Genomic DNA, 115,343 nt, shown 5'->3' on the forward strand with positions numbered 1-115,343 from the left:
CAAGAAACGAAATTTTCGTCTCCGCTGCTACTACACCATCTAATCCCGGGGAAAATTTTTCTTCAGCTTTCATCATTATTTCCTCCAATCCTAATAGATCTTCGTGCACATAACTGTAAGCCTTTACAATACTGTGGAACTACATTTCTATTTCAATGTATCAGAGTTTTTAGAAGATTTCAATTTATTTTATAACGATAAGTTTCCTATACTTTTATTGCTGTAATAATACAATTTTCCAAAAATAATTTTTATATTTTATAGCGAAAGGACCGACTTTGTACTATTTTTTCTGAACCAAAATATAACGATATTCCATAAAAACCCACAAAATATAGCTTTACTCCCTATTTTATTTTTCAAATAAAAAACGAGCTGTACACATATACAGCTCGTTTCCATATGATATTTATTTCACAATCCCCTAAATATAATTCTTATATAAAATTTATTTATTTTTAATAAAGTTATTATTTTACATAATTAAATTGAATTTCTTCCGTTTCTATATGATAACTTACAACTAAATCATAGTTTTGAAAATACCAAAGGTCATCAAAATCTACAAAAAATCGAATACCATCTATTTCAATTGATACTACATCCCCATCTGGTTTCTCAGTAGCAATCCCTAAAGAATATCCGGGCTGAATTGAGCTATTCCCTCCGTATCTTACAATAAAGTGAAACTTTAATCAGTGGGGGTTTTGTCCCTCCCCCACTGATTATTAGTTGAACCAATCGGGCTTTTACGAGCAGTTGATCTCCTGCCTAACTTCCTTGTATTTGCTGAATTTTGAGGTGGAGGTCTTACTGCTCGTTAATGCGGGATAAATCGAATAGATTCATCATGCTTTATACGCAATTCTTCCTTAAACCATTGTAGAGCTTCATGATCAATTGAAATTTTCATCTTCGCTCCTCCAGTTTACGCAAATTCTTTTTTTCCTAATTGCCGTTTTACAAAAATGACAAATATAATTAAAGCTATTAATCCTGAAATTGCACTACCTGCGAATAAAATACGGTAACCAAATATTTGTGAAACAAACCCAAGTAAAATCGCACCTAGCCCAATACCTAAATCAAATGCAGTAAAGAATGAAGCATTAGCAACTCCTCTTTTACTCGGAGCAACAATTGTAAGCATCGCTGCTTGCAAAGCGGGCTGTGCTGAACCGAATCCAACACCGTATAATACCGCTGCGATAATTACACCCATTACACTATTTGAAATCGTTAGTACAACTATAGCTAAAATGGTAATACATAATGTTGGGAGTATGATAAATACTTCTCCATATTTATCTAATAATTTACCTGAAATCGGCCTTACAATTGTTAAGGCAATTGCATATACAAGAAAGAATGTGCCAGGATTCACATCAATTGATGATGCAAATAACGGTAAAAACGTTGTAATTCCTCCATATGCAAATGATAAAAAGAAAACAACAATCGTAATTGATAAAACGGATTTTTCAAACAGTTGAATTTTCCCTTTTTCTTCTTGTGGTGCAAATGGCATCTTCGTTATTAATGATAATACGACCGCCATAAAAGATAAAAGAGTTGCTAATACAAATAGACCATGAAATGAATAATTTTGTACAACCCATAATCCAATCATCGGGCCGATCGCCATTGCAATTGTCATCGCCATTCCATACCAGCCCATTCCTTCTCCGCGGCGTGAATCTGGAATAATATCAGTTATTGCTGTTCCAACAGCCGTTGTAGAAACGGCCCATGTTACCCCATGAATAACACGTAAAAACGCTAAGAATAAAATAGTTGATGCTAAATTATAGGAAAGCATTGTTAGTCCAAAAAAGATAAGGCCCCAAATAATAAAAGATTTCCTACCATATTTATCTAACATACCTCCAATAATCGGGCGAATTACAACTGCGGCTATCGTAAACATTCCCATCATCAGTCCAACTTGAGATTCATTCCCACCTAGTTCTTTAATAAAGAGCGGGAGCGTTGGAACAAGCAAATAAAACCCTGTAAATAAAAATAACATCGCGACAGTCATTTGGATAAATGATTTCGTCCATAATCGTTCCATTAAAATCCCTCCATAAACACGTAAAATACTACGATCAACACATCCATTGTATATTTTTCATATTCCTTTTCCCTCCGCTATTAGACGTATCTTTTCGTAATAAATAGTCCACCATCAATTCACATTGGTCTTACGACTTTGTACGTATGTTTTAACCGAAAGTCCTATCTATATGTACCTTTATAAGTATTAAAAGAATATACTACTTTATCATTGAAACTTAGGAGTGATCGTTTTCATGTGGGTATCACCAAGAATAACTGCTGCGGTCCCATCAGTTCCCTCAATACATGTTCCTGCCGTTCATACTGCTAGTTCTGATGTTGGTATTGAACTTCCTGCCGCTTGGCAACAATATCAATTACCTGGCCAAGTCACCCCTTCATTTTGGCATCATGGTACACATCCTAGTAGTACTACTTTTTATAGCCCTAGCTATCCAATACCTCCGGCTCAAATTTTTTATCATTTCCCGTCAATTTACTTTCAAAATTTCTATGGTACTTTTAACATTTAAAAATAATATTACTCTTTATAATACAAAAAGCACCAAAGAAACCGTTTTTCCGGTACCTTTGGTGCTTTTTAAATACATTATTTATTGTCCATTATTGGAAGGAGCCTCTCCAGTGTTCCCGCCAGTAGTTGGTGGGGTTGGAGTTTCTTGGCCACCTCCAGTGGTTGGTGGATTTGGAGTTCCTTGACCACCTCCAGTGGTTGGTGGATTTGGAGTTCCTTGACCACCTCCAGTGGTTGGCGGATTTGGAGTTCCTTGACCACCTCCAGTGGTTGGTGGATTTGGAGTTCCTTGGCCACCTCCAGTGGTTGGTGGATTTGGAGTTCCTTGGCCACCTCCATTAGTTGGTGGATTTGGAGTTCCTTGACCATTTCCATTGTTTTGTTCATTTTGCTTATTCTGTTCATCTTGTTTCTTTTGCTCTTCCTGCTTCTTAAGTTCATCTTGCTTCTTTTGCTCTTCTTGTTTCTTAAGTTCTTCCTGTTTCTTTAATTCCTCTTGATTTTTCTCTTCTTCAGTTTTTTGCTGTTGGTCTTGTTTTGGTTGTTCCGTTGTATCCGGTACGCTCGTATTTGGAGATGAATCACGTTTTTCACCTTTTATACGTAACTCACTACCTTCTTGAATAACACTACTTGGCATTTTAAAGCGTGATTTATCTGTAGCCATCTCGCTCATCATTTCTTTAAAGATCAACTGTGCAATTTTCGTATTTTTACTACTAATATACTCATTTTTACCATCTTTCATATATCCAGTCCATACTGCCATCGTATATTGCGGTGTATATCCTGCAAACCAACTATCACGAGTTGCACTTTCTGGAATTCCATATTGTGCTAGTTGTTTTGAAGAATAGTTAGTTGTACCTGTTTTACCAGCTACATCTAAAGAGGCCACATTTGCCGATGTACCAGTACCTGATGTAACGACAGAACGAAGCATATCAGTAATCATATATGCTGTAGAATCCGCCATAACTTGTTTTGGTTTTTGTCCAAAACTTTGTGACTTGCCATCTGGATAAACCACTTTCTTAACAAAATGCGGCTTCGTATATTTACCATCATTACCAAATGCCGCATAAGCACCCGCTATTTCAGTTGGTGATACTTCGTTTGTACCAATCGCTGTAGATTCTGTCGGTGCTGTATTAAATGTAATACCTAATTTCTCAGAGAAGTCTTTCGATTTACTAATCCCCACTTCTTTCGCTGTTTTAATAGCCGGGATATTTCGTGACATTTTCAATGCATCACGCATTGTAACTGATCCTAAATAATTTCTATCAGCATTTCTAACTTCTTGTCCTGTTGAATACTTAAACGGAGAGTCATCAATTTGGTGATAAGTAGCCCATTTTAAATATTCAATTGCAGGAGCATAATCAAAGATTGGTTTCATCGTTGAACCTGCTGAGCGATCTAATTCAATTGCCATATTATGCCCTTTAAATACTGCTTTATTTTCACCACGTCCGCTGCCTATTGCACGAACTTCCCCTGTTTTCGTATCCATAAATGTGAAAGCACCTTGGAAATTCTCATTTGGGTAATCAATAATATTTGTATTTAGAATATTATCAGCCAATTTCTGTGCTTTTGGATCTAATGTCGTATAAATTTCTAAACCGTCAGAACCAATATTAGCATCTGGTAATTCTTTTTCTACTTCTTTCACAACCGCATCCATAAATGCAGGATATGGCATTGTTTGTTGTTCAGTTGCAGGCTTAAGCCCATCTGTTACTGGAACTTTTGATGCTTCTTCCATTTCTGCCTTTGTAATATAACCATGTCGATTCATTAAGTTTAGTACAGTATTTCTTCTTTCTGTTGCCTTTTCAACATTTTCTTTTTTCGTTGGATCATAGTTATTCGGTGCTTTCGGTAAACCGGCAAGCATCGCAACTTCTGGTAATGTTAAATCTTTCAATTCTTTACCATAGTAGTTTTGTGCTGCTGTTGCGATTCCATATGAACGGTTACCTAAATTAATTTTATTTAAATACATCTCTAATATTTCATGTTTTGAATATTGTTGTTCTAGCTTATACGCTAAATATATTTCCTGAACCTTACGCTTTGACGTTTTTTCCATCGATAAGAAGTAATTTTTAATAACTTGCTGCGTTATCGTACTTCCACCTTGAGAGCCATAATCTCCTTTAAGACTGACTAAAACCGCACGGGCAGTACCTTTAAAATCTACCCCGCTATGCTCGTAAAAACGTGCGTCTTCTGTCGCTAAAAATGCATTTTCTACTAATTTAGGAATTTGATCATACGTAACATTCGTTCGTTTTTCTTTCCCATATTCATATACCAAATCCCCGTCTTTATCATAAATTTTTGAGGATAACGGATTAACAAGTTTTGCTTTCTCAAGTTTTGGCGCATCCTTTATCATAACGAAAAAGGTAGCAACCCCTGCCACTAAACCTACAATACCAAGTAGTAAACAACTGATTAAAAATTTACGAAAAAACGATGTTTTACCTTTTGGTTTTGTTTCTTTAGAAGCTGGCTGTTTTTTCTTTTGAACTTGTCGTCGCTCCTCTCGAGAACGATAATTTTCTGACATGTTACTTTCTCCTGCCTTTCAATTCTCCCATTGATTTACATAAAATATTGAGGTCACCTTCACAAATATACTTATATTTAGAAAGTTTATTAACCGGAAGCATTCAATATTTTCCCAATTCACAGATTATAAATTTTGGAATACTTCTTATACAAACTATATTCACCTCTATTTTTTCTAATAATACTGCCCCTTAAAGCATAGAATGTAAGAAGTGAATTTTAATACCTCGTATAAATAATATACCTTTTTTTCAAATGGTCAATATTTTCTTATTAATAAATCAAAGGTGAAATAAAAATAGCACAACTATATGTACTTCGTGTGAACTTCCTTATAATTACGCATAACGAACATTTAATATCTTACATATAAGTATAATACCTCTTTAATTATAAGGATTTCAATACCACAATCCCCTTATCTACAAGAAAACACCTTAAATGAAAAGTTAGGAGTTGCGTAATGATGAAATTATCTCCCGTTATATCAAAAAATATAGTTGCTGTTGGCTATAACCCTTTTTCTATGATTTTAAGAATCCAACTAAAGAATGGTATGTATGATTTCTTTAACGTACCAGAAAGCATTTACACCGGCTTATTAAACGCACAATCTAAAAGTTATTACCATAATACTTATATTAAAAATTCTTTCCGCTACACTAAAATTTAAACTTGAGTAACATACAAAAAAGAAAGGAGGAAAACTCCCCTTTCTTTTTTAACGAATTTACCGAAAGAATTCTCCTTCCTCAAGAGTGTGAGGGGCGCTAGCCCAACGGTAGGTGGGAGATGAATTTCGGTTTGGCATAGCCAAAAACTTTTGATAAACTAGCTATATGAAGTTCTTTGATAACTTGATATATGAGGTTGCAGGAAGAAAATAGAGTGCGAAAACCAAGCCATTCGGTTCCTGCGTAAAATATCAACCGTACCAAAAGAGCGTCCAAGCGTTGGACATCTAGGGTTGGAACACTCCGAAGTAACGCTCAGGAAGATGAAAGGTTGCTTTCGTCGTGGAACTGAGAAGCTCCCACTTCAAGCTTTGCTAAATGGCGAGTAGTTCACTATTTTCAATATCCATTTACCTTCTATTTCTCTTATTAATTTCATCATACGCCTGAATTTGTCTTTTTAGGCGCCGATCGGCTTTTTTATCATGTACAACAAGAACTGCGTGTATAGCTCCTGGAACCCAGAATATTAGGGTTAAAATGAAATTAATAATCGCTTGAAACGGCTTTCCGCACAATAAAACAGCTACCGGCGGAAGAAGAATTGCCAATAAGTACATCATGCCTTAAAAACCCCCTTAATGTTTATTTTTCAATTTTCACCCATTCATTTCCTACACTTTCAAACCTACAAAATCATTTTATTTCCACAAGTACAAATTAGAATTCATTATTACGAATATCAGATATATAAGTACAAATAGATGAGAAACCATTCACTAACATACAGTAGCAATATTCACCTTTTCTTCTATTTACATATTCTACACCCATATGAAAAAGCCTACAAAAAGAATTATCACATCAATCTTGTCCCACTTATAAAATTGAAATACTCCAAACTACAATGAAATGAGTATCTCAACGTCTTTTCTTAGATTCTAATCTTTCTTCTTCTATTATTTCGGTTAATCCAATTGCTGAAATAACAGTTCCTATTGCTTGTATCCAAATACCAATAAGTCCTATTATGCGCTGATTCTCTTTATCTTTACCGATGTCTTCATTATCCTTTTCTTCTTTTGATATATTGTAAATACCTTGATACGCTTGTAATCCCGCTCCTAAACTTTGCATAGAATTCCCTAGTACAATGACTCGCTGAATTGCATTCACCTCACGCAAGGCTGCTTCTACTCCTAAAAAAGCTCCAATCGATTGTAAACTGTTCCCTGTAATTATAAGATAATCATTTTCTTGCGTTTGTTCATTTACATTAAAATACGTTCCTATTACATTTGAAATATTACCTAAAGCTAATAGCTCAATCCCCGTTTCCTCTAACTCTTTACTTTTATTTTCCATACGTTCATCTTGATTCCCTCGTTTACCTTCATCTTTTGTATTAATATATGCTACAATTTGTAATATATAGCCGAGGGCTTGTAATGAACTCCCTACAATAACCAGATCCGATTCAATCTTTTCTTCTCCTATAAATCCTCTTGTTGTTCCAATAGCTGCCGTAAGATTTCCTCCTACTTGAAACCATGCCCCTGTCAATTCTAAACCACGTGGATTCATTTCCCATCACCTATAATAAAATTTTCTTGTGCAATTAAAATAAGTAAATATCACCTTTAATTCATTATTTTATTTTTCATATGTAATTTTGTGCATCACATAATGTGCTACTATAGTGAAACTTTAATCAGTGGAGTTTTTGCCCATCCCCCGCTGATTATTAGCCCTCACCAATCGGACTTTTACCGGCAGACCTACTCCTACCTAACTTCTTTGCTTCCGCCAAATTTCGAGGTAGAAGTCTTACTGCCCACAAATAGCAGGATGATACAAAAAGAGCACCTTTCAGGCGCTCTTTTTTGACAAGGAGTTTCTCGATGAAGATGTAATTAGCAAATGCTTCTTATATACTTTAATATATGCTTGTCCCTCAAAACAGTGAATACTATTTTACTTTTTTAGTTTCTCTTTTTGTTTATCAATCAAAAAAATCAATGTTTATATCATTATTATTTTTAAATTTTATTTTCTCTTTCCCGCATTTCTCACACCGATAAATATAGGCCACACCCAATTTACCATTTTTATAATCTTCATTATCCTGCATCCTAATGAAGCTATATTTATGTTTACAGTTCGATTCATCTAAATATTTTCCAATCCACTTTTTCAACATAATATAACCTACCCTATCGAAGAATTTTCACTTAGTCTAATTGCATGCTTTTATGTAAATTCTCAATTTCATTTTGCAACTTTTTAAATTGTTCAAAATGCATTGTTATAGATTGACTACTATTATTATCCGCGTTGTGTTTTACTAACAAAACACCGGTATCATGAAAAATCACTTCGAGTTCTTTCCTTATAGATACTTTCGTAATATGTGCTGTTTTAATTGCCGATAAAATTGCTATTTCATTTAACTTTAATTTTATTTCATTAGGACAAAATGCTTTTTCAACCAATGTAACATCATTACTATAAATAAGTGCAACAAGATTACTTGATTTTGCATCTGTTAAATCTACTTTTTTCATAACATTATTCATAACATTTTGCCTCCTTCTTTTTTCGTATATATCAATTATACAAATTTATTCTTTTTAATGTGCAACTTTGCGTTAATTTTAACATACTTTTTGATAAGTTGATTAAACAAAGCCTCAAACGTTTTTCTACTCCGTAACATTTGTTAAATGAACCCTTTGGACTATAACGTCATATAGTAGTGTTAACAATTACTTAAAAAGTAGGTGAAAATCATGCCCTCAGTTGTAGGCAATTTAGTTGTACAAAATAGTAACGGATCTTTCAACTTAGGTGATTTCTACAATGTTTCTCCAAAAGAGAATACGAAAGCTTATAACGGCTCTGGTGCATCTAACGTTGGTTTTGTAGTTAATACTTTTAGTGGTGTTAGTGCAACTAATACATTCGATTCTGACCTTGCAGATCAAAACCAAATTGGTACGGCCTAAACAATTCTTCAATCTTTTTTGTATAACATATTTAGATTTGTCCATACTATACACAGGCTGTTAAACAGCTATCGTTGATTTTTTGAGTACCCAATCTCTTTCTCCCTTTCCCTGGGGCTAAGCAGCTAGCTTGTAACTAGCTGCTTTTTCATGTGGCTATTTCCTTATTCATCTCTACTAAGAAAAATAAAAGAAGCTAAATTTCAAAATCCAGCTTCTTTTATGTTACATCAATTATGTCCACAATAGAAAATACATACGTTTTATAAAAAGCATCTGTACAAACTACATCCTGCTGAATTGGATTTATATGAACCACTGTCATATAACTTGTAAGTATGTACCCTTCTTCAAAATATGTCACTAACATCTCTTCTTCAGACAATAATGAAGTTAACAATTTATCAGAAATTCTCTCTTTCGCTTCATTCGTTAATATCGGTCTCTTTACTCTTAATTTCTCTCTAATCCCCTCTCGCATACTAAACAATTGTTCCGACATTACTGTAAACGGAACCCACTCTCTTCCTTTTGTCTGCATCTTTACTTGATTCATTTTCTTTATCCCCTCGATTTTTTATATCTATCGAATCTATATAAAAAGAAATTTCACTTTTAAATACACTCTGTCCATCTCTTATTTATAAGTAGTGTTCAAACTTACAATTATTCATGAATTGTAGGTATTAATTATGACTCCCCAGCTAAAGAACATTTGTTCTAATTATACACGAACTAACGTTCTTCCGGAAGAGGAACATGCATATTTTTTTAACAAAATGAAACTTAAATCAATATAGTTTGTCCATTCCCATTGATTATTCACCCTGACCAATTAAGTTTTTTGCACTTCCTATCGCAAGACAAAATACGTGTAGCAACTACAAAAACGACTCCACCTTAAGTGAAGTCGCTTTTTTCTAATAAAATATATTTCTAACTTTACTTTTCTATCCTGACTAACGTTCTTTCCGGAATACAAATTTCATCTATATCAAAATGATTTATTTTTAAATTCAATCCCCCTACTTATTCCTTATCTTCATCACCAACCCAACAACTTAAGCATATACTTTTATTATGAACAACCTCACAAAACTTAAAAAGCTTATGATGTAAAACACTTTATTCCTCATAGTTTACTATGAAAAAGAAGCGCTTTTGGCGCTCTTTTTTCATACATAATTTTATTAAAATTCATTAAATCCAATCTGTATATATTACTCTACAAGGTATATAATCGACTATTGTCAACTACTATTTAATTAATATGTATAGGCTGCATTATAATATGTAACTCCCTCTCTGTTTCTCCTTTTTTCGGATGCCGATAATACTCCAATTTATATTCTAATACTTTATACTCAACCATCCCAATCTTAATCCCTTTTGTTTCCTTTAATACAGCTAATAGATCGCTTATATTTTCATTTGATGATTCAAATATTTTCCCTCCGCCTTCTCTCTTAAAGATAACCTTCATATATTCTCCCCCAAGTTAACTTTATAATCTAGTAGATAATAAGTCTAAAAACATTCATCCTATTTTTATTTATAATTTGCTTTCAAAAAAAGAACATCCTTTTTAATAGAATGCTCAGCTTTTCACTTCCTATAACATCAATATCTTTTCCAATAATATGATATGTATTATTCTTAAAATTATGTCTTTAATCCAGTTCATAAGGACAAATATATAATCATTTTTTCTTTGTGTGTAACATATATTAAAAATATATTAGGTTTATATTTAATAAAATTAACTAACTAAAACATTATAATATCAACGTTTGCGAAGTCATCTTTTATTTTTTTTCGTTTCTACCCATAATTTTCTATTGTAATTCTTAATATTTAAATGTAATATTGTATTGTCTTACTATCTATTTATAACTCACACACTAAATAGAAAAGGGAACTCTATATGAGTTCCCTTTTCTATTAAAAATTAAAAAACAGAAATCTAGCACTATGCTAAACCTCTGTTTTTTCTTCTTAACCTTATTTATTTTCTAGGAATTTAAATGTATCCTTAAATTCATTATCTGTTACTTTAATATCCGCTTCTTTCAATAGATCATTGATTACTTGTTGTTTCCATTTACCTGTTGTATCTTGTAGTCTTTGTTGTTCTAAATCTTTTCGGATTTTATCTTTCACTTCATCAAACGGTTTCAATTCTTTTTTATCCGTCACTTTTATTATATGGTAGCCGTACGATGTTTTTACTGGATCACTTACTTGTCCTGCATCTAATTTATACGCAGCTTCCTCGAATTCTTTCACAGTTTGACCAGGAGCAAAACCAGCAATTTCTCCATCCTGTTCCTTTGAACCAGGATCTTCCGAATATTGCTTAGCTAGAGCAGCAAAATCTTCTCCATTATTTAATTTCTCTTTTATTTCTTTCGCAGTTTTTTCATCTTTCACTAAAATGTGACTTACTTTCATTTCTGGCTTATGGTTATCTTTCACATCTTTATCTGTGACAGTAGCTCTAACCGCTTTCTCAAGTGCGATTTCTGGCTTCATTCTTTCTTTTAGCTCATCTTCATTTTTCAATCCAGCTTGTTCTAAAGCCATTTTGAAATTATCACCCATTTGATTCTTTGCTGCTTCTACTTGTTTTTTAGCTTCTTCATCTGAAACTTTGTATTTATCTAGCAATGTTTTATTTAACATCATTTGATATAAAGTACTTTTTCCATATGTTTGTTTTAATTCTTTACTTAACTCTTTCTCTGTCACGTTTCCTACTTTTGATGTTGCAACGTTATCCGAGGAACCACACGCTGACAACGCTAGTGCCATACATGTAATAATAGTTCCTATTAAAAGCTTTTTCTTTTTCAATTCAAATACCTCACTTTAATAATTGTATATAAAAAACTATATACTGTTATTGTGAAATTAATGTGTTTTCCGTAAGTATTTCTTTTCATGTCAGAAAAAAGCTTTATTAAATACTAAAAGCCGGCTTACGAGCCGACTTTTTTTAATATCATTTAATCTGCACATGTTCTTCTTTAATCCATTTATTCCCACCTATATCTACATATCCATCCTGACGATTCCAAATGCGATAAGGTACCTTCCCATCAATCGCTCCTGTATCATTTCCATTTGGTCCATCGTACGTTCTAATTTCATATCCAGGTACGTATTTTGAATATGCATAAAACCATTGTATATTAAAATGCTCTAGCTTGGCCCATTGTTGTTCACTACCTAAACAAATCATATCTTTTTCTCCGCCTCCCCAATAACCTTTAAAGATTAAATATGGGATTTTTTTCGTAATTCTGCCTGTAAACTGTGGATTTGCAGGATCTTCATATAGATTAATACCGTATCCATCAGCATATTTTGAAACAGCAATACCAATTCCATTTGATGGCTTTATATTGTCTATACTAGATTGATTTGTACCTATAAACCAAGAAAGATCCTTATTTCCAATTAATTGATTCAAATCACATTTCCCAATACCAGGAACATTTCCTGAATCAGTATATTGCCAAATATCGCATGGATATGCTGGTTTATTCCCTCCGTAACGAGGAATCCATATAAAATCAGCATCAATATTACGCGCCCCAAATGATACATACGTATGATGCCCTACATATAAACCAACCTTTTTCGCACCTAATCGGCGTAATTCATTAATAAAGGCTTGCGTCCCGCTCTGCATATCTACCACTGTTTGCACTTCTACATCTGCCACCCAAAATTTAGCGAATTTATCACCTCGATTCCAAAAATCTTGCGCTTCTTTCTTTGCATCTGAAATAGATATAAAACGGCAAAATGCATAATTACCAAATGGTATACTACGTTTCCTCATTTCATTTACATAACTTTGATACATAAAGTCCACCGTATTCGAGCCGTCTTGTACTCTAGCAATAACTAAATCTAGCTGAGACGCTGCAATGTCCCAATTAATATTTCCATTCCATTTCGAAATATCTACAATATAACCCATTACTAATCAACTCCTTTTTATTATTAAATTCAAAGCTTGTTTTATTGTTAGACCCATATACCTAATACCAACTCTCTATAAGATAAATAAATATAATCTCATCATTTTTTCATAAAATACAACCTATCTAAAATATTTTTCTTTATATTAAAAAGATAACTTCAACTTTCTTACATATATAAGCGATAGATTTACGTTTATTTCACATGAAAAATTCATATATTTTAGCTATCATACTATTTGTAGATCAAAATAGTAGGAGGTAATTATAATGAAACCATTATATTCATTAGCAATTGGGCTTATAATTTCATTTATACCGTCAGTCACTTTCGCTGAAAGTACAAGAAAGTCCTCTGCATTACCAAATTCAAATTTATATTATCAGTCTACTGAACAACTTAAACCAATAACAGATTAATACTCAACGTTCAAGGGACAAGGCACTTTACTGTTTAATTGTAAAGATTTTACCAATTTGAAAACGACTATATATAACAATGGAAATACAACATTCAAATACGAAATTCGCAACTCAAAAGGACAATATATGATAGGAGGAAAATTAAATCTTGGATAGCATGCTATAAGTGAATTTAGTCAATCTTGGGGAGATTGGTTACCCGATGGTGAGTATACAGTTTATACAGAAACTCCTGATGGCTCTATAAGTCCACTTACTCTTTCTTCTGGGAAGTTAAACTAAAAGCCTTTTACTAATAACGTAAAACTATAATCAGTAGGGTCTTTTATCCCTCACGAATTATAACTCACACAAATCGGACTTTTACGGGCAGTAGGGCTCCTACATAGCTTTTTTACTTCTACCGAATTTTGAGGTTGCTGTCTTACTGTTTATAAATATCGGAATAAAACTATAAATAATGTGCATACTATATGTAAGCTATTTTAGCTTACACTCATGACTGACCTCCAATATTTTTCAATCTCCCTGTAACTAGGCAGCTAAATAATTAAAGCTGCCTCTTTATAATTTCCTTTTAACGGCTTATTTTATTGTAATTTCCATTTATTTATGTATACAGAATACTAACTATTTTAAAATCCAGATGCATATATGAATCTGTCACCGTGTCTTTTGTTAAATCCATTTATGAATCTATCGTATGCTTCATCTACAAAAAGATTATGTGCAATGCCCCTCCAAGATCATGTTTTGTACAATGGTATCTTACCGTTGCACGTGATATATCAGGTTTTCTAGCTATCATATTTGTACTCATGCCAGTGAATCTGTGTTTTATTATTTTCTCTACAATATTTTCATCTAACACTTTCCCGACACTTTTTCACCTTGTTGATTGGTAAAAGTGTTTTGCGTATTCCCTTGCCATTCACCCACCTCACGATAATCTCTTCTATAAAATAAAAAAGCAGCTATTAGGCTACTTTAAATTCGTCTTATCCCCAAATGAAATGATATATATATTCTCCCGTTACGCTTTCATTAATCCCAGAAATCCTAGCAAATCTCATTAAGTCCGCCCCTTGAAGAAAATACATTGTGAGCGTAACTGGTACTTGTGACCACATAAATTGATAAAGCTCATTCACTCTCTGATTCGTCGAAACTATTAAATCATTTGCAGGTCCATTATTCCATACAGAAGTTCTAACTGAGGTGAACGGAAGGTCTTTCCCATTAACCACTATTCTTGCCACACTTTGAGTTATGTCCACAGCAATTCCCTCCGTCATTACAAAAATCAGATCTGTTTCTATACTCATATTCCTGACTATAATAAATGTTTAAGGCAAACCCCTATTTTTCACTTCTATTTAGAATAATTTTTTTGTAAAATAAGGATCTGTTAATGAAAATCTTGATTTTAATAATTTTAAAACGACTGTCTGTAATTGTAACGGATTCATTTCAAAATTTTCAGATCCAGATGAACCTCTAGACGCATACACCATATACTAATTTAAATACTTATTAATAAAGCAGGTGAAAACTATGCCATCTGTTGTTGGAAATCTGATTGTACAAAATAGTAACGGTTCTTTCAATTTAGGCGATTTTTACAACGTTTCTCCAAAGGAAAATACGAAGGCTTATAATGGTTCAGGATCATCCAATGTTGCTTTTGTTGCCAATACCTTTAGCGGTGTTAGTGCAACAAACACATTCGATTCTGATGTTGCAGACCAAAACCAAGTTGGAACAGTCTAAAATTACTCATTTTCCTCTTCCTCCCCTAAATAAAACTCAATATTCCGTCAATATTGTAGACAACATTATATTTTCTCCGATTCCCCCTTGGAGATGAGCGGTTAGCTTTTGCTAACTGCTTTTTTTTGCAAATACTAATTAATTTATCCAAGCACATTTCAAAAAAAGATTCGTATGATATGGCGTATTCCTTTCTTTGAGAAAATAGTCTCGTCACGAGAGCACTTTATTAAGTGCTCTTTTTGTGTTCCAAACTAATACAAAATGAAATTTTTATATTAATCTTTGTCACACATTAAAAATTAGGAATTATATATTGAATACTAATTCAGCAGACACGAATCATTTCTTATAAGGGCGCTCTTTACTTGCGCCCTTATTTAAATACTCAACTTTATTACGCCGCATATTTTTATAAATTGTATACAGTTCCATATGGAATTGTTGAAAAAGAAATTCCGTATGGCGTAATATGATGCACTGGGTGATAATACTCCATAAATGAATAATACGGTTGTATACCTTGTTGCTGTGCTTGTAACGCTTGTTGAACAGCTTGAATTGTACTTTGTGCCCCACTATATGTTATACCAGTAGTACCATACGCCGGACGCATACTAGCTCGGGGACTAAAATATGAATAAAACATTATTATTCAACTCACTTCCAAATAAGTTATTACAAAGTATGTTATGCGTATTAATTTCAGTGAGTGTTAAACATAGTCCACTAGCTTTTATTCAAATAGCGTTTTTGTTTAGTTTTATACTATTAATCCTTTGAATCCCCCCCTACATTTCAAAAACATAATGTAGTAAAATGTATTTAATAGTTAGAATACATCGCAAATAGGAGGTTGACGTATGAATAAAAGACTTAAGATATTAATGAAAATTACACCTTTCTTAAGTGTGATTTTCATCGTAACTGGATTAGTTATGGCAATATTAGGTGCACTAGATCATAACCTCAAATTATTTACTGGTTCACTATTCCTAATTGCACAAACTGTCCTTGGAATAACATATTGGATGAGGTTTAAAAAATTGGCTTCTAAAACCTATAACGCTTAGTACCAGCTGAAATGTTAAAGTATATCTACTGAATATTTCAGCTGTCACATTCTATTCAAATAACGCTTTTATATGAAAGTCGTACACATTTTTGACACATCAACCATCACTATTACTTGAAAACTCGTGATAATATTAATTCGTCGAATACGCCAAATTTCGACATTGTACGATAACAATATCTCTCCTATAAAATCCCTGTCCCCGCAGGGATTTTCTCTTTTATTCATTATTTTTCTCTTTTGCTTCACTAAATAACTGAGTGATTTCATATACACCGTTTACGATACATTCCACCTGACTTCACTCCTTGAATAATATTTTGAAATCAATACATACTATTTCCAAGCCGCTTAATCCACGGCTGGTACTTCTTTCTTGTATTACAGCAGAAGCAGGTAGGTTCATCACTTATCTGCTTTCTCTGTATATTTTTTAAAGTATAGAAAACACTACCTACAAGCTGTTTGAACTAGCAGCTTCACTCTTCTTGTAATGGGACAGCAATTTATCACAATTGACTAGCTCATTCGACTCGCTGGCAGACAACAAAAATTGTTGTCTGCTTTTTGTATGAGAATTTTCATTTTACATATACTACTTTTGAGCCTGTTTACCAATGCAAGCCATTTTGGTGTTTTGAATTCCGACTAAGCTTTTTTGTTGCATAGATTTTTACATCTTTGACAACACTGGTTATAAGCAGATTTTCTGTTTATTCGTAGTTCTAAACCAGAATAATTTTTCTCCTATTAAAGGACAGCAGGTACGACTGCTTGTCCTTTTTTCTTTACATCGCGTACTCTCCTTTTTGGTAGCTCTGGACCGCATTAGCCTCATCATCGAAATAAGCAATTTCCCAATAAGGATGGCAATTATATTTCAGAAGTTTGACACAGCTCTGGAAAAAGCTTATAAAGAAAAGTAGGGTTCCTGATATTCGGTTCCATAATCTTAGACATACCCATGCAACATTAATGTTGCAACAAGGTATTCATCCGAAGATTGTTAGTGAACGATTAGGACATAAAAGAGTAGGTATCACATTAGACACCTACTCACATGTTGTACCAGACCTACAAGAAAAAGCAGTCGAAGATTTTGCAAACAATCTATTTCAAAAACACTAATGTTTGCAAATACGGATTTTGCATAAAAATACTAGCATATCCGTATGACAATGGAAGGAGTCAAAAACATGAGAGAAATCAAGTCTGACAAGGAATTCAAAGACATCATCGCAAGCGAGGAGCCTGTAGTTGTTAAATTCTTTACTACATGGTGCCCGGATTGCGTGCGTATGGACAACTTTATCGGAGATGTAATGGAAGAGTTCAATAAATTTGAATGGTATTCTATTAATAAAGATGAGTTACCAAGTATTGCTGAAGAGTATCAAGTAATGGGTATTCCAAGCTTACTTGTATACCAAAATGGCGAAAAGCTAGGTCACTTACATAGTGCAAATGCAAAAACTGAAGAGCAAGTTACTGAGTTTTTAGAAGCTTACTAAGAAACCAAAAAACCTCTGGATAATTTTTCAGAGGTTTTTTATTTGTTTTCACAATGTTCTTTCGTATTTTTCATGCAAATGAACATATATTAATGCTTTTCTCCTCTTCTACTTCAAGAAATCATTCTTTATCATTTCTTATATATTCTTCCTCCGGGGAATTACAAACCATCATTTTGAGAAAAATATATACGAATGGTATTAATACGAATCATTATTGGCACCACTCCTTCCTTATGCCCTATTCATCGTTAATTGTTTAACAACTTTCCACTTTGTACTTTTCAACATATTTTTCCTTAGCGAAACTTTGTTATCCCCTACTTAAAAAGCTATAAAACGTCAACAATGTTTGTATAGACCCACACGACTTTCATTTGATACCCTATTTATAGAAAGAAATTCCTTGTAGGAAGGTGAGTGATTAAAATGGATTCTCTTTCTCATAAAGAAGCTGATAAAGGTGCTATTGTCAGCATTATGGCATACATATGTTTATCCTCTATGAAAATCATCATCAGTTATATTACCCTCTCTAGCGCATTACGTGCTGACGGTTTGAATAACTTAACGGATATCGGTGCTTCTTTAGCTATATTAATCGGTCTAAAAATTTCTCGTAAGCCTCGTGATCCAGATCATCCATATGGGCATTCCCGCGCAGAACAAATCGCATCACTTGTTGCTTCTTTTATTATGGCAACAGTCGGATTAGAAGTTGTCATTAGTGCAATTCAATCGTTTTTCAATCCGAAACAAGCAGCACCTAATGTACTTGCTGCATGGGTTGCTTTATTTTCTGCTGTCGTTATGTACGGCGTATATAAGTATACGAAAAAGATTGCAATTCAAACAAAGAGTAAGTCGTTAGAAGCCGCTGCAAAAGATAATTTATCCGATGCACTCGTAAGTATTGGTACAGTAGTAGGTATAGTCGGATCACAGTTCAAAATGCCTATTTTAGACCCCATTGCTGCTTTAATTGTTGGTCTTATTATTTGTAAGACTGCATGGGAAATTTTCGTAGAAGCTTCCCATATGCTAACGGATGGCATTGATCCTGATAAAATGGATGAATATACTGATGCTGTAGGGCATATTTCAGGTGTAGAACATATTGTAGATATTCGCGCTCGTATGTATGGGAATCAAACGTATGTAGATATTACAATTGAGGTAGATGCTCAAATGGATGTTAGCGAAAGCCATTGCATTACTGACAATATTGAAGATATGCTTCGAAAAAAATTCGAAATTTACCATGCTCACATTCATGTGGAGCCCATGCAAAAAGAACCTATTATGACATAGGTTCTTTTTTAATGAACGCCTTATGAAATATAACACATAAAACGAGCCAGCTACCGCCCGCTGCCCACCCTGCTAGTATGTCAGATGGATAGTGAACACCAAGGTAAATTCGGCTAACTGAAATAGATAATACAACAAAGCTTGCTATAAAAATAATCAACAACTTTTTATGCAATGAAATACGATCTTCTGTAATTGTGACGTATGCAATAAATCCTAAAAAGGCAGTAGCATTCATCGTATGACCGCTCGGAAAGCTATATCCAGTTGCTGTAACAAGCTGTGACACATCAGGTCTTGCTCGTTCGTACCATAATTTGAGCATACTGTTCAAATAACGAGATCCGTAATAATTAATTGTTAGAAGCAATGCACTTAATATTTTTTTTCTAACAAGAAAATACATTACGAGTATAATGAGTAACGGGAAATATATTCTTTTTGAACCGATAAAGGACACCCAAGTAAAATAGGTTGTCAAATAATCGTTTCGAAAACTTTGAATAAAGTGTGCGACTACATTATCAAATTTTTCAATACAAGCGGTATGATACGAAAGTGATAGTGCGACAAAACAAATGAGTAGTGTACAACTTAACAAGTATAAATGTCGATATCGTTTCACATACATAACCTCACTATGCAAAAAAATGGAGCGGTTGTTTTAGTTTTCCTCACCATTTCTTTTTTATGCATAGTTTATTAAAAAATATAATTGTTAATTTTTTGCTGCATCGTCGGAATATCTTCGCTTGTTACTGTAAAGCGAATAACCTTCTCATCAAGATCTAGCGCTTCTGCGAATAAACCAGCTAATCCACGTGATTTTCTATCTACTTCCATAATAATTTCTAATCGGTTGTGAGCACGTGGCAAGATTAATAATTCTAATTCATCTAATTTTCCATAATGCTCACCTGAGACTGGAATAAACTCAAATTCTTGCGCAAATGGAACTTGATTACGTAAACGATACGGCAACTCTTCACATTCTATATGACGCGCTTTAAAACCTAATTGATTTACACTATCTAAAACACTATTTAATAGTACATTTGGCAGCACCTGAATGTAATCACGGTCACTAGGATCAATACTTCTTTTAATATCAAGACCCGTATGAACCCAAACCGTTTTCATACCAAGTGTAAGTGGTGCTTCAATTGGCATTGGAAACGAAAATGGAATTTCTATTTTTTCATTCGGCTCTACAGAAAATGGATCTGTTAAACGAACTCGCTCTAAATCATATGTTGCCGTCACTTTTTTATCATCCACTTCTCGTACATACGATGTCGATAACGTTAAGTAAATGCTTTCAATTTGTTGGCTAACTGATCCTCCAGTTATATGTACCTTCCCTACAATCTCTTCACCAACTATATGTTCATCTTTTTCAAGAACAGTATCTATTTTTGCATTACCAATACCAACGCTTGCTAAAAACTTTTGAAACATGGGGTCTCCATCCTTTCTAAAGCGTAAGCTACATCTTTTTTCAAATCTTGTACATTCTCATAATACGGCGTTTTTATTTGTAACATTCGCATAAGTATTTCACGATTATATTCTTCCAACACTAACTCTTCATACCATGGTTTTTCATGTTTTTCAGTAGATTCATAATCAGCATACAATAAAAATAACGCGAAATGACCGAGCGCATAAAAATCGCTACGAAACTGAACTTCTCGCATCAAAGCTTGTTCACCTTCATAAATGGTAGCTCGCTCATCACCTTCACCTTTAAATTTAGCCAATCCAAAATCAATAATACTAATTTGATTTTCTTTCATTAATATATTCGGAATGCGTAAATCTCGGTGAATAATACCTTTACTATGAAAATACGAAACAATCCCTAATATTTCATATAAAATTTCAAAAACTTCACGTTCTTTGTATACATGACCCTCTAAGAAAATATAATCTTCAAAATTCTTACCTGGCATATACTCCATCACAAAAAAGTTCTTTTTCTCCCATATGAAATGATCATGTAGACTAGGAATTGTCATATGATTTAATGTTTGTAAAATCAATTTCTCTTGTTCAAATGATTTTCTACCAGACTCATATCTTTGTTTACTTTGCCTCAATTGTTTTAAGACTTTATTTCTATTTATTTGCAAATCATTAACGACGTATGTAACCCCATAGCTACCCATTCCAATTACTGATTCAATGTTATAACGCTCTGCAACAATTGTATTTTTTCGTAGTGGTCTATCAAATAAAGCTAGTACACGACGCCATTTCATCAGCTACTTGAAAAGAAGCTACGGCTTTTGCGTTTTCTTTTATAATGATTGTGCCCATAACCAGACGAACGTTGTTTATAGTCGCTACTTGAATAAGAGCGCCCTCCATGGCGATAATCACTACTCGAATACGAACGATATTTTTTCTTTCCTAATATAGAATCAATAATTCTTTTGAACATCCCTTCACCTCTTGAATAAATTTTTTTTTAATTATACCAATAATTCTTATCTATATTTGTGACAAGTTTGTAAAGAGTAAAAAACGACGAGTTGAGCCCGCCGTTACTTTCAATCTTCCTCTTCATCAAATACTTCATCAATCATGCATTTCTCTAATAAATACTCAAATGTAATATCTGCTAGGTCCTCGATTTCTTCTCTTTTTGGAACGTATCCTCTTTCAATTAGTTGCTCATAAAAAAACTCCGCAATCTCTTCCGTATCAATTACGACTTCAATTTCCTTCATGAGCATCACTCCTTTATTTCTGTTTTATGAAAAAATCTCAAAATTATGTATATGAGATTAGAAAAATAGTTTTTCTTTTTTATAGGTCATATCATGTGGACGAGGTGCATACGATGTTAGTACAAGCTATTCAAAGGGGGAAATAATAATGGAATACCAATATGAAGTAGAGCAAACAAAAGAAGAGTTCATGCATGAAGATAAATGGGCAGACTCTCTTATTAAATGGCTTTTTATTTTTTTAATAGTTGTAGGCATACCTTACACTGCATATGTTGTTGTTCAATTTATTCTCTCTTTCTAGTTAACTATTTTTTCTCTGTCAATTTAACTAAATAATTATGAACAACATCCATTACAATTTTATATTCTTCATCTTTAAATGTATCGAATAATAATTGATAATCATTATAAATATCTAATAACCCATCAATAATTTCTTGGCGATTCGTCTTAACACTCACTTTTTTCGAATTGTTAATTGATTTCAATTTTCCTAAATCTAATTTATTCATACCAGCTTTATCTTGTTTCATTTTCTTCAAAATTGCATTTGCCGTTTGAGCATTGGCAAGTAATGTTAAATCTGACTCATCAGCCTCTAACCATTCACCATCAGTAATTCGTGACAATTCATATATTGTATCTTCCCATGCATCATTTTTATATCTCCAGACTTCTGTACGAAAACCAACAATACGAAAAACATCTTTATCATATCCAGTTACTTGCACGAGATCACCAAACGTAAAGTTATAATTTAATTCAATCCACTCTGTGTCGCCCTTTTTCATTTCTTGCTCCGTTACATGCTGCAGAGTTTGCTCTACATAAAATCCATCATGATTATTTACTTCGTATACATAAACACCATCTAAAATCTTCATATTTGTAATTTTCCCAACGGTTCCATATAGCGTAATCACGACTATGTCCCCTACGTTATATTTAGGTTGTTTTTTTCTTGCCATCTATATCTCTCCTTTTTTTGACGTCGTGATTTTGATAACAGTATATGCAACCTACATAAAAACGCTTATCACAGAAGCTTATATTCAGAAATTTTTTCGATAAAAAAATATAAACAAGTAGAATTTGTATTTAACTCAAAAAAGCTAGTATTTATACTAGCTTTCATTAATCATTTATGTCCTAACAAAAAGACGTATTATAAATAAAAAAACATAAAGAGTACTTCGCTTCCTAAAAGTAATGTATTCCTTATGTTTTCATTTACATAACACTTCAATATCGTTATCTCTCTTGTATGTATAAATCCCATGCTTCATCAAATATAGACATACTTTCTAGCATTCCACTTAACTCTAAGTATGAACTAATTTCATCATAGTCTTCAGATTGCTTCGGAAAACTTAAATCATCATACATCGCCTCTGCTAAATCTGATATTTCATTTCTAAATAAAGCTGCACGGTGCTTCATCATATAATGGTAAAATGTCTTTTTCAAAAATATTCCCTACCTTTCTAACTTGGGTACATTATACAAGGCAAAAAAGAAAAAAACCAGCATAAAAGCTGGTTAAAAGTCGAAATAATTCCTTTTTAATAATCTTGGCCTTCCCATCAACTCTTCATATGTTAGTTGTTTTGGCAAGTCTTTCGTATAAATTAAAAATAACTGATCTTCAATTTCTTTTACAGTATGATCTGATTGATAGTCCATACCACATGAGGAACAAGAAATACATGGTGTCTCTTGGATTTCAATGGCTTTCGTACCATCTGGTAATTCCCAATATACAGTATTCAAGCTTTCTTTCGCTTCTGTACTGTCACACCACATACAATTCATACTGCATCACCCTCAGTTTTTTTGTCATCTTCTAACTTAGCCATTTGTGATTGATACTTTTTATCTTTTAGTTGGTCACGCTTATCACGTTTATCTTTTAAAGATGCATGAGTTTCATTATCTTCGTAATCTTTACGACGATTCATACGCTGTAAGTCATCTGGAACAAGGTTAAATTTCTTATCGCTCATTAGACCTGCAATACCAACGTCAGAACGTTTCTCTTCATAAGTCGGATAAATTTCTTTAAAGTAGCCTTCTGCTCTTCCTGGAATATAATTTTCTGGCTCTGGATACGTCGTAATAACACCTTCAAAGTTACGAAGAACAACTTTATCCGCACTTTGTGAAATTAAATAGTTTGGCTGTAACGCAATTTTTCCGCCTCCGCCAGGTGCATCAACAACGAATGTTGGTACCGCATAACCAGATGTATGTCCACGTAAGCCTTCAATAATTTCAAGACCTTTAGAAACAGGAGCACGGAAATGACCGATACCTTCTGATAAATCACATTGATAAATGTAATATGGACGAACACGAATTTTTACTAAATCATGCATAAGTTTTTTCATAATTGGAACGCTGTCATTAATTCCAGCTAAAATTACCGCTTGGTTTCCAATTGGAACACCTGCATTTGCAAGCATTTCACATGCTTTTTTCGATTCTTCTGTAATTTCAATTGAAGTATTGAAGTGTGTATTTAACCATACTGGATGGTATTTTTTAATAATATTACATAAGTTCTCTGTAATACGCTGCGGGAATACAACCGGTGCTCTCGTTCCGATACGAATAATTTCCACATGTGGAATCTCTCGTAAATTTTTTAATACATATTCTAAAATTTTATCGTTAATTAGAAGACCGTCACCACCAGAGATTAATACATCTCGTACTTGTGGTGTTTCACGAATATAAGCAATCGCATCATCTAATTGTTTCTTCGGTACACCCATTCCAATTTGTCCACTAAAGCGACGGCGTGTACAGTAACGACAATACATAGAACATTGATTTGTTACTAAGAATAAAACGCGGTCTGGATAACGATGCGTTAATCCTGGAACTGGTGAATCTTCATCTTCATGAAGAGGATCTTCTAAATCATATTTTGTTTTATATAACTCTTCCGAAATCGGTACTGATTGCATCCGAATCGGACAGCGTGGGTCATCAGGATTCATTAGCCAAGCATAGTACGGTGTAATGTTTAACGGGATCGTTTTCGTTGAAATTTTAACACCCTCTTCTTCTTCAGGTGTTAAATTAATCACTTTCTTTAAGTCATCTAAAGTTTTGATCGTATTCGTTAATTGCCAAACCCAATCATTCCATTGCTCTTCTGTAACATCTTTCCATAATTCGATATCCTTCCAGTGACGATTTGGTTTGTATACATCATGTAACATTGCTATTCCCCCTTTTTATACGCTCATCCTTTATATAAGCAATAATTATGCCAACTTTCTATTCTTGATAAGTAAATGTGAGAAGTACCCTATTACATAAGGAAAAAAATATTTTTTAGTGCTGTACTAAAACGATATATAATATCATATTCATTACTTTTTATATATGTAAACGCTCTTTTATTGGTGCAAACACACAAAAACCGCCGATTATTCGGCGGTTTTGTCGTACTTGCTCAGTTTATATTGAAGCGTTTGACGCGGAATTCCTAACATTTTTGCTGCTTGCAAAATATTCCCTTCCGTTTCAATTAACGCTTGATCTATTAATTCCTTTTCTGTTTGATGAAGAGCTTCCCTAAGCGGTAATATACTTTTCTTCTTCGGAGTTTTCTCTTTCCGAAATGTACGCGGTAAACAATTAGCTGTTAATGAACTTCCTTCCGCAATAATGACAGCATGTTCTATCGTATGTTTTAATTCACGAACATTTCCGGGCCATTGATAAGCTTGTAATCTTTCCTTTGCTTCCTTATCAATTTGAAGTACTCCTTTTTTATAGCTTTTATTATATTCTTTCAAAAAATAAGACGCTAATAACAATACATCTTCAGTTCTTTCGCGAAGCGGTGGGATATATAACGAAAATACATTTAATCGATAGTATAGATCAGTACGAATCTTATTTTCTCTTAAACATACTTCTGGTGGCTGATTCATCGCCGTAATAACACGAACATCTACTTTTCTCGTCTTATTATCACCAATGCGGCGAATAACCCCATCCTCTAATACACGTAGCATTTTCGCTTGTAAATCAAGCGGCATTGAATTAAGTTCATCTAAAAATAATGTCCCTCCATCCACAAGTTCAAATAATCCAGCCCGTTCAATTGCCCCTGTATAACTGCCTTTTGTCGTGCCAAACAGCAAACTCTCTAATAACGACTCTGGCAAAGCTGCACAGTTTTGTGCAATAAACGGCTTATTTTTTCGTTTAGAAGCTTCATGAATCGCTTGCACAAATAGCTCTTTCCCCGTTCCAGTTTCACCATATATTAAAACATTCGCATCGGTTGGTGCTACTTTTTGTGCTAACTCTTTCGTCTGTTTAAAACGGGAATCATCAGTTACAATTGTCTCGAATGCAACATGCTTTTTCACCGTTTTTTTGCTAGTCGATCGTTTTATTTTCGATTGTAGATCTACAATCGTATCAGTAAGCTTTTGAATTGTAGAATAATCTTTCGCAATTTCTACGGCACCAGCAATGTTTCCATCTATCAAAATAGGTAACGTCGTATTTACCGTACAAACGTCTTCCCCATTTAAATTTTGGTAATGTTGAACTTGATGTACGATTGGCTTTTTTGTGTTTAATACTTTCATCAATGTACTTGTTTCTCTTGATAATGACGGGAATGCTTCTAATAAATGCTTTCCTAGTACATTCTCAATTTTAGATCCATCATGTTTTGCGGCAACTGTATTATAAAAGATTGTAATCCCATTTTCATCTACTGCATGTATGGCCTCATCTATACTGCCCAAAATCGCTTCAATGACTTCCTGTGTCGAAACTGCTAGCAATGTCATCCCCCCTTTTGCCAAAAATTCAGCAAATTCAATGCCGAATTTTTGGCATCCCTCTGTGCGATTATAAGCATGACGATTCCGTTCTATTATTTTTATTATGATTATATATATTTCTTTTACCTATTTATAATTAGATAAAGTGAAACTTTAATCAGTGGGGGTTTTATTCATCCCCCACTGATTGTTAGTTGCACCAATCGGGCGTTTACGGGCAGTTGATCTCCCACCTAACTTCCTCGCATTCTCCGAATTTTGAGGTGGGAGTCTTACTGCCCGTTAATGCGGGATAAATCTTTTACCCATATATTCATATCTTCCAACTTATCAAAAATGTAACAATTATTCGCAAGTCTTCCTGTGTACGTATAGCCTAGTTGATGAAAGGCTGCATTCATACCGAAAGAAAGCGAACGAGCAATTGTATAGGAACAAAAAATAGATTTTTCTTGGAGCTCTTCCTCTAACTTAATTAGTAAACTTTTCATAAACCCATGTTTTCGATATTCAGGTAAGGTAGCACAATTCGTTAATTCTGCATTTCCTTCTTTCACATTCATTTCAGCAGACGCTGTACTAATAATTTGTCCGTCGAATTCATATACGTAGTAAATTGTATCGTCTTCCTTCATCGTCTGCTTTACATAGCTCGCTTCATTTAAAGGTGTTGGATAAACTTCAAATACCTTTCCAAAGACGGTTGCTAATTCGACTGCGTCTTCTTCGGTCGCTTTTCTTAACACAAACTTCTCTGGAATTTCTTTTCCCTTTACTTCTTTTGCTTTTACACCGCTTAAAATAGTATCTTCTTCAGTCCAATGAATACTATTTCGTCTTTCCTCATTATGATATTTCACGAAGAAGTACGCATCGTGCCCTTGAAAATAGTGAGGTATTGTTGCTTCTAATAAGAAACCGAAAGAGAGCCATGTTGAAACATGCTCTCCCTTTCCTTTTATAATACATTTAGTGAAAGAATGCTTCTCTGCTAATTCGTCAATTGTTTGTATAATACTTTCAACATTCCCTGTATAGTGGTCTACTCTAATACGTTTATTAAAATAGTCTAAAACTCCTTCTACTGTATAGTGCTTCGTCTGTTCTCTAAAAGATTCATAGTATTTCATTTTTTCACCTCACACCAATCTAGTAATGTACATGCAATAATTTTTGCGGCAGCAATCATTTTATCAACTTCTATATATTCGTTTGGATAGTGTGCTACTTTCGTCTCTCCTGGGCCAAATACTATCGTTGGTACATTAGCGATTTGTGTGAACAAACCTCCATCTGTTCCCCATGGAGATGCTTCTATAATCGGTTCGTTCCCTTCAATTTCAACAAAGTTATGTTGAAGCGTCTTAATAAGCTCATGCTCTTCATCTAGCTCACCAGGGACCCATCTCGCTCCAAACCATTCCACTTCTACTGGATTTTCCACAAACCAACTGTCCACATCATTTAATTCACCGATCCAGCTTTCAAATTCTTCTTTTGCTGCCTCTATAGTCTCATTCGGCGCAATACCACATCTTCCTTCTAAAATTAACGAATCAGGAACAGAACTTGGCCAGCTACCACCTTCAATTTTTCCAATATTAATTGGAATTGGAATCGGAATTCCTTTAAATAACGGATCTGTAATTCGACCATTCCTCTTCTCTTCTAATTTTCTCAAATGCTCTACAACAAACATACTTTTTTCAATTGCACTTACTCCTTCATAACGTGTACCACCGTGTGCTGCTTTTCCTTTTACATGTAGGCGAAACCACATTGAACCTTGTTGTTTCGGGAAAAACTTCATATTTGTTGGCTCTGGAATAATAACGCCATCTGCCTTATATCCACGTAAAATAGCTGCTAAAGTACCCGCACCACCACTCTCTTCTTCTATAACACTTTGAAAATGAATATCGCCTTTTAATTCAATACGAGACTCAATAATTGCTTCCATCGCAAGCATAAGTGCGACATTGCCACCCTTCATATCCGTCGTTCCACGGCCATATATACGATTTCCTATTTTCTCACCACTATAAGGATGATGGTCCCACTGATTTACATCCCCTTCTGGTACAACATCAATATGTCCATTTAAAATCATAGATTTCCCATCACCACTACCTTTTAAAGTTGCTACAATGTTCGGGCTGTCTGAAAAACTTGTGCGCGGTGATACAAAATAAGGATGATCTTTCATTTTTGTAAACGAAGGCTCCCAAATATCGAGGTCTAGACCTAACTCACGCAATTTTTCAATAACAATTGCCTGCGCACCACTTTCATCACCAGATACGCTCTTTTCTTGAATTAATCGCTTTAAAAATTTTACACTTTCTTCTTCATGACTCTCAATATAATCACAAACTTGTTTTTTTAATTGCTCCATAGATTACAACTCCCCTCATTCAATTACTAGTAAATTTGAGCTTATATGAAAATCAGCCGCTGTATGTCGTTTTACATCTTCTACTGTGTATGGTCCCATTAATTCTTGTAAAACGAGTCCACTCGTAGTCACTTCCATAACGGCCATATCTGTAATAATTAAATCTACACATTTTTTCGAAGTTAATGGCAATGTACACTCTGAAACAATTTTTGCATTTCCATATTTATCGACATGATTCATCACAACAACGACCCGTTTCGCTTTTTGTGCTAAATCCATTGCTCCCCCAATACCCGGAACACGTTTTCCTGGTACAATCCAGTTCGCTAAATCACCATTTTCACTTACTTGTAATGAGCCAAGAATCGTTACATCAAGTAAGCCTTTTCGAATCATACCAAATGCTGTGCAGCTATCGAAATAACTCGCTCCTGTAATAAGAGATGTTGGTAAACCCGCTGCGTTACATAAATTCTCATCTTCATTCCCTTTACTAGGCGTTGGTCCCATACCTACAATGCCGTTTTCTGCATGAAACATAACATTCATATCTTTTGGTAAATGATTCGGTACAAGCGATGGAATCCCAATACCTAAATTTACAATCATGCCATTTTGAATTTCTTTCGCTGCACGTCTTGCAATCTTATCTCTCACTTCTACGCCCATACCCATTTCCAATTCACTCCTTCCGATGGCACGATATAATTTACGAATACACCTGGAACGACAATTTCCTCTGGATCTAAACTTCCAAGTGGAACAATTTCTTCTACTTCTACAATCGTTATATCCCCAGCCATGGCTACATGAGGATTCATATTACGAGCGCTTTTATCAAATACAAGATTGCCAAACGGGTCCGCTTTTTTCGCATATACAATTGCAACTTCAGCTGTTAATGCTGTTTCAACTAAATATGTCTTTCCATTCATTTCAACTGTGCGTTTGCCTTCTTCTACAATCGTATCAACACCAACATCGACTAATATACCACCAAGCCCTACGCCGCCAGCACGAATGCGCTCTGCTAAAGTTCCTTGTGGAGAAAACTCAATTTGTAATCTTCCTTCATTTAACTGTCTTCCCGCATTTGGATTTGATCCAATATGAGAAGTAACTAAAGATTTAACTCTTTCATTCGTAACAAGACGGCCGATTCCTACATCGGGAAATCCAGTATCATTTCCTATTAAATTTAAATTCGTAACTCCTTTTTCTAAAATAGCCTGGATTAAAGATGGAGGGGATCCGATCCCTCCAAATCCCCCAAACATTAATGTCATATCATCATGGAACAAAGAAATTACTTCCTCTATTTCTTTTAATTTACCAAATGTATTTGTAATAGTTGTCATGCGATACTATGCCCTCCTTTTTGCATCATCTCTTCCACACTCTTTGCAAAAATTGAAAGTAATTCATCTAATTCGGAATATGTAGTTGTCATTGGTGGTGCCACAAGCAGTGCACTATCCTCTTTTCCTGCTTGCCCTGAAACAGCTTGGTATAAGAGAAGTCCATTTTTAGCTGCAACTGAAATGAGCTCCGACGCCTTTGTAAACGGTTGCAATTCTATTCCAATCAGCAACCCTTTCCCGCGCACATCGGCAATGATTGTCGATTGTTGTTGAACTTTCTGTAACCCTTTTATTAAATATTCTCCCTTTTCCGCTGTTTTTTCAGGTAGATTATGTTTCTCCATATATTCAATAACAGCTAAAGCTGTCGCCGCAGACAATGGATTTGCACTTAGCGTATGCCCGCTCATAACAGAACGTGATCCTCGTAAAATCGGCTCCATAACGCGGTCACTTACAATTGTCGCTGCCATCGGTGTATAACCCGCTCCTAATCCCTTACCAAGCGTCATAATATCCGGCTCTACACCCCAGTGCTCCATCGCAAACCATGCACCAGTACGACCGAGCCCAGTCATTACTTCATCTGCAATAAATAAAATATCGTAATGACTACAAATATCTTTAATTACTTTATAATATTCTTTCGGTGGGACAACCGCGCCTCCAGCTGCTCCGATAATCGGTTCAGCGATAAAAGCTGCAATATGCTCTGCACCAATTCGATCAATTGCTCTTTCTAGTTCAGTCGCACAAGAAAGCTGACAAGTTGGATACACCTTTTGGACAGGACATCTAAAACAATATGGAGCTGGAACAGTTGGGTAATCTTCCAAAATAGACACGAAACGTTGTCTGCGCAGCGGGTGCCCAGACATAGATAAAGCTCCCATTGTAATACCGTGATAGCTCATCCACCGTGACAAAATTTTATGTTTCCCTTGAATACCACGCTCCTGAAAATGCTGAATTGCGATTTTCATAGCTGTTTCATTCGCTTCCGTACCACTATTCACAAAAAAGCTCCAGTTCAAATCGCCTACACTTAAGTCACTTAACTTCTTCGCCAACTTTTCAGCTGGTTCACTCGTAAACTGTGATCTATAAACGAAAGCGATTTCCTCTGCCTGCTTTTTAATTACCTCCGCAATCTCTGCTACGCCATGTCCGATACCTGCCGTAATCGCTCCTGACGAACCATCAAAATATTTATTTCCATTTTGATCATATAAGTACACACCTTTTCCATGTGAGATCATTGGATACGGCTGACCAACAAGTGGCTTAATTAAGTAATCGCGCATAGCGCTCCCCCATTTCTCCAATTTGTATATATATATGAAGAAAATTGACGTTTCTTTCATAAAAAAAGAATTCTCTGCAAAAGCAGTGAACATATCAAAAAACTATTATAAAATATACAAATGAGTGCTAAATATTAGTATAAAACAGAAAATTCAGAACTTAAATCAAAGACCAACCCTTGCCTATACGCTTTCATTACCCTCCCTTATATAAAATAAACAACTAAACAACTATTCTCTTAATATAATGTCAGTTTCCCTCATTTGCTGACATTGTGTAAACTTCGACGGAACTCCTGTTATTCTCCTTCCTATTCCATTACTTTATATTGCATATTTTCAAACAAAATTCGACAATACACTTAGTCACATGGATAACAACCACTCTTACTTAAACATTTAATATCAGCTGTTTAGTACAATAAAAAAAGAACCGATTAACCACATTAATCAGTTCGGCACGACGCTCTTTTATCCGTTATTACCTTATCCAACAACAATTACTAACATTTATAGAAATACTCATTGTGCAAATCCATAATTCGTACTACAGCCTAAAGCACGAAATCCTCCATAACTACATTCCAAATAACTATCGGGATATCCACATCCAAGGTGCCACTCCTTCCATCAAAGTCAAACTACCTTTCCTTTATAAATTATGTAAGACAATTATCACTTTGTATGTGTGTTTGCCTATAAATAAAAAAATCCCTAGTTTAACTTTTCTCATTTAGAAAAGCAAGTTTTTCGCATAACCCATTTCCCGCTCCGCATATAATTGTAATGATGATAAAGGAGGAATGTTCATGGCTCAATCTGAAATTGAAAAATATGGACAAGAGGCTACACGTTACGAACAGCTCGCCCGTTACTATCAATACCGCAATCCTAAAAAGTATGTAGAACTATATATGAAATACTATGATGCGATTACAAAACTTGTACATGCATATGAAAAAAGAGATTCACAAGAAGCGACTTTACCGTCACATATGAGAATTTTCCACTCAGCTCCCCATACACCAGCTGTTGATATTATAGTAAACGGACAAAAGGTGATTAAAAATATTTCTTTTAAACAATTCAGTCCTTATTTATCTTTAGTGCAAGGAAAATACCGTATTGATATTATCCCTGTCGGAAACGAAACTCCAATATTCTCAGCATTAGTACCAATAATGGGAAATCACACTTATACTCTTGCAGCGATCAATAGCGATAATCACCTCCAATTACAACCTATTCTTGATAATACTCATTTACCATCTGGTCAAGCAAAAATACGGTTTGCACATCTTTCCCCAGACACCCCAGTTGTAAATGTAGATTTAAAAGATGGTGATCATTTATTTGAAAATGTACTCTTTAGACAAATAACAGATTTTTTACAAGTTAGCCCCGGTACAGCGGATATTGAAGTTTCACTTGCTGATACAAAAAAAGTACTTTTAACCATACCGAAATTCAACGTTGAACCAAATACAATTTACACAATTTCAATAGTAGGTTATTCATCTGAGGATCCAAAGTTAGAGGCCGTTATGCTTACAAATTAAAACAGTCTACACCATTCGTATGGTGTAGACTGTTTATTTTTGAAAGGCAATTTGAAATTCTGTCCAATCATTATTCGAACGACACAATATGAATCCGTTATGTTTTTCTACTATTTGTTTACATACGAAAAGTCCAATACCAGTTCCTAGCTTTTTAGTAGTTACAAATGGCTCAAAAATGGTTTCTACATTTTCTGCTGGAATCATAGGCCCATTATTTTTTATAACAATGCGAATAGTTGTATCCTCTTCAAATACATCAATGATAATTTTCCGCTCTTCTTTCATTGATTCAAGAGCATCAATCGAGTTCATTAAAATATTTAAAAATACTTGTCTCACTTCACTCCGATAGCCAACGAGCGGAATTGGATACGGCAAATTCTTTTCAATTGAAACATTTGCATTCACTAAACTCGGATACAAGAACTGTATAATATCTTGAAACAAGTCATTAAGCCAAAATCGTTCAGATTCATTCCACATTTCTTTTTTCGATACAAGTAAAAATTGCGAAATCCTAAAATTTAATTGATCTAATTCATGCGAAATAATATCTAAATACGATAGATTAGGATGATCCGTTTTCAATAACTTTACAAATCCCATAATTGAAGTTAGTGGATTACGAAATTCATGAACAAAACTAGCCGACATTTGCCCTAAAATCGTAAGCCTTTCTTTATGTGTTTCATTTATATATTGCTGTTTCTCTTCTAAATTTCTCGATATAATTTCTGAGTATTTTAAAACGGTATAATAAATTAATTTGTCAAAACAAGTATGTATTTTGGCCATAATCGGTTTCAGTTCACGAGCGCTTACATCCAATTCGCACATTGCTTCAAAAAGTTCATTTCTTCCCACATTTGTATTGTAAACAAAATCTCCAATATTCGCATCTGCCCCTGCACGCTCAATGGCAATTTTCTCACATAATGGCTGAAGATAATTAATGTCTTTATCTTCCATAATAAGTTCGATAATTAACTCTAATAAATTCTCTCCATTTTGAACTACTTCGTGTTTAAATGGATCTTTTTCGGAAATTATCATTTTGTTTTTCCAGTTCTCTACGAATTGGTGCCTGTTGTTTTTCAAGTGCGAACAAAATACTTCTTTAATATCCTTATCGATTGGAAAAACCTCCATTCCCTCCATTTCCATACGACGAATACCCTTTATATTTTGAATATTAACACAAAAAATACATTTCGTTAATAGATTATTGTCACATTTTGTTAATTTCTGTTGATAAAATTTATTTTTCCTTCCTTATTTAATACTTTGTATTCATATATCCCTTTTTCCTTCTCACTTTTTTAATTTTTTCGCATTCAAAATGACTTTTTTTGCATCCTTTTTAATTCTTGCGTACAATAGGAAGTGAAAGGTGTGAAAAATATGGTAAATAAAAATGTGGAAGACTATCTTCAAGAGGGCATTTATGGCCAAAAGCAAAACAAACCAGAAGAACGTAATATGTACTTAACTACATTACGTGAGCGCGTAGAAGTCGCTTTAACAATCGGTCAAGTAATGCAAAGTAATGTGTATACAGAAGTAACGGGTAGCATTATGCGTACTTCTCAATCATTACAACTATTCCTAAATGGTAGCATTGCTTACCCACATTTATCAAAATACATTAAATTAGCAAATGAAAAAAATGTTCCTTTTACAATTGTTCAAAATAAAGGCACAGAAACACCAATCGGTTTAGTACTATCTCATAGCACTGCTGTAGATAAAGAACAAATTTATGTTGAAGATGATATTTTCAAACAAGAAATGAAGTAATATAAAAGGTACACTTGTTTCATCAAGTGTACCTTTTACTTTATTTTTTAATACAAACTAATTTCATTTCTGTCATTTCTTCTATTGCATATTTAATTCCTTCACGTCCCGTACCACTCTCTTTCACACCACCATAAGGCATATGATCTACTCTGAACGTTGGAATATCATTAATCATGACACCACCGACTTCTAATTCATCAATGGCACGCATTGCTTTAGATAAATTATTTGTAAATAAACCAGCTTGTAGACCGTAGCGCGAATTATTTACTTGCTCTAAAGCCTCATCAAATTCTTTAAATGTATTTACAGTCATAAGTGGGCCGAATACTTCTTGACACTGTACAGACACATATTCTGGAACATTTGTTAATACCGTTGGTTCAAATATCCTTGCATCACGCTTTTTACCACCGTATAAAACATTTGCTCCTTCCTTTATAGCTTCTTGCACCCATAATTCAATTCGCTCTACATCTTTTTTCGAAATGAGAGCAGATACATCTGTATCTTCATGGAGCGGATCACCTACAACTACCGTCTCCATCGCTTTTTTTAACTTCGTAAGAAATTCATCCATTTTCTTTTCATGTACAAATACACGTTGTACCGAAATACAAACTTGTCCATTGTTAACAAAAGCTCCCCATTTTACACGTTCAATAATCTCATCCGTTAACTCCACGTCTTCATCAATAATAACTGCAGCGTTTGACCCTAATTCTAACGTCACTCGCTTTAATCCAGCTTTTTCCTTAATACCAATTCCAACTTTTGGGCTTCCTGTAAAAGTAATAGAAGCGACATCATCGCTCTTTACTATTGCTTCTCCTACAATTGAGCCTGGTCCAGATATAATGTTGAAGGCACCATTTGGTAATCCTGCTTCTTCAAATAATTCAACTAATGCGTAAGACGATAATGGCGTTTGATCAGCTGGCTTTAACACAATTGTATTTCCAGCAGCAATTGCAGGACCTACTTTATGCGCTACTAAATTTAGCGGGAAATTAAATGGTGTAATAGCACCGATAACCCCTATTGACTTTCGGATTGTATATGCAATACGCCCATCTGCACCTGGTGCAGCGTCTAATGGTAATGTCTCACCATATATACGCTTTGCTTCTTCTGCTGCAAACTTATATGTTTGAACAGTGCGATCTACCTCTCCCCTTGCAGCACGAATCGGTTTTGCAGCTTCTTTTGCAATAATCTCTGCAAACTCTTCTCTTCTCTCATCCATTTTTTGTGCAACCTTTTCTAAAATAGTTGCGCGATCGTATGCTGATAATTTTTTCATTTCTTTCATTGCATTTTTAGCTGAAGTAATTGCTTCCTTAACATCATCTTCTGTTCCTTGCGCAATTTCCGCTAATGTTTCTTCAGAATATGGTGCATACAACGGTTTATACGTCCCTACTGATTTCCATTCTCCATTTATATATAAATTCTTTTTCATAATGGTTCCCCTTCCGAATATTTACATACAATAATATATTGCATTTATTTCACCTAGTGAAAGGTCTGACTTATATAATTGTATCATAGCCCAAATTTACAAAAAAACATTTTGCTCAAAAAAAACTCTGCTACAAAGCAGAGTCTATGAACTAATTTGTTCTTGTAGCGAAATCTTTTTTTCATCTCCTACAATAACGATCGGTTCTGATTGTTTCGTTACTTCTAACCTCTTAATATAGTGTCCATCTAATTCTTTCACACAAAACTTATAATTTTCAATTTCAATGGTGTCACCTTCGGAAATCTCAATATTTTTTGTTAGGATCCAACCACCGATCGTATCGACATCATCATCGTCAATAGTCAGACCTAATAATGCATTAACTTCACTAACAAGTACTTTTCCCTCTAAAATTGTTTTCGTCTCACTAACTTGTTGAATTTCCGGCTGTTCATCAGTATCGAACTCATCTTGAATATCCCCTACAATTTCTTCTAAAATATCTTCAACGGTAACAAGGCCTGATGTACCACCATATTCATCAATTAATATGGCGATATGTGTTCTTTCTCTTTGCATTTTTAAAAACAAATCATGTATTGGGATTGATTCAATAACTAGAATAATTGGCCTAACATATTGCTCTACTATCTTTTCATTAACAGCTCGATGCTTCACAAAATCTGTAAAAATATCTTTAAAATTCACAAAACCTATTACATGGTCCTTATCGCCATCAACAACCGGATACCTCGTATATTTTTCATGAGACATTTTTTGTAAAGCCTCTTCAGCAGGCATTTCTTTGTTTAAAATATTCATCTCGGTTCGTGGTACCATTATTTCTTTCGCAATACGATCATCAAATTCAAAAATTTTATTTACATATTTATATTCAGATTGATTAATTTCGCCATTTTTGTAACTTTCTGAAACTAATAATCGCAACTCCTCTTCTGAATGCACTTCGTCATGTCCTTTTGGTGGCTTCAACCCAAAAAACTTCGTAATTAACCGGGCTGATCCATTTAAAAGCCAAATGAATGGAAATGCAATACGATAAAACAAAATAAGCGGCTTAGCAACAAAAAAACTCACTTGTTCTGCTTTTTGAATCGCGAATGTTTTTGGAGCCAACTCTCCTACTACTACATGAAAAAAAGTGATAAACAAAAATACTAAAGTTACAGCAAAAATGTCTGCGAGTTGAGTAGTGATGTTCCAATTCGCAAAAAACATATCAAACATATGCTTAAGCGCAGGTTTACCGGACCACCCAATCCCAAGAGCTGTTACGGTTATTCCTAACTGACAAGCTGATAAATATTCGTCTAAGTTTGTAATGACTGTTTTGACAGATATTGCGTGATTATTTCCCTCTGCAATTAAATAATCAATTCGAGAACTCCTCACTTTAACAATTGCAAATTCTGCTGCAACGAAAAATGCCGTTAAGGCAATTAAAACAATCACTATACTTATACTATATATGTCCAAATACTTTTCCTTACTTACAATGTAAGCAAGGAAGCCACCTCCTACTTAAATTTATTCAAGTGAAGTAAGCATTCTTATACTCTAATAAAATTCTACATTAGCAACCACCTTTTTATATATTATATGCATACATAAAAAAGATATTTATAATTATGATAATCTAATTAGCTTATCACCGTCAAACTATAATAATTTCAATTTTTTGATAAATAAAAAATAAATTTATGTAAATCGTATATGCTAAACAGCTAAATTTCGTGAAAAAACACTTTCTTTGCCGATTCCACACTTCTTTTGTCACTCCTGAAGGGAACTTACTATATAACTCGAAATCATTCAACAGGATATATATAGGAGGGATTATTTTGGAATATAAAACACCATTTATCGCAAAGAAATTAGGTGTTAGCCCAAAGGCTGTCGTCCGGATTGCACAACAATTAAATCTTACGATAGGAAAAAATAAATATGGTCATTTTATTTTCACACAAGGTGATTTAGATCAAATGTTAGAATTTCATCGTTCTCAAGCGGATCAATCTCACAACACTCCACCTACTCAATTAACATCATCAAATGATTTTGAGCAATTAGCAGCTCAACTAAACACAATTACGAGAAGACTAGATCGAATGGAAGAGCAAATGCAAGATAAAGCAAATGATGTCGTTACATACCAACTATTACAACATCGCCGCGAAATGGAGGAAATGTTAGAGCGAATTCAAAATCTAGAAGGTGCCCTAAAGAAAGAAGAACCAATATATATTACTCCTGATGCAAAACCAACATATGTAAGAGAAAAGAAACCAAAGCGTCGTAAAATGATTTTTAGTATATTTGGACTATAACCTTGTAGACCCTTATTACAAGAATAAGGGTCTACTTTTTTGTATAAAGAAAGATGTCCGTGATTAGACACCCTTCTTAAAACTATACATATTCATATAGTTTTATTTTGTTAACATAATATTTTTACTGTATTCTGCAATAAGTGCCTGTGCATGAGCATTCCCTTGAATAATATCACGGAATTCTTTCAAAGAATACAAATGTGTAGCCCCTTTTCGAGCATGAATTCGTACCGGTACACCTTGTAAAGTATCATGAAACTGGAATGGATTATCAATCGGTTCAATTGGAAAACCGAGTGTAAGTAAATACATATACATTCTTTTTGTAACTGCTGCAATATACCATTCAGCTTTCGTCTCTAACGCATGCATAAATAAAATAGCTGTTAACCTTTTGAAATGCCCTCTCCCCCGAGACGTTTTCGCAATGCTTAACTTTCCTATTTCATATACATTTTTCAAATCTTTCACTAAATCATTTTTAGAAAACGGATAGAAAAACTCAGAATTTGATTGTTCGGGTACCGTATACTTAATACATTCTACAGTACCAATATGATGTTCATCTTCTATTAATAAAAATCGTGATGGATTTAAATTACGTTCTACAAACATTAAGTTTCTTTCTTCACAAAAATCTCCCCACAGTTGCTCGAACCAAAAATGTTCTTCCTTTGTTTGAACACGCTGGAACATATTTACCCGCCTTTCCCATCGCCGCTCTGTTTTTGATAACGCTTTCACTATATATCATATAAGAACAAATCTTCGTATGCAACTAAAAATATTTACGTCTTATTATATTCTGCAAAATGAATTAAATTCCTACTAATAACCTTTTATCTCACATGTCTTTCCGTACTGCATATAATTCTTCTTAACCTAAAGAAATCCTTTTTAAAAAAAGGATTTCTTTTACATTTTATTACTTTTTAACCATTTCTCAAAAATTTGAATCATCCCATGCTTCCCAGCCAATTTCTCTTCTCCTTGTTTCGTTTTATATGGATATAGTTGTAAAAATACTCCACAACCAGACTCAATTTTTTTACTGTGCATATGGCTACCTGGATATACACAAATCACTTCATAAATCGCCCTTCTCTGAAAAATTTGTTTTCCATTCTGTTCTTCTACATATTTAATCGACCAGTACTTATACATTTGCTCCGCTGCTTTTGTATTACCGACAGGCTGAAAAATATTGTACATAGGACTATATTTCACTTCGACAATAATAGATGATTTGTATACATACTTCTCTTCTTCCTTTACATAACAATCTAAACGAATATCTGGTTTTTTTGTGTCCTCTCCATTATAAAAATTACTTCCCTTACTTAATGCAATAAGTGGATGTGTTTCAATTAAATCATTAAACGCGACGTGCACCTTTATCTCATCTTGATGTAAAACAACTGTCGTTCCATCTTGTAATCCATCTAAATAAAAATGTTCTTGTATTTGTTCACGGATAGGATTCTTATATTCAAATCCGATTTGTTCTAATATAGAAATAACGATAAAAAAAGCGTAATACTCATACACTAGAAATGTTGGCTTATATACGAATAATAAAGATGGAGATTGCCCAGTATGTTGTGGTACCAATTCTAGATGATGGATTAATTGTTGATGTGGTATAGATAAAGAGTGAGAATTAATATTGGCTGTTTCAGAAACTTCCCTCCAAAATGAAGAATACAACAAATTTTGAAAGTATTGCACGCTTTCATGTACGATATGTGCTAAAATTTTATATTCTTGTATTTTCACAGAACTTTTTCGTAAATCTGCTTCTTTCAACAAATGTATATTTTTATATTTTTGTTTTTCCCTATCCGTCACTGATCCATTTCGTTCAATCGTTTTCATAATTGTTTTAACAGATTGAAATTCGTCTAATTTTTTTTTCTTTGCTCCTTCTAGTATTTCAATAGTTTTACGTAAAAAAATTTCTGCTTCAAGTAAATAATTATAGAATAGCATCGTTTTAAATTTAAGAAATGCATTTTCTTTACTATTTTTTTGTTCTATAAATTTGCGATTATAATATTTCGTATAAAGTTTTCTTTCTGCCATAATGGCACTTTTTCTCGTCGTCCTCCGTTCCTCCATTTCCCATTCATATTCGTGAACAAACTTCGCATTCGATTCTACTTTCGTAAAAATTTGTTTTATTTTTTTCATTTTTTGCGGCAACTTCCTTAGTAATACTAAGTAAGAAGAATCCTCAATATCACTAAGTGCTGAAAAAGTTTTTTTATAATAACCTCTATCTAAAATCAACTCATTCAAAATTGATTTCACATAATTTTGAATCATTCCAAATTGGTCATCAAAAAAATTTTTAGGAATGACTTGAAACGCACCATAATACGTTTTGTCTTCTATGCGCACTTCAAAATGATATAAGCCACAGCGCCACGGATAAAAAAATTCAGTTTTTCCATGTTCATACAATAATACTCTTTGTTTTTTTTCATTTAAATCATATTGTGACTCTTTTATATTCTTTTGTCCCTCATATACTTTATTCCATATGAATGTAATATCCATCGGATTTTGATAATGGAAATGTAATCTTAGTGGTTTTAATTCTTGTACTTTATAAATACATTGAACTAATGCTGTAGTAGACGTACAAAGCCGATTTAAAAGGATAAAATCTCCTTTCCCCTCCGTTCCAATGATTAGCTTTAATACAAACGGGAGCGTTTCTTTCGTATCGACAATTGCTGTTTCATAACGCTCCTCATTTTGCATATCCATACAACTCCAGTTCTCTACGCTTTTGCCTTATATACGCTAAAGAATGCTCAAATGTTGATACACGATTTGCAAGCGAAGACTGTAAAAGCGGTATCAATGTTGCTCCTCTTTTCGCCTCTTCAGAAAGCAGAGGGCCAATCGTCATTTCTGTTCCCCTTAATTTTGTTAATACACGTTGCTTTATTTGCAAATCAAAGCCTTCTTCTCTGCTAATCATATAAGATTGATTATTTTGGAACGGTATATTTTGCAAATACGAAGCAATTGCACTTGCACATCGAAAAGAAATCCCTTTTGATGCATCGTGTGATGATAAAACATCATGTAGCTTATCCAATAACTCTAATTCCTCTTCAGAAAACACCTCGGTCATTTCTTTATTCCTAAACCAATTTATTCGAAATTCTCCCGTCGTTACTTTCAGCGGTGGTTGCTGTACAACTTTCTCCTTTTCTAAACTCATCTCACAAAATGGAATCTTTTGTAGTGTAATCAAATTTGTTCGATCTAATAATCGATCAGAGAGCTCTTTCGTCGTTTCGTCAAAATTTACAGTACCAACGAAAATAACGTTCTCCCCAATTTCAACTGTAGGCGGAATGGGATTTTCTATTTCCGGTACTTTCTCATATAAATTCAAAATACGATTTTTCTTCTCAAGTTGAAGAACAGATAAAAATGGAGTAAACCAAAGCTCAATATGTGACATGTTCATTTCATCAAACACAACTATATATAATTGATTTGGATTTTCTTTCGCTTTCAATAACGTCCGAACTAACTTCGTTTCGCTTTCAATAAAAGTACCGTTCGGATGAAGATATCCGAGTAAATCATGTGGTTCTTGATACGATGGTAAAATAGGAATCCAAACTAATTCTTCACCATAATGTAAGCCAAGTGCTTCTGCATAAGCTTGCACAAAACGCGATTTCCCAACACCTGGTATACCACCAAGAATCGTTAACAAATTTGTTTTAACACTAATATGAAAATTATAAATATCCGTTTCATCCAAATATAACCTTTTATTACGAACTACGCTTTGTACATGTTGTAAAAAAGAGGATTCACGCTCATCCCATTCCCAATCCTCCTTTTGTACTTTTATATCCTCTACTTCAACTAGCTTACCTTCTTCAGCAATTCGTTTTTTTAATTGCTCATACACATTCTCACTTACAAAATATAAATGATCTTCTACTGCTATTTCTACATGTTTCCCCCAATCATTTATTTTAATATATTTACATTCTTTTCTTTGCTCAAAATACGCAATTGAACTTATTGATGATTTTAATGATAAATTTCCATATAGCCTTCCTTCATGCCATAATAATTCAGGAGACTCAAAGTCTTTTGGTAATTTCGGCATAAGAAATGATAAATAACCATTGCTAAGCTTTCGTTCCAAAGACTCACCTTTTCTATAATTAGATACTTTTGGTGTTGGAATCAGTTTATATGCAGTTGCTATTTCTCGTGGCTCTTCTGTGCATATTAACTCCAGAAATAAATTTCCTCTATCATAATAAAGACGAAACATTACTAATTGCTTTTCTAATTTTCGCTTCTTTAAATCTGAAAAGATTTTTTTATTCTTTTTATTGCTGCATAATCCTTCAAACAAATAGTTTTCAGTTGTAAATAGCTCTTGTAACGTTAATGGGATTGGCGAAAGGCATTGTACATAGAAATTCTCCCCGTTTTTCTCTCCCTCTGCTTTTGCAAACTTCCCAATAAACCTCATATAATACATTCGCTTTATAAAACTTGGATGAAGAGCTTTATGTAATTTCACCGTAGTCACCTTCTTTTTCATACTATTCTTAGTGTATGAACTACTACCAAAATTAGAAATAAAAAACCTAACGTCATCCGTCAGGTTCAAAAATAAAACGTATATTAATGAGAAGGAAATGCTTTTTTTTCTTGTAAAATGGCATTATGAGCAATTTTCATTTTAGCAAGCACGTACCGTAATCGATCTTCGGCATTTTCATCTTTATTTTGCTGCAACTCCGCCAAATTCTCTACAGAACTCGCTAAATTTTCAATCACTCCTCGTAGTTCAGGATGATGATTAAAAAAAGACTCTTGCACTAGTACTTTCCTTAAATCACTAGCTAAATCCATAATTCTAGACAACTGTTCTTTTTCTTCCATTTTCATCCCTCCTGAATATCTTATGTATTAAATATTCTCTAACCAAAGAAAAAAGCCCTTTAAATTAAAAGGACTTTTACATTTTTATATTTCCTGTCACTAGCATATAAAGTGATGTGATAGCTGCAATAACAATTCCCCACACAACATATCTCTCTTTACCTGTAAAACAACGATTCCCTTGTTCTTTTCTTGCAAACATGTACACAATAATCCCAATACCATATACGATTGAAACAAGCAATAAATTCTTTAAACCAGCTGCATATATGAGCCATACAGAATATACAGAAGCAATTAAAGCTAACAAGCCATTTTTTACTCTTGCAGCTTTCAGCTCTTTCGTAATGACTAATTTCAATTGAAATAGGGCTGATAATAAATACGGTAATAAAATTGATGTTGACGCAATAAAATACATAATTTGATATGTCGATTCTGAAAACAGAACGATTATAAATATAGTTTGGGCAACGACATTTGAAATCCATAATGCCATATGCGGCGTTTGCTTCTTATTTGTTTTCGTAAAGACTTTCGGAAACACTCCGTCTTTTCCTGCTACGTGAGAAATTTCAGAAACAAGTAAAAGCCAACCAATTAATGTGCCTACAAGTGAAGCAACTAATCCGATATTAATCGCAACTGCCCCCCATGGTCCAACAACATGTTCTAATACATGTCCCATTGAAGGAGTTTCTAAAACAGAAAGTTCATTTCTCGTCATGGCTCCCATTGATAGTACAGAAATTAAAATATAAATAGACATAACTAAAATTAATCCAAGTACTGTCGCTTTTCCAACGTCTCTGCTATTTTTAGCTCTTCCTGATAATACAACTGCTCCTTCAACCCCAATGAATACCCAAAGAGTTACAAGCATTGTATTTTTCACTTGACCAAGTACAGAGGAAACTGAGATTGTTCCTTCTCCCCAAAAGTCATGTGTAAATGTATCCCAGCGAAATGCTGTTACCATCACAACAATAAATAATAAGATCGGAACTAATTTCCCAATTGTTGCGATAACATTCATAATGGAAGCTTCACGAATTCCAAATAAAATAAGAAAATGAAGTGTCCATAATAAAAGTGAGGCACCAACGATGGACGCAATATTATTTCCTCCTTTAAAAATTGGGAAGAAATAACCTAATGTGCTAAACAATAACATAATTGTTGCGACATTTCCTAAAATTCCTGCCAGCCAGTAGCCCCACGCACTGTTAAAACCAATATATTCACCGAATCCAGCTCGTGCATAACTATAAATTCCGCCCTCAAGCTCCGGTTTTTGTCTTGCTAACGTTTGATATACGAGCGCAAGTGGAATCATTCCCATCGCTGTAATACACCAACCGATTATCGTTGCACCACTATTTGCTCCTACTGCTAAATCATGCGGTAAACTGAAAACACCACCACCAACCATCGTTCCAACTACTAATGCGATTAACGGAAAAAATCCTAACTTCTTTTCTATTTGTACCACCCCATCTGTCATTCTAGGTGTTATGTTCGTTCAACTATTAAAGTCACCTTTTTCTCTAATAGACGTTTCTCTTATATTTTTTCAGGAAAACATTACTTATTCTAAAAGAAAATGAAGAAAAATGGAATACTTTTTTGAAAAAATGTATAAGTATGCACAAAAAAACCGCTCATTTTGTAATGAACGGTCATTTCAAACAAATAAAATTGTATATTTCTTGTAAAATTAACGGAGTAAATTCTCTTTTTGTAAAAATTGTTTCGCTACTTCTTCACTACTTTTTCCATTCACATTTACTTCATAATTCATTTTTCGCATTTCTTCATCTGTAATCTTTCCAGCTAATTTATTCAATACATTTTCAAGTTCCGGATATTTCTGTAATGTCTCTTTTCTTAATAATGGTGCTCCTTGATAAGGCGGGAATAATCCTTTATCATCTTTTAGTACTTTAAGTCCATATTGCTCCAATTCACTATCAGTTGAATATGCATCGATTACGTTCACATCACCCGATTGAATTGCACTATAACGTAATTTCGGTTCCATCGTTTTAACATTTGAAAACTTATAATCATATAATTTTTGCATGCCTTTATAACCATCTTCACGATCAGCAAATTCTAATGTAAATCCCGCTTTCGCATCCTGTGCAATATTTCCTAAATCAGAGATTGTATTTATATTATATTGATCTGCCATTTTTTTTGGCATTGCTAGTGCGTATGTATTGTTATACTCCATCGGCTTCAACATAACCATATTATATTTCTTTTCCATTCCGATGCGAGCCTGTTCATATACTTTATCGCGATTTGTACTTTTCGGTTCTTCTTTCACAAAAGTAGATAAAGCTGTTCCCGAAAATTCAGGGTATATATCTACTTCTCCTGACTTTAACGCTTCAAATACAAATGCTGTTTTCCCAAGACCTGGTTTTAATTCTACGTGTAAATCTGTATCCTGTTCAATTAGCTGCTTATACATTTGAATTAAAATTTCTGGTTCAGATCCTAGTTTACCAGCAATAACAATATCTTTCTTTTGTGTATTCCAAAGAAATGGTGAAACGACAACTACGATTACGATACATATCGTCAATATAACACGCTTAGGAGAGCGTTTTGGACTTTCAAGCATACGAAGTACTATATCAAAGAATAAAGCGAGTAACGCAGCTGGTAAGGCCCCTAAAATGATAAGTGCATGATCATTCCGGTCGATACCGAGTAGTATGAGCTTACCGAGTCCACCAGCACCTATTAAAGCTGCTAATGTAGCCGTTCCAACAATTAAGACCATCGCTGTACGAATACCAGCCATAATAATTGGCAATGCAAGAGGAAGCTCTACCTTCCATAATCTTCTCCAGCTATTCATCCCCATAGCTCTCGCCGCTTCTATAAGAGATTCATCTAATTCCCGTATTCCTGTATATGTATTTCGTAGAATAGGTAATAGTGCATACACAACTAGTGCGATAATAGCTGGTAGTTTTCCGATTCCTACTAATGGAATTAAAAGTCCAAGTAAAGCAAGTGATGGCACTGTCTGCATAACAGCAGAAGTCCCTATTATAAATTCAGCCATTCGTTCTTTTCTCGTTAATAAAATACCAAGCGGAACCGCAATGATTACTGCAAAAAATAATGAAATAAGCGATATTTGTAAATGCTCACTTAACGCACTTAGCAATTCTACTTTTCGTTCTTGGAACGTTTGAATAAAGTCAGTCACTGTTTAGCCTCTCTCCTTCATTTGTTCAACTATGTAATTTACTATATGGCGGCTTGTTAACGCACCAACATATTCACCATTTTCTTCAACTGACACTGACTCTTCAACTTGTAAGCGAACTAGTGCTTCTTGTAAAGGAGAATTTAAAGATAAAGCATTCCCTTCTACTCGTATGCTATTGTCTAGCGGCAATATATCTTCTACTTGCTTCCCCTCATACCAAGGGCGTCCACGATTTCCAATGAACTCCTCTACAAACTCATTTTTCGGATTATGTATAATACCTTCTGGTGTATCTAATTGAACAACTTTTCCTTCTCTCATAATACAAATGCGATCACCCAGTGATAATGCCTCTTGCATATCATGAGTTACAAACACTATCGTTTTTTGAATCTTTTTTTGCAATTGTACAATATCCTTCTGGAGTTGTTCCCTGCTTAATGGATCTAACGCACTAAATGGTTCATCCATAAGAACGATTTTGGGATTAGCAGCTAATGCCCTAACAACACCAACACGCTGCTTTTGCCCTCCTGACAATTCATCGGGCATACGGTCGCGATATACATCCGGATCTAATCCAACCATATGTAGCAGTTCATCGACACGCTCTTGTATTTTCTTTTTGCTCCATTTTCTCATTTCAGGGACAACTGCAATATTTTCGGCAATTGTCATATGTGGAAACAAAGCGATCTGCTGCAACACATACCCAATATTCCAACGCAGTTCGTTTATATTATATTGTTGAATATCTTTTCCATCGATTAAAATTGACCCTTCCGTCGTTTCAATTAAACGATTAATCATCTTCATTGTCGTTGTTTTCCCACAACCACTCGGACCAATGAGAACAAAAAATTCTCCTTTTTTAATTTCTATATGCAATGAATCCACTGCTTTTGCGCCATCTTCATACGATTTTGACACATGATTAAACTGAATCACAAACACAACTCCTTTATTGTTGTTTCCTTTATTTTGATGGAATATGGAACTCTTTTCAAATGATACGCATTATTCTATAAAAAAAGAGCTCATATTTGAGCTCTAACGGTCGAACAATATTGTTTTCATAATAGCAACATATTCACGCACATACATTTTTTTCTTAGAACGTCTCGGTGTTTCAGCAGCTAATGCCTCCATCTTCATGCCTAAACGCTTTGCGATTATTTTCGTTCGATATAAATGATACGTATTACTTACAACTACCGTATGTTTTACATCAAATAAATCCATACTAAACTTTAAATTTTCATACGTATTTGTAGAGCGATCTTCCATAAAAATACGACTCTCATCTATACCGTGTACCATTAAATAGTTTCTCATACTGTGAGCTTCCGGTATATCTTCATCTTCCCCTTGACCACCTGAAACAATTACTTTCACCTCAGGATGAGAATATAAATACTCCAACGCTACATCTAAACGGTTTTGGAGTGATAAAGACGGTCTATCTCCAAATAACTTTGCACCTAATATAAGAACGTATGGAGAGTGATTACTCAATTTTTCACGAGCAACTTTATTCATTCGAAACGTCATATAAATGATGTATAGCGGCGGTAGTAATAAGATTATAAGCAAGATCCATTTGTTCATAAATAAGTTTGCACTCCCTTTCTTTTTATTATATAAAAAAAGAAAGGAAGGCAGAAGTACTTTTTAAACGATTGATTTATTAGGAACATTCGTCCCTACTTTACGTTGTGATAGCACATAATAAATAGCGATTCCTAATGAAAGAATCAATATACAGCTTAATACGTAAAACGGGAGCATTACCCCAGCTCTAGATACACCGGCTGTAAACAGCATTAATAATACAATTCGTATTCCTGTACCAATTAAGCGAAATAAGCTATCTACACGGCCCATTACTTCATTTGGGATTTCCTCCATCATCAATACATTTCTCGCCACTCTTGTACCAGCGTTTCCAATTGCATGAAAAATGGCAATTCCATATAATAACATAATGGACGGTTCAATAATCATTGCGGTAATTGAAATTACATATATGAGCATCGTCATGACGATTGAAACTTCTGTCTTTATATATTTCATCATAATTGGAATACTTATTCCTGCAAGAACCGCTCCGACACCGTACATCATACCTTCTATTGCGTATACAGAGGCACTGGCTTTTAGTATATCTGAAATATATACCGGGATTAAATAATTTGCCATCATGACACCGATAAACGGCATATAAGTCGCAAGTAAAAACCAAAAGAACTTAGGACGTTTTTTCATAAAGTGAATCCCTTCGAACAATTGCTTCTTAAATGTTACTTTCCTTTTTACTTCTTTTTTCTTTACGTACGGTATACATAAGAAAAGGAAGAATGCTCCTGCAAAAGTTAACATATCTACTAACAAGATCCATTTCAAAGAAATGATCTCAATTAGAAAGCTAGCAGCCGCTCCTGAAATAACTTGTGTTAACTGTCCTTGTATTTCCATCGTTCCACTTAAACTTTTATAATGTTCTGCTTGAAATATCTCTTGGTTGAACGCAAATATTGTAGGATAAAATAATAGATAGTAGAATGACCCTGCTATATAAATAAGAATATAGTGAATAGAATGATAAGGTTGCCCAGCAAATCCCCATATAGCCATCATTCCTATAACGGCTATCCCGATACCTTCGTTACATAACAATAAAGATTTTCTTGAAAAACGATCAATACTTTGCCCGATAAACGGTGTTAATAAAAACATAATAAGAGTTGAAATGATTGAAACATAACCGAATGTTGTCTCTCCTCCACTCTCTTTAATTAACAACCATGGGATCGTTATCATTACAATCCCGGAACCAATAGCAGATAAACTATTGGCCCCTAGAATGTAATACAAACGAGAATCTTTATAAAGAGATGACATATCACTCAACTCCTAGTTGTTTTTTCACCTCTTTATATACGCCCATATATGCTTTTAATTCTTTAACTAAATCATGAATTAATGGTTTTGCATCTTCTCCAAGTTCACCGTCTTGTACATGTAATCCATCAAGCACAACTTGTTTTGGGATTGCATTTGCGTAAACACCTCTAGCAACAGTGCGCATACTATTTAATGCGTTAATTCCTCCTTTACCGCCTCCTGCAACCGCTAGTAATGCCACCGGTTTATGGATGAATTCACTGCTACTTAAGTAATCTAACGAATTTTTCAGCGCTCCGCTCATCGCATTATGATATTCTGGTGTACATAGTACTACACCGTCTGCTGCTTTCACTAAAGCTTTTAATTTTTTTACTGCTTCTAATTCACGTTGTGATTCTTCTCCGTTATATAAAGGCAATTCCTCTACTGCTAAATCATATAACTCCCCTTCAAATTGCTCTGCGATATATTTTGCAATAACACGCGTTCTTCCAAATTTTCTTGGTGTACCGTTAATTACGACTAGTTTCATAATTATTTCTCTCCTTTGTTTTCAAGTTATACTTATATATTATCAGAAATTTCTATACAAAACACAGTAAAAAGAGGGAAAAACTTTCATAAAATAGTATGAGAAATAAAAAAGAACTCATACTTTCGTATGAGCCTCACAAAATTAGTTTTTTTCACCTTTATGATTTAGTGTAAGTATGCTTTCTTTAGCTTCAAAATGATTAAACGCTTTTTCAGCTAATTTTGTTCGCTCTTCTGGCAATTCTATATATTTCATTACGTTTTCTACAATTTTTTCGTATGGTGTGAATACAATTCCAGGCCACTCTATCTCGTCCTCTGGATTACTATTTTCCGAAATAATAAACTTCTTATTTGCAACAGCATAAGAAACCCGGGGTGTTTCTAGAATTCCTGATAAATAAAAATAGATATTTAATATTATTTTAGACCTTGCAATCAACTCATTTCTAACAATTCCCCATGCGTTATTTTTAAAAACAATATTTAAATGTGGAGCAACTACTTTTAATTGATCGAAAATAACTTGCCGTCTCAGATTAAGAGCACCTATAAACAGGATATCAATATCTTCAGAAATTTCATCTTCAAATGCATCTTTCTTTATTTCCAAAGTTGGGGCGTAGTTCATTCCTACATGTTTAATCTCTTTTCCTACCCCTTTTTGTATTAACCATTCTATATTTTGTTTACTGTAATCCCAAATCTCCCTATCTTTTAATAATATTAAATAAAGCGGATGTGCATAAGGACTTCCTTCATATAGCTGCTCTAAATTATAAATTATTGCGTCTTTCGGAAGGGCATTCGGGTTAAATGCATATGTATGCGCTCCGAAAACAATCGTCTTCTTTGCATTTTCTAATATTGTTTCTGATAGAATAACGGTATTTCCCTCCTGCTCCAATCGCCATTTCAAAGCTCGTACAACATCTATGAAACTACCATACGTATTCGGACATATAAATAGACAATAATCATATTCTTTATTCAAATAAGCTTCCATTAATCTTAAATTATTTTTATATAGCTCTACTCCAGGATGTTCAACTAACAACCGATTCGCATATTTTTTTGATGCTTTATGCAATCCAGCATAATAAGCAGCTATGCATCTTTTTAATTCAACTCTTTCCCGATGTTCTTTCGATATATCCATGTCTAATAGACGGTTTGCGATAAAATACGCTTTTAAATGATCACGATCGTAATAATAATCTAGTAGTGGGATTAATTCTTCTGACGTATTACCATGCACCGCTTCCCCTAGTTCAATCGCCCATCGTATTAATTCCATGATTACTCCACTACTCCTTTAATCCAAAATTTATTTAATAAAATTTCGCATTATTCTCTACCATACCCGCTATATGCACTGGTAACTCTTCTTTTTTCGATTCAAGATACTTTTGTGGTTGTGCACCTAAATGTTTTTTATGAGGTATATAGTAACCACTTATAGAAATTTCATAGTCAAATAAGTAATCATATACATGGTAATCTACAAATAAAAGATCCTCTGTTGGAAAAGGAATTTCTTTCCCTTGTAGTGCATACATTAAAGCGATATTATTTTGTGATCGTAGTCGATACAATTTTGCAAGTTGGTATAAAGGTTCGGCTCGAGTTGGTCTGTATTCCCATGCTTTTTGAAAATAAAAAATAGCTAACGCTAAATATTGTTCTTCTTGCTCCTTGGCATGTTCTTTTTCCTCACTATCTATTAATTCATGTTGTTTGTATGTTGAACCATTCGCTAAATATTCATAACAAAATCCTATTCGCAATAGCGAATAGAATACCTCTTCAGTCCATCCTCCTGCTTCCACTCTTTTTTCTACCACTTAATCGAATCTTCAAATTGATTTAAATGATAATAAGTTTGAGCTAAATAAAATAAATATCTTATGTGCAAATCTGTAGTCGTTTCTGGATCATTTATCCCTTGTAACAACAATCTCTCATCTCTTTCAAATTTATCACTTTTACTTCCACCATCTCCAGGATCATTAACGATAAGAGTATCTAACCTAGCTACTCTTATATTGTAACCCGCTCCAACTTTAGAACGATCAATATCCCAGTACTCATGAGTAACTCCTACAGATTTCCACGGTAAAGAAGCCTTTAAAAGACGTGTAAGCCAATATTTAATATGAATATCATATTGCCGTGTAAGATAATGATCTTCAGTTAAACTACTTTTATCAAAAGTTGGTTCAACTTCTAAAATCATGTCCGCATCAAGTATTAATAAATAATCTGCTTCTGAATATGTTTTTTGAGCTAACGAAACTGCTAAACTTCTATTATAGCCAAAGTTTTTGAATGGTTCATGATGGACCGTCCCTGGTATCCTACTTTCTTTACACCAATTCTCAATAATTTCAGGTGTATTATCTGTCGATCCGGTATCACAAATAGAAACAAAGTCTACAATGGATTTTGTTGCATTTAAACACCTCTCCATTATCCTCGATTCATTTTTCACAATCATACAAAGGCATAATTTTTTGTCTGTTCTTTCATTGTTCTCCTTCTCATTTACCATTTGACCACCTCATACTTTATTAACACGCTCTTTTCGTATGTAACACCATCGCTTAACTATACTCATGACATAATCACCCTTTTACTATTTATGAAAACTTCATTTTATTTATTCTTATTTTTATGTTGGGACATCTTTGATGCTTCACATTATATTTGATACAATCAGTATAAAATGGAACATGTAGTACTTAACATGGAACTCATTATTTTACAACTTTGTTATTAGCTACAGACGAAAATATAGAATACATTGTTCAATCGATGAACGTTGAAGCTGTCATATGCGACCCAAAAACATGTGTTGATTGGTATTTTTAAATTAGGAATATCTTAAACTATGTTTTATAAAATCTAAAATAAAAAAGAAACTTGTACATAAGCACAAGTTTCTTCATTAAAACCATTCCCTATTTTTTAACAACCTCATGTCCACCGAATTGATTACGAAGAGCTGAAACAACTTTCCCATGGAATGTATCATCTTCTTGAGAACGGTAGCGCATAAATAATGACATTGCGATAACTGGTGCGGCTGCTTGTAGTTCAAGCGCAGTTTCAACAGTCCATTTCCCTTCTCCTGAAGAGTTCATTACACCTTTAATACCATCAAGTTTCGGGTCATCTGCAAATGCTTTTTCAGTTAAGTCCATTAACCAACCACGGATAACTGATCCATTTGCCCACACTTTCGCAACATCTTCATAATTAAAATCAAAATCACTTTTATCTAACACTTCAAATCCTTCAGCAATTGCTTGCATCATTCCATACAACATCTCTCGCAAGATCTCGTAAGATATTTGGAGATAGAAAGCTTTGAATCTCGTGAGCAAATAATTGTAATTCATTGGATACAGAAATAGACATACAAAAACGCCATCCTTTCCTATGATTCAACAGAAAGAATAGCGTATTTTTGTAACCCCTCCACCTAAAGATAATAATTTTCGTTTTCTTAGCTTGATGGACATAGGGCGTGGATCCCTACTATCACTTTTTTTACCTTGTAAATATATGTTCCATACTATAAAATTCTAATAGTATTTATTTTTTCTGAAAAATCAAAAAACAAAATATGAACTTTATTGTATAATGTTGTAAAAAGATGTCGGAGGGATTTAATGTTAAATAAAATATCTCAATTCACAATAAAACTTTCATCAATTCTTTTATCACTCTTACTATTACTAAATTTACCTTATTTATTTATCACTCAACAGGGATTCACTTTTCAACCAATTCATTTTTTTAATCAGATCGTTACTATGTTAAAACAGGTTTTCTCACCTGAATCATTAGTGGTTATAGGATCAGACCCGAAATTTGGTCATTTCAAAAAGACACCATTATTTCCAACGGTTTTAGAACCTTACCTATATTCATTTACTGTATTATTTATAGCCTTTTTTCTTGCGCTCTTTCTATCATCTAGTATGGCATTTTTTTATTTTTTAGCAAAAGATTATATAAAAAAATGGATAAACCGAATTGTGTTCATATTAGAAGCTATCCCAGATATGATGATGATGATTTGTTTGCAAATATTTTTCATATGGGTACTTCAGAAATTCGGGGAATCTCCTGTCACCATTATTTCTTTTAATGAAAATCGAGCTTATTTACTCCCTATTTTATCTTTAGCAGTCTTACCTACATTACAAATGTTTCGGATGATGGTGTTATACATAAAAGAAGAACATGGAAAACATTACGTAGAGGTTGCATATGGAAAAGGACTTTCATCAAGTTATATACTATGCATTCATTTATTCAAAAATATATCTATCCACTTCTTTCACCATTTAAAAACGATTTTTGTTTTCTTACTTTCTAACTTATTCATTTTAGAATTTGTTTTTAATATGGAAGGCATTATTCAATTTTTATTTAAGAAGGCGTTTATTTCACCTCCAGCTGCATTTATCATACTTGTTATGATTATTTTACCGTTTTATGCCATTTTTCAAATAATCTCATTCATGATGAATAGATGGCAAAAGCAATTGAAAGGAGCAGCATTATGAAATCTATTTGGAAATCAAAACGATTTTTAATCGGCTTTACTTATCTATTCATACTTGTTTCAGCTAGTTTTATTTATAGTTGGTTCTTTAAAGATAACATCCCAAAACCTCCTCAGTTACTTTACAATGACAATAACGAATTACTTGGAAAGGCCCCCTTTCCGCCATCGTTAATGCCGCCTTTTGGATCTGATCGTTTTGGAGAGTCTGTTTTCTTACAAATTGTAGAAGGAGCAAAATTCACCATTTTATTAGCCGTGGCAATTAGCTTCTTTCGAATTTTATGCGGAACATGTATAGGAATCCTCTTAAGTTTATACGCTCCAAAATTCAAGAGATTTTTCCAGGCATGCTCAGAAGTTTTTTATTATATCCCAACTCTATTTATCGCATTCATACTCATCACGCCCGTTAATATTGTAATTACATCAAATGCTGATAGATTAGATCCAAATATTTCATTTACGTTTTATCAAGTTCTCGTACTTATTTTCGTCGCTCTGCCTACACTTTCTTTATATATCTCCTCAGAGGTTGATGAATTTATGAAACGAGATTACATTTTAAGTTCACAATTACTGGGTGCTAGCCGTTTTCATATTATCAAAAAACACTTACGAGTCTTATTACTTGATCGCGTATTTGTGTTATTTATGGAACATATCGTCCAAACACTCATACTCGTTATCCATTTAGCGTTGCTTAACATTGTAATTGGCGGGATACAAATGCGAGAACTGAATGATGGAGAGTTCAAACCTGTTTCTCTTTCTAATGATTGGGCAGGCCTTATTGGATTAAATCGTTATGAAATGAATCTGTCATGGTGGATTATTTTTTATACTCTCGTTTCATTCTTTATTACGATTCTATTTATTAAGCTTATGACAATCGGGATTCAAGATGCACTGAAAGCAAGAGATTCGCAAGCTGTATCAATTCAATCCGTTCCAGATCAAAAAAAATTTGTTAAACATAAAGATTCTTTTTCGTTTGCAAATAAAGTGAACTTTTAATCATGTCTCATCAATCAAGTATTAATTGGCATTGATATTAGTAGAATATAAAGAAGATGATCCCTATTGAATACAGGGATCATCTTTTTTATGCCGTCTAACTTTTTTAAATGTCCTTTGCTAGACTCATGCTTTTTATATTTAAAATGAATTATTTACAATCACAATTATTCTGTTTAAAATCAATTACCATTCGCCCCTGAATCCTACCTTGTTCCATTTCTTCGAATACATCTTGTACTTCATCTAGTGGACAAGTTTGAACAACCGGCACTACTTTGCCTTCTGCACCGAACATAAATGCCTCCTCTAGGTCCTTACGAGTACCAACTAGAGAACCAACTACTTCAATTCCGTCTAGTACAAGTCGTGGAATGTTTAAGTCCATAGTTTCTACTGGTAAACCTACCGCAACTACTTTACCGCAAGCACGTACTGCATCAACTGCTGAGTTGAAGGCTACTTTAGAAACTGCTGTTACTACAGCAGCATAAGCGCCACCAAACGCATCTTGAACAATCTTATCAGCAGGACCTTGAGTAATTGGATTGATAGTCATATCGGCACCAACCTCTTTTGCTAAGGCTAATTTGTCGTCATTGATATCTACTGCAATTACCTTTGCACCAAATACATTCTTAGCATATTGGATAGCTAGGTTACCTAATCCACCACAACCATAGATTACGATAGGTTGACCAGGTTTAATGTCTGATACTTTAATAGCTTTATATGTAGTCACACCTGCACATGTAATTGATGATGCTTGAGCAGGATCTAATCCTTCTGGCACTTTCACCGCATAATCAGCTGTAACAATACATTGTTCAGCCATACCACCATCTACTGTATAACCAGCATTCTTAACTTCACGACAGAATGTCTCTCTACCAGTTACGCAATATTCACAACGTCCACAAGATTGGAACATCCATGCAATACTTACACGGTCACCAACCTTAAGTGAAGTAACATCATCAGCAATTTTAGTAACAATACCTACACCCTCATGACCAAGGATGCGGCCATCCGTGTTACCAAAATCATGATTCGCAACGTGTAAGTCAGTGTGGCAAACTCCACAATACTCTACATCTACTAGCGCTTCGCCTGAGCGTAACGGGCGTAATTCTTTTTCAATAACTTCAATGTTTGCTTTGCTGTTTTTATTAACCACTACTGCTTTCATATGTGATCTCCCCTTTAGTGTTTTAGAATTTTAATGAGTTCATCTCACAACTTCTGTCTTCACTGTTTTGGCTAATTATTGTACCAAATTTAAGTGTTCAATCATCATTACATGTTCATCATAACATTTAATTTTACAAACATATTTTGAAATATTGAACAATATTTGAATTATTACATAAATCGTTTTTGATGTATTTAAAGAAAAAAACTGAAATTTTTATTCAGAATTTTATCATATCCACTCTTGGATTTATCAGGCTATTCTTAGGATTTCAAATGTGTGAGTTAAAAGGTGGTGAATTGAAACATCCTCTCCATAAGAGAAACCCTTTATATATTTTGTAATCGAATCTACTACTGAAAGTAAACCTCGTTCCTCTAGTTGTAATATTGCTGTACAAGTAAACGCTTTTGTTAATGATCCAATTCGAAATTTTGTATCAATAGTATGAGGAATATTATATGTGAAATTCGCTGTTCCAAATGCTTCGCTTAATAATATTTCATCATTCTTTGCAATAAGTACTGTACCATTAAAATAACTAGCCTCAGCTAAACTTGACATATACCTCTGTAACAGAGCCTTTTCTTTCATATGTCCCTCCTAAATAGCTCCATGTTTCACCGCATATAAAGCCGCTTGTGTGCGGTCATCTACTTCCAATTTAGCCAATACGTTAGAAACATGTGTTTTCACAGTCTGTTCTGTAATATGAAGCTCTGCAGCAATCTCCTTGTTACTTCTTCCTTTCGCAATTTCACGAAGTACTTCTTGCTCCCTTTTCGTTAACATCGAAAAAGGATTCTCTTTTTCTTTCTTGACTGCCGAACGTCCTAATAGCGCAGGTGTTACTTTCGGATGAAAATTCGTATTCCCTTGATATACCGCAATAATTGACGCAACAAGTTGCTCTGGCTGCACTTCTTTTAATTGATAACCATCTGCCCCAGCTTCTAATGCTGGTAAAACATAATCTTGTTCTGAAAAACTACTTAACATAAGAATTTTTATTGTCTTATCATATTGTTTTATACGTTTTGTCGCTTCAATACCGTCCATTTTAGGCATTGATAAATCCATTAATACTAGATCTGGCTTTTCTTTTTGAACAAATGTTAGTGCCTCTTCACCATTTTCTGCTTCTCCAATTATTTCAAATTCCTCTCTCGATTTCAAAAAAAATACGAGTCCCCTTCGAACGATATGATGATCTTCTACTAGTAGCAATTTAATCTTCACCAGACTTCTCCCTTTCAAACCGGTAATTGAATTTCTATTTTCGTCCCCTTTTCCGGCTCTGTTTTTATTCGAAATGATCCTCTCATTAACTGAATGCGTTCCCTCATATTTTTCAAGCCAAGTGCTGACTCTCTTACTTGTTCCTGCACAAATCCTATTCCATCATCTTCTATGTAAAAATATAAATTATTATTTTCTACTTTTAAATGAACACATATTTTTTCACATGAAGCATGTTTTTTACAATTATGTAGCGCTTCTTGACTAATACGCCATAAAACTTCTTCTATTTCATCTCCAATTGAAACCATCCCATCAATTCGAACTTCCACTTGAATTCCTAATAGCTTTCCATAATTTTGAATCGCTTCTACTAAACCTTTTTCTAACCCTTCAGGACGTAATTGCCAAATTAATAACGTCATCTCTTGTAATGCTTCTTGCGATAATTCTCCAATATAACTCAACATCTCCTGAAGCTCTCCATCTTTCGTCATATTAAGAGTGCCTTTAGCTGTTAGCATAATAGAAAATAGCAATTGTTTAACTGAGTCATGTAGGTCACGTGCAAGCCGATTTCTTTCAGCTACAACTACATATTTTCGTTCTTTCTCAACTAACTGAATACGTTGTATCGTTGTTCCAATTTGAAATGCGATCGATTCTAATAACGCTAATTCTTCCTCTGAAAAATGTGTTTTATGAGGCGAGGCCACATTTAATAGACCGAATTTCTCTGATCCAGAACGTAAAGGAATTGTCGCGTGGTGTGTAATGTCTTCTGTCTCACCCCAATTACATTCAATCGCATCTTCAATACGTTTACATTCAATAATATTTGTCGCTTTTTCCAATCTCCCATTCACAAAACGTTCTACGCACCAACAGTCACCTTCACACATCGGCTTTTTTTCTTGCCACGTAAGAGCTGGCGGTAAGTTTTGGTCTACAAGCATACGATGTGTCCCTTTTTCATCAATAAAAAATATCCACCCTGTTTGTAAATTCATAACTTGTAATAATGTATGTAAAACTTTTTCTAACATTTCCTGCAAGTTTGTTGCTTCATTTAGTAATTCAGCAATTTTTTTTAATGCTTCTAAACGTTGCATATCTTTTTCGTCAAAGTTCATTCTCATCACCAACTACCATTATAACATTAAGAAATTTCTAAATTCTACAAATAACAAAAGAGCACAATTCTTGTTGCAGAATTGCGCCCAAGTGCTGAAGTTAATTTTTCGGGATGTATTATGACCCCTAAGGCTCATCGAAATCTATCGGCCTAAAAACCCGAATTGTACCCTTAATTTCCAATCACGCTTCATGAATTGACCTAGGATCTCCAACCAACTAGTTTTCTTTACCAGTCTGGTGAAGCTGATTCCCATGGATTTCCTGTAATTTTTCGGTATGAACGTACATGTTCGCTGCTGGCATTTGCACTTGATTTTTATGGAACATAGACATTAATTCAAATCTCACTTGTCTAGAAGTTTCAAAATAATCTTCTGGTTTAATCAAACCTGTAATACAAAATTCATATCCAACATATTTAAGGCTAGGATTTAAGTCTGTGACACCAACATATTTAAATGGTTCAACAGCCTCGTCCTCTACTCTATAAAGACTTTGATCCAATTTTTCATTACAAATAACACATACTTCTTCAAGCAATTCCTTAACTCTTGTAGGATCTTCCTGATAACTTACAGTTATTCGTTCAATTACTCGCATCCATCCTTTATTAAAATTTTGTATCGTTCTAATCTCTCCATGTGGTATGGTAAGAAGTTTTCCTGACCATTCACGAATTTGCATAAAACGAATACTAATTTCCTCAATAGTTCCTGAATTTGTTCCGTTAAAAGTAACAAAATCGCCAACTCGAAACTCTTTGTCCGCTAATCTTGCAAAGCCTAATATTAAATCTTTTAGCATCTGTTGTGCAGCAAAACCGATGACAACTCCCGCTATCCCTGCACCTGCAATAATACTTTTTATATCTACAAATTGACTAATTAAATATATGATAAGACTGATGATAATTATATATCTAAAAATAGATCGAATTACACTTTGAATCGTCTGTTCTACTTCTTCATCAAAAAAGCTTGATTTTCTAAAAAACCAATCAATACCGCGGTTTATGACAAAAGAGATAATCATAAGAACTAAAGCAAATAGTAAAAACCTTAATAGTAAAAACTCCCTTACATAATTAAAAAATTCTTCCGTATACGTTAATAAACTCATCCATCCACTTCCTTACTACTGAAAATTTCATGCAGAGCTGATTTATTATTAATTCTTTTTAATCCTCTCAAATTTTTCTAAGAACATCTGACATCCTGATTTCAAATATCGCTTTCCTTACTTATGTATTTTACTTTTTCATTCCCTATTCATCTTCAAAAATATATCCCTTTAATTAACGATTCTTAATCAATCTTTCAATTCAGATGTCCTTTTCACTATAAATATACCCTTTTTAACCGTTAAAAGGAATAAATTCACATGACATCGAATATTTCATTTTGTAATTTAAAATCTTATTATTCGTGGAGGGCACAAACGATGGGATATATTGAGGAACTAAGAGAAGTTGTTGGATCACGACCACTTAATTTAGCAGGAGTTGCTGTAGCTGTATTAAATGAACAAGGACAAATCTTACTCCAACAAAGACGAAATGGCATTTGGGGTGTTCCTGGTGGATTTGTTGAACTTGGTGAGTCAACAGAAGAAGCTGGGAGACGAGAAGTGCTCGAAGAAACAGGTATTGAAATAGGTACACTTCAGTTAGTAAGTGTATTTTCAGGTAAAGAATTTTTTGTTAAATTACCGAACGGAGATGAATTTTACCCTATAACAATCGCTTACCTTTGCAAAGACATTAAAGGCGGCTTGCTTAAAGCAGATGGAGTTGAATCATTACATGTACAATTTTTTGATTTAAACCAACTACCAGAAAACATTAGTCCGTTCATCAAAAAGTTAATTCAGCAGCAAGTCGTCACTATTTGAATCTAAAAAAGAGACCTTTTTAAAAGGTCTCTTTTTTACTTCACTTCAGCATTTAAACAAGACTTAAAATGTCCAAGTGCAAATGTATGTCCTTGTTCATTAAATGATGCTACTGCCTTTTCATAAACAACAATTTGGAATCCTTTATTATAAGCATCTACTGCTGTATGCAGAACACAAATGTCTGTACATACACCTACAAGATGTACTTCCTCAATTCCTCTTTCTCTAAGCTTCATCTCTAAATCTGTTCCTGCAAAAGCACTGTAACGTGTTTTATCCATGTAATATACATTCTCAGCGTTTTTATACTTTTCGTATACATCTTGTAATTCACCAAACAAGTCTCTTCCATTTGTACCTGCTATATTATGAGGAGGGAATAACTTCGCTTCCGGATGATGTACATCATTTTCTTCATGTTTATCGATTGCAAACACTACGTAATCTCCATTTTCAATATATTGCTTCGTTATATGTACAATTTCTTTCTCAATTTCTTGACCTGGTTTCCCGCAAGTTAAAGCACCTTTTTCAGCTACAAAATCGTATGTATAATCGATATTAATAAGAGCTCGTTTCATAACTACTATCTCTCCTTCTTCTGTTTCACAGTAAACAATAGAAAATTTGTTATTATGACATCGTATGTACTATTCGACATTTCAAATGAAATACCTACATTTTTCTTGCAAAACTTATCTTAATCCAAGTTTATCATAAAACAAATAAATTATGACAAAACATACTGTTCCTATTAGCATGTCATGGATTTGATAATTCAACGTAATTTGAGTAACCTCTTGTATAGTAAACCAAATTACTGACATCATCATACTAATCAAGGCGATACGAACAAACCGATTCACATCTTCAAACCCTTTCTCCATCATAGTAGTAACAAGTGATTTCTTACTACTTATTCGTACTAGAAAACGAATCAAATTATTCACTATTACATCCTTCAATCCAAACAAAAAAGCACACTACTTTTTGAGTAATGTACTTTTTATCCATATTAAGACGCAGGCTTCGTTTCAAACGTCGCTTGATTAAAGCTAATGACTCTTCCTTTCGGGTCATTGTTTTCAAACTGAACTGCGGTAATCGTATGACTACCTGTCTCAAGCATCTTTTCTTTTAATTGTACTGTTGTCTGTGTTGTACTAGTAACTTGATGTTTATCTGCAAACATTTGATCTACAAATACAAATGTTTCTTTATCATTTTGAAAATTAGAAAGTTCTAATTCAACTTGCTGAATTAAAGTATCCTTTTTTATGAATACAGTTGGTATATTGCCATTTTCAGAAGTACCATCTGGTGTAATTACTTTTACTTTTCCTTCTCCAACTGGAATTGCGCCTTCAGGAAATACGACCATATTCTCATCACTTGCATTTACAACTTGTTCTTCCTGATTTGACTGTGCATCCTCTTTTTCCTTTGGAGCACCACAGCCTACTAATAACAATACAGACAATCCAGCGATTATGAATTTCTTCAAAATTCATCCCCCCTGTTATTTCGTTATAATTTATTATACAAAAATAACTTCTTGATTTTAAAACAAGTTTTTAACACTTTCATGAACAAATATTAGCTTGCTCACGATTACTGTACCATACTTTCATTTTAAGAACATTAATTTTTTTAAAGAAATAAATAGAAATTCCATCTTACCCATCATTTTAGCCCAATTCACCAGAAAAATATCCGTTCAAAATAAAAAGACATTGTTCTTTCAATGTCTTTTCTACGTAGCATTTAAAAAATAAATGTTGTAATCGCATCTACTTCTTTTCGCGAAAGTTTCTTCGGCTTATCTTTCGGAAACCCGAGTGAAATTACCATATTAATTTGTTTTTCAGGCTCAATTTGTAAATATTGTCGCAGTCCATCTTGAGCTAATAATACAGGTCCTGTCATTGGACAAGTACCAAGTCCCCTCGCATGTGCAGCCAACATTAAATTTTGTGCTGCTAGACAGCTACTTTTAATCCCTTCCTCTTCCCACACTGAATCAGGAACGAAAGCAATTGGATCAAATATCTTTTCACGAAACTTTGACTCGTATGGTGTTGCCAAGCATACGATTAATACTGGCGCTTCAGAAAAGGCAGTTGCATAAGGTCCAAATGAACGTGTTAATAATTTACCTGCTTTTTCTTCTCCATTTTCTGCCGCTTTTTCCGCAAGTTTATGTAACGAATCCCATGTCATTTGTTCAATCTCTTTAATTTTATCTCGATTCATGATGACCAAGAACTCCCACGTCTGCGAGTTAGTATCACTTGGTGCATATCTAGCACAATCAATAATTTCTTTTATATCACTAATAGCTACTTCTTGTTCTGTAAACTTTCTAACACTACGTCTTCCGTGAATTACTTCCTTAAAATCTTCATAATTCATATATTAAATCCCCTTTTACAGCGTTTTCAAAACTTGTCCTACACTTGAATTATATCATGAAAAAAAGCTGGAAGAATACCAGCTTCTTTTCCTAATACTTAATTTGTTACTTTAAAAGAGACAATACTTTCTTCATAAGCTGCTTGTAATTTTTTTGTAATATTACCTCTCTCTCCACTTCCAAACTGCTCATCACCAATTTGAACAACCGGGAATATCTCAAGAGGTGTCGCTGTAAAGAAGCATTCGTCAGCCTCGTATACTTCTTGTAATGAGAATTCACGCTCTTCTACTTCAATATGTAAAGCTTTCGCTAATGTAATAACATAGTAACGAGTAATACCATGTAGAATGAAATTATCAGCCGGATGTGTAATCAACTTATTATTTTTCACCATAAAGAAATTCGAATGACACCCTTCTGTTACAATTCCATCACGTACTAATATCGCTTCTTGATACCCTTGCTCGTTTATTTTATTTTTAATCATAATATTAGGAAGAAGGTTTAAAGATTTTATATGACAAAACTTCCACCGTATATCCTCTTCCACCGTTACTTTTATTCCTGTTTCCATTGTAGCAATTGGTCTTGGAAACGAAACGATATTCGCAAAATATGTCGGTTGTAGATCTTGTTCATACACATGATTTCGCACTTGAGCCCCTCGTGATATTTGAAGGTACACATTCCCATCCTCTTGAAATTGATTTTTTTCAATCATTTGATGAAGTTCCTCGACTAGCTCTTCCTTTGTAAAAGGTGGAACAATTTTAATTTCCTTCATAGATTTAAAAAAGCGTTCCAAATGTAAGTCTAATAAATGAGGCTTCCCATCGTATAGCCTGAATACCTCATATATCCCATCACCAAATTGGAGCCCTCGCTCTTCTAACGCAACCATTGGCTGTTCTTCCTTCGTATTTACAATTCTCCCGTTAAACAAAATCCAATCTTTATGAGTAGCTTTCATTCATTCCCACTCCTTTATTCCATGATTGGTTTTATTGTACAACTTATACACGATCAAAAGAAGGAATTTTCTGTATTTAATTAAATAAAAAAGGAATTGTTATTCCGGACCATACTACATACAAAACCCTCCATCTTATCATCTCACTAATAAGATGGATGATTACTCAATTTCACTTTCAATATTGATTATATTTAATATATGATGGGTCATTATACACCCATTGTCCATTCCCTAAATCTAACCATCCGTTACTTTCCTAATATACGACATAAGATTCTGGCGAATTTAGTTGACGAATAACTGAAAAAGACGTTGATGGACCACTTCGTGAACTACCCACCACTTAGTATCTCTTACGAGCTTACTTGAAGTGGGGGCTTCTCGGTTAATCGTTACTTTTGATAGCTAACGAATTCGTCTTAGGACAGCCGAGCTAACCCCCTTGTTCCAAAGGTTATTTTATTGCTATTTACGCTAACGCTAATAAGCGGATGGCTTCCTTTTTGATATTGATAGCTGCGTATAGTCACGACTTATTGTTAGTCCACAAGAACACTCATACGTACGTTCAGATAGTGACATTTCTTTTCTGTTTCCACAACGACTACACATCTTTGTAGAAGGAAACCACTTATCTATTTTTACAAGCTGTTTTCCTTGTTCTTGTAGCTTATATGCTAAAAATGTCGTGAACATCCTCCAACCGTTGTCCGCAACACTTTTACCAAAGCGAAGTGCTCGTGACATTCCTTTCATATGTAAGTCTTCTATTGCTACAACATCAAAATGAGTAGCCAATTCTTTAGACTTATGATGAAGGAAATTCTTACGTTGATTTGCGACCTTTTCATGCAACTTAGCGACACGAACGCGTTGTTTATTCCAACGCTCTGAACCTTTCACACGTCTTGCTAATACTCGTTGTGCGTTTGCTAATCGGTCTAACATCTGACGATAAAAGCGAGGATAATTGGCTTTCTCATCTTCGCTACTCACGTACAATTCAGCCATTGCAAAGTCTAATCCAACCACACTTTCCACTTCTTTTTGAACGATTTCCTTTTCATATGCAGTCAAGACAGACACGTAATACTTACCAGTTGGTGTCATTGAAATCGTGCATGATTTAATAATATGGTTTTGCGGTATCTCTCTATGTTGCTTCAGTCGCACCATTTTCAGTTTCGGAAATTTGATATAACCATGAAATAACATAATATTTCCGTTTACCATATTCGTTGTATATGATTTTCTACTTTTTCTACTTTTGAATGTAGGAAAATCACTTTGACCACTAAAAAAATTCTTATACGCGGTTTGCAAGTTTAGTTGAGCGTTTGCCAACGCTAATGAATCGACTTCTTTCAACCATTCATACTCTGCTTTGTATTTCGCAGGGGTAGGGAATTTTTGTTTCTTAAGTTCTTCCTTGTTCTCTTTGTACTTTTCGTATACTTCTTTTTGTTCAGCCAGCATCTTGTTATACACAAAGCGTACACACCCGAAAGTTTTACGTATCAGATAGGCTTGTTCTTCTGTTGGATACAGATGGAATTTGTACGCCTTATTATGCTTTTTCATATCAGTTCATCTCACTTTTCGCCTTGATTTCCCATAAACTGTTTTACCTTATCTATGGCGAACCACCAAAGGTGATAACACAACATGAACACTGCGCTATTATTATCTAATTTCATTGTTATACCAAACTTTACCTCTTATAAGACTGATTATATCAGAGGTGAAATAAATAGAAAAAACAATTTTTTTGGCTACACCAAACCGAAATTCATCTCCCACCTACCGTTGGACTATTGTCCTTCACAACGCTTGAGGAAGGAGACTTCTTTCGGATAATGCGTTAAATTTACATTTTTCCCAAGGATATAAGCAATCCCCTTCGTTTGTGGTGTCGGCTGTGGGTTTAGGGTTGTGGATTTGGAGGATTCGGATTTGGAGCTACTCCCAAAATAGCTGCTATTCCGTTTGCATATGCTTGACTTAGATCTTCAATAAATTGTGGATTTTTCAATAAATTCGCATCAAACGTTGTATCAATAAAAGCAGTTTCTGTTAATACTGCATCCATTGCAGTCTCTCTAAGTACTGCATAATTTACTTTTTTGGCTCCTCGATCACGAAGACCGTGTTTTGTTAATACAGGATTAATTGCCGCATGAATTTTTTGTTGCTTGGCATATGCCGAACTACTATTAGATAACGCTTTGTATATATAACTTTCAAAACCAGTGCCACCACCACTATTAATATGAAATGAGATAAAATAGTCTGCACCAAAGGAATTAGCAATATTAGCACGTTCTGATAAAGAGATAAACACATCACTATCACGTGTCATTTTAATAGTAATTGGGTAATTTGCAGTTAAAATATCTCGAACACGTCTAGCAATTTGAAGTGTTAACTCTTTTTCCACTAAACCATTACCAACAGCCCCCGAATCATATCCACCGTGCCCTGCATCTATAACCAACTTCATATAACTTTTTCGTTCCTTTCTTTAATGTAATAAGCTTATATTTCTACTCGTCCTATTTTATGTTACTTGTACAAGTTCCGTTACAAATACAAATAAAAACCGCCTTATGTAAGGCGGTTTTTATCGCTTTGCTTTAACCAATTTAAAATGAATATGTACGATTGATAGTGGATGTAACGTATGCAAAATAAAATAAATAAAAGAACTATCCCAACGCCGCTATATAGCAAACCAAACTTCAAAAAGATGTTCAAAAGAGGTGGAAAATGAGTTATGTTTTGTAATACAAATAGCATACAAAACAAAATTAAAAACACGGGGATAAATTGTAATTCATACGGTCTTCTCTTCTTATACATTCTTTTTCGAATAAACATCTGGCATAGTTCCGCTACTATAAAACACCCTCCAACTAATACAAGCCCAGAAGTCATTGTCATACGTTCACCTGCCTTTTATTCATTTCATCACGTAATAAATATTCGTTACATTTGCTTTATATATACTCCATTTTCCTCAATAAAACCAGATCCCTCTATGAAAGACTTAGCTCGTTCTGTTAATTTCTCTTGTAATACTTTTATCTCTTTCACATTTCTATGTTTCATCATTTCTTCAAATGTAAAATACGTATTCGTTCCATATCCATAACCTTGATAATCAAAATGGATAATTAGCTGAGATAAAATAGCACTCTCTTCTTGAACACTATAATCTATTACACCGATATATGTATCATCAACTTTTACACAGTACTGAACCTTTTCCACACTTAAACTGTGCGAGCGAAACATTTCTTTAACAACGCTTTCATTTTCTATATTTACTTTCTCAAACGTAATCATATGTTGTACATCCTTTTACTATTATTGTATCAATTAAAAGTGCTATTTATGAAAAAAACCTTAAGACCAAATGCGATCTTAAGGTTTTTCTAATTAAACTAAGCTATACGCACGTTTTGTTTCTTCATGGAATTTATTCGTATCGTATTTATGCTCAACATAAATTTGATGCCATACCATAAACGCAAGTACAGTCCAAATTTTACGGCTATAATCGCCTTTATCTGCACAATGTGCTTCCAGTAAGTTTAATACATACTGTTTGTCGATTAAATGCTCAGTTTTGCTTTCGTTAATAATATTTACAGCCCAATCGTGCATTTCATCTTTTAACCAGTGACGAATTGGTACTGGGAATCCAAGCTTTTTACGATCTAACACGTGATCTGGAACAATTCCACGTGCCGCTTCACGTAAAATAGCTTTCGTTGTTCCGTTTGCAATTTTAAATTCTGTCGGAATTTTAGATGCAACATCAAATACTTCTTTATCTAAGAACGGTACACGAAGTTCTAATGAATTTGCCATCGTCATTTTATCAGCTTTTAATAAAATATCGCCGCGTAACCATGTGAACATGTCAATGTACTGCATTTTACTTACATCATCATAATCTTTAATTTCGTTATACAATGGTTTCGTGATATCCATATAGTTAACACTTTCATCGTAATACTTCATTAATTCAGCTTTCTCTTCTTCACGGAAGATTTTCGCATTTCCATAGTAACGCTCTTCAATTGACGTACATCCACGCTCTAAGAAGCTTTTCCCTTTAAATCCTTCTTTAAGGGCACCACTTAGTGCCTTTAGAACGCTCTTTCCTGGGCTAGGAATGTAAGAGAACATTTTTAAAGAGTTTGGCTCGCGATAAATGTTATAGCCGCCAAACAGCTCGTCCGCACCTTCACCCGAAAGTACAACCGTTACATGTTTACGCGCTTCTTTAGCAACGAAATACAATGGAACAGCTGCTGGATCCGCTAAAGGATCATCCATATGCCAAATAATTTTTGGGAACTCATCCATAAATTCTTGCGCTGAAATGAATACGTTATGGTTTTTAACTCCTAATTTCTCAGCAGTTTCTTTCGCAACATCAACTTCACTGAAACCGCGTTGCTCAAAGCCAACAGAGAACGTTAAAAGATTTGGATTCATTTCTCTTGCGATAGAAGCAATAATCGATGAATCGATACCACCAGATAAGAAAGAACCTACTGGTACATCACTACGCATATGCACTTTTACAGAATCATATAATACATCACGAATTGCTTGGATATGCTCCTCTTTCGTTGCACTTGAAGCATTGAAATAAGGTTTCCAGTATCGATGAATTTCCATCTCTTTTCCGATTTCTTTTACGAAGTAATGACCAGGCTCAATTTTATTAACATCAATTGTTAATGTTTCTGGCTCTGGACCATATTGGTACGTAAAGTAATGTTGTAATGAAGTTGGGTTTACCCCTTTATCTTCCATTACATGCATAATACTTTTCTTCTCAGATGCGAAGAATGTAGTATCACCTTGTTGTGCGATGTATAAAGGTTTAATACCAAAGTGGTCACGTGCACCGAAAAGTTTCTTTTCTTCACGATCCCAAATCATAAATGCAAACATACCACGAAGGTAGTCTACACATTTTTCTTTCATATGTGCATACAATGCAATGATAACCTCTGTATCAGATTGTGTTGCAAAAGTTGCACCTTTTTCAAGTAACATTTCACGTAATTCTACATAGTTATAAATTTCACCATTAAAAATAATTACATATCGATCATTTTCATAAGTTAGTGGCTGATGTCCTGCCTCTAAGTCAATGATACTTAAACGGCGGAAGCCAAATTGTACATGTTCATCACGAAAATATCCTTCGTCATCTGGACCACGGTGGAAAATCATCGTGTTCATATTTTCAAATTGATGTTTTTCTGTTTCTGAAAACTCTCTAGGGTTTTCACATAAACATCCTACAAAACCACACATACTTCTTACCCTCTTTCGGTTTTCATTCTGTCTCTATACTACTATATCAACCTTATTTATACTAGCATAATCAACTGAATATGGCGACCAAAAACTATAAAAAAATCACTCCATTTCACATTTTTAACAATTTTTTATGAAAACTTGAAAACTAGGCACACACCTTTCTCCGCTTTTGTCATATGATATTGCAAATTGATTTCTAGGAGGTAATACCATGAGTGAAGAAAAAAAAGATTCTTCTCGCCCACCGGTTCGTAATTATTTAAAGCAAATTGATGATTTTTTCGAACAAACACCTCTTCGTAATGTAATTGCTGATTTAAATCATTTTTTCCAAAAAGGAAACCGTTTATTAACATTCCCTGTAGATTTATACGAAGTTGGTGACGAACTCGTCGTTACAGCCGAACTACCGGGTATTCAAAAAGAACAAATTCAAATTGAAATACAAAGCGAATACTTAAAAGTCTCTGTGAAAGAAGATATACTTGAAGAGACAGAAGAACAAACATCTCATAACTATTATCGCCGAGAACGTTCCAGTTCAGAAGCGTCAAGAATTATTAAGTTACCATATTTAATTAATAAAAAAACAGCGAAAGCTTCTTATCAAAACGGTGTGTTAGAAATTCGTGCACCGAAACTTCCGCAACAACATGATATATTATCCATAGACTAAAAGACAAAAAAGAAGGGTGCTAAGCACCCTTCTTTTTAATCCACTAATCGCTTCATATCACGTATAATATCTTCGTATGGCGTATTACTAATACCACTATATTTTTTCATTACTTTTCCATTTTGATCGACTAAGAAAAATGATGTTCCATGAATAACTTGCCCATTCTCTGGTTTATCTACAAGCGATTGGAAATTATCTTTTGAAAATTTTGTAATATCCTCCAAAGAATATCCTGTTAATAAGTTCCAGTTACTTGTATCTTCTGTGAACTTTTGAATGAATGCTTTCAAATTTTCCGGTTTATCTAGGTCAGGATCTACGCTAAACGATACAAACTGAACGTCTAACTTCTCTTCCTTCGCCATCTTCTGTAATTTCGCCATATTAGCAGTCATTGGTGGGCAAACTGTTTGACAGTTTGTAAACATGAAATCTGCAACCCATACTTTTCCTTTTAAATCTTTTGTACCAAACTGCTTTCCTTCTTGGTTTGTGAATTGGAAAGTTTCTAAATCCCAGTTTAATGGTTTACGGAGTTTCGATCCTGAGCCACTGCATCCAGCTAGTACAAAAAGACAAAAAACAACCATAAGACCAATTAACTTTTGATAACGCTTCATTATTAAACCTCTTTTCTCTTCCCTTAATTTATGTAGGTTATGTATATCATAACCTAAGTAAACACTATGAGAAAATTGTTTACTTCATTTGTTCACGAAATCGTAAGATTTTACGTATGTTACTTCTTATTATTAAGCGAATTACTAGACAAAGTTCTATTGTTAACTACTATTATTTCTCTATACTTTATTTACAAACAAGAATCCATTTTAAAGTGTAACTTTAATCAGTGGGGGTTTTTCATCCTCCGCTGATTATTAGCCCTCACCAATCGGGTTAAATTTTGTAAAGGTAATTATCAATTTTTTTACAATTCCTTAAACATTAATCCATTTTACACACTGTTTTCCTTTACAACATTTCGGTACAATACAACTACAACGATTTTAAATGAGGTGATGTTCATGGCAAAGCGCTATGAAAATATGGATAATGTGAGTACAAAAAAATCAATTCACTCCTTCTTACGCTGGCGTAAAGAGAGAAAACAAAACAAAAAAGATTTTTCTTTTCTAGTAGAACAATCACCTGTTAAACAAAGTAAATTTCTGCAAAATAACTTTGAAAAAACGACTGTCACATGGATCGGTCACTCTACTTTTCTAATTCAAACGAACGGCTTAAACATTTTAACAGATCCAGTATGGGCAAATAAATTAAAGCTAGTTCCAAGACTTACACAGCCAGGTCTCGCTTTAGATGAACTACCTAAAATTGATATTGTGCTTATTTCACACGGCCATTATGACCATTTAGACTTTTCATCTCTTCGTCAACTGAATAATGATGTTTTATACCTTGTGCCAATTGGATTAAAAAAATTATTTACTCGTAAAAAATTCACCAATGTAGAAGAATACAGCTGGTGGGACAGTATAACAATTGATGAAGTCGCTTTTCACTTCGTACCTGCCCAGCACTGGACGAGAAGATCATTATTTGATATGAATACCTCTCACTGGGGAGGATGGATTATCGATAATAAGATTACTTCAGAAACCATTTATTTTTGCGGTGATAGTGGTTATTTCAAAGGTTTTAAAGAAATCGGCAACCGTTTTTCAATTGATATTGCACTCATGCCAATTGGTGCCTATGAACCAGAATGGTTTATGAAAGTATCCCATGTTTCACCGGAAGAAGCTGTGCAAGCCTATCTAGATATAAACGCTACGCATTTTATTCCAATGCATTACGGTACTTTTGCGCTAGCAGATGAAACTCCAAGGGAGGCTGTAACACGACTTCGTAATAACTGGAATTTACGAATGCTACCGTGGGAACAACTACATGTTCTTTTTTTGGGCCAAACTTTCACTTATAGCCCTACTATACTAGAGAAAGAGCCAGAAAAAATTACTGAAACCTCTCATGTATAACAGAACTACTTTTTCGAATAATTTATCATATACTATAGAAAATCGAAAAGGGTGTTTTCCATGAAAAATTACTTACAGACTCGCTATATCATTAGCGGAAGCGCCTGTATTGCCCTTCTCATTTCTTATTTCATATACACATAAAAAAGCTACTTGGAAATATATTTCAAGTAGCTTTTTTTATTATTCTGCTAAATACATAAAACCAATTGCTCCTGGTCCTGTATGAGTACTAATGACTGGTGTTGTATAGAAAATCTCTGTTTGAGTGAATCCATTTACTTTTTCAACAACTGCTTTTACACTTTCTGCTAAAGGAAGTGCTTTTGCATGTGGAATTGCAACTGCTTTTACAACTTTCCCAGCAGTATCTTGCTCAAATAATTTAGCTAAAGTTTTAACAACTTGCCCTTGACTACGAACTTTTGTCACTGGATTGTATGCTCCACCTTCAAGGTTTGCAATCGGTTTGATGTTCAGTAAAGAACCGATAAACGCTTTCCCTTTACCGATACGTCCACCTTTCACTAAATTCTCTAATGTATCTACGACTACATATAAACGAGTATTTTTCCTTACTTCATCAATACGTTTTAAAATATCTTCTAACGAGCGCTCTTCTTTTGCCATTTTTGCAGCTTCAATTACTTGATATGCTAAAGCATGGCTAATGAACTGAGAATCAACGACTGTTACTTTAGTATCTGTCATTGATGCAGCACTATTTGCTGTTGAAACAGTACCACTCATTCCACCTGTCATATGGATGGAAAGTACTTCACTTCCATCTTCTCCTAACTTTTCATACATTTCTACAAATGTACCCATAGCTGGTTGTGATGTTTTTGGTAATTCTTCTGATTTCGCCATTTCTTCAATAAATTCATCTGGTTGTAAATCAACGCGATCTAAGTATGTTTGTCCATTTACAGAAATAGATAATGGTAAAACATGAATATCATACTTCTTAATCACTTCTTGAGATAAATCTGCAGTTGAATCTGTTACAATTTTAATTTTTTGCATATTATACTTCTTCCCTTTCCAATACGCTCTCCTTGTTATTATACTAGCATTCCCATTGCTTTCAACAATTTCGAACAATTTTCACCAAATTAATTATATTTTTATACCTAAAATAAAAAAAGACAGAGCTTACCTAACTCTGTCCCTGCTGTGTATTATGCATTCTTTTCAAGAGTATTTGTTTTATATACATTTGAATAATCATTCCACTTCAAACAACTTTGTAAATATTCACGGAAAGAGTACGAAAATCTTGGGTTTTTATGTTTTTGAATTTTCGCAATAAATAACTGAAGACGAGACTGAATTAGAAACGCTAATGGATGTTGTGCTTGTAGGACAGGGATTTCAAATATTTTAATACAATTCCCTGTTGAATGAGTGAAATAAAAACTTTTCGTAATCACAATATCAATCCTCTTTTTCGTTGGATTTTTGAACTTCCTCCACTTTTCGCCTTGACACGTTATTTAAAGTGAAGGTTTCCTACGAATACTAAAGTATCTATAGGCGAACCCCGTAGTCCCTACGGTTAGAAGCTTTAGGCTCCATTCATCTCCACCTAATCCAGACCCTGTCCTATATATCCCTTGAGACGGGAGTCTTATTATCCGTAAATAGCTAGATAACTCCAGTATAAACTTATAAAAGTGAAAAGTTTGTCTAAATTTTGGAGATTCTATAATTTTTTTCTTCTATATATTGTATACGATTATAGCTAGAGTATAACAAATAAAGTGAAACTTTAATCAATGGGGGTTTTGTCCATACCCCACTGATTATTAGCCCACACCAATCGAGATAAATAAAAAAGTGCCTTTATAACGAGGCACTTTTCGACTGTATTTCTTCTTCTTTTTTCTGTTTTCGCTTACTAACAATCTTTGATAAAGCGATACTAATTTCATAAATACAAATAAGCGGTACCGCTACTAAACTATGTGATAAAAAATCAGGCGGCGATATACACGATGCAATTATAATCAACACTACATAAGCATATCTTCTTATTTTTTGAAGAAATTCTGCCGTTAGAAGACCTATGCTCGTTAAAAACATAACAACTACAGGTAATTCAAATATAACAGCAAACGGAACTGTTAAATTAAGTACAAAATGAAAATACTTTTCTGTCGTAAACATCGTATTAAACATTTCATTACCAATTGTCGTTAAAAAATGAAATAGAAATGGCATGACGATAAAATAACCGAAAGATAGGCCTGCTATAAATAATATAGACAATACCGGTATATACATTAATGTCATTTTTTGTTCATTTGGATGTAAACCTGGTTTTACAAATAACCAAATTTGTATCGCTGCAAAAGGAATTGTACAAACGATAGCAACTACTGTAGCAATCGAGAAAAAAATCCATAACACATCACTTGGACCGAGAACAGTTAATTTCATTGGTAAATCTTTTACAAGCCAAAAATAAATATCCTTCGTAAAAGTAAATCCGATAATTAAAAATAATACGAAGGATATTACTGTATATATTACTCGTTTGCGAAGCTCAACAATATGTTCTACTACGCTCATTTCCCGATCTTCCATCTCGTTCACCACACTTTATTTATCCATTCCAAGAAAATTTCATCATATTCTTTTATTTACTTCTTTTCCTTCTCTTGAAATGCCTCATCAGTCAATTCCTTTGTTGATTTTTTAAATTCTTTTAACGTTTCCCCTAAAGCTTTCCCAATTTCCGGTAACTTTTTAGGGCCGAATAAAATTAACACTGCTACTAAAATTAAAATTAACCCTGGAAAGCCAATATTTGAAAACATTTCCCCATCCCCTTCATAAGTAGATTCCTTGTCCTACTATTCCATAAGTTCATTTTGTCAAAAAATTTTGTAAACGTCAATGTATCCGCTATCTTTTGTCAAAAAAATTCAAAAATATAATCAATTATACAAATATCATTTTCTAATCCTTTTGTATATGATATGGTTAAGAAAAATATATCTTATCTCATTACAAGGAAAGGGATTTACATTATGACACAAAAAATCACAAGAATGACCCAATTTGTAAAAGAAGAGATTGCTAATGCAGTTACCCATGGTATCGGTGCCATTTTAAGCATCCCTGCCTTAATCATATTAATTATTCACGCTTCCAAACATGGTACAGCATCTGCTGTTGTTGGCTTTACCGTTTATGGCGTAAGCATGTTCCTGCTGTACTTATTTTCTACACTGTTACATAGTATTCATCATCCAAAAGTAGAAAAGTTATTTACCATTTTAGATCACTCCGCCATATATTTATTAATCGCCGGCACGTATACACCATTTCTACTCATTACACTGCGTGGCCCGCTCGGTTGGACGTTACTCGCAATTATTTGGACCCTTGCGATTGGTGGCATTATCTTCAAAATTTTCTTTGTTCGTCGCTTTATTAAAACATCAACATTATGTTATATCATTATGGGTTGGCTCATGATCGTTGCCATTAAACCCCTTTATGAAAATTTAACTGGTCACGGCTTCTCACTACTTTTAATAGGCGGTATTTTATATTCTGTCGGAGCTATATTCTTCCTTTGGGAAAAGCTTCCGTTCAATCATGCCATTTGGCATCTCTTCGTATTAGGTGGTAGTACAATGATGTTTTTCTGCGTACTCTTTTATGTCTTACCCGCAGCATAAAAAAAGTTTCAGCTTGTTTAAGCTGAAACTTTTTTTATTACTTATGTAATTGAGATGCAATTATATCTTTTGTATGCTCTGTTAACTCTTTAGCATCCATACTTGCATATTCTTCAGGTGTAATCGGCTTAGAAATTGTTAATGTCGCATGAGCTGGTTTCATACGGTTTCCATTTGCCTCAAACATCTTATATGTACCATCTAAAGTTACTGGTAAGATAGCAACGCCAGATTTTACAGCAAGGTGAAAACTCCCTGCTTTAAACTCACCGATTTCGCCGCCCTTACTTCTTGTTCCCTCTGGAAAAATTACGATAGAATGCCCGTTCTTTAATAGCTCAATTCCATCTTTAATTGCTTTAAGAGATTGACGACGATCGCTACGGTCCATGAATACACAATTCATTAGTTCCATCCAAGTTGGTACAACCGGAAACTTTTTAATTTCCGCTTTAGAAACGAATCCAATTGGTTTATTTAAGTAACCTAGTAAAACAGGAATATCCATATTACTTTGATGATTACTTACCACAAGTACCGGCTTGTCTTTCGGAACATTTTCAAGTCCCTTTACTTCTACAGTCGATCCAGCAACACGTACCATTTTCTTACCAAACCAGTTTGTTGTTTTATACACAACACTATCTTTTTCTTGCGGTGACATCGTACTTGCTTTTCTTTTAATACGCCACAATCTTGGTGTAATCGCAATTACGATTAAAATTAAATAAAAGATTTTAAAAAACGTTTGAATCATACAGAACCCCCACCTATTATCATTCCGACCTTCATTATACTAGACAAACGAAGGAAAAAGAAGAAAAAATGTCCAAACAGCAAGTGTTTGGACATTTTCGAAGTTTTCTATATTAGAAACGTTTTGCTAATTCGCGTGCATTTGCAATCGCTGCTTCTTTAATGTCTTGTGCTTTTTCAGGATTTGCATTCATTCCTTCAACTGCAATATATTCAGTGTCAGCTACACCCATGAATCCTAATACTGCATTTAAGTGATTGCGACCGAAGTCCATTGCTGCGTATGCTCCTTCAGAGTAAACGCCGCCTGTAGCTTGAATGTGAAGTGCTTTTTTACCTTCTAGTAAGCCAATTGGACCGTTTTCAGTATATTTAAATGTTTTACCTGCGATTGATAAGTTATCTAAGTATGCTTTCACTACTGGTGGGTAGCTGAAGTTCCACATTGGAGTCACGAATACATAACGATCTGCATGCATAAATGTTTCTAAGTTATTGTTCATTGCTGCAACCTTTTGTTGTTGAGCTTCGCTTAAAGTTTCGAATCCTTCACCTGCTGCAAATTTACCCCAAGCAGCGAATACGTCTGCATCAATTGCTGGTACTGTTGTATTGAATAAATCAATTGTTACAACTTCGTCTTGTGGATGTTCGTTTTTATATGCTTCGATGAAAGCTTCCCCTACTGCCATACCGAAAGAACCTTCTGCTGAATTTGGATTTGCTGTAATAAATAATACTTTTGTCATTGTATTCTCTCCCTTTTTCTATTTTATCTTTAATTTGAGATTTATAATTTGAAAGTAAATAACTTACCTTATGTAAGTATAATACAAAAAGTTTTAACTAATGTCAATTAAAAATAGCAACTTTTTTTTCGTAAGTTAATAAGTTATATTGCTTCATATTGTTTTTGTATATAAATATCAAGATTCTGACCAAATAAAAAAACTACCTCCATATTTCATGGAGGTAGTTTTTATCAAATTTTACTTTTGAAAAACATGTTTCACTTTTTCAGCTGGAATATTACTTCCACCTCTACCTTTTACATCTTCAATCATCATTGTAATGACCATATCAGGTGAATTTAAATCGAACGCAGCGAACCAACCTAGTTCTTTTCCTTCTGCCTCTTTTGAAACCTTTAATTCTGCTGTTCCTGTTTTACCAGCAAGAGTCATACCATCAATTTTCGCGATTTTCCCTGTACCATCTGGATCATTAATTACTTTCGTTAAAGCCGTTTTTAATATATCTTGATTTCCTTTAGAAATCACGTTCTCTTTCCAAGCTTTTGGTTGTTTATCTGTTTTAATAATATACGGTGACGGAATCGTTCCATCATTTACAATTGGCGCATACGTTAAAGCTAAATGAAGAGGAGTCATTAATACTTGTCCTTGTCCATATCCTGTATCTGCCATTTGAATATCATTTTTAATGCCATCATTTGCGATTTTAGAAGCAGGGAATCCGTATTCAATTGGTAATTTCTCATCGAATCCAAATTTTTTCGCTTCACTCATAAATTTATCTTTTCCGATTTTCAAAGCTTCTTGTGCGAAGTAAATATTATCCGAGTATTTCATTGCCTTATCAAAATCAATCGGATTTGCATCTTTCACACGTGTTACATAATAATTACCCCAAGAAGAATCCTTTGTCCATTGCAATCCTTCAATTTTCAATTCTTCTTTTGGATCAATCGTTTTTGTTTCAAGACCAATTGCACCTGTAATTGGCTTAAATACAGAACCTGGTACCGATAATTGTGTAAATCGATTCGTCATTGGTTTTTTCGGGTCATTATTCCAAGCTTCGCGTTGTGCTTTCGATGTCCCTCGCGCAATTAAATTAGGATCATATGCTGGACTACTTACAAGTGCAATCGTTTCTCCGCTTTTCGGATTAATTGCTGCACTTGAACCAGCCTCTCCTTTCATTTCATTATAAATTTTTTCTTGAACAGCACTATCAATAGTTAAAGTTACATTTTCTCCATCAACAGCATCTGTTTTCGCTAAATTTTTAATTTCCTTACCTTGTGCATCTTCCATGAAGACGCGGCCACCTTTTTTACCACGTAACTTTTCTTCTAATACTTGTTCTAATCCAGCTTTACCAACTGGATCATCTGCTTGATACCCTTTCTTTTGAAGCGTTTTTAAATCTTCAGCATTTACCTTTCCGATATAACCAGTTAAATGCGCTGCCGCTTCTCCTAACGGATATGTACGAACATTTACCGGTCTTGTTGAAACGCCTGGTAAATCGATGTACGTATTTTGCGTTGCCCCTTCAGGCAATATCCCAATTGGTACAAGATAATTTGGTTTTACCCATTTAGCAGCTAGTTTTTGATCAATTTCTTCTACAGACATATTTAACAACTTCGCTATTGTTTCTTTCGTTTGTGGAGCAGCATCTCCTAATTTTTCTGGAATCATTCCGATTTCAGAAGCTTTACCATTCGTCGCAAGACCTTTTCCATTACGATCGTAAACTTCACCACGTTTTGGCTGTGTTGTCTGCATACGCACTTTACTATCTTTTGTCATGCCTGGGAATATAAAATCAGGAGTCCAATCTATTTTCCAAGATTCTTTATCTCCATCTTTTTCTTTCACCATTTTTGCTTCATGGCCAAAAGTGATTTTACCACCAACTGTATCCATGCTTACCTTAAAAGGAACAGGGCCTTCATCTTTTTTATCTTCTTTTACTTCCCCTGTTTCTACCTTTAATTCTTTTACTTCGATACCAGAATAAATCTTTTCATATTTCTCAGTAAACTCTTTCTTTGAAATATCTTTTTTTGCATTTTCTGATAATTGATCATACATATCTGCAAATTTTTGTTTATTCCATGCTTTTACATATGTATCAAACGCTTCTTGTGGTTTTTCTTCTTTGCCGCATCCGACTAGCATTAATGCTAAGCAAAGAAAAAGAATCCCCCATATTTTTCTCAACCGATTCTCCTCCTCTTTCTATATTAATACTTTTGAAAATTTTAGCATTTTTCACGTGCTACCTTTCATTATAGCACTATCGAATATCATCTATAAACTTACATTTATAAATACAAATAAAAAAGATTGATGCGAATATTCACATCAATCTTTTTTATTATTGTTGTTTCTCGTATACATGGTAATAATACGTATACGGATTTTTTTCATCCGTTAAGCCTTTCTCTACAAAAATCTCTTTCCAATTTGTCATGTCTATTTCTGGGAAGAATGTATCTCCTTCAAATGCGTGATGGATTTTTGTTATATATAACTTGTCTACATATGGTAAAAAGAGATCATAAATTTGCGCCCCGCCAAAAATAAAAATCTCTTCTTCGTTTTTACATATCTCAAACACTTCTTCCACAGTATGAGCAACTTCACAACCTTCTACATGGTAATCACCGTTACGCGTTACGATAATATTACGTCTTCCTGGGAGCGGTCTACCGATTGCTTCATAGTTCTTTCGTCCCATAATAAGCGGGTGACCCATCGTTGTTTTCTTCACGTACTGTAATTCACTCGGTAAATGCCAAGGTAAGTTATTATCTTTACCAATTACTCTATTTTCGTCCATTGCGACCATAAATGAAACAATCATCTTTTCATCTCCTCTACAATTACACTGCAACCGGTGCTTTAATTGCTGGATGTGGATCATATCCTTCTAATGTTAAATCGTCCATTTCAAAATCAAACACAGATTTCACATCTGGATTTAATGTAAGTTTAGGGAACGGACGTGGTTCACGTGCCAACTGCTTTTCTACTTGTTCAAAATGATTTGTATAAATATGTGCATCACCAATAGTATGAACAAACTCTCCTACTTCAAGACCACATTCATGTGCAATTAAATGTGTTAGAAGAGAATAGCTTGCAATGTTAAATGGAATTCCAAGGAAAATATCACCGCTTCTTTGATATAACTGACAAGAAAGCTTTCCATCTGCTACATAAAATTGGAATAGCGTATGACAAGGTGGCAATGCCATGCTTGGTACATCTTCGGGATTCCAAGCAGATACAATCAAACGACGTGAATCTGGTGTTTTCTTAATCATTTCAATTACATCTTTTAGTTGATCAAGTGTCTCACCAGCTGTCGTTTTCCAAGCACGCCACTGCTTTCCGTATACGTCTCCTAAATAACCATATTTCTTCGAAAAATCATCATCTTCTAGAACGTTCTTTTTAAACAATTCCATTTGCTCATCGTATTGCTTCTTAAATTCCTCATCTTGTTGAGAGCGAAGACCGAAATCTGTCATATCTGGACCATTATACTCATCACTTTCTACCCAACTTTTAAACGCCCATTCATTCCAAATATTATTATTATGTTGTAATAAATAACGAATGTTTGTATCACCTTTCATAAACCAAAGCAGTTCACTTGCTACAAGGCGAAATGGGACTCTCTTTGTCGTTAATAAAGGAAATCCTTTACTTAGATCGAAACGCATTTGATATCCAAATACAGATACAGTACCTGTCCCCGTACGATCTTCTTTCTTAGTGCCGTGCTCCATTACATGACGGCATAAATTTAAGTATTCATATTCAGCATGTTTCATATGTAGGAAAACCTTCTTTCAATCTTATATGAGATTTATCATAACATGAAAAACATCGAATTTAATAATCCTAATCAATAAAAAATATTTCTATATTAACAGAATTCTACCTCATTATATTTTTACAAAATGTAAATTTATAATCGCCTGATCCTAAATCCCTTTCAATGTTATGTTTTGCGCTCCAATTCGTTTCGTCTATCCGTAATGTAGCGCTTGTATTAGGTGGTACAGAAATCTGTAAAAAGGCTTGTTCTTTTTCTACACGCCACTCAATCTTAATTCCTCCATAAGCTGTCTCACGTTTTACTTTAATCCATTCTAAATTCGAATCAAAATGCGGTTGTATATAAAAATGTTTATATGCAGGCTTTGTTTCATTCACTTCTAACCCAACAATATATCGGTATATCCATTCAACGATTGAACCATATGCATAATGATTGTAAGAATTCATGCTATCCTTCCATAGTGTTCCATCTTCTTTCACGCCATCCCAATGCTCCCAAATCGTTGTAGCCCCTTTTTTCACTTGATATAACCAAGAAGGATAATCTTCATGAAATAGAAGCTTACAAGCAAGGTCGTGACGGTTAAACTTGCTTAATAGTAAATTCAAGTACGGAGTTCCTATAAAACCAGTTGTTAAATGATCCTTATTTTCTTTTAAAAGTTCAGTTAAGCGATTAAATACTTTCTCCTTCACATTATCATTAACTAACTCAAACAAAAGTACTAATACGTGGGCAGTTTGGGTATTTGAAATTAATCTGCCATTTAGTGTAACGTATTCATTTTGAAACGATTGAACAATATTTGCATGTAACCTTTCATAAAACTTAGCATCTGTTTTTTCACCTAAAATCTCAGCAATTTTTTGTAATAGCGATGTAGAATACGCATAAAAAGCCGTCGCAATAAAATGTTTATCTGTTCCACCTTCATATACATCCGGCTTCGTATCTAATGCAAGCCAATCTCCTAAATGATAACCTGTATCCCATACGTATTCGTTCTCACCTTGCGAACGTATGTAATCTATATATTTCTTCATACTGTCATATTGTTCTTTTAAAATCGATACATCTCCGTAATGTAAATAGTGGACCCACGGACAAATAATTGCTGCATCGCCCCAACCTCCAGAAGTATCAAGATCAAGATCAAAATCCACCCTTTTCCCAAATGCATCTGGAATAACTAAAGGCACAGCTCCGTTAACATTTTGGTCTAATGATAAATCTTGGAGCCACTTTTTAAAGAACGATTGAACATTCATGATTTGTGTCGCTGTTCCGATGAACATTTGTGCATCTCCTGTCCATCCAAGTCGATCATCTCGCTGAGGACAATCCGTCGGTACGTCAAAGAAGTTACCCCTTTGGGACCATTCCACATTATGATGGAGTTGATTGATTAATGGATTGGACGTTTCGAATTCAGTCGCTTTTTCCATATTAGTATGTAATACAATCCCTTCAAAATCTGCTATTTGAGGCGGCTGGGTTAACCCGCTTATTTTCACATATCTAAAGCCTTGATACGAAAAATGAGGCTCAAACTTTTCCTCTTCTTCTCCTTTTGCTATATAAACTATTTTTTGTTTTGCCTTTCGGAGATTCCCAGTATAAAAATCACCGTTTTTATCTAATATTTCGGCATGATGTAACTCTATCTTTTGCCCAGTATAGACGTGAAAAACAGTAAAACGCACCCATCCTACCATATTTTGTCCCATATCAATAAGCCACTCGTGATTTGGTAGCTTTTTGATAGAAATTGGTTTTATAATTTCCATTTTACGCACCGATTCATTTTCTTGAGCAACGATTACTTGTTTAGAATGCTCAATTACATCAACATCCTCTACCTCTTGTACACTTCCTTCTAACCTAGCGTCGTAAACTTCTCCTTCATAAATTTCAGAATACAAAATAGGGCTTGGAGTTACCTTCCATGTTTCGTCTGTTACAATTTTCTCTTTCGTTCCATCCTCATAAGTTATATGTATTTGAGCAATTATCGCACGTCTTTCCCCGTAATAATTACGTACATGATGCATTGTAAGCGGCCCTTTAAACCACCCATTACCTACCAGTACAGAAATAGCATTGTGCTCACCCTTTAATAAATGCGTTATATCAAACGTTTGATACAGTACTCTCTTATCATAACTTGTCCATCCAGGAGTAAAATAACAATCTCCAATACGCTCTCCATTTATAGAAGCCTCATATAATCCTAAACTTGTAATATATAAACGTGCTTCTTCAACTAATTTTTTAATAGAAAAATTTTTATTAAAGGACATAACTTGGGTTCGCTCTTGTTTCGCAGCAATCCAGTTTCCTGTCCAATTTTCTTGCCTTTGTAATCCAGTCTCCCAAAATGCTACATTTGACCAAATTGACTCTTCACCGTGATTATCCCACACCTTTACTCGGTAAAAATAACGTGTCTCCGTTCTATATGGAAATGAATTGATCGGTATATATAAACTTTGATCTGTTTCTACTTTCTGTGAATCAAATAATATAGTTTCAAAATCTTTATTAGTCGCAACTTGCAATTGATAAGCAAGTTGTTTTACATTTCGGTTATCCGACTCAAGCTGCCAACTAATTTTAACAACTATTGAATCTATACCTATCGGATTAATTTTATTATTGCAAAGTACTTTCTTTATAGTTAACACGCTTCTTCACCATCTTTTATCAAATTCAATTTAAATTAATTATAATAAAAATAAAATTCTAAATAAATAATAATTTTATTCATTCTTACAAAATTATTAACTTTCAATATTTAAAAAGGTTTTCACTTTTCTATTACAGAAAGTATAGTGCGGAACATAAAAATTATATTTGGAGGTTAGAAGCATGTCTAAAATCAAAACCCCTGTTTTAAGTGCGTTGCAACATACAATTGAGAAAATGATGAAAGATTTACACGTTCCAGGTACCGCTGTAGCTGTTATAAAAGATGGTGAAGTAATTATTTCAGAAGGTTTTGGCTATCGAAACATAGAGAAAAAAGAAGCTGTTACTCCGCAGACACGATTCGCAATTGGTTCTGCAACGAAAGCATTCGGTACACTTTCATTAAGCTTATTAGCACAGCAAAAAAAATTTAATTGGGATACTCCTGTCCAATCTTACGTACCTAACTTCTCTTTATCCGATATACTCGCTAACTCGCAAGCTACAGGACGAGATTTAGCTTCTCATCGTACTGGGATAAGTCGTCACGATGCTCTTTGGTACAGTTCTTCCTTATCTCGTAAAGATATCGTAGAAAAAATTAAACATTTATCACTTGATGCACCGTTCCGCACTGCATTTTTATATAACAACTTAATGTATGCAACAATTAGTTATATTGTGGAAAACATTACGAATCAAACATGGGAGCAATACGTTACAGAACATATTTTAGAACCTTTAAATATGAGGCATACAAACTTCTCTGTTACAGACTCACAAAATACAGATGATTACGCATTACCTTACGCTGAAGATAATGGTGAAATGAAAGAAATTCCATTCCGAAATATCGATACAGTTGGAGCGGCTGGATGTATTAACTCTTCCATTGAAGATATGGCAAAATGGGTTCTGCTTCATTTAAACGAAGGAAAAACAGAAAATCATGATTTGATTTCTACTGAACTACTCCAAGAAATGTATACACCGCATACGCCAATCCCGGATCAGCCAATGTTATCAACAAGTGAATCACCATTAAATAGCTACGGACTCGGTTGGTTTATTAGCGCTTATCGCGGTTATAAACTGATTCATCACGGCGGTAATATTGATGGATTCTCTGCACTTGCATCATTCATGCCAAATGAAAACATCGGTATTATCGTACTAACAAACTCCGGACAAACTTTACTTCCTACTTATATTACAAAGCATATTTACGACGAACTTCTCGGACTAGAATTTATCGACTGGCAAAATCGTGCTGTGGAAGATAGCGAAAAAATGAAAGAAATGATGAAAGAAGCAACGACAGCACTCCCTGAACCAATAAAAGGGACTACCCCTTCTCATACATTAGATGACTATACTGGAACTTTTGAGAATTCTGCTTATGGAACATTGAAAGTATACAAACAAGAGGATTCCTTACATGTACAATTTATGGATATGGAATTTCAGCTAAAGCACCATCATTACGACATCTTCTCTGCATCAATTAGTTTGTTCCAAATGAAGATGGGTCTTTTATTCGCTTATGATATGAATGTAAATGGTGAGTTTCCGACACTTCAATTACATGTTCCTGCAACTTTAAGTACTCAGCCCCTTACATTCACTAAAATTGAATAGTAAATTTAATAGAGGGAAGCTTTCGCTTCCCTCTATTTTTTCTCAATTAGAAATTCCATCTAGAACTATTCATTTCCTTATTCGATTAAATAAATAATAAAAATAACGTTTCATGTGACATTGCTTTCTTATTAGCGCTTTACTGAATGTGGAAGAATCTCACGATTATTTGTGCTTTTAATTTTCTTATCCTTCCAAATAAATTTTTTCAAACACATAAACACAGTTACTGAAATAGCGACTCCAACTGTAACATCTGAAGCAAAATGAGCCCCTACCATAATACGACTAATTGGCACTATTATCATCCACAAAAGAATGAGAATCCAAACACCTATTTTTTTTCTTTTTAATGAAGCGAAATATTCTGGTAATAAGCTAAACCAAATGATTAACGCTGCATTGGCACTATGGCCTGAAGGGAACGACATAAACTCATCACTTTTGGCGATTCCTTGAGGTACAAACCATTTTGAAAACCCTTCAAACGATCCAATAGAAATCATATGACGATAACGTTCTCTACCCCATCCTAATTTTATTAGATTAAATGTAATTAATACAATAACTACACTTAGTAATCCAATTAATGCAATGTCTCGCAATCTTTCATCATCGTATTTGCTCCATGATTTAGAAATCATATAACAAACTACAATAAAGCAAATCATAAAAATTGGAATTGAAAATTTTGAAATGGTTAAATAGTGTACTAGCATAAATGACGCTATAAAAGCAAATAAAAGAATGATTACTCCATAGCCAGCTCCAGATAGATAATACCCTCTTGAACCTTTATTCTTTCTAGTTTTAAATAAATACATACTAGAAAATAAGGCAATAAGCATCGCTGGAATTTCTCCTATAGCTTGTAAAAAAAGAGCAATCTTATTAGTTGGTTCATATAGACTATTGGATATTTGTAAGTCTGTAAATGTAAAGATACATAGTAAAATAGCGAAGCTGGAAATTAATATCACTTTTCTATTTTTCACCATTTCCCCTACTTTCCACTATGCTTTAATATAAAATTCCCCATCTCAATTGCTAAATCTTCGCTCTGAGGATAGACTCCTACGTTATCTCCATAAGCGTGCCCCAACCCTCGATAAAGAACTGTTTCAGTATCTACTCCTTTTTTAGTTAATTTAGCTGCATACGCTAAACATTCAATCATTAAAAAATCATGCTCTCCTACCGTAATAAATGTACTTGGATAGTCTGGGGATACATCAACATATGGACTTAAATACTTAGAATTAATTTCTTTCGTACCAAGTACTTCTGACATACCTCCAACCATTGAATGCATAATATTAAGCATTTTTTCTAATCCTTTTTTATACTTAGGAGCAATTTCATATTTGTCTATACTCCAAGAATAAAATTCATCTTCATAATCACACATATTAATTGTAGGATATAGAAGTAGTTGCCCCTTAACGAGATTTCTACCATCTTCCATATCTCTAGTAGTACAATACTGCGTTAAGTTACCTCCTGCACTATCACCAGCAACAAAGATATTATTCTTATCACCGCCTAATGTGTCAGCATTCTCATAAATCCACTTTAAAGTAGTGTAACAATCTGTATGCCCAGTTGGAAAAGGATTTTCCGGAGCTAATCGATAATCCACAGAAACGGCTAGTATATCTGTTTTCTCTACTATCAATTTCACAAGCTCTTCTACCACATCTGGTGATCCTGCCATAAATCCGCCACCATGAATGAAGTATAAAATTGGTGCATTCTCTCGTTTAGAACTACTGTTATAAATTCTTATCGGAATATCAAATCCATCTTCAGCTTTAACAGTTTTATGCACAATATTAATGTCTTTAGTGACAATGGGAACACTTTTAATACCATTAAATTGTTTTCGCATATTCTTTACTGATTTTTCAGAAGCATCCATTTTCATCATATTTTTAGGCATAAACCTCATTACATTCATTTGAACCTTTGTGTCCTTATAAAGACGTGGATCCATAGCCCCTTTTTCATCGCAATCTGGTATATTTTTCACTAGGACTTTTGCCCCCTGTACGTTGATAGTTTCTTGTTTTTCTTGAATTTTTTCTAAAAGGTCTAAATCATATTTTCTAGTCATCCAGTATTCATCCTCTCTTGTTTTAAGCGCTTTCATTTATTTGGATTATATAAATCCCCTTTGAATCTTACTTCATTTGCTATCACTAAATTAAAAACATTCCATGTACAAAATGTAACATGGAACGTTTTTTTATTGTTGTTCATATTTGATTCAATTATTGTCATTTTTTGATATGATTTTCTTCCTATACTGTAATGGTGTGTATCCATATTTGTCTTTAAACTGTGAAATAAACGATTTTACATTGGGAAATCCGTGTTTTACTGCTATATCTTGTATAGAATTTGTACTACTAATAATATCCTTATAAGCTTTATAAAGTCTGTATCTTGTTAAAAAAGAGGTGAAATTTGATCCAAAGGATTTTTTGAACATACGAGAAAAATGTTCTTCACTTACAAAAAAGTGTTTTGCTACATCTTTCAGTTTAAGTTCTTCATCGTAATGTTCATAAATATATGTAATCATCTCTTTTTGTCTATTTCCAAGTTGAAAATCATTTTCTACATTCTCCACATCTTTACAGTAACGCAATAAAATATAAACGACTTCATAGATCAAACTATTAATTTTTATATAACTTAAGTCATCATAATTTGTGACTAATTCCTTTAATTCATCAAATATTTGTTGGAGTTTTGTTTTCTGAACGACTGATTCTTTTATATTGAATCTATATTTATCAAAATCTTCATTTACCTCTTTAAGAAATTCATAAGAAATAATTAACATCATTACTGCACAACTTGTATTTTCAACTTTTTCAAATTCGTGAACATCACCACTATTTACAAAAATAAATTCGCCAGCGGATACTTTCTTTTTTTGCCCATTCACACACAAAATAATTTCTCCAAATACTACAAGGCTAATTTCAATACTTCTATGCCAGTGCGGTGGAATATAATAGTGAAAATCAGTTGGAAACATTGTATCCTCTATATATTCAACCATTCCTGGAATTCTATCACGTAATTTTATTTCTTCATATTTTCCTTGCCTGACTTTCAATAGTCCACCCCCTTATTTTATTATAAAATAGACGTCAAGTTTCTCATTACATTCTTGCATTCGGTGTATACGCAACTTCTACAATAAATCCATTCGGGTCGTAAAAATCGATCGTATAGTAACCATCCGAATAATGATTCATTTCAATAGGTCCATGTATAACCTTCATCTTAGTACTAGCAAGAAACTCTGCTACGTCATCAACTACTCCTCTATTAATAGCTTGATAACAAATATGTCTCGGCCCTAATGATTTTGCAATTTCCTCGTCTACTTCTTTAAAATATATTTCACTTTCTCCTGTGCTATATGCCACTTCATTTAATTTTCTCCATCCAAATAAAGGATAATAAATGTACAGCACAGAATTCTTTTATTCAACTAATCAAATTATAAGGAGGAACAGTTGTGTACACAGAAATTTTTAAAGAAATTGTTTCAATTACTCACCACGATTACTCGGGATGTCTTGATAAAAAGGGATGGGACGACCCTACTCCATATTTAAACAAGATTGAACAATTAGAGAAACACGGAGAGTTAACACCAGTACAATTTACTGAAATTGTAGGAGATTACTTATTAGACTTTAAAGATAATCATATGTTTTTCAAAATGACTTCAAAAAAACAACCACTTAATAGTGTCGGGTTTCAAGTTAAACGATTTGAAGATCGGCTGTACATTACATCAGCTAACCAAGAAAAACGAATAAAAAAAGGACAAGCTATTCTTGCATTAGATAACATAAAAATTCCTGATCTATTAATAAAATATAAAAAATATTTAAATGAGACTACATATGAGCGTGAAAAATGGGACTACGTTTTATCAAAGTCATCCAATTGTACAATTATAGATGGAGATGGAGTAATCCAAACTATTACTTTACTAAAGTATAAACGAAGTGATTACACGCCTATCTATTCATTAGAAAAGTATAATGAGGATACACTCTTAATTACTTTGACGGACTTCACAAATACTGAAGCTGTTAATAAATTAATAGATACATACAAAAACGAGCTTGATTCTTTTCCGAACTTAATTATAGACGTCCGAATGAATCTCGGTGGAAGTGATGACGCGTTTTTTAAATTACTTCCTTATTTATTTGAAGATAAAGAGATCTCCCTCTTCGATTCTTCAGATACAATGCAATTAAATCATACAGTACGAAACTATCATTTACGAATGAAAGATTTCGAAAAAGAAGATTATGATTCTTTAGACGAACTTTCAAAATTATTCACTGATATGTTTATTCAAGATTTAAAAAAGAATTATAATAAAGGGTTCGTTACATTTGATACCTCTGGATTACCATTAGAACTGCAAACATTAAAAATACACGGAAGAAAAATGCCAAGTAAAGTATTATTACTAACAGACGTAACATGCGCAAGCTCTGGCGATTCCTTTGTAGAAGTAGCAAAAAAATCATCTAAAGTGAAAGTAATAGGTCGCCCTACCGCTGGTGTAAATGATTATTCTAATTTAGCAGTAATGGAATGGGCTGATACATTTGCTCTTTACTATCCCACTTCAAGGCTTTCTATTATTGATAAAGGGGAAGGAATGTCCGGTGTTGGAATACAACCGCGTTTACATATCCCTTGGACGCCTGAACATATACAAGAAGATGTAGACTTGAAAGTAGCTTTACAGCTCTTAAACCAAGAAGAATGGTAATTAAAAAGTAGGTGTGAGATAACACACCTACTTTCCCTACTGATTATTAGCCCACACCAATCGGGCTTTTACGGGCAGCCGTACTCCCACCTAACTTCCTTGCATTCGCCAAATTTTGAGGTGGGAGTCTTACTGCCCGCAAATAGCGGGATAAGCATAAAAAAAGAACAAGATTTTCTCTTGTTCTTCATTAAGACAGCCATTTCGGCGGCACATTCGTATTCCAATAAATATTTCCTAGTTCATGATGTCCTGAGTATCCATCATCAAAACGATGATAGTGGAAATTAAAATAATATCCATCTTGTGGTGGATGATCTCTCCTCACGTGAAATCGCAGTAAGTCATTTCCTGTTTTCGTATCATATACATGAAAAATCTTTTCATTATTTCCACCAGCTGGTCTTTGGGATATTGCTAATGATTGTAACGATTCTTCTGGCACATCATTTGCAAGTTCCGCGATTGCTTCTTCAATTTTAGGTAATACAACATCTTTAAATTCATCTTCAATTACAGGCCCAATTTTAGAGCCGAATTTTTGCATAGATTGCTTCTCAGCTTCTTGCATCGCATAGTTAACAAAAGTATCGGTGGTTAACCTTTCATTCGTTTCTTCATATGTATAGGACGTTTGCTCCAAATTTTGTTGCCTAGTTGTAGTAGGCTTGTCCGCTTTTGCATTATCAAGCAAAATGGAAGGAGGCGTCACTAGACCAAATGTAAATACGGTAATTAATGCGACTAAGGTTTTTCTAAACCAATTTGGCATTTATATTCCCTCCCCTTTCACTCATTATATCTTATATAACGGTTGTTTCTTCTATTATACAAAATGATTGTAATTTTTGCACTTTACAAATTTGTTAACGTTCACATATTTTTCACTTGAATATGACATTGTAAGATTTCATACACTATATATACAACAACAATGAGGAGGCGATCAGATGACTTTAGATGTCATGTACTCCGCCGTAAGTATTTTCGTTTTAGTATATTTTATTTACCAATGCATCACAGACTAAAAAAGAGCCTATTCGGCTCTTTTTTACGGTAAAAATACAATCCATCCAATTAATAATATAAAAATAACTCCAATGATTACTGCTGGCAATAAATAAAACTGAGAAAGTATGACTGTCCCGTATATAATTATCGCTGGAAGTAATAAATAACGATTTACCTTCCATCTTAACAATAGTAATTTTCCTTCGTCACAATATAAATGAAGGAACATTTTCTTCGTGAATTCATTCCAATAATCACGTGCATAGTGAGCAATTGCTAGTAAAGCAAATACAAGAATAATAGCTGTTATCCACCTCGGAGTCACGATAATACTTACACTACTTATTAATGTAATTTGAACATAAAACATTAAAGCACTACTTGTACGCAAAAATTCTTTTAAAAAAGATTCAATAATGCGTGAATCAGCTTTTTTTCCTAATATTTTTTTAGAACGAGGGAACATCCACGGGTTTTTATTCGAACTACTCGGTTTCGCCGCATGTCCACCAACTTGCATAATCCCTCTCGTCCAGCGCATACTTTCTTCTTTTTCTTTCTCAACTTCTTTAAAAAAGTAATTTTTATAATTCATCTTTTCTTTTACTAAGACTACAGTAAGTAAAGCTGCTAGACCGATAAAGAGTATGGAATACAGTGGATTTTTATAAATGAAAAATAAACTGATTCCAACGAAAATTAATCCAAAAGAAAATAGAACATTTTTTATAATCCATAAAACCCATCGTTTCCCTACACGTACATTTATGAATCTCATCAACAACGATAACATAAATCGAAAAACAGTAAAGAAAATCCAAAATAGTACGATTTGTATAATTGTCGCTCCCATACTTTTCATCAATAGCGGTAGCATAATGAATACTACAATTACGTTCGTTATTGCAATCCGAATAAACGTATATATCATGCCGAACTTCATTAATCTTCGCATATGATTTGGGTACGAAATTAAAAATAAACTATCTGCTTGCTCAAAAAATGAGCGAACTCCTCTTGAAAATGTAACAAAGTAAAACGCGAGTAAACCTAATCCAAAATAAACGGTCTCTTCCATAGATAATTCCTTCATCCAAAGTGAACGATAATATATCCCCATAAATATAAGTGCTGGAATAATAATATATAACGCTACTGTCCAATCAGCTACAGAACGAATTGACTTCCATTTTCTTTGCAATTCATGACGTAGCCTTTTATTAAACTGTTGTTTAATCATGCTGCTCCCGCCTTACAATTGCATCGAAACAATCTAACAGTGTGCTTCCTGGCATCTCTGCTAACGATTGTATCGCCTCTAAATGCCCATCTGCTACTAACGTACCTTGCGAAATGAGTAAAAACCTTTCGCAAATTCGTTCAGCTGTATCTAGTACGTGTGTACAAAGTAAAATTCCTGCGCCCCGCTCTTTTTCTTTATATAAATAGTTTAAAAATTCTCGAGTTGCCACTGGATCTAAACCGATAAAAGGCTCATCAATAATATAAAAATCCGGTTCCGTTAAAAACGCGAGTATTAGCATCGATTTTTGTTTCATACCTTTTGAAAACTTCGATATGTATTCATGTATATGTTTTTCCATTCGGAACGTATGTAATAATCCCTTTGCCTTATCCTCCCAGCTTCCTACTTCATTTCCACGTGCAGCCATTAACAATTCAATATGCTCCCATAAAGTTAAATATTCATAATACGTCGGATGCTCTGGTACATATGCATATGGATTTTTCTTTTCACCAAACGAGATTTCACCATCCATATTGACAAGTAAACCGAGTATCGATTTAATTGTCGTACTCTTTCCTGCGCCATTTGCGCCAATAAGAGCAACTAGCTCTCCTTTTTCAATTGCAAATGCAATATCATGAACTGTCTTTTCACCAATTTCATATCCGGCTGAGCGGATATTCACTTCTAGCATACATTTCCCTTCTTTCCATTTACAATACAATCAAGGAAAATGATAACATATCCCTCTTAATATAGTATTATAGCATTTCTAAAATATTTGTTTCGGTAGCAGGAAAAAACACATTTTAACAGAATATTTAATGTTTGAAGTTTTTAATTTAAATGGAGTTGATCATATGTCATTTCAAATTCGTGAAGCAGTCATAAATGATATAGATACATTATGTTCTCTTACAAAAGAGTTAAAAGGCTCTTTTATATCACATGAGGATATGAAAAATCGTTTGCAATTTGTGAAAATGAGTCCTTTTGATTTTTTATATGTTTACGAAGAAGACAATACTATTCTCGGATTACTAGGATTTCGTATACGCGAGAACTTAGAGGATGTAACGCGTTATGGCGAGATTTCAATTATTAGCGTAGATTCTACAATACGCCGAAAAGGTATCGGACAAGTTTTAATGGATTATGCAGAACAATTAGCAAAGAAGCATAATTGCATTGGGACGTGGCTAGTTAGTGGTACAAATAGATTAGAAGCTCATCCTTTTTATAAAAAATTAGGATATGAAGTAAATGGATATCGATTTGTAAAACATTTTTAAACTACATACACATAGAAAGGGCTGTAACTATGAAAAACATCGAAGCAATTTTCATTGATCGTGACGGAACAATTGGAGGTGATACTACAATACATTATCCAGGCTCTTTCACATTATTTCCTTTTACGAAGGAATCTTTACAAAAATTAAAAGCTCAAAATATAAAACTTTTCTCTTTTACGAATCAACCAGGTATCGCAGATGGAAAAGCGACTGTAAATGATTTTACGAAAGAGTTAATAGAGTTTGGTTTTGATGATATTTACCTTTGTCCTCATAAACATGGTGAAGGATGTGAATGCCGCAAACCAAGCACAGGCATGCTCCTGCAAGCAGCGGAAAAACATGGGCTTAATTTAACAAAATGCGCTATAATTGGTGATCGCTGGACTGATATTGTTGCTGGTGCAAAAGTAAATGCAACGACAATATTAGTTCAAACTGGCGCTGGATATGACGCCTTACATACGTACCGAGATAAATGGGCACATATTGAGCCAAATTACATTGCAGAAAACTTTGAAGATGCTACGAATTGGATATTAAATCAACGATAAGACAAGTTAAATTTTTCCTCATAACTTTCTCCTTTTGACTATTCTTTTCCTAAATGCCAAAAGGTATGAAAAATAATAGAAGCTCAGCCTACGAAAAGAGTAGGCCGAGCTTTTATAGATTAGTTTAAAAAGTTAATTCATAATGGAAATAACGATTATCTCTCAAATATCCATTTTCAGCATATAATCGCTGTGCTGATAAATTATCAATTTCTGTTTGTAGTTTTAAACCTTTTGCACCATTTTCTAATGCGAACGTTTTAGCAGCTTCCAGCAACTTTTTACCCGTTCCTGCCCCGCGTTTCTTCGCTTGTACAAATAAGTCATTTAATATCCATAATTCTTTCATCGAAATAGATGAGAATGATGGATATAATTGTGTGAAACCAATATATTCCCCGTCTTCTACCGCTACAAAAATGACTGATTCTTTTCGCTCAATTCGATTTCGTAAAAATGCTTTTGCTCCTTCAATATCGGAATCTTGTCGATAAAATACGCGATAGTTATTAAAAACAGATGCTAGTCCATCTAAATCTGCAATTGTTGCTTCATATATTCTCATTTCACTCCATTCCCCTTCCAATACTGCTTCATAATATCTGTTGCCCATTCGGGCTGTTTTATTTCTTCTCTCGGTATAAACTCTTTCATAACAGGCTTTATATCCAAAATAGGTGTGCCATCGATTGCGTCTAATCCTTCAACAACAATTGTTTTTCCATCTCTTCTTATCACTTTAACAATTGTCGCTCCTAGTCGATTCGGACGATTTTTTCCACGTTGTGCAAAAATCCCTACCTTTGGAAAATTACTATTATTTCTAGGGTGTCTAGCAGAATACTGAATTTGTTCATCTGTTACTTTATGAAAATAGAAAATAACTTCAATATGAGAAAAATCTTCGATCCCTTGTATACTTTCCTCTGTATACGAATCACTTAAAGTAATAAGTGATCTTATTTCTCCCCACTCATCATCTACTATTTCCTTTCTTTCATTATGTACAAATGCGATTGGTTGAACTGAGAACATCCGCATTCCCCCTTGAATGTAACCACTTACATTATAAAATATTTTCTGAATGTTTTCCACTTACACGGTCATTGTTTACATAATAAAATTATCTTCATCTTCTAAAGACATATTCACAGCTTCAACTGCATGTATGCGGGCTGTGTCAAATAAAGGAACTAATGCATCTTCCTGTTTTACTAATAGTCCTATTTCTGTACACCCTAATATAATGCCTTTTGCTCCTCTTTGCGCCAAATCTTCCATTACATTTTTAAAATACTCCCTTGATTGTGGGGTTATTTTTCCTAGGCATAATTCGTTATATATTATTTTATTTACTCTCTCTCTATCCTCTTCTTTTGGTACAATTACTTTTATATCATTTTCTTCTATACGTAATTTATAGAAATCCTGCTCCATCGTGTATTTTGTCCCAAGTAGACCAACTGATTGAATTCTATGTTGTTTTATTTCCTTCGCTGTTGCATCAGCAATATGTAATATTGGAATACTGATTCTATTTTTTATATGCTTAATAACTTTATGCATCGTGTTTGTACAAATTATTATAAAAGCAGCGCCACCCTTCTCCAAAGAAGATGCTGCATTTCCTAATACCTCTCCCGCTTTATCCCAATCTCCTTCAGATTGATATCGTTCAATTTCTTCAAAGTCAACGCTGTAAAGAAGACATTTTGCTGAATGTAATCCACCTAATCTCATTTTTATTTCTTCATTTATCATTTTGTAATACTCAGTAGTTGATTCCCAGCTCATTCCGCCAATAAGACCTATTAACTTCATATATCCTCCTTCAAAATAACATTTTAAAAACGTGATTTATCATATAATTTATACATAATTAATCACGTTTAAATCCTATAAAATTAAAAAACTTCCTCCAAATTATATCTATTACATTTATAGTAGTTCTTTTTCATTTCCGCGGAAATAATTATAGAATATTCAGAAAACATCCTTTGTGGTTATCTTATATTGATAATCAAAGCATTTTCGATATAGCTCTTTTATTTCATCATAAGATGGAACTCGTGGATTGTTACTTGGACTACCACTTGCAATAGCATCTTTCGCCATTTTAGAAATAGCATTTCCAAATTCACCTTCATCAATTCCGTATTCTCTTAAATTAGGAATTCGAAGATCAAAGCAAAGTTTCTTAATTTCAGCAATCGTGTAGTTCGCCACTTCTTCATCAGAATACGAATACAAATCTTTGTTTAAGCTACGTCCTACTTCAGCTAACCTTTTTACTGCATTCATTTTTGTAAACTCTAGAACTGTAGGTAATAGTATTGCATTCGATATTCCATGTGGCACATGGAATAATGCTCCTACAGGACGAGACATACCATGGACTAATGTAACAGAAGCATTTGAAAAAGCAATTCCAGCTTGCAATGAAGCAATCATCAGTGCTTCTCTTGCTTCCATATTATCCCCATCCTCATATGCAAAACGTAAATATTTCATTATACTTTCAATAGCTGAAAGCGCGAGAACATCTGTTAGTGGTTGTGAAACTTTAGAAATATAAGCTTCAATCGCATGGCATAATGCATCTATTCCTGTTGCTGCAGTAATATGAGGTGGTACTGAACTTGTCAAAATAGGGTCTATTATCGCCAATTGCGGGGTAAAGCTCGGATGCTTTATCATCATCTTCACATCCGTTTTTTTATTCGTAATTACAGCTACACTCGTTACTTCCGATCCAGTACCAGAAGTTGTTGGGATTGCAATAAGAGGTAATGGATCATTTTTTATTTCGATATCCTTTTGGACATATTCTTCAATTTCTCCACCATTTGTGTATAACACTGCTACTGCTTTCGCAGCATCAATACAACTTCCCCCGCCAATACCGATAATAAAATCACATTTTTCTTCTTTACAAATAGATAACGCTTCTAATACGTGTAAATTTGTAGGCTCAGCGTTCACTTTATTATACGTAATAACTGTGATCCCTTTCGCATTTAATTGCTTCACACATCTTTCAACATACCCTAATTTCTCCATAATTGTATCACTAACTATAAAAGCCCTTTTCCCTAACTTCTTTGATTGCTCCCCTAGTTTTTCAAGCGAATTTCTCCCATATAATACAGACTTCGGCATACGAAATTCAGCAACTTCTTGCAAGTACTCCACCCCTTCTATTTCTAATAAATATTTTATTATATAAACTATCAATCTGATAAATCTTTTCTTTTCATCTATTAACTATTTATTAATAGATTCCTGTTAAAGTATAGAACACGATGACTAAAAATACAGCAAACGTTTTCAAAATTGTAATAGCAAATATGTCTTTATATGACTGCTTATGTGTTAATCCTGTTACCGTTAGAATAGTAATAATTGCCCCATTATGTGGTAATGTATCCATTCCACCTGATGCCATTGATACAATGCGATGCATAACTTCTAACGGAATGTTATATTGCGTTGCTGCAGCAATAAATTTATCTCCCATCGCACTTAAAACTATTCCCATTCCTCCTGAGGCTGACCCAGTAATCCCAGCCAAAATATTAGTTGTTACTGCTCCATTTACTAATGGATTCGTGAAAGTTGCAGAGATGCTATCTCTCATAATCGCAAATCCTGGAAGTGCTGCAATAACACCACCAAACCCAAACTCAGCTCCTGTATTCATTGTTGCAAGTAGCGCTCCCCCAATACTTGTATTCAATCCAGCTTGAAATCCAGTTACTACTCGTTTCCAATATAATAAAAGCGTTGATAAAATCCCTATAATAAGTGCCAATTCTACAGACCAAATTCCAACTACCGCACTTAATTCAACTTTTCCAAATGCTTTCATACCAATAGCTGAGAAATCAAAGCCATTTGGATACCACTTTGGTATCATGATTGTGAAAACCTTATTCATTACACCTACTAAAATAAGTGGTATAAACGCAATTACTTGCTGTACTCTTGTGATTTCAATACCGCTTAGTATCGGCATATCTTTTTGTTCTAATTGCAAAGATGCTGCCATTTCAGATTTTCCATCGTTAAAGCCGAAGTATCCTTCTCCTGCAGCTTTTGCCTTCTTTCGCCTACTCTCTAAATATAGTAAACCTAACGTGAGAACAAAAATTGCTCCTACAATACCAAGTATCGGAGCTGCATAAATATCAGTTTTAAAAAAGGTTGTAGGTATTACATTTTGAATTTGTGGTGATCCAGGTAGTGCATCCATTGTAAAAGTTACTGCTCCAAGAACGATTGTACCGGGAATTAACCGTTTTGGGATATCAGCTTGTCGAAACAATTTTGCTGCAAACGGATATACAGCGAATACAACTACATAAACACTTACACCGCTATATGTTAAAATAGCCCCCATTAAAACAATGGCTAAAATTGTACGCTTTTCCCCAACTAACTCTATAATTGTCTTTGCAATAGAATCAGCAATACCTGACATTTCTACTACTTTACCAAAAATGGCTCCAAGCAAGAAAACAGGAAAATATAGTTTAATAAACCCTACCATTTTCTCCATAAAAATATTAGAAAAGAAAGGTAATACATAACTAGGCTCTGTCAAAAATACCGCAAATAATGCAAAAATCGGTGCGAATAATATTACAGAAAATCCTCTATATGCTACAAACATGAGTAAACTTAGTGCTAATAAAATAATAACTAGCTCCAATTATACCCCTCCTTTTAAACTGAAAATTCAATCTTTTGATAATAAACTTCTGCTAACATCTCGTATCCTTTTATTTCATGACATTCCTCCTCTTTTTATAACAAATTTTTCATGCTAAAAATGTCTAATTATAACTATTCGATTACATACGAAAAATCCCTTTAAACAAAAACGATTTCATCGTCATACGTTATAAAGGGATTGTTAGTTTCTCTTTTTATAGGTTTACCATACTTTTCTCTAAATAAAAGCTTTGCAACTCTTCGACATCTTTCACTATATAAGTCGCCCTAGCTTCACTCAGTTCTTTCTCACTTCCATAACCATACAATACACCAATAGAAGCGATTTCATTATTATTAGCCCCTATTATATCGTGCTTTCTATCTCCAATCATTACAATTTCTTCTTTTTTGAGTTCTTCATTTGTTTGTAATATATGAGCAATTATTTCTTCCTTTTTTATTCTTGTCCCATCTAAATTGCTCCCAACAATCTCTTCAAAAAAAAGTGTTAACTGAAAATGCTCTATTACTTGTTTCGCAAATACAGTAGGCTTTGAAGTTGCTACAAACAAACGATTACCTGCATCCTTTAATTCTTGTAACAATGTCGGAATCCCATCATATATTTTATTTTCTAATAGACCGCTTTTCTTTATATATTCCCGAAAGTAAAAGACAGCTTGCTCAATTTCCATTTCACTCATATTATATCTCTCTGCAAACGATTGTTGGATTGGTGGGCCGATAAATGAATCTAACCCACTTATATTTACTTCTTCAATCCCCATTTTTTCTAACGCATATAGAACAGAGTTTATTATCCCTTCTTTCGGATCAGTTAATGTTCCGTCTAAATCAAAAAGAAATGTTGTATACATATTTATTCCCTCCACTTACTTTACTTTATATGTAACCCACCAAAAACACTCACCTATATGGAAATTTAAATCTAATGCAAATGGTTCAAGAATAGATTGCAATTCTTCTTGCGTATAATAGTTTTTAATAATATCATACCTCTCACCATTCGAGAGTGTACGAATTTTATATGTATTTATATCTCCATCTTTACGAATAAGCTCTCCGCCAATTCTTTCGTTAAATACATTATCTGCAAAACAAACTATCGCTCCTTTTTCTAATACATGATGGAATTGTATTAAAAAACTAGTAATCTCTTCTTTTTTAATATGTGAAAACCAAAAGTTTGCATATGCCCCTTGAAAGATGTCTTTCATTTGTTCTAGTTTAAAAGCGTCACCTTTCTGAAAGGTAACCTGTTCCTTAGAAAGCTCTTTCCCCCTTGCTATCGCTAGTACTTCATCAGAATAATCAATCGCTGTTATATGTACAGCTACATCTGCTACATACTTCGTCCAATACCCTGTTCCGCAAGCAACTTCAAGAACTTTTCTTCCTTTACATATGTCTTTTAATTTTTGTTCAAGCATCTTTTGTTCCGCCTGCCTTACTGGATCTTCCCGATTGTACACCGCCTCATATTCACTTGCACGATTACTATAATATGTATACATAGAAAAGCTCCCCCTCTATTAAACAAACCACATCCTTTCCATAATATCATTTTTATTCTTTTCAGAAAATTACTTTTTCTACCTCTCATACTTTCAGTTACAAAAATACAAAAGATATGATAAAGTGAAAAAGTTACAATTAATTTCATAGAAACTGGTGAAACACATGTCAATTACGTTAATTTTTATAATGGCTTTCACAATTGTTATCCACGCAGTTGAAACAAGCTCTTATAGTATTCGATTAGCTGGTGTACGTTTAAAAAAGATTGCCGTTGCCTTATCTGTCGTAGGAATGGTACTGCTTATTTCAAGAACATCTAACTTACTACAAGCCTTTTTAATTGGTGGTATTGTCGATGAAGCAAAACTAGATTCTTCTATTAATTTAGAGCATATTATACGGCTCGTTCTATTATCTGCCTCTATCGGTACATTGCTGGCAATTATACTCTATCCAACTTTGACAAAACTATTTGGATATGTCATTCAAAACTTTGAAACAGACGGTTCTTTCATTCGAATGATGAAAACAAATAACATTCAAAAATTAAAGCGCACAAAAAAATATGTACGCTTTCCAAAGTTAGAAATGATTCATCGACTAAGGATCGGTGGTATCCCAAAGCGTATTATGCTTATTAACATGTTCGCAACTGCAATTTATACAGCGGGTGTCCTTTCAGCTCTTTACGCTTCTTTTTTAAATCCAGATTACGCAACAAATGCAAGTACAGCATCTGGTCTCGTGAATGGTTTTGCTACTATTTTATTAACAGTATTACTCGATCCACGTATCGCCCTTTTAACAGAGCGCGCTCTTCAATCAGAGGACGGCGCTGAGGCAATGAGTAAAATGTATGGTTGGCTAATGATTTCTAGACTTCTCGGCACCCTATTAGCACAACTTTTATTTGTACCAGGTGCTTACTGGATTTTATGGATTATAGAGTTAATGCATTAATCCATTAACTCTATAAACAGAGGGGGAATTTATCAATGACTATAAAAACCGAGCAAGATATTATCCATTTCATACAAAATGATCCGTGGATGATGAACGTATTACAAATGGCAAAATCACTACAACTACCTGATTGGTGGGTTTGCGCCGGATTTGTTCGTTCTAAAATTTGGGATACTTTACATAACTACGAAGTACGAACGGCTACACCAGACGTTGATGTTATTTATTATGATTCAATGCAGAAAGATGAGGCATATGAACAATTATTAGAAACGAAGCTGACAAATATGGATGCCACTATCCCTTGGTCAGTAAAAAATCAAGCTCGCATGCATGTAGTGAATAAAATGCTACCTTACTCTTCTTCTGTTGATGCTATTTCTAAATTTCCTGAAACAGCAACTGCTCTTGGGGTTACATTAGACGAGAAAAACAATGTCATATTAACATCTCCTTGCGGAATAGAAGATGTACTTTCGTTACAAGTGAAACCCACACCTCATTTTCTTGAAACGAAAGAACGGATACATATGTACAAGAAAAGAGTTATTAAAAAGAATTGGCAAAGCAAATGGCCTAACATTACAATCACTTATCCAGAAATTTAAAAAGGGTGCTTCTCATTATTAGAAGCACCCTTTCTTTTTTTATTTCAAAAAATGAATGACTGTTTCAGCGAATCGGTCTGCTTCCTCATAATGTGGTGTATGACCACTCTCTTCAAACACGATATACTTACCATTTTGAGTATCTTGATTAAATGTTAGAATTTGCTTTTCACAAGTTACTGCATCATGTTGCCCTACAAGTAAAAGCATTGGACTCTTTACCTCTTTTAGTTTTGATAACAATGACTTATAAATCTCTCCTTCATCTTTTAATCTTTTAAAGTGAATCTCTGAACGTCTTGCAAATTCTTCCCACTCTTCATCACTATATAAACTATAGTCAGTTTTATCCTCCTTATTTTCATAAATCTCCATTCGTTTTTCTTCTAATTCACCACTTAATGTTATATAAGCCTCTAATAACTCTTCTGGACTCGCATTACTTTCTGAAAAATCTAGGCATTCTTTCGCCTCTTTTTCTTTTCCATGCTTCTTCAGTAGCTGTGCTGTCTTTTGTAATAAAGATCTACTCGTTAATACAAAATCAAAAGTCGGCCCTTCGAATATAATCTTTTCAATAGAGTTCGGATATATCGATACATATAACAACCCTAGAAAACCACCGAAAGAATGTCCAATAATAGACCATTTTTCAACTTTCAACTCTTCTCTTAAAGCTTCACAATCCTCGATAAGATCTCGTAACATAAATGATTCTGCTTCTGTAATTTCTTCTGAACGACAAACTCCTTGTTGATCTAACATGATTACATACAATGATTCCTTTAAACGTTCCGCCTGATGAAATGAAAAACTATAACAGCTTTCTCCAGGTCCACCATGTAAGTATAAGACTGCTTTATTTTCAGGAGATCCATGTGTTTCGACATATAGTTTTTTCCCTCTAATGTTCATATATTTCCCTTTTTCAATAAAATCCGCTTTTATTCCCATCACCTTCTTTTTACTGAACATTATAACATTTAAACTTAAATAATCCCTATTACATTCAAAAAGACGATGATTATTGCAAGCGGTGCTATAAATCGAAGTAAAAATACCCAGCAAGTAAATACTTTCTTTCCATAATTTCCACCTACGTAAAATTCTGCTTCTAATACCTTTTTCTCCATTTTAAACGATACGAAAATACTGATAAACAATGCACCAAGTGGCATTAATATATTGCTAGATAAGAAGTCTACTGCATCAAAAATATTCTTACCAAAAATCGTAATATCACTCCATACTCCAAATGATAACGCGGATGGTATACCTACTAGGAAAATGCAGAAACCGATGATCCATGATAGTTTATTTCTTCTTTCTTGCTCACCATTTGCTAATGCTGAAACGACCGTTTCTAGTAGAGAAAATGCCGATGTTAATGTCGCAAATGTAAACAGCGCAAGAAATACTGTTAAGAATACTCCACCGAATGGAATTTGACTAAATACAGATGGTAATACGATAAATAGTAATCCAGGTCCTTCTGTTGGCTCCATTCCTAATGAAAATACTGCTGGGAAAATAGCAAGTCCTGCAAATAAAGAAACGAATAAATTCAATCCAACAATTGTTATTGCCGATTTTGGTAAACTTTCTTTTTTATTTAAATACGAACTATACGTAACCATAATCGAAATCCCTATACTAATCGCAAAGAATGATTGTCCCATTGCGAACAAAATACTTTCTGAAGTAATCTTTGAGAAATCTGGTTGTAAGAAAAACTTCACACCTTTCATCGCATCATCAAGTGTTAATGAACGAATAATAAGAGCTACAAATAAAACGAACAACGCTGGTAACATGTATTTACTTGCTTTTTCAATCCCATTTTGTACACCTTTTGATACAACCCATATCGTAATAAACATAAAAGCAAAATGACCAAGAATAGCCCAAATTGGATTTCCAATTGTTTCAGTGAATAATGTACTGTAATTTTGTCCCGAAGTAATAAGCTGTCCTGTTACTCCCCTGAATAAATAGATTAATACCCAGCCACCTACAACACTATAAAACGAAAGTAATATAAAACAAGTTCCAACGCCAAGACGTCCAATCCAGTGCCATCCTGTATTTGGTGCAATACTTTTAAATGCTCCAACTGCTTGTTTCTGTGTACTGCGTCCAATCATAAATTCAGCTATAAGTAGCGGTAGTCCAATTAATACAGTAAATAATATAAAAATTAAAAAGAATGCTCCTCCCCCGCTCTTCCCAGCAATATAAGGAAACTTCCATATTGCGCCAAGTCCAATTGCTGATCCTGCTGCTGCCATTATAAAACCTAATTTCGAAGTCCATTGCTCCGTCTGTTTCATCCTATTTTCCTCCTAATTAAATCTCTTTATATAAATAATTAAATTTTATATACCCATCCTAATAAACCCTCCATTTCTTCCTCTATATAATAAAAAATGGCCTAGCATCTCTTTATATAAAGAGACGCTAAGCCATTTACTTAACGCGGTACCACCCTTATTGATTCCATTATGAATCCACCTTAGTAGTAATCGTTTGATTACAAACCTAATATCGAAGGTTAACCGTTAAGATTTACTAAGAATGTGATTCCGTTCCACCTTACTGCTCCTAGGCGAGTTCAGGATGTCATTTGACTATGTCGCACCAACCCATAGCTCTCTGCACAAATACATGACCTTACTACTCCTATTCAATACATTTTAATATTTAGAATATATTTTCTTTTGAAATTAATATGAAGTATATCGGTTATATTTGTTACTGTCAAGATATATATTAATTTTTTGTCGAAAAGGATTTTTATAAATCCTTATAGAAAATATTTACAAATATAAATTGTAAGGAGAAAATACATTATGTCATATTTAAAGAATGGATGTTTTTTTATTATCCGCTCATTTTTCATCATCTTTGGTATTATTGCGATTTGTTCTTTGCCACAATTGTTTTTTGGTAAATCTCCAAGTTCATCAAATTCACTAGCAATGCAACCAACACCAACTTTACAATTTAATTTGAGTAACTATTTAGATTCGATATTAAATGTTATCTCTTCTTTATTTCACCCTACAACAATTACTTACAAAATCAGCAATGCAGGTATTCAATCACCGGATCGAGACCTATTTCCATACTTACTAGAATCATATAACCATACATTAATTATTATGATTTGCGCTTTTCTTATTGCCGTACTCCTCTCTACTACTTTTACCATACTTACATTTTACTTTCCTAAACCCATTCAATCTCTTATTCTTAAAACTTTGCACGTACTAGAATCATTACCAGACTTATTTTTCATCGTTTGTGTACAATTATTTGTCATTTGGATTTATAAAAATACGAATTTACTCGTTACAGTACCTTTTTCTACAATGCAAGAAAAAACATATTTGCTACCGATATTAACACTAAGTATCTTACCGATTATTTTCTTATACAAAATCAGTCTACTAAATTATAAAGATGAGCTACAAAAGGATTATATAAATGTTGCGGTCGCAAAAGGATTAAAACCGTTTTACATTTTATATAAACACGTACTTATCAACGCCCTACTTTCCATCTTTTATAATGCAAAATCTATTTTTTTATTTATGATTTCCAATATGATTGTACTGGAGTATTTATTTAACTCGTACGGCTTATTTAAATTTTTAATTATGCATCAAACACCGGAAATTATTACGGTAAGTATATTACTTTTAACGATTCCATTCTATCTCTCCTTTGAACTATTAAAACGCATTTTATCAGGAAGAAGGGATTTACATGCTTAAAAAGGTAGTTTTTAATATACGATTTTTAATCGGTCTATTTATTTTAGTAACTATTATTATTTCAAGTTATATTACGAAAGAAAAAGTAGACGCAGGAAAAATCAAACCTGTTCCTGCTTTTCAATACATTGATGATAAACTAGTTAGTACTGCTCCAGCACCGCCATCTTTTTCTCATCCTCTCGGTGTTGATAAAGAGGGGGATGATGTTTTAATCCGGACTCTCTACGATGCAAAAACACCCATTTTTTATGCAGTGATCATTAGCTTTTTCCGTATAGTCTTTTCACTTATATTCGGTGTTCTTCATGCATACTTTTATCGATACGTACGCTTTTTAGATGTTCTATTTGAAACATTCCAATACGTACCTACTACCTTATTAGCGATTTTTTTATTATCACCAGTATTGTTTGTATCTCCAGAGGAAGAACACCTTTGGCTTACTTATACGATTTCCGTTTTGATTTTTATTAGTGTACCTAATTTAGTACAACTTTTCAGTAATGAAATTCGTTTATTACTACAAAATGAATTTGTAACAAGTTCTAAAACATTAGGCGGTGGGTTTTTTCACATTTGTAAATTACATTTAAAACCCTTTCTTACGCCAAAAATTTTCATTTGGATTAATCAACAAATGCTGCAAACTTTAGTTTTATTATTACATTTAGCACTATTTCAAGCCATTTCATTTAACATTGCGGGTACCCTTGTTTTACTTGGTTATAATCATCAGTTTTTAAATGTTTTACCTTGGATAGCATTTGGCCCCGTTTTATTTTTCACTATCGTTATATTAGCTGTATACATGATGTTATCCGGAATGCAAAATGCACTAAAAAGTGATATAACTCAAATTGATAACTCACTTTTATTAAGTGTATTAGCGAAAGAAAAAATTGAAAAAAGAAACCTTCTTTCTTCGTTCAAACAGAGATTTATGGCAAAAAATTAATAACAATGCCCTATTGTAACTCTATACAATGGGGCATTGTTTATTAATCATCTAGATCGTATCATCTTGTTGTTGTGCTGATTCATTTTGCTGAATAGCTTTATCTATCGATGTAGTAGACATGATTACAATTCTTGTAACGTCTACCCGTTAAAACGTACTTTACGATGACTTCAAAAAATAACACAACCCTTTATTTTTCCCTCTACTATCGTCATACACTGTACTTAGCCATTACAATCTACAAATACAGTAATTAAAAATTTAACATTTAGTGCACTTATAAAATTATAATGTGCCTACTCATTTCTATTCTAAAACGTAAAAAGCACTTGTTGCCTTTCATAGACAATCAAGTGCTTTAAGTTCATCTGTTTTTAAGTAGCATTAAATTTGTAAGTTTTGTAGTAACAGTATGACACCTTTTATATATTGTGACAACTACTACGTTAAACTTACGAAATTGTACGAGTTCGTTAGTTTTATGTCCATTCCATGTGTTTATATTCGTCGTCCAGTAAAATGTCATCTCGCCTAAGCTCGTACTTTGTTTTCTATTCTATCATTGCACACAGTACTCCATGATGGTACAACCATCGTAGAGTACTTACTTTCAAACACCATATATTTTTTCTATCCACATCAAAAACAAATTCGTTTTCATTCTCTTTTCTTGTCTACCTATGTATAAAACTTTAACTATTCTTATATACAAAGTAAAAAATATACTAATAACACTTATAACTTCTATTCATCATAAACAATTAATCTTCTTATAATAAAAATGACCTTATTCAGCTTTAAGCTAAACAAGGTCATTTATCTATATTAAAACTCTTCTTCCCATGCTTCTTTTGCATCCAATAACCTTTGTGATAAAAACTCATAAAAATTCTTTGCTGTATTGTAGTCATCAAGTCCACCTTGTCTATCCCATGCTATTACTGGGCACTCATTGTTTTCCATATTACTAGTGTCTAGACAATACGCATATTCCCCAATATCTTCAATAACTACTAAATTCTCACTCATTCCTAACTCCCTATAACTCTCTGTTTCAATAACAACAGAAGCTATATTAAACTTAGCCACCCCTAAAATATTAACACCAAATAACCCACCAGAACCATAATTAGTTAAAAACCACTTATAACTTTCTGGCAATTTTAACTGTAGGGTATCTTGAACATAATCAACTTGTTTTTTATCTACTCCGCCAGTAAAGTCATCTGATTCCATATTTATCTTAATAAAATTGGTTAATTCCTCTTTATTCATTCAAAATTCCTCCTTTTATAATTCAGCTTTATCTATTTGTTTAGCTCTCCATCTCCAATATTTCGGCCTGAAATTTTAATATTGCTTTTTTAACACAGGGTCGTTTCTAAAGCTTCCACCATTCTCCACTAAGCCATGCAATATTTTATAATATTCCTTATGCATACTACCCGGGAGCTCCACCATTGATCCGGGCTCTCTTTGAATTAAATGATGAAATTCTATAGCAGTTCCATCTTTCCAAATTGGTGCTCTTCCTTTTTTCATCAATTGGAGATTTGTCATACCAGTTTCAGGGTCAATTCTCATATAATCAATATCTAACCTTTGAAAAACCCGTCTGCTAATATCCCTTACTTCTCCATTAACTTTAGTTGTTCCAGTATATTCTACATCCTTATAGTTTTTATATTCTTTACCCGTACCTTATGTTGTAATCTTAAAATCTACAAATAAAAATATCAGCCTTTTAACACCTTATTAAATTAATTCTTTTTCTTTTATTTTGGCTAGTTTATAAACTGTTTTGTGCTTCATCATCCCATCAACAATGTTCAAAAACCTTCTCATAATGCAAACCAAAGCTTTCCTTAAGTTAAGACTCGTATATACCCAACAACTTTCAGCTTTTCACCCTTCCGTTACATAAATTTTAATTTTCGTGAAGCCTTTTAACGGATAGCGAGTATTATACGACCGTCATTAGGAAAAATACAACTCATAATTTATTAGTCAGCGCAGAGTACGAACACCTTTTTAAGTTAGCCGTACTTTATCACCACGAGCTTTGTCATTCTCTTTAGTTTTTAGCTATTCCATGTCATAAACTACACCTACCATATAAAATGTCATGTCATCTCACCTACTTATCGTATTTACCTCGCAAAGCAAGTATTAAAAAAATGCCTTGATGGTACAACCATCATGAGCTTTCGATTCTCAAACAGATCATTTTCAAATTGTCCCACTCAAATATTAGCTTATTTAATTTAAACTAAAGTAAAAAAACCTTGAAAGGCAATCAGCCACTCAAGGTTTTTAATCCGCTTAATTTAACTCACATACTTTCATAAGGTTTAAAAAATTACCATCTATCATCTACAGTAATTGTATATTGAGCAACACCGATAAATTTCAAATCACTATTTTTACATTTACTTTTTGTTTTTTGAGCATCATATTCCAAATTGTAAATTAGAATAGCAGCATTAAATTCTTCACTATATCTTATAGTATCAAATTGTTCTAAAAATTGATCGGAGTAAGAAAATCCATCTAATAAATCCTTCACACTGTTTGTCGATTTACTAATCCATTTCTTTTCAATTAAATCGCGATCATAATAATCTAAGTTAAAGTCTTTTTCGAAAGCTGAAGAAATACTGTCTCCATCTTCTGTATACTCAATATTTGTATAATTCATTAACTCTTCCTTACTCTCAAAATTCCCAATCCATATTGATACATGGTCATTCATAATTTTACTACCTCCTTAATTCAATTGGTAATCCCATTTTTCCGCTTTCCAATCTATCTTCTGCCCAATTATTTAATCTTTTTACAAAGGTTTCATAATCTTTTGATGTATCTATAATTCTTAGAATTTGATTATGAGCTACTGTAGAACCTTCTCCACCATGAACACCAGGTGGATTAACAAATTTTACATCTTTTGTTAAAGTTCTCATTTCTTTTATATCATTCATTGATATTCCCCACTCTTTAAACTTTGGAGTTCTTGCCACCAAATGCCACTCATGATATCCCCCCGGTTTTCGAATTCTATCTTCAATTCTTTTTCTTAACTTAGGGTTCTCCCACATTGTATTAAACTCTTCTGAAGATAAATCGTCAAACCATTTATTGAACTCTCCATTCCTAATGGAAGGAATATTTATTTTTCCTATATCTTCACCCGTACCCTTAACACCCTTCTCTCCAACACTTTTCATATACTGATAAGCATCTTTCAGAGAATGCTGTCCCATTTCTCTGACCATTCCTACTCCAGGCATGACGTAGGCTTTTCCCACACCTGGGATCCATTTGTACTCCAGTAATGTTTTTACTGCGTGCTGGATCTTTTCATTCCCTTGTAGGAAGGTTGTTTTTACGGTTGTGGCACCTTTGTTCCATAAGCTACCGATTTTGTTTGCAAATCCTTTTGCTGTAGAGGTTACAAAGTTTACGCCTTCTTTTACTTTGTGGGTGGCTGTTTTTATACCATCGACGGCTGCTTTTCCAGCTTTCCCGGCCACCATTGTTACGCCTTCGCCTAGTCTTTTTCCTGCTTTTACAATTGTCTTCCCGAAGCTAGAAGCGACATACTTTATTCCTTTTCCAGCAAGACTCGCGACTTTACCGACGGGAATAAAGTTTAAAAGGGTCCATCCGGCGGCGATGAGTCTTTCTTTTGTTGATAATTCTTCGCCTGTGATAGGGTCTTTACCAGTAACCGCCCGAATTGCATCATTAATTCCGATGAATTCAGCTGCTCCTTCTACTCCCTTTTGCCACCATGATTTTTCATGTTTCTCCTCTTTTTTAGGAGTTTCTTTCAATTTTTCGGTTTGTTTCTTTTGATATTCCTCATCTGCTTGACGAAACTTTTGAGCAATGCGCCGTAATTCTTTTTCTGTAACTTGTAAATTACGTATGTATGCTTCCATAAGTTTCGTCGATCTCATAAATTCCCCGTAAAAACGCTGACTCGTCGATCCTTGCCATTGCATTTGAATACTAAACATGGATTGATTGAGATTTTGTTGTATATTCTGGCTGTGTGTCTGCATCTCTGATATATTTTTGGCAATTTGTTCGAGTTGTTCAGGTTTGACTTTAATCTCCAAACCTTCTCCCACCTTCCTCTATTTTATACCAAAAAGAAATAGAACTGCATCAATTTTTACTTATTCTTTTTAGAGAAAACATCAAAAATACTATTGTCACAAATCGCTTCAATTTCTTCCTTTACAAATAATTTTTGAAACCTTGTTCCAGGATTCAAAATTACATTCGCTTCTAAATCTATCGCTTTCAATAATTCAACTGCATTCATAGAAACATATGGGCATTCTTCTGGAATAACCATTTCTAAATGTTTTAGATCAGAATACAGTGGTAACATTAACCCTTCTTCCATTTCAAAATAATGGATTTGTAATTGTGTATTATTAGTAGAAATCAAATTTCCTTCTTCATCTACATTTGTATCCCCTTCGACAGAAGCAACAACGAATAAATTTGATTTCTGTAATATCTCGTAAAAATGGCCTCTTTTTTCTTCGTTTTGCAACGCTTCCACTAACGCCTCATCTAATGGACTAATTTCTAGTAAACTCATTAACTTTCACTCCTTATTTGGAATAATTTCGCCATCTTACTTTGGGTAAGATGGCGAAATTTATTACTTTATTTTTTAGTAGCATTTTTTATCGCTTGTAGTCCATCATTTGCTTGGCTACGAACGTCCTGTGGAACATGTTTATAATCTGCACGGCTTACAAATTCGAAATACTGATATGCAGTATTTAAATCATTTCCCTTTAATGCATTTTGCCCAACATTAACCATCGTCTCTGCAATTTGTCTTATTTTCGCTTTACTTTGTTCATTTGCATATCCATTTTCAATAGCTGTATTTGCATAAGCTAATGCTGTTGCAATATCTTTCACATTTGAGCTATTACCATATTTCGCGAACGATTGACTTGCTACATTGAAATCATTCAAGTAATCAATAGAATTTCTAATTACGTCTTGGAAGCCAAATCCTTGCGCACCAGGCGTTGTATACATTAATCGATATAAATTCATAGCTCTTGCAGGATCAGATACTTCAAATCCACGTGCTTTATTTAATAACTTATTAAAAATGTTACTCATATCTCCTGCGTCAGCTATACCACGTTCATAAGCTTGTCCATAATAATATAATGCATTCAATTGACTAGCTTCATCACTCTTACTATTTTCATAACTTGCTAAATTCAACAATTGAATACCTTCTAATTTCTTCGTTGCTTCCTTTATTTTCTCATTGAATCTTGAATCATCCACTATAGCTGGTGAAATATCTTTTAAATATACAATTAATTCAAGGGATGGTTGAACAGATTTTTTAACTTCACTTTGCCATCCAGAATTACCCTTTAAATTATTCCATTGCTCCATAGTTTGATTCCAAAGGAAGTTTGTATTAGTTTGTAATTTTTCAAATGCACGAGCATGTTTATTTCCATTACGAATAGAGTTTGCCATATATAATACAGCGTCATAATAATTTTTCTCTGCAAACACTTCATCTGCCTTGGCTTCTAGCATTACAGGTAAAGATAACGATTTTGCCTGTTCTTTCTGTACGGTAACTACATTTTTAATATTTAAGATAAAGTGATAATTTTGTAATGCCACTTCTGCAGGTGTCTCTTCTGCTTTTGATTGTGTTAATAAGCTCTCAACTGCATTTTTCAATTGATCCTGCAATGTGTTTTGTTCCTCACCTTTTGTCTGATCAATGTATTGATCTGCTAGTACAATTGCTTCTTTCCACTTCGCTTCGTTCATATACGCTGTAACCTGTTCAATCGCCCATTGTCCAGGTGTTTTTACTTCATCTTGCTTTGTACCATCTTTATTATCTTTTTGTTCCTCATCCTTTTTATCTTCTTTATTATTTTGTGCTTCTTCTTGTTTTGCATGTTCTTTATCCGTTTGTACTTCTTCTTGTTTTGTATCTTCTTTATTTGTTTTCGATTCTTCTGGCTTCGAATTTTCTTTATTCTCTTGTTTTTCTTCACCTTTTGATTGTTGTACTTCCTTTTCAGTCGTTGCTTTTTCTTCTACATTTTTATTTTGTTCTTTTCCTTGATTTAAAACTGGCACAGTTGGAACTTCAACTTTTCCTTGCACCATTTTTTTCAATTCATTTTCAAGCATTTGGTTAAAAATTGCTTGCACTCGATCATAAGCTTGCTTTTGTAAGTCTTCATCAACGCCTTGTAATACGGAAGTTAATAAATAATATTTACTTAAAGCTGCATTTACATCTCGTTTTTCTTCATTAAGTGCTGCTTTAAAAATATCTTTAGATAGCTTTTCAACAACATATTTCTTGTTTTCTTTAAAACGTTCGAATTCTTGTTTATTAAAAGCAGAATCCTGATATATACTTAACTGATTTCGAATATAAAATAGTTGCTCATACTTTGAACTAGCTACTTTTTCAAATTGAGAAGAATCATTTGCCGCTAGCAACAAAGCTGCTTTATTAGCTTCTGCTGGTGAAGAGCTAACTTGAGAAATAAGCTGTAAATCATCACGATTCTCTGTATTTGTCATACCATCAATTAGCTTCAAATGATTTTGTGCCTTATAAAACTCCCCAAAAAATACTGCACTAGATTTCTCTCCATTTGCTGTATACCATTCTACAAGAATATCCCCTGTTTTTGGTGATACTGTAATTGTTGGACGTATTGGTTCTGGTGGTTTAGGATCCACCACTGGCGGCTTTGGATCCACCACCGGTGGCTTTGGATCTACCACTGGCGGCTTTGGATCTACTGGTGTATTTGGATCTACTGGTGGCTTTGGATCTACCACTGGCGTATTTGGATCTACTGGTGGCTTTGGATCTACCACTGGTGTATTTGGATCTACTGGTGGCTTTGGACCCACTGGCGTATTCGGATCTATTGGTGGCTTTGGATCTACCGGCAACTTAGGATCCACTGGTGTATTCGAATCTGCTGGTGATTTAGGATTATCCACCACAGGTCCCCCCATATTAGTTGGAGTTTCAATTTTTGGTGGCGTTGGTGCATCTGACAATTTAATCTGTGGATCTTTCTTTTCCACCGACACATCATCTGGTTTATACGTCACTGGTGTAATCGGTGATTTATTATTTCCGATTAAGTCTGCTAAATTAATGTTTGGTTTTTCGCCAGGTTTGTCATCTTTTTTTGCAGGATCAGCAACTAAATTTGGGAACATAGACTGTAAATTGCTTCCTGTAATACGATCATCTTTTTTCTCTTCCGTATTACTTGCTAGTTTTACCGTTTCTCTTCCTGCTGTACTAAAGCCTTTGTCATAAACAAGATATCCTGACGTTCCAAGTAAAGCTGCTGACATTACAGATATTGCGACTTTTTTTCCTAGATTGTTGTTGTTTTCTTCCATGTTTCTTCCCCTTTTCGCATCTTTATTGAATCCAGCCGTTTGTTTTCATCTCTGTTAGTTTTTCTTGTGCTGCTCTTACTTCAGTTTCATTTTCATTTGCTTGTACTGTTTTTCTTAAGAAACGACTCGCTTCTTCATATTTTTTTTGTTTAATTTTAAACATCCCGAATGCAAAATTCACATGAGGATCTTCATCATTTTGT

Annotated in this window: 115 protein-coding genes, 8 pseudogenes and 1 other annotated feature (2 of these 124 only partly in view); of the genes and pseudogenes, 28 read left to right on the plus strand and 95 right to left on the minus strand. The window is 33.9% G+C overall.

What is annotated here, in order from left to right:
• The 3 genes and pseudogenes from mmgD to ACTFQM_RS03895 all read right to left on the minus strand — a co-directional run.
• Positions 1-76: the start of a citrate synthase gene (gene mmgD / locus ACTFQM_RS03885; protein ID WP_141548710.1), read on the minus strand. It extends 1,046 nt beyond the left edge of the window; the window shows 76 of its 1,122 coding nt (coding positions 1-76); its start codon is at positions 74-76; its stop codon lies off the left edge, out of view.
• Positions 77-470: 394 nt separating this feature from the next.
• Positions 471-683, minus strand: a pseudogene (locus ACTFQM_RS03890) (HesB/YadR/YfhF family protein); the annotation flags it as partial.
• A 245-nt stretch (positions 684-928) separates the two neighbouring features.
• A complete protein-coding gene (locus ACTFQM_RS03895; RefSeq protein ID WP_440033508.1) occupies positions 929-2,074 on the minus strand; it encodes an MFS transporter in 1,146 nt (381 codons plus the stop codon).
• Between the two features lie 238 nt (positions 2,075-2,312).
• Here ACTFQM_RS03895 and ACTFQM_RS03900 point away from each other — a divergent pair, with 238 nt between their 5' ends.
• Positions 2,313-2,591 carry a hypothetical protein gene (locus tag ACTFQM_RS03900; RefSeq protein WP_440033509.1) on the plus strand — a complete coding sequence of 93 codons (279 nt, stop codon included), beginning with the start codon at positions 2,313-2,315 and terminating at the stop codon, positions 2,589-2,591.
• An 81-nt stretch (positions 2,592-2,672) separates the two neighbouring features.
• On the opposite strand, the gene ACTFQM_RS03905 is transcribed toward ACTFQM_RS03900, so the two are convergent.
• The gene (locus ACTFQM_RS03905; protein WP_440033510.1) at positions 2,673-5,174 is read right to left on the minus strand and encodes a PBP1A family penicillin-binding protein; all 2,502 of its coding nucleotides are present in this window, start codon (positions 5,172-5,174) and stop codon (positions 2,673-2,675) included.
• Between the two features lie 465 nt (positions 5,175-5,639).
• Between ACTFQM_RS03905 and ACTFQM_RS03910 the strand changes: the two genes are divergently transcribed.
• The gene (locus tag ACTFQM_RS03910; protein ID WP_002171837.1) at positions 5,640-5,849 is read left to right on the plus strand and encodes a KTSC domain-containing protein; all 210 of its coding nucleotides are present in this window, start codon (positions 5,640-5,642) and stop codon (positions 5,847-5,849) included.
• 411 nt (positions 5,850-6,260) lie between these two features.
• Here the strand turns inward: ACTFQM_RS03910 and ACTFQM_RS03915 are convergent, their stop codons facing one another.
• From ACTFQM_RS03915 to ACTFQM_RS03930, 4 genes are all read right to left on the minus strand, one after another.
• Positions 6,261-6,473, minus strand: a complete 213-nt coding sequence (locus ACTFQM_RS03915; protein ID WP_002171836.1) for a YqaE/Pmp3 family membrane protein — start codon at positions 6,471-6,473, stop codon at positions 6,261-6,263.
• Between the two features lie 298 nt (positions 6,474-6,771).
• Entirely contained in the window at positions 6,772-7,434 is a 663-nt protein-coding gene (locus tag ACTFQM_RS03920) for a DUF6944 family repetitive protein (protein WP_440033511.1), read from the minus strand.
• A 418-nt stretch (positions 7,435-7,852) separates the two neighbouring features.
• Entirely contained in the window at positions 7,853-8,050 is a 198-nt protein-coding gene (locus ACTFQM_RS03925; RefSeq protein WP_327909082.1) for a hypothetical protein, read from the minus strand.
• 31 nt (positions 8,051-8,081) lie between these two features.
• Positions 8,082-8,426, minus strand: a complete 345-nt coding sequence (locus tag ACTFQM_RS03930; RefSeq protein WP_002171833.1) for a hypothetical protein — start codon at positions 8,424-8,426, stop codon at positions 8,082-8,084.
• Between the two features lie 213 nt (positions 8,427-8,639).
• Here ACTFQM_RS03930 and gerPF point away from each other — a divergent pair, with 213 nt between their 5' ends.
• The gene (gerPF, locus tag ACTFQM_RS03935) at positions 8,640-8,855 is read left to right on the plus strand and encodes a spore germination protein GerPF (protein WP_440033512.1); all 216 of its coding nucleotides are present in this window, start codon (positions 8,640-8,642) and stop codon (positions 8,853-8,855) included.
• Positions 8,856-9,075: 220 nt separating this feature from the next.
• Here the strand turns inward: gerPF and ACTFQM_RS03940 are convergent, their stop codons facing one another.
• The 4 genes from ACTFQM_RS03940 to ACTFQM_RS03955 all read right to left on the minus strand — a co-directional run bounded on the left by ACTFQM_RS03940 (position 9,076) and on the right by ACTFQM_RS03955 (position 12,843).
• Positions 9,076-9,411, minus strand: coding sequence for a YolD-like family protein (locus tag ACTFQM_RS03940; RefSeq protein ID WP_440033514.1), 336 nt, complete (start codon positions 9,409-9,411; stop codon positions 9,076-9,078).
• Positions 9,412-10,116: 705 nt separating this feature from the next.
• Positions 10,117-10,338, minus strand: coding sequence for a hypothetical protein (locus ACTFQM_RS03945; RefSeq protein WP_440033515.1), 222 nt, complete (start codon positions 10,336-10,338; stop codon positions 10,117-10,119).
• Positions 10,339-10,856: 518 nt separating this feature from the next.
• Positions 10,857-11,708: a peptidylprolyl isomerase PrsA gene (locus tag ACTFQM_RS03950; protein WP_440033516.1), complete on the minus strand. Its 852-nt coding sequence runs from the start codon at positions 11,706-11,708 to the stop codon at positions 10,857-10,859.
• 148 nt (positions 11,709-11,856) lie between these two features.
• Positions 11,857-12,843: a glycoside hydrolase family 25 protein gene (locus tag ACTFQM_RS03955; RefSeq protein WP_440033517.1), complete on the minus strand. Its 987-nt coding sequence runs from the start codon at positions 12,841-12,843 to the stop codon at positions 11,857-11,859.
• Positions 12,844-13,114: 271 nt separating this feature from the next.
• On the opposite strand from ACTFQM_RS03955, the gene ACTFQM_RS03960 reads away from it, so the two are divergent.
• Entirely contained in the window at positions 13,115-13,264 is a 150-nt protein-coding gene (locus ACTFQM_RS03960) for a hypothetical protein (protein ID WP_440033518.1), read from the plus strand.
• Between the two features lie 1,001 nt (positions 13,265-14,265).
• On the opposite strand, the gene ACTFQM_RS03965 is transcribed toward ACTFQM_RS03960, so the two are convergent.
• The gene (locus tag ACTFQM_RS03965) at positions 14,266-14,562 is read right to left on the minus strand and encodes a hypothetical protein (protein WP_440034381.1); all 297 of its coding nucleotides are present in this window, start codon (positions 14,560-14,562) and stop codon (positions 14,266-14,268) included.
• A gap of 259 nt (positions 14,563-14,821) precedes the next feature.
• Between ACTFQM_RS03965 and ACTFQM_RS03970 the strand changes: the two genes are divergently transcribed.
• Positions 14,822-15,037, plus strand: a complete 216-nt coding sequence (locus ACTFQM_RS03970; RefSeq protein ID WP_440033519.1) for a spore germination protein — start codon at positions 14,822-14,824, stop codon at positions 15,035-15,037.
• 412 nt (positions 15,038-15,449) lie between these two features.
• On the opposite strand, the gene ACTFQM_RS03975 is transcribed toward ACTFQM_RS03970, so the two are convergent.
• A complete protein-coding gene (locus ACTFQM_RS03975) occupies positions 15,450-15,686 on the minus strand; it encodes a DUF3947 family protein (protein WP_440033520.1) in 237 nt (78 codons plus the stop codon).
• A 214-nt stretch (positions 15,687-15,900) separates the two neighbouring features.
• Between ACTFQM_RS03975 and ACTFQM_RS03980 the strand changes: the two genes are divergently transcribed.
• From ACTFQM_RS03980 to ACTFQM_RS03995, 4 genes and pseudogenes are all read left to right on the plus strand, one after another.
• Positions 15,901-16,110, plus strand: a complete 210-nt coding sequence (locus tag ACTFQM_RS03980; RefSeq protein WP_265620284.1) for a hypothetical protein — start codon at positions 15,901-15,903, stop codon at positions 16,108-16,110.
• Between the two features lie 881 nt (positions 16,111-16,991).
• Positions 16,992-17,240 (plus strand): annotated as a pseudogene (locus tag ACTFQM_RS03985) (tyrosine-type recombinase/integrase); the annotation flags it as partial.
• Positions 17,241-17,308: 68 nt separating this feature from the next.
• A complete protein-coding gene (locus tag ACTFQM_RS03990) occupies positions 17,309-17,623 on the plus strand; it encodes a thioredoxin family protein (RefSeq protein ID WP_025150916.1) in 315 nt (104 codons plus the stop codon).
• Positions 17,624-18,052: 429 nt separating this feature from the next.
• Positions 18,053-18,934, plus strand: a complete 882-nt coding sequence (locus tag ACTFQM_RS03995) for a cation diffusion facilitator family transporter (protein WP_440033521.1) — start codon at positions 18,053-18,055, stop codon at positions 18,932-18,934.
• Here the strand turns inward: ACTFQM_RS03995 and ACTFQM_RS04000 are convergent.
• The 5 genes from ACTFQM_RS04000 to ACTFQM_RS04020 all read right to left on the minus strand — a co-directional run bounded on the left by ACTFQM_RS04000 (position 18,924) and on the right by ACTFQM_RS04020 (position 21,666).
• Positions 18,924-19,559 (minus strand): phosphatase PAP2 family protein, encoded by a 636-nt coding sequence (locus ACTFQM_RS04000; RefSeq protein WP_002171822.1) that lies wholly within the window; start codon positions 19,557-19,559, stop codon positions 18,924-18,926. The genes ACTFQM_RS03995 and ACTFQM_RS04000 overlap by 11 nt on opposite strands.
• 77 nt (positions 19,560-19,636) lie before the next feature.
• A complete protein-coding gene (locus ACTFQM_RS04005; RefSeq protein WP_440033522.1) occupies positions 19,637-20,392 on the minus strand; it encodes a sporulation protein in 756 nt (251 codons plus the stop codon).
• On the minus strand, positions 20,374-21,195 hold the full coding sequence (locus tag ACTFQM_RS04010; RefSeq protein WP_440033523.1) for a serine/threonine protein kinase: 822 nt from the start codon (positions 21,193-21,195) through the stop codon (positions 20,374-20,376). The genes ACTFQM_RS04005 and ACTFQM_RS04010 overlap by 19 nt, the downstream gene beginning before the upstream one ends.
• Positions 21,195-21,377 carry a hypothetical protein gene (locus tag ACTFQM_RS04015; RefSeq protein WP_440033524.1) on the minus strand — a complete coding sequence of 61 codons (183 nt, stop codon included), beginning with the start codon at positions 21,375-21,377 and terminating at the stop codon, positions 21,195-21,197. The genes ACTFQM_RS04010 and ACTFQM_RS04015 overlap by 1 nt, the downstream gene beginning before the upstream one ends.
• A 109-nt stretch (positions 21,378-21,486) precedes the next feature.
• Positions 21,487-21,666 carry a YozD family protein gene (locus ACTFQM_RS04020; protein WP_000658452.1) on the minus strand — a complete coding sequence of 60 codons (180 nt, stop codon included), beginning with the start codon at positions 21,664-21,666 and terminating at the stop codon, positions 21,487-21,489.
• A gap of 148 nt (positions 21,667-21,814) precedes the next feature.
• On the opposite strand from ACTFQM_RS04020, the gene ACTFQM_RS04025 reads away from it, so the two are divergent.
• Positions 21,815-21,970 (plus strand): DUF3930 family protein, encoded by a 156-nt coding sequence (locus ACTFQM_RS04025; protein ID WP_002171818.1) that lies wholly within the window; start codon positions 21,815-21,817, stop codon positions 21,968-21,970.
• Between the two features lie 4 nt (positions 21,971-21,974).
• On the opposite strand, the gene ACTFQM_RS04030 is transcribed toward ACTFQM_RS04025, so the two are convergent.
• The 10 genes from ACTFQM_RS04030 to ACTFQM_RS04075 all read right to left on the minus strand — a co-directional run bounded on the left by ACTFQM_RS04030 (position 21,975) and on the right by ACTFQM_RS04075 (position 31,549).
• Complete coding sequence (locus ACTFQM_RS04030) at positions 21,975-22,637, minus strand: hypothetical protein (RefSeq protein ID WP_002171817.1); 663 nt, start codon at positions 22,635-22,637, stop codon at positions 21,975-21,977.
• 283 nt (positions 22,638-22,920) lie between these two features.
• A complete protein-coding gene (locus tag ACTFQM_RS04035) occupies positions 22,921-23,136 on the minus strand; it encodes a YozE family protein (RefSeq protein ID WP_002171816.1) in 216 nt (71 codons plus the stop codon).
• 72 nt (positions 23,137-23,208) lie between these two features.
• Positions 23,209-23,481 (minus strand): YokU family protein, encoded by a 273-nt coding sequence (locus tag ACTFQM_RS04040; protein ID WP_000995763.1) that lies wholly within the window; start codon positions 23,479-23,481, stop codon positions 23,209-23,211.
• Positions 23,478-24,896 carry a lysine 2,3-aminomutase gene (ablA, locus tag ACTFQM_RS04045; protein ID WP_002171815.1) on the minus strand — a complete coding sequence of 473 codons (1,419 nt, stop codon included), beginning with the start codon at positions 24,894-24,896 and terminating at the stop codon, positions 23,478-23,480. The genes ACTFQM_RS04040 and ablA overlap by 4 nt, the downstream gene beginning before the upstream one ends.
• Before the next feature lie 210 nt (positions 24,897-25,106).
• Positions 25,107-26,492: an arginine utilization transcriptional regulator RocR gene (gene rocR, locus ACTFQM_RS04050; RefSeq protein ID WP_088030289.1), complete on the minus strand. Its 1,386-nt coding sequence runs from the start codon at positions 26,490-26,492 to the stop codon at positions 25,107-25,109.
• 266 nt (positions 26,493-26,758) lie between these two features.
• The gene (gene ablB / locus ACTFQM_RS04055; protein WP_429699642.1) at positions 26,759-27,616 is read right to left on the minus strand and encodes a putative beta-lysine N-acetyltransferase; all 858 of its coding nucleotides are present in this window, start codon (positions 27,614-27,616) and stop codon (positions 26,759-26,761) included.
• Positions 27,613-28,881, minus strand: a complete 1,269-nt coding sequence (locus ACTFQM_RS04060) for a peptidase (RefSeq protein WP_002171812.1) — start codon at positions 28,879-28,881, stop codon at positions 27,613-27,615. The genes ablB and ACTFQM_RS04060 overlap by 4 nt, the downstream gene beginning before the upstream one ends.
• A 15-nt stretch (positions 28,882-28,896) precedes the next feature.
• Positions 28,897-29,559, minus strand: coding sequence for a CoA transferase subunit B (locus ACTFQM_RS04065; protein ID WP_002171811.1), 663 nt, complete (start codon positions 29,557-29,559; stop codon positions 28,897-28,899).
• Entirely contained in the window at positions 29,544-30,242 is a 699-nt protein-coding gene (atoD, locus tag ACTFQM_RS04070) for an acetate CoA-transferase subunit alpha (protein ID WP_440033525.1), read from the minus strand. The genes ACTFQM_RS04065 and atoD overlap by 16 nt, the downstream gene beginning before the upstream one ends.
• Positions 30,239-31,549, minus strand: a complete 1,311-nt coding sequence (locus ACTFQM_RS04075) for an aspartate aminotransferase family protein (protein WP_002171809.1) — start codon at positions 31,547-31,549, stop codon at positions 30,239-30,241. The genes atoD and ACTFQM_RS04075 overlap by 4 nt, the downstream gene beginning before the upstream one ends.
• 809 nt (positions 31,550-32,358) lie before the next feature.
• Here ACTFQM_RS04075 and ACTFQM_RS04080 point away from each other — a divergent pair.
• On the plus strand, positions 32,359-33,108 hold the full coding sequence (locus ACTFQM_RS04080; protein ID WP_440033527.1) for a DUF4397 domain-containing protein: 750 nt from the start codon (positions 32,359-32,361) through the stop codon (positions 33,106-33,108).
• Positions 33,109-33,141: 33 nt separating this feature from the next.
• Here ACTFQM_RS04080 and ACTFQM_RS04085 read toward each other — a convergent pair whose 3' ends face one another.
• Entirely contained in the window at positions 33,142-34,275 is a 1,134-nt protein-coding gene (locus ACTFQM_RS04085; RefSeq protein WP_440033528.1) for a BA2291 family sporulation histidine kinase, read from the minus strand.
• 237 nt (positions 34,276-34,512) lie between these two features.
• On the opposite strand from ACTFQM_RS04085, the gene ACTFQM_RS04090 reads away from it, so the two are divergent.
• Positions 34,513-34,908, plus strand: a complete 396-nt coding sequence (locus tag ACTFQM_RS04090; protein ID WP_002171806.1) for a YueI family protein — start codon at positions 34,513-34,515, stop codon at positions 34,906-34,908.
• Between the two features lie 40 nt (positions 34,909-34,948).
• Here the strand turns inward: ACTFQM_RS04090 and ACTFQM_RS04095 are convergent, their stop codons facing one another.
• Together ACTFQM_RS04095 and ACTFQM_RS04100 are read right to left on the minus strand one after the other, a co-directional pair.
• The gene (locus tag ACTFQM_RS04095; RefSeq protein ID WP_440033530.1) at positions 34,949-36,373 is read right to left on the minus strand and encodes an aldehyde dehydrogenase family protein; all 1,425 of its coding nucleotides are present in this window, start codon (positions 36,371-36,373) and stop codon (positions 34,949-34,951) included.
• A gap of 144 nt (positions 36,374-36,517) precedes the next feature.
• Positions 36,518-37,873 carry a hemolysin family protein gene (locus ACTFQM_RS04100; RefSeq protein WP_440033531.1) on the minus strand — a complete coding sequence of 452 codons (1,356 nt, stop codon included), beginning with the start codon at positions 37,871-37,873 and terminating at the stop codon, positions 36,518-36,520.
• 365 nt (positions 37,874-38,238) lie between these two features.
• Here ACTFQM_RS04100 and ACTFQM_RS04105 point away from each other — a divergent pair, with 365 nt between their 5' ends.
• On the plus strand, positions 38,239-38,724 hold the full coding sequence (locus ACTFQM_RS04105; protein ID WP_265620322.1) for a chromosome segregation protein: 486 nt from the start codon (positions 38,239-38,241) through the stop codon (positions 38,722-38,724).
• 102 nt (positions 38,725-38,826) lie between these two features.
• On the opposite strand, the gene ACTFQM_RS04110 is transcribed toward ACTFQM_RS04105, so the two are convergent.
• The 12 genes and pseudogenes from ACTFQM_RS04110 to ACTFQM_RS04165 form a co-directional block, all read right to left on the minus strand.
• Entirely contained in the window at positions 38,827-39,423 is a 597-nt protein-coding gene (locus ACTFQM_RS04110) for a hypothetical protein (protein WP_002171802.1), read from the minus strand.
• A 219-nt stretch (positions 39,424-39,642) separates the two neighbouring features.
• A complete protein-coding gene (locus ACTFQM_RS04115) occupies positions 39,643-41,493 on the minus strand; it encodes a hypothetical protein (RefSeq protein ID WP_440033532.1) in 1,851 nt (616 codons plus the stop codon).
• Entirely contained in the window at positions 41,483-43,300 is a 1,818-nt protein-coding gene (locus ACTFQM_RS04120; RefSeq protein WP_440033533.1) for an AAA family ATPase, read from the minus strand. The genes ACTFQM_RS04115 and ACTFQM_RS04120 overlap by 11 nt, the downstream gene beginning before the upstream one ends.
• Before the next feature lie 104 nt (positions 43,301-43,404).
• Positions 43,405-43,665: a hypothetical protein gene (locus ACTFQM_RS04125; RefSeq protein WP_002171799.1), complete on the minus strand. Its 261-nt coding sequence runs from the start codon at positions 43,663-43,665 to the stop codon at positions 43,405-43,407.
• Positions 43,666-43,741: 76 nt separating this feature from the next.
• Complete coding sequence (locus ACTFQM_RS04130; RefSeq protein ID WP_440033534.1) at positions 43,742-45,169, minus strand: basic amino acid/polyamine antiporter; 1,428 nt, start codon at positions 45,167-45,169, stop codon at positions 43,742-43,744.
• A gap of 213 nt (positions 45,170-45,382) precedes the next feature.
• The gene (locus ACTFQM_RS04135; RefSeq protein WP_002171797.1) at positions 45,383-46,894 is read right to left on the minus strand and encodes an ABC transporter permease/substrate-binding protein; all 1,512 of its coding nucleotides are present in this window, start codon (positions 46,892-46,894) and stop codon (positions 45,383-45,385) included.
• A 3-nt stretch (positions 46,895-46,897) separates the two neighbouring features.
• The gene (locus tag ACTFQM_RS04140) at positions 46,898-47,845 is read right to left on the minus strand and encodes an ABC transporter ATP-binding protein (protein ID WP_440033535.1); all 948 of its coding nucleotides are present in this window, start codon (positions 47,843-47,845) and stop codon (positions 46,898-46,900) included.
• A 102-nt stretch (positions 47,846-47,947) separates the two neighbouring features.
• Complete coding sequence (locus ACTFQM_RS04145; protein ID WP_440033536.1) at positions 47,948-48,505, minus strand: YdcF family protein; 558 nt, start codon at positions 48,503-48,505, stop codon at positions 47,948-47,950.
• Positions 48,506-48,568: 63 nt separating this feature from the next.
• Entirely contained in the window at positions 48,569-49,798 is a 1,230-nt protein-coding gene (locus tag ACTFQM_RS04150; RefSeq protein ID WP_440033537.1) for an MFS transporter, read from the minus strand.
• A gap of 1 nt (position 49,799) precedes the next feature.
• Complete coding sequence (locus ACTFQM_RS04155; RefSeq protein WP_071719937.1) at positions 49,800-50,336, minus strand: NADPH-dependent FMN reductase; 537 nt, start codon at positions 50,334-50,336, stop codon at positions 49,800-49,802.
• A gap of 144 nt (positions 50,337-50,480) precedes the next feature.
• The gene (locus tag ACTFQM_RS04160; RefSeq protein WP_440033538.1) at positions 50,481-51,635 is read right to left on the minus strand and encodes a glycosyltransferase family 1 protein; all 1,155 of its coding nucleotides are present in this window, start codon (positions 51,633-51,635) and stop codon (positions 50,481-50,483) included.
• 34 nt (positions 51,636-51,669) lie between these two features.
• A pseudogene (locus ACTFQM_RS04165) lies at positions 51,670-52,889 on the minus strand (tetratricopeptide repeat-containing glycosyltransferase).
• A gap of 209 nt (positions 52,890-53,098) precedes the next feature.
• Here ACTFQM_RS04165 and ACTFQM_RS04170 point away from each other — a divergent pair.
• Positions 53,099-53,209, plus strand: a pseudogene (locus tag ACTFQM_RS04170) (DUF2711 family protein); the annotation flags it as partial.
• Between the two features lie 89 nt (positions 53,210-53,298).
• On the opposite strand, the pseudogene ACTFQM_RS04175 reads toward ACTFQM_RS04170, so the two are convergent.
• Positions 53,299-53,661, minus strand: a pseudogene (locus ACTFQM_RS04175) (phosphogluconate dehydrogenase (NAD(+)-dependent, decarboxylating)); the annotation flags it as partial.
• A 351-nt stretch (positions 53,662-54,012) separates the two neighbouring features.
• On the opposite strand from ACTFQM_RS04175, the gene ACTFQM_RS04180 reads away from it, so the two are divergent.
• The gene (locus tag ACTFQM_RS04180; RefSeq protein ID WP_098306850.1) at positions 54,013-54,915 is read left to right on the plus strand and encodes an ABC transporter permease subunit; all 903 of its coding nucleotides are present in this window, start codon (positions 54,013-54,015) and stop codon (positions 54,913-54,915) included.
• On the plus strand, positions 54,912-55,931 hold the full coding sequence (locus ACTFQM_RS04185; protein WP_440033539.1) for an ABC transporter permease: 1,020 nt from the start codon (positions 54,912-54,914) through the stop codon (positions 55,929-55,931). The genes ACTFQM_RS04180 and ACTFQM_RS04185 overlap by 4 nt, the downstream gene beginning before the upstream one ends.
• A 151-nt stretch (positions 55,932-56,082) precedes the next feature.
• On the opposite strand, the gene adhP is transcribed toward ACTFQM_RS04185, so the two are convergent.
• The 5 genes from adhP to ACTFQM_RS04210 form a co-directional block, all read right to left on the minus strand.
• Positions 56,083-57,120: an alcohol dehydrogenase AdhP gene (gene adhP / locus ACTFQM_RS04190; protein WP_440033540.1), complete on the minus strand. Its 1,038-nt coding sequence runs from the start codon at positions 57,118-57,120 to the stop codon at positions 56,083-56,085.
• Between the two features lie 255 nt (positions 57,121-57,375).
• A complete protein-coding gene (locus ACTFQM_RS04195) occupies positions 57,376-57,717 on the minus strand; it encodes a serine hydrolase domain-containing protein (protein ID WP_440033541.1) in 342 nt (113 codons plus the stop codon).
• 9 nt (positions 57,718-57,726) lie between these two features.
• Positions 57,727-58,362 (minus strand): response regulator, encoded by a 636-nt coding sequence (locus ACTFQM_RS04200; protein ID WP_440033542.1) that lies wholly within the window; start codon positions 58,360-58,362, stop codon positions 57,727-57,729.
• A 14-nt stretch (positions 58,363-58,376) separates the two neighbouring features.
• A complete protein-coding gene (locus ACTFQM_RS04205; RefSeq protein WP_244158170.1) occupies positions 58,377-59,474 on the minus strand; it encodes a GAF domain-containing sensor histidine kinase in 1,098 nt (365 codons plus the stop codon).
• 241 nt (positions 59,475-59,715) lie between these two features.
• Positions 59,716-60,618, minus strand: coding sequence for a mechanosensitive ion channel family protein (locus tag ACTFQM_RS04210; protein ID WP_440033543.1), 903 nt, complete (start codon positions 60,616-60,618; stop codon positions 59,716-59,718).
• Positions 60,619-60,939: 321 nt separating this feature from the next.
• Here ACTFQM_RS04210 and ACTFQM_RS04215 point away from each other — a divergent pair, with 321 nt between their 5' ends.
• Positions 60,940-61,389 carry an NUDIX hydrolase gene (locus ACTFQM_RS04215; RefSeq protein ID WP_440033544.1) on the plus strand — a complete coding sequence of 150 codons (450 nt, stop codon included), beginning with the start codon at positions 60,940-60,942 and terminating at the stop codon, positions 61,387-61,389.
• A gap of 35 nt (positions 61,390-61,424) precedes the next feature.
• Here the strand turns inward: ACTFQM_RS04215 and ACTFQM_RS04220 are convergent, their stop codons facing one another.
• From ACTFQM_RS04220 to asnB, 11 genes and pseudogenes are all read right to left on the minus strand, one after another.
• Entirely contained in the window at positions 61,425-61,973 is a 549-nt protein-coding gene (locus ACTFQM_RS04220; RefSeq protein ID WP_440033545.1) for a cysteine hydrolase family protein, read from the minus strand.
• 114 nt (positions 61,974-62,087) lie between these two features.
• Complete coding sequence (locus ACTFQM_RS04225) at positions 62,088-62,342, minus strand: hypothetical protein (RefSeq protein WP_440034382.1); 255 nt, start codon at positions 62,340-62,342, stop codon at positions 62,088-62,090.
• Positions 62,343-62,407: 65 nt separating this feature from the next.
• The gene (locus tag ACTFQM_RS04230; RefSeq protein ID WP_440033546.1) at positions 62,408-62,896 is read right to left on the minus strand and encodes a hypothetical protein; all 489 of its coding nucleotides are present in this window, start codon (positions 62,894-62,896) and stop codon (positions 62,408-62,410) included.
• 260 nt (positions 62,897-63,156) lie between these two features.
• A complete protein-coding gene (locus tag ACTFQM_RS04235) occupies positions 63,157-63,804 on the minus strand; it encodes a nitroreductase family protein (protein WP_440033547.1) in 648 nt (215 codons plus the stop codon).
• Between the two features lie 98 nt (positions 63,805-63,902).
• Positions 63,903-64,778: a D-amino-acid transaminase gene (dat, locus tag ACTFQM_RS04240; protein ID WP_098306868.1), complete on the minus strand. Its 876-nt coding sequence runs from the start codon at positions 64,776-64,778 to the stop codon at positions 63,903-63,905.
• 190 nt (positions 64,779-64,968) lie between these two features.
• Positions 64,969-65,109, minus strand: a pseudogene (locus ACTFQM_RS04245) (N-acetylmuramoyl-L-alanine amidase); the annotation flags it as partial.
• A 141-nt stretch (positions 65,110-65,250) separates the two neighbouring features.
• A pseudogene (locus tag ACTFQM_RS04250) lies at positions 65,251-66,362 on the minus strand (RNA-guided endonuclease TnpB family protein).
• A gap of 245 nt (positions 66,363-66,607) precedes the next feature.
• Positions 66,608-67,281, minus strand: a pseudogene (locus ACTFQM_RS04255) (N-acetylmuramoyl-L-alanine amidase); the annotation flags it as partial.
• A gap of 104 nt (positions 67,282-67,385) precedes the next feature.
• Entirely contained in the window at positions 67,386-67,721 is a 336-nt protein-coding gene (locus ACTFQM_RS04260; protein WP_082182996.1) for a hypothetical protein, read from the minus strand.
• A gap of 45 nt (positions 67,722-67,766) precedes the next feature.
• Positions 67,767-68,126 carry a GNAT family N-acetyltransferase gene (locus tag ACTFQM_RS04265; RefSeq protein WP_048372370.1) on the minus strand — a complete coding sequence of 120 codons (360 nt, stop codon included), beginning with the start codon at positions 68,124-68,126 and terminating at the stop codon, positions 67,767-67,769.
• A gap of 93 nt (positions 68,127-68,219) precedes the next feature.
• Positions 68,220-70,121, minus strand: a complete 1,902-nt coding sequence (asnB, locus tag ACTFQM_RS04270; RefSeq protein WP_002171774.1) for an asparagine synthase (glutamine-hydrolyzing) — start codon at positions 70,119-70,121, stop codon at positions 68,220-68,222.
• A 217-nt stretch (positions 70,122-70,338) separates the two neighbouring features.
• Between asnB and ACTFQM_RS04275 the strand changes: the two genes are divergently transcribed.
• The gene (locus ACTFQM_RS04275) at positions 70,339-70,803 is read left to right on the plus strand and encodes an Hsp20/alpha crystallin family protein (protein ID WP_002171773.1); all 465 of its coding nucleotides are present in this window, start codon (positions 70,339-70,341) and stop codon (positions 70,801-70,803) included.
• 35 nt (positions 70,804-70,838) lie between these two features.
• Here ACTFQM_RS04275 and ACTFQM_RS04280 read toward each other — a convergent pair whose 3' ends face one another.
• Positions 70,839-71,426 carry an SCO family protein gene (locus tag ACTFQM_RS04280; RefSeq protein WP_098306872.1) on the minus strand — a complete coding sequence of 196 codons (588 nt, stop codon included), beginning with the start codon at positions 71,424-71,426 and terminating at the stop codon, positions 70,839-70,841.
• Positions 71,427-71,831: 405 nt separating this feature from the next.
• On the opposite strand from ACTFQM_RS04280, the gene ACTFQM_RS04285 reads away from it, so the two are divergent.
• Entirely contained in the window at positions 71,832-72,806 is a 975-nt protein-coding gene (locus ACTFQM_RS04285) for an MBL fold metallo-hydrolase (protein WP_440033548.1), read from the plus strand.
• Positions 72,807-72,989: 183 nt separating this feature from the next.
• Here the strand turns inward: ACTFQM_RS04285 and ACTFQM_RS04290 are convergent, their stop codons facing one another.
• The 4 genes from ACTFQM_RS04290 to ACTFQM_RS04305 form a co-directional block, all read right to left on the minus strand.
• Entirely contained in the window at positions 72,990-73,832 is an 843-nt protein-coding gene (locus tag ACTFQM_RS04290) for a DegV family protein (protein ID WP_071719952.1), read from the minus strand.
• A gap of 155 nt (positions 73,833-73,987) precedes the next feature.
• A complete protein-coding gene (locus tag ACTFQM_RS04295) occupies positions 73,988-74,239 on the minus strand; it encodes a DUF2535 family protein (RefSeq protein ID WP_002171769.1) in 252 nt (83 codons plus the stop codon).
• Positions 74,240-74,651: 412 nt separating this feature from the next.
• Positions 74,652-75,395, minus strand: coding sequence for a twin-arginine translocase subunit TatC (gene tatC / locus ACTFQM_RS04300; RefSeq protein WP_033718922.1), 744 nt, complete (start codon positions 75,393-75,395; stop codon positions 74,652-74,654).
• Positions 75,396-75,451: 56 nt separating this feature from the next.
• The gene (locus ACTFQM_RS04305) at positions 75,452-75,628 is read right to left on the minus strand and encodes a twin-arginine translocase TatA/TatE family subunit (RefSeq protein ID WP_002141629.1); all 177 of its coding nucleotides are present in this window, start codon (positions 75,626-75,628) and stop codon (positions 75,452-75,454) included.
• 213 nt (positions 75,629-75,841) lie between these two features.
• Between ACTFQM_RS04305 and trhA the strand changes: the two genes are divergently transcribed.
• Positions 75,842-76,498 carry a PAQR family membrane homeostasis protein TrhA gene (gene trhA, locus ACTFQM_RS04310; protein ID WP_002171767.1) on the plus strand — a complete coding sequence of 219 codons (657 nt, stop codon included), beginning with the start codon at positions 75,842-75,844 and terminating at the stop codon, positions 76,496-76,498.
• A gap of 37 nt (positions 76,499-76,535) precedes the next feature.
• Here trhA and ACTFQM_RS04315 read toward each other — a convergent pair whose 3' ends face one another.
• The 6 genes from ACTFQM_RS04315 to ACTFQM_RS04340 form a co-directional block, all read right to left on the minus strand.
• Positions 76,536-77,255 carry a lysophospholipid acyltransferase family protein gene (locus tag ACTFQM_RS04315; RefSeq protein ID WP_002171766.1) on the minus strand — a complete coding sequence of 240 codons (720 nt, stop codon included), beginning with the start codon at positions 77,253-77,255 and terminating at the stop codon, positions 76,536-76,538.
• 112 nt (positions 77,256-77,367) lie between these two features.
• A complete protein-coding gene (locus tag ACTFQM_RS04320; RefSeq protein WP_071719954.1) occupies positions 77,368-78,003 on the minus strand; it encodes an FMN-dependent NADH-azoreductase in 636 nt (211 codons plus the stop codon).
• 240 nt (positions 78,004-78,243) lie between these two features.
• Positions 78,244-80,229, minus strand: a complete 1,986-nt coding sequence (pbpC, locus tag ACTFQM_RS04325) for a penicillin-binding protein 3 (protein WP_440033549.1) — start codon at positions 80,227-80,229, stop codon at positions 78,244-78,246.
• Positions 80,230-80,386: 157 nt separating this feature from the next.
• Positions 80,387-80,875, minus strand: a complete 489-nt coding sequence (locus ACTFQM_RS04330) for a dihydrofolate reductase (protein ID WP_071719956.1) — start codon at positions 80,873-80,875, stop codon at positions 80,387-80,389.
• A 19-nt stretch (positions 80,876-80,894) separates the two neighbouring features.
• Positions 80,895-81,851, minus strand: a complete 957-nt coding sequence (locus ACTFQM_RS04335; RefSeq protein ID WP_440033550.1) for a thymidylate synthase — start codon at positions 81,849-81,851, stop codon at positions 80,895-80,897.
• A 106-nt stretch (positions 81,852-81,957) separates the two neighbouring features.
• Positions 81,958-84,546 (minus strand): family 78 glycoside hydrolase catalytic domain, encoded by a 2,589-nt coding sequence (locus ACTFQM_RS04340; protein ID WP_440033551.1) that lies wholly within the window; start codon positions 84,544-84,546, stop codon positions 81,958-81,960.
• A 184-nt stretch (positions 84,547-84,730) separates the two neighbouring features.
• Between ACTFQM_RS04340 and ACTFQM_RS04345 the strand changes: the two genes are divergently transcribed.
• Positions 84,731-86,188, plus strand: a complete 1,458-nt coding sequence (locus tag ACTFQM_RS04345; protein ID WP_440033552.1) for a serine hydrolase — start codon at positions 84,731-84,733, stop codon at positions 86,186-86,188.
• A 131-nt stretch (positions 86,189-86,319) separates the two neighbouring features.
• On the opposite strand, the gene ACTFQM_RS04350 is transcribed toward ACTFQM_RS04345, so the two are convergent.
• The 4 genes from ACTFQM_RS04350 to ACTFQM_RS04365 form a co-directional block, all read right to left on the minus strand.
• Complete coding sequence (locus ACTFQM_RS04350) at positions 86,320-87,183, minus strand: phosphatase PAP2 family protein (RefSeq protein WP_440034383.1); 864 nt, start codon at positions 87,181-87,183, stop codon at positions 86,320-86,322.
• Positions 87,184-87,191: 8 nt separating this feature from the next.
• Complete coding sequence (locus ACTFQM_RS04355) at positions 87,192-88,301, minus strand: alpha/beta hydrolase (protein ID WP_440033553.1); 1,110 nt, start codon at positions 88,299-88,301, stop codon at positions 87,192-87,194.
• 153 nt (positions 88,302-88,454) lie between these two features.
• Complete coding sequence (locus tag ACTFQM_RS04360; protein WP_440033554.1) at positions 88,455-89,315, minus strand: AraC family transcriptional regulator; 861 nt, start codon at positions 89,313-89,315, stop codon at positions 88,455-88,457.
• A gap of 46 nt (positions 89,316-89,361) precedes the next feature.
• A complete protein-coding gene (locus tag ACTFQM_RS04365) occupies positions 89,362-89,679 on the minus strand; it encodes a topoisomerase IV (protein WP_440033555.1) in 318 nt (105 codons plus the stop codon).
• A 44-nt stretch (positions 89,680-89,723) separates the two neighbouring features.
• On the opposite strand from ACTFQM_RS04365, the gene ACTFQM_RS04370 reads away from it, so the two are divergent.
• On the plus strand, positions 89,724-91,007 hold the full coding sequence (locus tag ACTFQM_RS04370; RefSeq protein WP_440033556.1) for a S41 family peptidase: 1,284 nt from the start codon (positions 89,724-89,726) through the stop codon (positions 91,005-91,007).
• A gap of 190 nt (positions 91,008-91,197) precedes the next feature.
• Here the strand turns inward: ACTFQM_RS04370 and ACTFQM_RS04375 are convergent, their stop codons facing one another.
• From ACTFQM_RS04375 to ACTFQM_RS04385, 3 genes are all read right to left on the minus strand, one after another.
• A complete protein-coding gene (locus tag ACTFQM_RS04375; protein ID WP_002171756.1) occupies positions 91,198-91,779 on the minus strand; it encodes a YpjP family protein in 582 nt (193 codons plus the stop codon).
• Positions 91,780-92,058: 279 nt separating this feature from the next.
• Positions 92,059-93,258, minus strand: coding sequence for an ABC transporter permease (locus ACTFQM_RS04380; protein ID WP_440033557.1), 1,200 nt, complete (start codon positions 93,256-93,258; stop codon positions 92,059-92,061).
• A complete protein-coding gene (locus ACTFQM_RS04385) occupies positions 93,251-93,961 on the minus strand; it encodes an ABC transporter ATP-binding protein (RefSeq protein WP_048372404.1) in 711 nt (236 codons plus the stop codon). The genes ACTFQM_RS04380 and ACTFQM_RS04385 overlap by 8 nt, the downstream gene beginning before the upstream one ends.
• Before the next feature lie 166 nt (positions 93,962-94,127).
• On the opposite strand from ACTFQM_RS04385, the gene ACTFQM_RS04390 reads away from it, so the two are divergent.
• Together ACTFQM_RS04390 and ACTFQM_RS04395 are read left to right on the plus strand one after the other, a co-directional pair.
• A complete protein-coding gene (locus ACTFQM_RS04390) occupies positions 94,128-94,559 on the plus strand; it encodes a GNAT family N-acetyltransferase (RefSeq protein ID WP_440033558.1) in 432 nt (143 codons plus the stop codon).
• 29 nt (positions 94,560-94,588) lie between these two features.
• A complete protein-coding gene (locus tag ACTFQM_RS04395; protein ID WP_025149374.1) occupies positions 94,589-95,116 on the plus strand; it encodes an HAD-IIIA family hydrolase in 528 nt (175 codons plus the stop codon).
• Between the two features lie 124 nt (positions 95,117-95,240).
• On the opposite strand, the gene ACTFQM_RS04400 is transcribed toward ACTFQM_RS04395, so the two are convergent.
• From ACTFQM_RS04400 to ACTFQM_RS04430, 7 genes are all read right to left on the minus strand, one after another.
• A complete protein-coding gene (locus tag ACTFQM_RS04400) occupies positions 95,241-95,681 on the minus strand; it encodes a GNAT family N-acetyltransferase (RefSeq protein ID WP_071719966.1) in 441 nt (146 codons plus the stop codon).
• Positions 95,678-96,151 carry an SAM-dependent methyltransferase gene (locus ACTFQM_RS04405; RefSeq protein ID WP_002171749.1) on the minus strand — a complete coding sequence of 158 codons (474 nt, stop codon included), beginning with the start codon at positions 96,149-96,151 and terminating at the stop codon, positions 95,678-95,680. Before ACTFQM_RS04405 ends, ACTFQM_RS04400 begins: the two co-directional genes overlap by 4 nt.
• 75 nt (positions 96,152-96,226) lie before the next feature.
• Entirely contained in the window at positions 96,227-96,937 is a 711-nt protein-coding gene (locus tag ACTFQM_RS04410; protein WP_098306892.1) for an aspartate/glutamate racemase family protein, read from the minus strand.
• 162 nt (positions 96,938-97,099) lie between these two features.
• Entirely contained in the window at positions 97,100-98,299 is a 1,200-nt protein-coding gene (locus ACTFQM_RS04415; RefSeq protein WP_440033559.1) for an iron-containing alcohol dehydrogenase, read from the minus strand.
• A gap of 88 nt (positions 98,300-98,387) precedes the next feature.
• Positions 98,388-99,827: a GntP family permease gene (locus ACTFQM_RS04420; RefSeq protein WP_440033560.1), complete on the minus strand. Its 1,440-nt coding sequence runs from the start codon at positions 99,825-99,827 to the stop codon at positions 98,388-98,390.
• A gap of 217 nt (positions 99,828-100,044) precedes the next feature.
• Positions 100,045-100,710 (minus strand): HAD family hydrolase, encoded by a 666-nt coding sequence (locus ACTFQM_RS04425; RefSeq protein WP_440033561.1) that lies wholly within the window; start codon positions 100,708-100,710, stop codon positions 100,045-100,047.
• A 15-nt stretch (positions 100,711-100,725) separates the two neighbouring features.
• Positions 100,726-101,367: a class I SAM-dependent DNA methyltransferase gene (locus ACTFQM_RS04430; RefSeq protein ID WP_440033562.1), complete on the minus strand. Its 642-nt coding sequence runs from the start codon at positions 101,365-101,367 to the stop codon at positions 100,726-100,728.
• Positions 101,368-101,533: 166 nt separating this feature from the next.
• On the opposite strand from ACTFQM_RS04430, the gene ACTFQM_RS04435 reads away from it, so the two are divergent.
• On the plus strand, positions 101,534-102,331 hold the full coding sequence (locus tag ACTFQM_RS04435) for a lipid II flippase Amj family protein (RefSeq protein ID WP_002171743.1): 798 nt from the start codon (positions 101,534-101,536) through the stop codon (positions 102,329-102,331).
• A gap of 35 nt (positions 102,332-102,366) precedes the next feature.
• On the plus strand, positions 102,367-102,942 hold the full coding sequence (locus ACTFQM_RS04440; RefSeq protein WP_242272371.1) for a nucleotidyltransferase family protein: 576 nt from the start codon (positions 102,367-102,369) through the stop codon (positions 102,940-102,942).
• 39 nt (positions 102,943-102,981) lie between these two features.
• Here the strand turns inward: ACTFQM_RS04440 and ACTFQM_RS04445 are convergent, their stop codons facing one another.
• Together ACTFQM_RS04445 and ACTFQM_RS04450 are read right to left on the minus strand one after the other, a co-directional pair.
• Entirely contained in the window at positions 102,982-103,896 is a 915-nt protein-coding gene (locus ACTFQM_RS04445; protein WP_440033563.1) for an alpha/beta fold hydrolase, read from the minus strand.
• 35 nt (positions 103,897-103,931) lie between these two features.
• A complete protein-coding gene (locus ACTFQM_RS04450; protein WP_440033564.1) occupies positions 103,932-105,272 on the minus strand; it encodes a sodium-dependent transporter in 1,341 nt (446 codons plus the stop codon).
• Between the two features lie 117 nt (positions 105,273-105,389).
• Positions 105,390-105,638 (minus strand) — a binding site (T-box leader).
• Between the two features lie 153 nt (positions 105,639-105,791).
• Between ACTFQM_RS04450 and ACTFQM_RS04455 the strand changes: the two genes are divergently transcribed.
• Both ACTFQM_RS04455 and ACTFQM_RS04460 read left to right on the plus strand, forming a co-directional pair.
• Complete coding sequence (locus ACTFQM_RS04455; protein ID WP_440033565.1) at positions 105,792-106,718, plus strand: ABC transporter permease subunit; 927 nt, start codon at positions 105,792-105,794, stop codon at positions 106,716-106,718.
• Positions 106,711-107,676, plus strand: a complete 966-nt coding sequence (locus ACTFQM_RS04460; RefSeq protein ID WP_440033566.1) for a peptide ABC transporter permease — start codon at positions 106,711-106,713, stop codon at positions 107,674-107,676. Before ACTFQM_RS04455 ends, ACTFQM_RS04460 begins: the two co-directional genes overlap by 8 nt.
• Before the next feature lie 828 nt (positions 107,677-108,504).
• On the opposite strand, the gene ACTFQM_RS04465 is transcribed toward ACTFQM_RS04460, so the two are convergent.
• The 7 genes from ACTFQM_RS04465 to ACTFQM_RS04495 all read right to left on the minus strand — a co-directional run.
• The gene (locus tag ACTFQM_RS04465) at positions 108,505-108,954 is read right to left on the minus strand and encodes an SMI1/KNR4 family protein (RefSeq protein ID WP_400486199.1); all 450 of its coding nucleotides are present in this window, start codon (positions 108,952-108,954) and stop codon (positions 108,505-108,507) included.
• Positions 108,955-109,029: 75 nt separating this feature from the next.
• Positions 109,030-109,263 (minus strand): HNH/ENDO VII family nuclease, encoded by a 234-nt coding sequence (locus ACTFQM_RS04470; protein WP_440033567.1) that lies wholly within the window; start codon positions 109,261-109,263, stop codon positions 109,030-109,032.
• Positions 109,264-110,038: 775 nt separating this feature from the next.
• On the minus strand, positions 110,039-110,431 hold the full coding sequence (locus ACTFQM_RS04475) for an immunity 22 family protein (protein ID WP_400486196.1): 393 nt from the start codon (positions 110,429-110,431) through the stop codon (positions 110,039-110,041).
• 7 nt (positions 110,432-110,438) lie between these two features.
• On the minus strand, positions 110,439-111,803 hold the full coding sequence (locus ACTFQM_RS04480) for a WXG100 family type VII secretion target (RefSeq protein WP_440033568.1): 1,365 nt from the start codon (positions 111,801-111,803) through the stop codon (positions 110,439-110,441).
• 56 nt (positions 111,804-111,859) lie between these two features.
• Complete coding sequence (locus ACTFQM_RS04485; protein ID WP_440033569.1) at positions 111,860-112,297, minus strand: SseB family protein; 438 nt, start codon at positions 112,295-112,297, stop codon at positions 111,860-111,862.
• Between the two features lie 68 nt (positions 112,298-112,365).
• On the minus strand, positions 112,366-115,140 hold the full coding sequence (locus ACTFQM_RS04490) for a hypothetical protein (protein ID WP_440033570.1): 2,775 nt from the start codon (positions 115,138-115,140) through the stop codon (positions 112,366-112,368).
• Between the two features lie 22 nt (positions 115,141-115,162).
• Positions 115,163-115,343, minus strand: the 3' end of a protein-coding gene (locus tag ACTFQM_RS04495; RefSeq protein WP_440033571.1) for a tetratricopeptide repeat protein. It continues 2,492 nt past the right edge of the window; the window shows 181 of its 2,673 coding nt (coding positions 2,493-2,673); its start codon lies off the right edge, out of view; the stop codon is at positions 115,163-115,165.

The organism is Bacillus cereus group sp. MYBK30-2, from assembly GCF_051915945.1.
Taxonomy (GTDB): Bacteria; Bacillota; Bacilli; order Bacillales; family Bacillaceae_G; genus Bacillus_A; species Bacillus_A paramycoides.

Coding starts and splice junctions, on each gene's coding strand:
- ACTFQM_RS04375 (WP_002171756.1), bottom strand. CDS start 91,779: ATGCCAAATTGGTTTAGAAAAACCTTAGTCGCATTAATTACCGTATTT.
- ACTFQM_RS04150 (WP_440033537.1), bottom strand. CDS start 49,798: ATGTCATCTCTTTATAAAGATTCTCGTTTGTATTACATTCTAGGGGCC.
- ACTFQM_RS04265 (WP_048372370.1), bottom strand. CDS start 68,126: ATGATTACGTTTGAGAAAGTAAATATAGAAAATGAAAGCGTTGTTAAA.
- rocR (WP_088030289.1), bottom strand. CDS start 26,492: ATGACATTGCTAGCAGTTTCGACACAGGAAGTCATTGAAGCGATTTTG.
- ACTFQM_RS03995 (WP_440033521.1), top strand. CDS start 18,053: ATGGATTCTCTTTCTCATAAAGAAGCTGATAAAGGTGCTATTGTCAGC.
- ACTFQM_RS03915 (WP_002171836.1), bottom strand. CDS start 6,473: ATGATGTACTTATTGGCAATTCTTCTTCCGCCGGTAGCTGTTTTATTG.
- ACTFQM_RS04220 (WP_440033545.1), bottom strand. CDS start 61,973: ATGAAACGAGCTCTTATTAATATCGATTATACATACGATTTTGTAGCT.
- ACTFQM_RS03960 (WP_440033518.1), top strand. CDS start 13,115: ATGAAACCATTATATTCATTAGCAATTGGGCTTATAATTTCATTTATA.
- ACTFQM_RS04215 (WP_440033544.1), top strand. CDS start 60,940: ATGGGATATATTGAGGAACTAAGAGAAGTTGTTGGATCACGACCACTT.
- ACTFQM_RS04485 (WP_440033569.1), bottom strand. CDS start 112,297: ATGAGTTTACTAGAAATTAGTCCATTAGATGAGGCGTTAGTGGAAGCG.
- ACTFQM_RS03955 (WP_440033517.1), bottom strand. CDS start 12,843: ATGGGTTATATTGTAGATATTTCGAAATGGAATGGAAATATTAATTGG.
- ACTFQM_RS03895 (WP_440033508.1), bottom strand. CDS start 2,074: ATGGAACGATTATGGACGAAATCATTTATCCAAATGACTGTCGCGATG.
- ACTFQM_RS04290 (WP_071719952.1), bottom strand. CDS start 73,832: ATGCAAAAAATTAAAATTGTAACAGATTCAACTGCAGATTTATCTCAA.
- ACTFQM_RS04060 (WP_002171812.1), bottom strand. CDS start 28,881: ATGGAGCAATTAAAAAAACAAGTTTGTGATTATATTGAGAGTCATGAA.
- ACTFQM_RS04090 (WP_002171806.1), top strand. CDS start 34,513: ATGGTAAATAAAAATGTGGAAGACTATCTTCAAGAGGGCATTTATGGC.
- ACTFQM_RS04330 (WP_071719956.1), bottom strand. CDS start 80,875: ATGATTGTTTCATTTATGGTCGCAATGGACGAAAATAGAGTAATTGGT.
- ACTFQM_RS04275 (WP_002171773.1), top strand. CDS start 70,339: ATGAGTGAAGAAAAAAAAGATTCTTCTCGCCCACCGGTTCGTAATTAT.
- ACTFQM_RS04435 (WP_002171743.1), top strand. CDS start 101,534: ATGTCAATTACGTTAATTTTTATAATGGCTTTCACAATTGTTATCCAC.
- ACTFQM_RS04355 (WP_440033553.1), bottom strand. CDS start 88,301: ATGACTAGAAAATATGATTTAGACCTTTTAGAAAAAATTCAAGAAAAA.
- adhP (WP_440033540.1), bottom strand. CDS start 57,120: ATGAAAGCAGTAGTGGTTAATAAAAACAGCAAAGCAAACATTGAAGTT.
- ACTFQM_RS04110 (WP_002171802.1), bottom strand. CDS start 39,423: ATGTTCCAGCGTGTTCAAACAAAGGAAGAACATTTTTGGTTCGAGCAA.
- ACTFQM_RS04445 (WP_440033563.1), bottom strand. CDS start 103,896: ATGGGAATAAAAGCGGATTTTATTGAAAAAGGGAAATATATGAACATT.
- ACTFQM_RS03990 (WP_025150916.1), top strand. CDS start 17,309: ATGAGAGAAATCAAGTCTGACAAGGAATTCAAAGACATCATCGCAAGC.
- ACTFQM_RS04410 (WP_098306892.1), bottom strand. CDS start 96,937: ATGAAGTTAATAGGTCTTATTGGCGGAATGAGCTGGGAATCAACTACT.
- ACTFQM_RS04345 (WP_440033552.1), top strand. CDS start 84,731: ATGTCTAAAATCAAAACCCCTGTTTTAAGTGCGTTGCAACATACAATT.
- ACTFQM_RS04195 (WP_440033541.1), bottom strand. CDS start 57,717: ATGAAAGAAAAGGCTCTGTTACAGAGGTATATGTCAAGTTTAGCTGAG.
- ACTFQM_RS04180 (WP_098306850.1), top strand. CDS start 54,013: ATGTTAAATAAAATATCTCAATTCACAATAAAACTTTCATCAATTCTT.
- ACTFQM_RS04125 (WP_002171799.1), bottom strand. CDS start 43,665: ATGGAAGAAAAAGAACAGTTGTCTAGAATTATGGATTTAGCTAGTGAT.
- ACTFQM_RS04115 (WP_440033532.1), bottom strand. CDS start 41,493: ATGCAAAATGAGGAGCGTTATGAAACAGCAATTGTCGATACGAAAGAA.
- ACTFQM_RS04405 (WP_002171749.1), bottom strand. CDS start 96,151: ATGTTCTCAGTTCAACCAATCGCATTTGTACATAATGAAAGAAAGGAA.
- ACTFQM_RS04020 (WP_000658452.1), bottom strand. CDS start 21,666: ATGAAGGAAATTGAAGTCGTAATTGATACGGAAGAGATTGCGGAGTTT.
- ACTFQM_RS04040 (WP_000995763.1), bottom strand. CDS start 23,481: ATGAATTGTATGTGGTGTGACAGTACAGAAGCGAAAGAAAGCTTGAAT.
- ACTFQM_RS04430 (WP_440033562.1), bottom strand. CDS start 101,367: ATGTATACATATTATAGTAATCGTGCAAGTGAATATGAGGCGGTGTAC.
- ACTFQM_RS04475 (WP_400486196.1), bottom strand. CDS start 110,431: ATGAATGACCATGTATCAATATGGATTGGGAATTTTGAGAGTAAGGAA.
- ACTFQM_RS04305 (WP_002141629.1), bottom strand. CDS start 75,628: ATGTTTTCAAATATTGGCTTTCCAGGGTTAATTTTAATTTTAGTAGCA.
- gerPF (WP_440033512.1), top strand. CDS start 8,640: ATGCCCTCAGTTGTAGGCAATTTAGTTGTACAAAATAGTAACGGATCT.
- ACTFQM_RS04285 (WP_440033548.1), top strand. CDS start 71,832: ATGGCAAAGCGCTATGAAAATATGGATAATGTGAGTACAAAAAAATCA.
- ACTFQM_RS04385 (WP_048372404.1), bottom strand. CDS start 93,961: ATGCTAGAAGTGAATATCCGCTCAGCCGGATATGAAATTGGTGAAAAG.
- ACTFQM_RS04335 (WP_440033550.1), bottom strand. CDS start 81,851: ATGAAACATGCTGAATATGAATACTTAAATTTATGCCGTCATGTAATG.
- ACTFQM_RS03965 (WP_440034381.1), bottom strand. CDS start 14,562: ATGACGGAGGGAATTGCTGTGGACATAACTCAAAGTGTGGCAAGAATA.
- tatC (WP_033718922.1), bottom strand. CDS start 75,395: ATGGAAGATCGGGAAATGAGCGTAGTAGAACATATTGTTGAGCTTCGC.
- ACTFQM_RS03920 (WP_440033511.1), bottom strand. CDS start 7,434: ATGAATCCACGTGGTTTAGAATTGACAGGGGCATGGTTTCAAGTAGGA.
- ACTFQM_RS04025 (WP_002171818.1), top strand. CDS start 21,815: ATGGAATACCAATATGAAGTAGAGCAAACAAAAGAAGAGTTCATGCAT.
- ACTFQM_RS04455 (WP_440033565.1), top strand. CDS start 105,792: ATGTCATATTTAAAGAATGGATGTTTTTTTATTATCCGCTCATTTTTC.
- ACTFQM_RS03940 (WP_440033514.1), bottom strand. CDS start 9,411: ATGAATCAAGTAAAGATGCAGACAAAAGGAAGAGAGTGGGTTCCGTTT.
- ACTFQM_RS04210 (WP_440033543.1), bottom strand. CDS start 60,618: ATGAGTTTATTAACGTATACGGAAGAATTTTTTAATTATGTAAGGGAG.
- dat (WP_098306868.1), bottom strand. CDS start 64,778: ATGAAAGCTACTCATAAAGATTGGATTTTGTTTAACGGGAGAATTGTA.
- ACTFQM_RS03930 (WP_002171833.1), bottom strand. CDS start 8,426: ATGAATAATGTTATGAAAAAAGTAGATTTAACAGATGCAAAATCAAGT.
- ACTFQM_RS04465 (WP_400486199.1), bottom strand. CDS start 108,954: ATGAATAAAGAGGAATTAACCAATTTTATTAAGATAAATATGGAATCA.
- ACTFQM_RS04085 (WP_440033528.1), bottom strand. CDS start 34,275: ATGGAAATGGAGGGAATGGAGGTTTTTCCAATCGATAAGGATATTAAA.
- ACTFQM_RS04460 (WP_440033566.1), top strand. CDS start 106,711: ATGCTTAAAAAGGTAGTTTTTAATATACGATTTTTAATCGGTCTATTT.
- ACTFQM_RS03975 (WP_440033520.1), bottom strand. CDS start 15,686: ATGTTTTATTCATATTTTAGTCCCCGAGCTAGTATGCGTCCGGCGTAT.
- ablA (WP_002171815.1), bottom strand. CDS start 24,896: ATGTTACATGATGTATACAAACCAAATCGTCACTGGAAGGATATCGAA.
- ACTFQM_RS04075 (WP_002171809.1), bottom strand. CDS start 31,549: ATGCGCGATTACTTAATTAAGCCACTTGTTGGTCAGCCGTATCCAATG.
- ACTFQM_RS04450 (WP_440033564.1), bottom strand. CDS start 105,272: ATGAAACAGACGGAGCAATGGACTTCGAAATTAGGTTTTATAATGGCA.
- ACTFQM_RS04390 (WP_440033558.1), top strand. CDS start 94,128: ATGTCATTTCAAATTCGTGAAGCAGTCATAAATGATATAGATACATTA.
- ACTFQM_RS03970 (WP_440033519.1), top strand. CDS start 14,822: ATGCCATCTGTTGTTGGAAATCTGATTGTACAAAATAGTAACGGTTCT.
- ACTFQM_RS03980 (WP_265620284.1), top strand. CDS start 15,901: ATGAATAAAAGACTTAAGATATTAATGAAAATTACACCTTTCTTAAGT.
- ACTFQM_RS04095 (WP_440033530.1), bottom strand. CDS start 36,373: ATGAAAAAGAATTTATATATAAATGGAGAATGGAAATCAGTAGGGACG.
- trhA (WP_002171767.1), top strand. CDS start 75,842: ATGACACAAAAAATCACAAGAATGACCCAATTTGTAAAAGAAGAGATT.
- ACTFQM_RS04425 (WP_440033561.1), bottom strand. CDS start 100,710: ATGTATACAACATTTCTTTTTGATTTAGACGGAACATTAACTGATCCG.
- ACTFQM_RS03945 (WP_440033515.1), bottom strand. CDS start 10,338: ATGAAGGTTATCTTTAAGAGAGAAGGCGGAGGGAAAATATTTGAATCA.
- asnB (WP_002171774.1), bottom strand. CDS start 70,121: ATGTGTGGTTTTGTAGGATGTTTATGTGAAAACCCTAGAGAGTTTTCA.
- ACTFQM_RS04080 (WP_440033527.1), top strand. CDS start 32,359: ATGGCTCAATCTGAAATTGAAAAATATGGACAAGAGGCTACACGTTAC.
- ACTFQM_RS03900 (WP_440033509.1), top strand. CDS start 2,313: ATGTGGGTATCACCAAGAATAACTGCTGCGGTCCCATCAGTTCCCTCA.
- ACTFQM_RS04030 (WP_002171817.1), bottom strand. CDS start 22,637: ATGGCAAGAAAAAAACAACCTAAATATAACGTAGGGGACATAGTCGTG.
- ACTFQM_RS04380 (WP_440033557.1), bottom strand. CDS start 93,258: ATGATTAAACAACAGTTTAATAAAAGGCTACGTCATGAATTGCAAAGA.
- ACTFQM_RS04260 (WP_082182996.1), bottom strand. CDS start 67,721: ATGACAATGACTTCTGGGCTTGTATTAGTTGGAGGGTGTTTTATAGTA.
- ACTFQM_RS03910 (WP_002171837.1), top strand. CDS start 5,640: ATGATGAAATTATCTCCCGTTATATCAAAAAATATAGTTGCTGTTGGC.
- ACTFQM_RS03905 (WP_440033510.1), bottom strand. CDS start 5,174: ATGTCAGAAAATTATCGTTCTCGAGAGGAGCGACGACAAGTTCAAAAG.
- ACTFQM_RS04145 (WP_440033536.1), bottom strand. CDS start 48,505: ATGAACAAATGGATCTTGCTTATAATCTTATTACTACCGCCGCTATAC.
- ACTFQM_RS04440 (WP_242272371.1), top strand. CDS start 102,367: ATGACTATAAAAACCGAGCAAGATATTATCCATTTCATACAAAATGAT.
- ACTFQM_RS04160 (WP_440033538.1), bottom strand. CDS start 51,635: ATGGAATTAATACGATGGGCGATTGAACTAGGGGAAGCGGTGCATGGT.
- ACTFQM_RS04155 (WP_071719937.1), bottom strand. CDS start 50,336: ATGAAACTAGTCGTAATTAACGGTACACCAAGAAAATTTGGAAGAACG.
- atoD (WP_440033525.1), bottom strand. CDS start 30,242: ATGACAACTATTACAAATACATTTGGTAAATTAAAAGAAATAGAGGAA.
- ACTFQM_RS04015 (WP_440033524.1), bottom strand. CDS start 21,377: ATGTTCAAAAGAATTATTGATTCTATATTAGGAAAGAAAAAATATCGT.
- ACTFQM_RS04065 (WP_002171811.1), bottom strand. CDS start 29,559: ATGGGTATGGGCGTAGAAGTGAGAGATAAGATTGCAAGACGTGCAGCG.
- ablB (WP_429699642.1), bottom strand. CDS start 27,616: ATGAAATACTATGAATCTTTTAGAGAACAGACGAAGCACTATACAGTA.
- ACTFQM_RS04320 (WP_071719954.1), bottom strand. CDS start 78,003: ATGACAAAAGTATTATTTATTACAGCAAATCCAAATTCAGCAGAAGGT.
- ACTFQM_RS04205 (WP_244158170.1), bottom strand. CDS start 59,474: ATGCAACGTTTAGAAGCATTAAAAAAAATTGCTGAATTACTAAATGAA.
- ACTFQM_RS04400 (WP_071719966.1), bottom strand. CDS start 95,681: ATGAGAATATATGAAGCAACAATTGCAGATTTAGATGGACTAGCATCT.
- ACTFQM_RS04490 (WP_440033570.1), bottom strand. CDS start 115,140: ATGGAAGAAAACAACAACAATCTAGGAAAAAAAGTCGCAATATCTGTA.
- ACTFQM_RS04130 (WP_440033534.1), bottom strand. CDS start 45,169: ATGACAGATGGGGTGGTACAAATAGAAAAGAAGTTAGGATTTTTTCCG.
- ACTFQM_RS04185 (WP_440033539.1), top strand. CDS start 54,912: ATGAAATCTATTTGGAAATCAAAACGATTTTTAATCGGCTTTACTTAT.
- ACTFQM_RS03925 (WP_327909082.1), bottom strand. CDS start 8,050: ATGTTGAAAAAGTGGATTGGAAAATATTTAGATGAATCGAACTGTAAA.
- ACTFQM_RS04315 (WP_002171766.1), bottom strand. CDS start 77,255: ATGATTCAAACGTTTTTTAAAATCTTTTATTTAATTTTAATCGTAATT.
- ACTFQM_RS04010 (WP_440033523.1), bottom strand. CDS start 21,195: ATGAAATGGCGTCGTGTACTAGCTTTATTTGATAGACCACTACGAAAA.
- ACTFQM_RS04235 (WP_440033547.1), bottom strand. CDS start 63,804: ATGAATTATGAAGATTTTAAGGAAGTAATTCACGGAAGACGTAGTGTT.
- ACTFQM_RS04395 (WP_025149374.1), top strand. CDS start 94,589: ATGAAAAACATCGAAGCAATTTTCATTGATCGTGACGGAACAATTGGA.
- ACTFQM_RS04005 (WP_440033522.1), bottom strand. CDS start 20,392: ATGTTTCAAAAGTTTTTAGCAAGCGTTGGTATTGGTAATGCAAAAATA.
- ACTFQM_RS04470 (WP_440033567.1), bottom strand. CDS start 109,263: ATGAGAATTGACCCTGAAACTGGTATGACAAATCTCCAATTGATGAAA.
- ACTFQM_RS04280 (WP_098306872.1), bottom strand. CDS start 71,426: ATGAAGCGTTATCAAAAGTTAATTGGTCTTATGGTTGTTTTTTGTCTT.